This is a genomic window from Bacillus sp. J14TS2 (assembly GCF_018333015.1).
Lineage (GTDB): Bacteria > Bacillota > Bacilli > Bacillales > Bacillaceae_C > Lederbergia.
Genome location: NZ_BORE01000015.1, coordinates 1 through 115,343, shown reverse-complemented (window position 1 = coordinate 115,343; position 115,343 = coordinate 1). Strand labels below are relative to the sequence as shown.

121 protein-coding genes, 7 tRNA genes, 1 pseudogene, 1 riboswitch and 2 other annotated features are annotated in these 115,343 nt (G+C 40.0%); of the genes and pseudogenes, 102 read left to right on the top strand and 27 right to left on the bottom strand.

The annotated features are described in order from the left end of the window. Positions 1 to 104: 104 nt before the first annotated feature. The gene (locus KI375_RS20685; protein ID WP_212975312.1) at positions 105 to 299 is read right to left on the bottom strand and encodes a hypothetical protein; all 195 of its coding nucleotides are present in this window, start codon (positions 297 to 299) and stop codon (positions 105 to 107) included. Between the two features lie 312 nt (positions 300 to 611). On the opposite strand from KI375_RS20685, the gene KI375_RS20680 reads away from it, so the two are divergent. Further along, complete coding sequence (locus KI375_RS20680; RefSeq protein WP_212975311.1) at positions 612 to 1,793, top strand: exonuclease SbcCD subunit D; 1,182 nt, start codon at positions 612 to 614, stop codon at positions 1,791 to 1,793. Between the two features lie 21 nt (positions 1,794 to 1,814). After that, positions 1,815 to 4,907: an AAA family ATPase gene (locus KI375_RS20675; RefSeq protein WP_212975310.1), complete on the top strand. Its 3,093-nt coding sequence runs from the start codon at positions 1,815 to 1,817 to the stop codon at positions 4,905 to 4,907. A 319-nt stretch (positions 4,908 to 5,226) separates the two neighbouring features. Here KI375_RS20675 and sspO read toward each other — a convergent pair whose 3' ends face one another. Both sspO and KI375_RS20665 read right to left on the bottom strand, forming a co-directional pair. Next, positions 5,227 to 5,373, bottom strand: a complete 147-nt coding sequence (sspO, locus tag KI375_RS20670; RefSeq protein WP_212975309.1) for a small acid-soluble spore protein O — start codon at positions 5,371 to 5,373, stop codon at positions 5,227 to 5,229. 61 nt (positions 5,374 to 5,434) lie between these two features. Beyond that, positions 5,435 to 6,268: a hypothetical protein gene (locus KI375_RS20665; RefSeq protein ID WP_212975308.1), complete on the bottom strand. Its 834-nt coding sequence runs from the start codon at positions 6,266 to 6,268 to the stop codon at positions 5,435 to 5,437. Positions 6,269 to 6,519: 251 nt separating this feature from the next. Between KI375_RS20665 and KI375_RS20660 the strand changes: the two genes are divergently transcribed. From KI375_RS20660 to accD, 4 genes are all read left to right on the top strand, one after another. Then, on the top strand, positions 6,520 to 7,548 hold the full coding sequence (locus KI375_RS20660; protein ID WP_212975307.1) for a phage baseplate protein: 1,029 nt from the start codon (positions 6,520 to 6,522) through the stop codon (positions 7,546 to 7,548). Between the two features lie 170 nt (positions 7,549 to 7,718). Further along, a complete protein-coding gene (locus KI375_RS20655; protein WP_212975350.1) occupies positions 7,719 to 8,999 on the top strand; it encodes an ATP-binding protein in 1,281 nt (426 codons plus the stop codon). 123 nt (positions 9,000 to 9,122) lie between these two features. Further along, a complete protein-coding gene (locus KI375_RS20650) occupies positions 9,123 to 10,742 on the top strand; it encodes an alpha-L-fucosidase (protein ID WP_212975306.1) in 1,620 nt (539 codons plus the stop codon). Positions 10,743 to 11,596: 854 nt separating this feature from the next. Further along, on the top strand, positions 11,597 to 12,463 hold the full coding sequence (gene accD / locus KI375_RS20645) for an acetyl-CoA carboxylase, carboxyltransferase subunit beta (protein WP_212975305.1): 867 nt from the start codon (positions 11,597 to 11,599) through the stop codon (positions 12,461 to 12,463). A 79-nt stretch (positions 12,464 to 12,542) separates the two neighbouring features. Here accD and KI375_RS20640 read toward each other — a convergent pair whose 3' ends face one another. Both KI375_RS20640 and KI375_RS20635 read right to left on the bottom strand, forming a co-directional pair. After that, positions 12,543 to 13,712, bottom strand: coding sequence for an acyl-CoA dehydrogenase family protein (locus tag KI375_RS20640; protein WP_212975304.1), 1,170 nt, complete (start codon positions 13,710 to 13,712; stop codon positions 12,543 to 12,545). Positions 13,713 to 13,933: 221 nt separating this feature from the next. Continuing rightward, entirely contained in the window at positions 13,934 to 14,119 is a 186-nt protein-coding gene (locus KI375_RS20635; RefSeq protein ID WP_212975303.1) for an H-type small acid-soluble spore protein, read from the bottom strand. Between the two features lie 155 nt (positions 14,120 to 14,274). On the opposite strand from KI375_RS20635, the gene KI375_RS20630 reads away from it, so the two are divergent. Then, a complete protein-coding gene (locus KI375_RS20630; protein ID WP_212975302.1) occupies positions 14,275 to 14,832 on the top strand; it encodes a GNAT family N-acetyltransferase in 558 nt (185 codons plus the stop codon). Between the two features lie 182 nt (positions 14,833 to 15,014). Then, positions 15,015 to 16,175 (top strand): M20 family metallopeptidase, encoded by a 1,161-nt coding sequence (locus KI375_RS20625; protein ID WP_212975301.1) that lies wholly within the window; start codon positions 15,015 to 15,017, stop codon positions 16,173 to 16,175. An 8-nt stretch (positions 16,176 to 16,183) separates the two neighbouring features. Here KI375_RS20625 and KI375_RS20620 read toward each other — a convergent pair whose 3' ends face one another. Both KI375_RS20620 and KI375_RS20615 read right to left on the bottom strand, forming a co-directional pair. Continuing rightward, complete coding sequence (locus KI375_RS20620) at positions 16,184 to 17,755, bottom strand: multicopper oxidase family protein (protein WP_280528668.1); 1,572 nt, start codon at positions 17,753 to 17,755, stop codon at positions 16,184 to 16,186. Positions 17,756 to 17,865: 110 nt separating this feature from the next. After that, a complete protein-coding gene (locus tag KI375_RS20615; protein ID WP_212975300.1) occupies positions 17,866 to 18,852 on the bottom strand; it encodes a hypothetical protein in 987 nt (328 codons plus the stop codon). Positions 18,853 to 18,997: 145 nt separating this feature from the next. Here KI375_RS20615 and KI375_RS20610 point away from each other — a divergent pair, with 145 nt between their 5' ends. Next, positions 18,998 to 19,738 (top strand): hypothetical protein, encoded by a 741-nt coding sequence (locus KI375_RS20610; protein ID WP_212975299.1) that lies wholly within the window; start codon positions 18,998 to 19,000, stop codon positions 19,736 to 19,738. 58 nt (positions 19,739 to 19,796) lie between these two features. Here KI375_RS20610 and KI375_RS20605 read toward each other — a convergent pair whose 3' ends face one another. Both KI375_RS20605 and KI375_RS20600 read right to left on the bottom strand, forming a co-directional pair. Beyond that, positions 19,797 to 20,084: a hypothetical protein gene (locus tag KI375_RS20605; protein ID WP_212975298.1), complete on the bottom strand. Its 288-nt coding sequence runs from the start codon at positions 20,082 to 20,084 to the stop codon at positions 19,797 to 19,799. Next, on the bottom strand, positions 20,081 to 20,314 hold the full coding sequence (locus tag KI375_RS20600; protein ID WP_212975297.1) for a helix-turn-helix transcriptional regulator: 234 nt from the start codon (positions 20,312 to 20,314) through the stop codon (positions 20,081 to 20,083). The genes KI375_RS20605 and KI375_RS20600 overlap by 4 nt, the downstream gene beginning before the upstream one ends. 242 nt (positions 20,315 to 20,556) lie before the next feature. Between KI375_RS20600 and KI375_RS20595 the strand changes: the two genes are divergently transcribed. Genes KI375_RS20595 through KI375_RS20575 form a run of 5 tightly spaced genes read left to right on the top strand, consistent with a single transcriptional unit; the run spans position 20,557 to position 24,538 of the window. Then, on the top strand, positions 20,557 to 21,465 hold the full coding sequence (locus KI375_RS20595) for an ABC transporter ATP-binding protein (protein WP_212975296.1): 909 nt from the start codon (positions 20,557 to 20,559) through the stop codon (positions 21,463 to 21,465). Further along, entirely contained in the window at positions 21,462 to 22,199 is a 738-nt protein-coding gene (locus KI375_RS20590; RefSeq protein WP_212975295.1) for an ABC transporter permease, read from the top strand. The genes KI375_RS20595 and KI375_RS20590 overlap by 4 nt, the downstream gene beginning before the upstream one ends. Before the next feature lie 3 nt (positions 22,200 to 22,202). After that, positions 22,203 to 23,321 carry a sensor histidine kinase gene (locus KI375_RS20585; RefSeq protein ID WP_244852893.1) on the top strand — a complete coding sequence of 373 codons (1,119 nt, stop codon included), beginning with the start codon at positions 22,203 to 22,205 and terminating at the stop codon, positions 23,319 to 23,321. Further along, positions 23,318 to 23,920 (top strand): response regulator transcription factor, encoded by a 603-nt coding sequence (locus KI375_RS20580; protein ID WP_212975294.1) that lies wholly within the window; start codon positions 23,318 to 23,320, stop codon positions 23,918 to 23,920. The genes KI375_RS20585 and KI375_RS20580 overlap by 4 nt, the downstream gene beginning before the upstream one ends. 57 nt (positions 23,921 to 23,977) lie before the next feature. Continuing rightward, complete coding sequence (locus tag KI375_RS20575) at positions 23,978 to 24,538, top strand: Uma2 family endonuclease (RefSeq protein ID WP_212975293.1); 561 nt, start codon at positions 23,978 to 23,980, stop codon at positions 24,536 to 24,538. A gap of 299 nt (positions 24,539 to 24,837) precedes the next feature. On the opposite strand, the gene KI375_RS20570 is transcribed toward KI375_RS20575, so the two are convergent. The 3 genes from KI375_RS20570 to lepB all read right to left on the bottom strand — a co-directional run bounded on the left by KI375_RS20570 (position 24,838) and on the right by lepB (position 29,508). Then, positions 24,838 to 27,903, bottom strand: coding sequence for an ATP-binding protein (locus KI375_RS20570; protein WP_212975292.1), 3,066 nt, complete (start codon positions 27,901 to 27,903; stop codon positions 24,838 to 24,840). A 644-nt stretch (positions 27,904 to 28,547) separates the two neighbouring features. Then, on the bottom strand, positions 28,548 to 28,769 hold the full coding sequence (locus KI375_RS20565; protein WP_212975291.1) for a hypothetical protein: 222 nt from the start codon (positions 28,767 to 28,769) through the stop codon (positions 28,548 to 28,550). A gap of 166 nt (positions 28,770 to 28,935) precedes the next feature. Further along, on the bottom strand, positions 28,936 to 29,508 hold the full coding sequence (gene lepB / locus KI375_RS20560) for a signal peptidase I (protein WP_212975290.1): 573 nt from the start codon (positions 29,506 to 29,508) through the stop codon (positions 28,936 to 28,938). A 190-nt stretch (positions 29,509 to 29,698) separates the two neighbouring features. Between lepB and mscL the strand changes: the two genes are divergently transcribed. Next, entirely contained in the window at positions 29,699 to 30,115 is a 417-nt protein-coding gene (gene mscL, locus KI375_RS20555; protein ID WP_212975289.1) for a large conductance mechanosensitive channel protein MscL, read from the top strand. A 97-nt stretch (positions 30,116 to 30,212) separates the two neighbouring features. Here the strand turns inward: mscL and KI375_RS20550 are convergent, their stop codons facing one another. Then, on the bottom strand, positions 30,213 to 31,343 hold the full coding sequence (locus KI375_RS20550; protein ID WP_212975288.1) for a response regulator: 1,131 nt from the start codon (positions 31,341 to 31,343) through the stop codon (positions 30,213 to 30,215). Positions 31,344 to 31,642: 299 nt separating this feature from the next. On the opposite strand from KI375_RS20550, the gene KI375_RS20545 reads away from it, so the two are divergent. The 7 genes from KI375_RS20545 to KI375_RS20515 all read left to right on the top strand — a co-directional run bounded on the left by KI375_RS20545 (position 31,643) and on the right by KI375_RS20515 (position 37,523). After that, the gene (locus tag KI375_RS20545; protein WP_212975347.1) at positions 31,643 to 32,941 is read left to right on the top strand and encodes a pyrimidine-nucleoside phosphorylase; all 1,299 of its coding nucleotides are present in this window, start codon (positions 31,643 to 31,645) and stop codon (positions 32,939 to 32,941) included. Between the two features lie 144 nt (positions 32,942 to 33,085). After that, positions 33,086 to 33,640, top strand: coding sequence for a nitroreductase family protein (locus tag KI375_RS20540; protein ID WP_212975287.1), 555 nt, complete (start codon positions 33,086 to 33,088; stop codon positions 33,638 to 33,640). A 363-nt stretch (positions 33,641 to 34,003) separates the two neighbouring features. Continuing rightward, the gene (locus KI375_RS20535; RefSeq protein WP_212975286.1) at positions 34,004 to 35,011 is read left to right on the top strand and encodes a nuclease-related domain-containing protein; all 1,008 of its coding nucleotides are present in this window, start codon (positions 34,004 to 34,006) and stop codon (positions 35,009 to 35,011) included. Between the two features lie 365 nt (positions 35,012 to 35,376). Then, entirely contained in the window at positions 35,377 to 35,703 is a 327-nt protein-coding gene (locus KI375_RS20530) for a PadR family transcriptional regulator (protein WP_212975285.1), read from the top strand. Further along, positions 35,655 to 36,329: an HAAS signaling domain-containing protein gene (locus tag KI375_RS20525; RefSeq protein WP_212975284.1), complete on the top strand. Its 675-nt coding sequence runs from the start codon at positions 35,655 to 35,657 to the stop codon at positions 36,327 to 36,329. Before KI375_RS20530 ends, KI375_RS20525 begins: the two co-directional genes overlap by 49 nt. 64 nt (positions 36,330 to 36,393) lie before the next feature. Further along, on the top strand, positions 36,394 to 36,648 hold the full coding sequence (locus tag KI375_RS20520; protein WP_212975283.1) for a hypothetical protein: 255 nt from the start codon (positions 36,394 to 36,396) through the stop codon (positions 36,646 to 36,648). Positions 36,649 to 36,755: 107 nt separating this feature from the next. Continuing rightward, positions 36,756 to 37,523: a transglycosylase domain-containing protein gene (locus KI375_RS20515; RefSeq protein ID WP_212975282.1), complete on the top strand. Its 768-nt coding sequence runs from the start codon at positions 36,756 to 36,758 to the stop codon at positions 37,521 to 37,523. Positions 37,524 to 37,608: 85 nt separating this feature from the next. On the opposite strand, the gene KI375_RS20510 is transcribed toward KI375_RS20515, so the two are convergent. From KI375_RS20510 to KI375_RS20505, 3 genes are all read right to left on the bottom strand, one after another. Then, entirely contained in the window at positions 37,609 to 39,213 is a 1,605-nt protein-coding gene (locus tag KI375_RS20510) for a SulP family inorganic anion transporter (protein ID WP_244852891.1), read from the bottom strand. Between the two features lie 553 nt (positions 39,214 to 39,766). Further along, positions 39,767 to 39,895 (bottom strand): hypothetical protein, encoded by a 129-nt coding sequence (locus KI375_RS27705; protein ID WP_280528667.1) that lies wholly within the window; start codon positions 39,893 to 39,895, stop codon positions 39,767 to 39,769. A 121-nt stretch (positions 39,896 to 40,016) separates the two neighbouring features. Further along, entirely contained in the window at positions 40,017 to 40,547 is a 531-nt protein-coding gene (locus KI375_RS20505) for a hypothetical protein (protein WP_212975281.1), read from the bottom strand. Positions 40,548 to 40,660: 113 nt separating this feature from the next. On the opposite strand from KI375_RS20505, the gene KI375_RS20500 reads away from it, so the two are divergent. The 10 genes from KI375_RS20500 to KI375_RS20460 all read left to right on the top strand — a co-directional run bounded on the left by KI375_RS20500 (position 40,661) and on the right by KI375_RS20460 (position 49,289). Beyond that, entirely contained in the window at positions 40,661 to 41,746 is a 1,086-nt protein-coding gene (locus KI375_RS20500) for a sensor histidine kinase (RefSeq protein WP_212975280.1), read from the top strand. Further along, a complete protein-coding gene (locus tag KI375_RS20495; RefSeq protein ID WP_212975279.1) occupies positions 41,743 to 42,378 on the top strand; it encodes a response regulator in 636 nt (211 codons plus the stop codon). Before KI375_RS20500 ends, KI375_RS20495 begins: the two co-directional genes overlap by 4 nt. A 447-nt stretch (positions 42,379 to 42,825) precedes the next feature. After that, on the top strand, positions 42,826 to 43,758 hold the full coding sequence (locus tag KI375_RS20490) for an ABC transporter ATP-binding protein (protein WP_212975278.1): 933 nt from the start codon (positions 42,826 to 42,828) through the stop codon (positions 43,756 to 43,758). After that, positions 43,755 to 45,017 (top strand): ABC transporter permease, encoded by a 1,263-nt coding sequence (locus KI375_RS20485; RefSeq protein ID WP_212975277.1) that lies wholly within the window; start codon positions 43,755 to 43,757, stop codon positions 45,015 to 45,017. The genes KI375_RS20490 and KI375_RS20485 overlap by 4 nt, the downstream gene beginning before the upstream one ends. Next, positions 45,014 to 46,120 (top strand): ABC transporter permease, encoded by a 1,107-nt coding sequence (locus KI375_RS20480; protein WP_212975276.1) that lies wholly within the window; start codon positions 45,014 to 45,016, stop codon positions 46,118 to 46,120. The genes KI375_RS20485 and KI375_RS20480 overlap by 4 nt, the downstream gene beginning before the upstream one ends. A 273-nt stretch (positions 46,121 to 46,393) precedes the next feature. Then, entirely contained in the window at positions 46,394 to 47,275 is an 882-nt protein-coding gene (locus KI375_RS27530; RefSeq protein WP_244852889.1) for a DUF1538 domain-containing protein, read from the top strand. Next, positions 47,275 to 47,892 (top strand): DUF1538 domain-containing protein, encoded by a 618-nt coding sequence (locus tag KI375_RS27525; RefSeq protein ID WP_244852887.1) that lies wholly within the window; start codon positions 47,275 to 47,277, stop codon positions 47,890 to 47,892. The genes KI375_RS27530 and KI375_RS27525 overlap by 1 nt, the downstream gene beginning before the upstream one ends. Continuing rightward, a complete protein-coding gene (locus KI375_RS20470; RefSeq protein ID WP_212975275.1) occupies positions 47,876 to 48,535 on the top strand; it encodes a P-II family nitrogen regulator in 660 nt (219 codons plus the stop codon). The genes KI375_RS27525 and KI375_RS20470 overlap by 17 nt, the downstream gene beginning before the upstream one ends. 168 nt (positions 48,536 to 48,703) lie before the next feature. Further along, complete coding sequence (locus KI375_RS20465; protein WP_212975353.1) at positions 48,704 to 48,946, top strand: hypothetical protein; 243 nt, start codon at positions 48,704 to 48,706, stop codon at positions 48,944 to 48,946. A 64-nt stretch (positions 48,947 to 49,010) separates the two neighbouring features. Continuing rightward, positions 49,011 to 49,289: a hypothetical protein gene (locus KI375_RS20460; protein WP_212975274.1), complete on the top strand. Its 279-nt coding sequence runs from the start codon at positions 49,011 to 49,013 to the stop codon at positions 49,287 to 49,289. Positions 49,290 to 49,303: 14 nt separating this feature from the next. Here the strand turns inward: KI375_RS20460 and KI375_RS20455 are convergent, their stop codons facing one another. Further along, a complete protein-coding gene (locus KI375_RS20455; protein ID WP_212975273.1) occupies positions 49,304 to 49,468 on the bottom strand; it encodes a hypothetical protein in 165 nt (54 codons plus the stop codon). Positions 49,469 to 49,612: 144 nt separating this feature from the next. Between KI375_RS20455 and KI375_RS20450 the strand changes: the two genes are divergently transcribed. Beyond that, the gene (locus KI375_RS20450; protein WP_212975272.1) at positions 49,613 to 49,984 is read left to right on the top strand and encodes a VOC family protein; all 372 of its coding nucleotides are present in this window, start codon (positions 49,613 to 49,615) and stop codon (positions 49,982 to 49,984) included. 108 nt (positions 49,985 to 50,092) lie between these two features. On the opposite strand, the gene KI375_RS20445 is transcribed toward KI375_RS20450, so the two are convergent. Next, positions 50,093 to 50,875, bottom strand: a complete 783-nt coding sequence (locus KI375_RS20445; protein ID WP_244852884.1) for an alpha/beta hydrolase — start codon at positions 50,873 to 50,875, stop codon at positions 50,093 to 50,095. 181 nt (positions 50,876 to 51,056) lie between these two features. Between KI375_RS20445 and KI375_RS20440 the strand changes: the two genes are divergently transcribed. Next, positions 51,057 to 51,194, top strand: a complete 138-nt coding sequence (locus KI375_RS20440) for a PspC domain-containing protein (protein ID WP_374706885.1) — start codon at positions 51,057 to 51,059, stop codon at positions 51,192 to 51,194. Between the two features lie 118 nt (positions 51,195 to 51,312). Here KI375_RS20440 and KI375_RS20435 read toward each other — a convergent pair whose 3' ends face one another. The 3 genes from KI375_RS20435 to KI375_RS20425 all read right to left on the bottom strand — a co-directional run bounded on the left by KI375_RS20435 (position 51,313) and on the right by KI375_RS20425 (position 54,157). Further along, positions 51,313 to 51,837 carry a hypothetical protein gene (locus KI375_RS20435; protein WP_212975271.1) on the bottom strand — a complete coding sequence of 175 codons (525 nt, stop codon included), beginning with the start codon at positions 51,835 to 51,837 and terminating at the stop codon, positions 51,313 to 51,315. An 81-nt stretch (positions 51,838 to 51,918) separates the two neighbouring features. Beyond that, a complete protein-coding gene (locus KI375_RS20430) occupies positions 51,919 to 52,809 on the bottom strand; it encodes an MFS transporter (protein ID WP_280528670.1) in 891 nt (296 codons plus the stop codon). 100 nt (positions 52,810 to 52,909) lie between these two features. Beyond that, complete coding sequence (locus KI375_RS20425; RefSeq protein ID WP_212975270.1) at positions 52,910 to 54,157, bottom strand: anaerobic sulfatase maturase; 1,248 nt, start codon at positions 54,155 to 54,157, stop codon at positions 52,910 to 52,912. Positions 54,158 to 54,392: 235 nt separating this feature from the next. On the opposite strand from KI375_RS20425, the gene KI375_RS20420 reads away from it, so the two are divergent. The 8 genes and pseudogenes from KI375_RS20420 (at position 54,393) to KI375_RS20390 (ending at position 59,761) form a co-directional block, all read left to right on the top strand. After that, a complete protein-coding gene (locus KI375_RS20420; RefSeq protein WP_212975269.1) occupies positions 54,393 to 55,529 on the top strand; it encodes a glycerate kinase in 1,137 nt (378 codons plus the stop codon). 14 nt (positions 55,530 to 55,543) lie between these two features. Continuing rightward, positions 55,544 to 56,404 (top strand): nickel pincer cofactor biosynthesis protein LarC, encoded by an 861-nt coding sequence (gene larC / locus KI375_RS20415; RefSeq protein WP_212975268.1) that lies wholly within the window; start codon positions 55,544 to 55,546, stop codon positions 56,402 to 56,404. Further along, entirely contained in the window at positions 56,401 to 56,844 is a 444-nt protein-coding gene (gene larC2, locus KI375_RS20410) for a nickel pincer cofactor biosynthesis protein LarC2 (protein ID WP_212975267.1), read from the top strand. Before larC ends, larC2 begins: the two co-directional genes overlap by 4 nt. A gap of 52 nt (positions 56,845 to 56,896) precedes the next feature. Continuing rightward, complete coding sequence (locus KI375_RS20405; protein ID WP_212975266.1) at positions 56,897 to 57,811, top strand: TIGR01777 family oxidoreductase; 915 nt, start codon at positions 56,897 to 56,899, stop codon at positions 57,809 to 57,811. A gap of 68 nt (positions 57,812 to 57,879) precedes the next feature. Further along, a pseudogene (locus KI375_RS27520) lies at positions 57,880 to 58,341 on the top strand (NUDIX hydrolase); the annotation flags it as partial. After that, positions 58,330 to 58,899 (top strand): nucleoside-triphosphatase, encoded by a 570-nt coding sequence (locus tag KI375_RS27515; RefSeq protein WP_280528669.1) that lies wholly within the window; start codon positions 58,330 to 58,332, stop codon positions 58,897 to 58,899. The pseudogene KI375_RS27520 and the gene KI375_RS27515, both read left to right, overlap by 12 nt. A 336-nt stretch (positions 58,900 to 59,235) precedes the next feature. Beyond that, positions 59,236 to 59,433, top strand: coding sequence for a DUF2281 domain-containing protein (locus tag KI375_RS20395; protein ID WP_212975264.1), 198 nt, complete (start codon positions 59,236 to 59,238; stop codon positions 59,431 to 59,433). Between the two features lie 64 nt (positions 59,434 to 59,497). Further along, positions 59,498 to 59,761 (top strand): type II toxin-antitoxin system PemK/MazF family toxin, encoded by a 264-nt coding sequence (locus tag KI375_RS20390; protein ID WP_212975263.1) that lies wholly within the window; start codon positions 59,498 to 59,500, stop codon positions 59,759 to 59,761. A gap of 65 nt (positions 59,762 to 59,826) precedes the next feature. On the opposite strand, the gene KI375_RS20385 is transcribed toward KI375_RS20390, so the two are convergent. Further along, the gene (locus tag KI375_RS20385) at positions 59,827 to 60,960 is read right to left on the bottom strand and encodes a zinc-dependent alcohol dehydrogenase (protein ID WP_212975262.1); all 1,134 of its coding nucleotides are present in this window, start codon (positions 60,958 to 60,960) and stop codon (positions 59,827 to 59,829) included. A 274-nt stretch (positions 60,961 to 61,234) separates the two neighbouring features. On the opposite strand from KI375_RS20385, the gene KI375_RS20380 reads away from it, so the two are divergent. From KI375_RS20380 to KI375_RS20255, 27 genes are all read left to right on the top strand, one after another. Beyond that, positions 61,235 to 61,483 carry a hypothetical protein gene (locus KI375_RS20380; protein ID WP_212975261.1) on the top strand — a complete coding sequence of 83 codons (249 nt, stop codon included), beginning with the start codon at positions 61,235 to 61,237 and terminating at the stop codon, positions 61,481 to 61,483. Continuing rightward, entirely contained in the window at positions 61,480 to 61,620 is a 141-nt protein-coding gene (locus tag KI375_RS27510) for a hypothetical protein (RefSeq protein WP_244852880.1), read from the top strand. Before KI375_RS20380 ends, KI375_RS27510 begins: the two co-directional genes overlap by 4 nt. Before the next feature lie 26 nt (positions 61,621 to 61,646). Continuing rightward, a complete protein-coding gene (locus KI375_RS27505) occupies positions 61,647 to 61,859 on the top strand; it encodes a hypothetical protein (protein ID WP_244852878.1) in 213 nt (70 codons plus the stop codon). A gap of 618 nt (positions 61,860 to 62,477) precedes the next feature. Continuing rightward, positions 62,478 to 62,921 carry a hypothetical protein gene (locus KI375_RS20370; protein ID WP_244852876.1) on the top strand — a complete coding sequence of 148 codons (444 nt, stop codon included), beginning with the start codon at positions 62,478 to 62,480 and terminating at the stop codon, positions 62,919 to 62,921. Positions 62,922 to 62,968: 47 nt separating this feature from the next. Continuing rightward, positions 62,969 to 63,586, top strand: coding sequence for a class I SAM-dependent methyltransferase (locus KI375_RS20365; RefSeq protein WP_212975260.1), 618 nt, complete (start codon positions 62,969 to 62,971; stop codon positions 63,584 to 63,586). Positions 63,587 to 63,711: 125 nt separating this feature from the next. Then, positions 63,712 to 63,942: a hypothetical protein gene (locus KI375_RS20360; protein WP_212975259.1), complete on the top strand. Its 231-nt coding sequence runs from the start codon at positions 63,712 to 63,714 to the stop codon at positions 63,940 to 63,942. Between the two features lie 61 nt (positions 63,943 to 64,003). Beyond that, positions 64,004 to 64,113: riboswitch (TPP riboswitch) on the top strand. A 374-nt stretch (positions 64,114 to 64,487) separates the two neighbouring features. Beyond that, positions 64,488 to 65,471 (top strand): ABC transporter substrate-binding protein, encoded by a 984-nt coding sequence (locus KI375_RS20355; protein WP_212975258.1) that lies wholly within the window; start codon positions 64,488 to 64,490, stop codon positions 65,469 to 65,471. A 14-nt stretch (positions 65,472 to 65,485) separates the two neighbouring features. Continuing rightward, positions 65,486 to 65,776, top strand: a complete 291-nt coding sequence (locus KI375_RS20350) for a thiamine-binding protein (protein ID WP_207453047.1) — start codon at positions 65,486 to 65,488, stop codon at positions 65,774 to 65,776. Then, positions 65,776 to 66,537, top strand: a complete 762-nt coding sequence (locus KI375_RS20345) for an ABC transporter permease (protein ID WP_212975257.1) — start codon at positions 65,776 to 65,778, stop codon at positions 66,535 to 66,537. The genes KI375_RS20350 and KI375_RS20345 overlap by 1 nt, the downstream gene beginning before the upstream one ends. After that, positions 66,537 to 67,268: an ABC transporter ATP-binding protein gene (locus KI375_RS20340; RefSeq protein WP_212975256.1), complete on the top strand. Its 732-nt coding sequence runs from the start codon at positions 66,537 to 66,539 to the stop codon at positions 67,266 to 67,268. The genes KI375_RS20345 and KI375_RS20340 overlap by 1 nt, the downstream gene beginning before the upstream one ends. 478 nt (positions 67,269 to 67,746) lie before the next feature. Continuing rightward, a complete protein-coding gene (locus tag KI375_RS20335; protein WP_212975255.1) occupies positions 67,747 to 68,526 on the top strand; it encodes a TatD family hydrolase in 780 nt (259 codons plus the stop codon). A 59-nt stretch (positions 68,527 to 68,585) separates the two neighbouring features. After that, positions 68,586 to 68,798 carry a hypothetical protein gene (locus KI375_RS20330; RefSeq protein ID WP_207453043.1) on the top strand — a complete coding sequence of 71 codons (213 nt, stop codon included), beginning with the start codon at positions 68,586 to 68,588 and terminating at the stop codon, positions 68,796 to 68,798. Between the two features lie 326 nt (positions 68,799 to 69,124). Further along, positions 69,125 to 69,991 carry a YitT family protein gene (locus tag KI375_RS20325; protein WP_212975254.1) on the top strand — a complete coding sequence of 289 codons (867 nt, stop codon included), beginning with the start codon at positions 69,125 to 69,127 and terminating at the stop codon, positions 69,989 to 69,991. Positions 69,992 to 70,545: 554 nt separating this feature from the next. After that, positions 70,546 to 71,017 (top strand) — a binding site (T-box leader). A gap of 51 nt (positions 71,018 to 71,068) precedes the next feature. Beyond that, positions 71,069 to 71,302, top strand: a binding site (T-box leader). A gap of 133 nt (positions 71,303 to 71,435) precedes the next feature. Further along, positions 71,436 to 72,461, top strand: a complete 1,026-nt coding sequence (trpD, locus tag KI375_RS20320; RefSeq protein ID WP_212975253.1) for an anthranilate phosphoribosyltransferase — start codon at positions 71,436 to 71,438, stop codon at positions 72,459 to 72,461. Continuing rightward, positions 72,462 to 73,250 (top strand): indole-3-glycerol phosphate synthase TrpC, encoded by a 789-nt coding sequence (trpC, locus tag KI375_RS20315; RefSeq protein ID WP_212975252.1) that lies wholly within the window; start codon positions 72,462 to 72,464, stop codon positions 73,248 to 73,250. Continuing rightward, a complete protein-coding gene (locus KI375_RS20310; protein ID WP_212975251.1) occupies positions 73,251 to 73,910 on the top strand; it encodes a phosphoribosylanthranilate isomerase in 660 nt (219 codons plus the stop codon). Further along, the gene (gene trpB / locus KI375_RS20305) at positions 73,885 to 75,090 is read left to right on the top strand and encodes a tryptophan synthase subunit beta (protein WP_212975250.1); all 1,206 of its coding nucleotides are present in this window, start codon (positions 73,885 to 73,887) and stop codon (positions 75,088 to 75,090) included. Before KI375_RS20310 ends, trpB begins: the two co-directional genes overlap by 26 nt. Continuing rightward, positions 75,083 to 75,877, top strand: coding sequence for a tryptophan synthase subunit alpha (gene trpA / locus KI375_RS20300; protein WP_212975249.1), 795 nt, complete (start codon positions 75,083 to 75,085; stop codon positions 75,875 to 75,877). The genes trpB and trpA overlap by 8 nt, the downstream gene beginning before the upstream one ends. A 223-nt stretch (positions 75,878 to 76,100) precedes the next feature. Next, positions 76,101 to 76,376 carry a hypothetical protein gene (locus tag KI375_RS20295; RefSeq protein WP_212975248.1) on the top strand — a complete coding sequence of 92 codons (276 nt, stop codon included), beginning with the start codon at positions 76,101 to 76,103 and terminating at the stop codon, positions 76,374 to 76,376. Between the two features lie 401 nt (positions 76,377 to 76,777). Next, positions 76,778 to 77,653, top strand: coding sequence for an ABC transporter ATP-binding protein (locus tag KI375_RS20290; RefSeq protein ID WP_212975247.1), 876 nt, complete (start codon positions 76,778 to 76,780; stop codon positions 77,651 to 77,653). Between the two features lie 2 nt (positions 77,654 to 77,655). Continuing rightward, positions 77,656 to 79,779 (top strand): ABC transporter permease, encoded by a 2,124-nt coding sequence (locus KI375_RS20285; protein ID WP_212975246.1) that lies wholly within the window; start codon positions 77,656 to 77,658, stop codon positions 79,777 to 79,779. Beyond that, the gene (locus tag KI375_RS20280) at positions 79,776 to 80,459 is read left to right on the top strand and encodes a hypothetical protein (protein WP_212975245.1); all 684 of its coding nucleotides are present in this window, start codon (positions 79,776 to 79,778) and stop codon (positions 80,457 to 80,459) included. The genes KI375_RS20285 and KI375_RS20280 overlap by 4 nt, the downstream gene beginning before the upstream one ends. A 44-nt stretch (positions 80,460 to 80,503) precedes the next feature. Next, on the top strand, positions 80,504 to 81,052 hold the full coding sequence (locus KI375_RS20275) for an RNA polymerase sigma factor (protein WP_212975244.1): 549 nt from the start codon (positions 80,504 to 80,506) through the stop codon (positions 81,050 to 81,052). Beyond that, positions 81,049 to 81,852 (top strand): hypothetical protein, encoded by an 804-nt coding sequence (locus KI375_RS20270; RefSeq protein WP_212975243.1) that lies wholly within the window; start codon positions 81,049 to 81,051, stop codon positions 81,850 to 81,852. Before KI375_RS20275 ends, KI375_RS20270 begins: the two co-directional genes overlap by 4 nt. After that, positions 81,849 to 82,577 (top strand): ATP-binding cassette domain-containing protein, encoded by a 729-nt coding sequence (locus KI375_RS20265; protein ID WP_212975242.1) that lies wholly within the window; start codon positions 81,849 to 81,851, stop codon positions 82,575 to 82,577. The genes KI375_RS20270 and KI375_RS20265 overlap by 4 nt, the downstream gene beginning before the upstream one ends. A 100-nt stretch (positions 82,578 to 82,677) precedes the next feature. Further along, on the top strand, positions 82,678 to 83,514 hold the full coding sequence (locus tag KI375_RS20260; protein WP_212975241.1) for a metallophosphoesterase: 837 nt from the start codon (positions 82,678 to 82,680) through the stop codon (positions 83,512 to 83,514). Between the two features lie 305 nt (positions 83,515 to 83,819). Continuing rightward, a complete protein-coding gene (locus tag KI375_RS20255; protein WP_212975240.1) occupies positions 83,820 to 84,179 on the top strand; it encodes a hypothetical protein in 360 nt (119 codons plus the stop codon). 660 nt (positions 84,180 to 84,839) lie between these two features. Here the strand turns inward: KI375_RS20255 and KI375_RS20250 are convergent. Next, entirely contained in the window at positions 84,840 to 85,481 is a 642-nt protein-coding gene (locus KI375_RS20250) for an SDR family oxidoreductase (protein WP_212975239.1), read from the bottom strand. A gap of 269 nt (positions 85,482 to 85,750) precedes the next feature. On the opposite strand from KI375_RS20250, the gene KI375_RS20245 reads away from it, so the two are divergent. The 3 genes from KI375_RS20245 (at position 85,751) to KI375_RS20235 (ending at position 87,278) form a co-directional block, all read left to right on the top strand. Continuing rightward, positions 85,751 to 86,242 (top strand): helix-turn-helix domain-containing protein, encoded by a 492-nt coding sequence (locus tag KI375_RS20245; RefSeq protein ID WP_212975238.1) that lies wholly within the window; start codon positions 85,751 to 85,753, stop codon positions 86,240 to 86,242. A gap of 163 nt (positions 86,243 to 86,405) precedes the next feature. Beyond that, the gene (locus KI375_RS20240; protein ID WP_212975237.1) at positions 86,406 to 86,765 is read left to right on the top strand and encodes an SCP2 sterol-binding domain-containing protein; all 360 of its coding nucleotides are present in this window, start codon (positions 86,406 to 86,408) and stop codon (positions 86,763 to 86,765) included. Between the two features lie 363 nt (positions 86,766 to 87,128). Continuing rightward, complete coding sequence (locus KI375_RS20235) at positions 87,129 to 87,278, top strand: Lmo0850 family protein (protein ID WP_191967372.1); 150 nt, start codon at positions 87,129 to 87,131, stop codon at positions 87,276 to 87,278. A 104-nt stretch (positions 87,279 to 87,382) separates the two neighbouring features. Here KI375_RS20235 and KI375_RS20230 read toward each other — a convergent pair whose 3' ends face one another. Further along, positions 87,383 to 88,684, bottom strand: coding sequence for a hemolysin family protein (locus KI375_RS20230; protein ID WP_212975236.1), 1,302 nt, complete (start codon positions 88,682 to 88,684; stop codon positions 87,383 to 87,385). Between the two features lie 287 nt (positions 88,685 to 88,971). On the opposite strand from KI375_RS20230, the gene KI375_RS20225 reads away from it, so the two are divergent. The 6 genes from KI375_RS20225 (at position 88,972) to KI375_RS20200 (ending at position 96,947) form a co-directional block, all read left to right on the top strand. After that, on the top strand, positions 88,972 to 89,757 hold the full coding sequence (locus KI375_RS20225) for a hypothetical protein (RefSeq protein WP_244852873.1): 786 nt from the start codon (positions 88,972 to 88,974) through the stop codon (positions 89,755 to 89,757). A gap of 222 nt (positions 89,758 to 89,979) precedes the next feature. After that, a complete protein-coding gene (locus tag KI375_RS20220; RefSeq protein WP_212975235.1) occupies positions 89,980 to 91,059 on the top strand; it encodes a D-alanine--D-alanine ligase in 1,080 nt (359 codons plus the stop codon). A 325-nt stretch (positions 91,060 to 91,384) separates the two neighbouring features. Then, on the top strand, positions 91,385 to 92,752 hold the full coding sequence (locus KI375_RS20215) for a UDP-N-acetylmuramoyl-tripeptide--D-alanyl-D-alanine ligase (RefSeq protein WP_212975234.1): 1,368 nt from the start codon (positions 91,385 to 91,387) through the stop codon (positions 92,750 to 92,752). Positions 92,753 to 92,949: 197 nt separating this feature from the next. Beyond that, on the top strand, positions 92,950 to 94,398 hold the full coding sequence (gene cshA, locus KI375_RS20210; protein WP_212975233.1) for a degradosome RNA helicase CshA: 1,449 nt from the start codon (positions 92,950 to 92,952) through the stop codon (positions 94,396 to 94,398). A 571-nt stretch (positions 94,399 to 94,969) separates the two neighbouring features. Then, positions 94,970 to 95,452: a PH domain-containing protein gene (locus tag KI375_RS20205; protein ID WP_374706884.1), complete on the top strand. Its 483-nt coding sequence runs from the start codon at positions 94,970 to 94,972 to the stop codon at positions 95,450 to 95,452. Continuing rightward, positions 95,445 to 96,947, top strand: a complete 1,503-nt coding sequence (locus tag KI375_RS20200; RefSeq protein WP_212975232.1) for a PH domain-containing protein — start codon at positions 95,445 to 95,447, stop codon at positions 96,945 to 96,947. Before KI375_RS20205 ends, KI375_RS20200 begins: the two co-directional genes overlap by 8 nt. A gap of 62 nt (positions 96,948 to 97,009) precedes the next feature. Here the strand turns inward: KI375_RS20200 and KI375_RS20195 are convergent, their stop codons facing one another. Then, positions 97,010 to 97,609 carry a rhomboid family intramembrane serine protease gene (locus KI375_RS20195; RefSeq protein WP_212975231.1) on the bottom strand — a complete coding sequence of 200 codons (600 nt, stop codon included), beginning with the start codon at positions 97,607 to 97,609 and terminating at the stop codon, positions 97,010 to 97,012. A 259-nt stretch (positions 97,610 to 97,868) separates the two neighbouring features. Here KI375_RS20195 and acpS point away from each other — a divergent pair, with 259 nt between their 5' ends. From acpS to KI375_RS20115, 16 genes are all read left to right on the top strand, one after another. Beyond that, positions 97,869 to 98,222, top strand: a complete 354-nt coding sequence (gene acpS, locus KI375_RS20190; RefSeq protein WP_212975230.1) for a holo-ACP synthase — start codon at positions 97,869 to 97,871, stop codon at positions 98,220 to 98,222. A 199-nt stretch (positions 98,223 to 98,421) separates the two neighbouring features. Next, the gene (locus tag KI375_RS20185; RefSeq protein WP_212975229.1) at positions 98,422 to 99,450 is read left to right on the top strand and encodes a LolA family protein; all 1,029 of its coding nucleotides are present in this window, start codon (positions 98,422 to 98,424) and stop codon (positions 99,448 to 99,450) included. 405 nt (positions 99,451 to 99,855) lie between these two features. Next, positions 99,856 to 100,974, top strand: coding sequence for an alanine racemase (alr, locus tag KI375_RS20180; RefSeq protein ID WP_212975342.1), 1,119 nt, complete (start codon positions 99,856 to 99,858; stop codon positions 100,972 to 100,974). Positions 100,975 to 101,598: 624 nt separating this feature from the next. Beyond that, positions 101,599 to 101,880, top strand: a complete 282-nt coding sequence (locus KI375_RS20175) for a CopG family ribbon-helix-helix protein (RefSeq protein WP_057981999.1) — start codon at positions 101,599 to 101,601, stop codon at positions 101,878 to 101,880. A 4-nt stretch (positions 101,881 to 101,884) separates the two neighbouring features. Next, entirely contained in the window at positions 101,885 to 102,235 is a 351-nt protein-coding gene (locus KI375_RS20170) for a type II toxin-antitoxin system PemK/MazF family toxin (RefSeq protein WP_212975228.1), read from the top strand. Between the two features lie 644 nt (positions 102,236 to 102,879). Further along, the gene (locus KI375_RS20165) at positions 102,880 to 103,713 is read left to right on the top strand and encodes an STAS domain-containing protein (protein WP_212975227.1); all 834 of its coding nucleotides are present in this window, start codon (positions 102,880 to 102,882) and stop codon (positions 103,711 to 103,713) included. Then, positions 103,710 to 104,066 carry an STAS domain-containing protein gene (locus KI375_RS20160; protein WP_207454116.1) on the top strand — a complete coding sequence of 119 codons (357 nt, stop codon included), beginning with the start codon at positions 103,710 to 103,712 and terminating at the stop codon, positions 104,064 to 104,066. The genes KI375_RS20165 and KI375_RS20160 overlap by 4 nt, the downstream gene beginning before the upstream one ends. Positions 104,067 to 104,069: 3 nt before the next feature. Next, entirely contained in the window at positions 104,070 to 104,471 is a 402-nt protein-coding gene (locus tag KI375_RS20155; protein ID WP_207454115.1) for an anti-sigma regulatory factor, read from the top strand. A 14-nt stretch (positions 104,472 to 104,485) separates the two neighbouring features. Continuing rightward, on the top strand, positions 104,486 to 105,493 hold the full coding sequence (locus KI375_RS20150; RefSeq protein WP_212975226.1) for a PP2C family protein-serine/threonine phosphatase: 1,008 nt from the start codon (positions 104,486 to 104,488) through the stop codon (positions 105,491 to 105,493). Between the two features lie 65 nt (positions 105,494 to 105,558). Continuing rightward, a complete protein-coding gene (locus KI375_RS20145; RefSeq protein WP_212975225.1) occupies positions 105,559 to 105,888 on the top strand; it encodes an anti-sigma factor antagonist in 330 nt (109 codons plus the stop codon). 1 nt (position 105,889) lies between these two features. Continuing rightward, positions 105,890 to 106,363 carry an anti-sigma B factor RsbW gene (gene rsbW / locus KI375_RS20140; protein WP_212975224.1) on the top strand — a complete coding sequence of 158 codons (474 nt, stop codon included), beginning with the start codon at positions 105,890 to 105,892 and terminating at the stop codon, positions 106,361 to 106,363. After that, entirely contained in the window at positions 106,341 to 107,135 is a 795-nt protein-coding gene (sigB, locus tag KI375_RS20135) for an RNA polymerase sigma factor SigB (RefSeq protein ID WP_212975223.1), read from the top strand. The genes rsbW and sigB overlap by 23 nt, the downstream gene beginning before the upstream one ends. After that, complete coding sequence (locus KI375_RS20130; RefSeq protein ID WP_212975222.1) at positions 107,132 to 107,728, top strand: PP2C family serine/threonine-protein phosphatase; 597 nt, start codon at positions 107,132 to 107,134, stop codon at positions 107,726 to 107,728. Before sigB ends, KI375_RS20130 begins: the two co-directional genes overlap by 4 nt. A 341-nt stretch (positions 107,729 to 108,069) precedes the next feature. Then, positions 108,070 to 108,444, top strand: a complete 375-nt coding sequence (locus KI375_RS20125; RefSeq protein ID WP_212975221.1) for a hypothetical protein — start codon at positions 108,070 to 108,072, stop codon at positions 108,442 to 108,444. After that, the gene (locus KI375_RS20120; protein WP_212975220.1) at positions 108,444 to 108,920 is read left to right on the top strand and encodes a hypothetical protein; all 477 of its coding nucleotides are present in this window, start codon (positions 108,444 to 108,446) and stop codon (positions 108,918 to 108,920) included. The genes KI375_RS20125 and KI375_RS20120 overlap by 1 nt, the downstream gene beginning before the upstream one ends. A 148-nt stretch (positions 108,921 to 109,068) precedes the next feature. After that, positions 109,069 to 111,243: a Tex family protein gene (locus KI375_RS20115; protein ID WP_244852871.1), complete on the top strand. Its 2,175-nt coding sequence runs from the start codon at positions 109,069 to 109,071 to the stop codon at positions 111,241 to 111,243. 21 nt (positions 111,244 to 111,264) lie between these two features. On the opposite strand, the gene cmpA is transcribed toward KI375_RS20115, so the two are convergent. Continuing rightward, entirely contained in the window at positions 111,265 to 111,378 is a 114-nt protein-coding gene (gene cmpA / locus KI375_RS20110; RefSeq protein WP_212975219.1) for a cortex morphogenetic protein CmpA, read from the bottom strand. 221 nt (positions 111,379 to 111,599) lie between these two features. Between cmpA and KI375_RS20105 the strand changes: the two genes are divergently transcribed. After that, complete coding sequence (locus KI375_RS20105; RefSeq protein ID WP_212975218.1) at positions 111,600 to 112,055, top strand: SprT family protein; 456 nt, start codon at positions 111,600 to 111,602, stop codon at positions 112,053 to 112,055. Positions 112,056 to 112,628: 573 nt separating this feature from the next. On the opposite strand, the gene KI375_RS20100 is transcribed toward KI375_RS20105, so the two are convergent. Beyond that, positions 112,629 to 113,939: a purine-cytosine permease family protein gene (locus tag KI375_RS20100; protein WP_374706882.1), complete on the bottom strand. Its 1,311-nt coding sequence runs from the start codon at positions 113,937 to 113,939 to the stop codon at positions 112,629 to 112,631. 379 nt (positions 113,940 to 114,318) lie between these two features. Between KI375_RS20100 and KI375_RS20095 the strand changes: the two genes are divergently transcribed. The 7 genes from KI375_RS20095 (at position 114,319) to KI375_RS20065 (ending at position 115,155) form a co-directional block, all read left to right on the top strand. After that, positions 114,319 to 114,390: transfer RNA gene (locus KI375_RS20095), tRNA-Asn, on the top strand. Between the two features lie 31 nt (positions 114,391 to 114,421). After that, positions 114,422 to 114,512 (top strand) — tRNA-Ser (locus KI375_RS20090). 14 nt (positions 114,513 to 114,526) lie between these two features. Continuing rightward, positions 114,527 to 114,598: transfer RNA gene (locus tag KI375_RS20085), tRNA-Glu, on the top strand. Positions 114,599 to 114,717: 119 nt separating this feature from the next. After that, positions 114,718 to 114,792, top strand: a tRNA-Gln gene (locus KI375_RS20080). A 101-nt stretch (positions 114,793 to 114,893) separates the two neighbouring features. Beyond that, positions 114,894 to 114,977, top strand: a tRNA-Leu gene (locus KI375_RS20075). Positions 114,978 to 114,997: 20 nt separating this feature from the next. Then, positions 114,998 to 115,074: transfer RNA gene (locus KI375_RS20070), tRNA-Arg, on the top strand. A gap of 7 nt (positions 115,075 to 115,081) precedes the next feature. Further along, positions 115,082 to 115,155, top strand: a tRNA-Gly gene (locus KI375_RS20065). The last annotated feature ends 188 nt before the right edge of the window (positions 115,156 to 115,343 follow it).

The following is a 115,343-nucleotide window of genomic DNA, read 5'->3' as shown; positions in this document are numbered from 1 at the left end:
TTCCTGAAAATCAAACTGTATGGATAAAGATTTAATAGTGGTTGTGGATGTCGAATGCTGTAGACCTGGTGGAGGAAAAAGGTGGGTAGAATTCTTTTGCAGAATTAAAAGTAAATCAACATTTTTCGTTGTTTCGGTAAAATGGATGTACTGGAATCAATTTTCCTTTCAAGCCGCTCAAGTCTCGCTTCAAACTCACTGAATTGTCCCTCAAGTTGCTCCAGTTTTTGCTCCATGCGTGTTGAATGAAGTTCAAGCGCGTGTAAGATTTCCTTCAAAGCAGATTCTTCCATTTTCAAATTCACCTCCTTCTATTACTATTATTATAACTTGTCTTATTTTTGTTGCAATAGGGGAATGGTTGTCGAATATTCCGTTAAGTTGTTAGGAAATACGTTATAATAATAGAAATAGATTTTAGAATAATAAAGGATGTTCAAAAAGTCCGGTAAAAATGACACTGCGAATTTCTTCGTTGGCTTGTTTCTCCGCTGCTCATGTATCTAAATGCATACATTCTGCTGCTCGAAACTGCGCCGCCTCGAACTTCTTGGTCCTTTTTATCCTCCTTTTTGAACACACACCTAATAGTTTACGAGGAGTGGTCAGAAGTGAAAATCTTCCATACAGCGGATTGGCATTTAGGGAAATTAGTTCAAGGTGTCTATATGACAGAAGACCAACGATTCGTTTTACAGCAGTTTATAGAAGATATTAAGCAAGAGCAACCAGATGTCGTGATTGTGGCGGGGGATTTGTATGATCGTGCAGTACCGCCAACAGAAGCTGTTCAGCTTTTAGATGAAGTGCTGGAGGCGATCGTTTTACAATTGGAAACCCCTGTATTGGCGATTGCCGGAAATCATGATAGTCCAAGTCGCCTGCATTTTGGCAGTAAAATTATGGAACAAAACGGCTTACATATGTCAGGACGCCTAACGAAAGAATTGCATCCTGTTATGCTTCAAGACGCTTTTGGGCCTGTGCATTTTCATCTTGTCCCATACTGTGATCCAAGCATGGTCCGTAATGTATTTGAAGATGAAGAGATACGGACTCATCAAGATGCAGCACGTAAAATCATTACGGAAATAAAAGCAGGCCTCGATCCTAGAGCTCGTCATGTGCTCATTGGACATGCCTTTGTTACCCCATTTGGGGAGGAGCAAGAAAATACGAGTGATTCCGAACGGCCGCTTTCCATTGGCGGTGCAGAGCATGTTGATGCGCAGCTTTTTTCCGATTTTCACTATACAGCACTCGGACATTTACACCAAGCGCATTATGTTATGGAGGAAAAGATCCGGTATGCAGGCTCGATTTTAAAATACTCGGTTTCCGAGGAACATCACCGAAAAGGGTATTCCATCGTAGAGCTTGATCAGGATGGAGACGTCACGATTACGAAAAAAGCATTTACACCGAAAAGAGATTTGCGAACAGTTGAAGCCACGCTGTCTGAACTATTAGCCCATCCTATTTGTGATGACTATGTATTTGTTCGCTTATTAGATGAAACGCCGATTCTATCACCAATGGAAAAAATTCGCTCCGTTTATCCTAATGCCATGCATGTTGAAAGAAAGCTGTTAGTTACCCAAGCCGTTTCAGCTACGAAACAGTCACGTAGTAAGATGAGTGATGTTGAGCTTTTTCAATCTTTTTACGAACAAGTGAAAGGGGAGAAAGCAACGGAAGAAACGGAAAGAATTTTTAAAGAGATTATGGATGAATTATTACAAGATGAAAACGAAACGTCTGCCCAAACGGAAAGGGAATTTGTGTCAAATTAAGGAAAAAGGAGGGAAGGAAGGATGCGCCCATTAACGTTAAGAATGACCGCTTTTGGCCCATATAAGGATACGGAAATTATTGATTTTACAAAGCTAAAGGAGCAGTCCATTTTTGTGATTTCTGGCAATACGGGTGCTGGGAAAACGACAATTTTTGATGGGATTTGTTTTGCTTTATACGGAAGTGCAAGTGGGCAGGATCGGGAAAATCAAACCATGCTCCGAAGCCATTTTGCAGAGGATGATATCCATACCGCGGTTGAATTAATATTTGAGCTTCACCACCGTACATACCGAATTTTACGGCAATTAGGCCATATCAAGCAGGGAAATAAAACCAAAACCGGTGAGCGTTACGAGTTTTTTGAAATGGAAGACGACAGGGAAGTTCCCTGTGTGGATCGGCAAATCGTTTCTGAGATTGATAAAAAGGTCGAGTCTCTTTTAGGGCTTACACAAGCGCAATTTAAGCAGATTGTCATGCTCCCCCAAGGTGAATTCCGGAAATTATTAACCTCGCAAACGGAAAACAAAGAAGATATTTTACGCCGCCTCTTTAAGACCGATCGTTACCAACAAATTGGGGAAAAACTGCGAAATCGGAAAAAACGGGTGGAGGAGATGTTTCAGCAAGAGGAAAGAGTCAAAGAATCATTGATTCAAAATGTACAAGCGACACTTCCTGTTAGAGAGGGGTCCTTGTTTTTTCAAGTGATCTCCCAAGCGCATTACAATACCCAGCAAATTTTACAAGGGCTGGAAGATGAGGTTGCCTATTATCAAGAGAAAAAATCCCAAGACCATCAACAATATGAACAAGTATACAAACGACATACAGAAAAACAGGCTGAATTTTATCAAGCTCAAGCATTGAACGAAAAATTTGTGGAACTTACCGACAAGAGACAGCAGCTACTAAAATCAACCGAGCAGCTCCCTGTTTTTGCGCAAAAAGAAACACAATGGGAATTAGCTGAGCGCGCTAGCACCCTCGAGCCCTATGAGCAGCAGGTAAAGGAGTGGCGAGAAGAGGAAGAGAAGAAGCGGCAAGCCTATGAACAGGCTGTACACGCAAAGAAGCAAATAGAGGCTGATTATCAGCAGACACTGAAAAAGTATCAACAGGAGGAAGGCAAAGAAGAGAAACGAGAACAGCTGCGCCGAGAGCTTACACGATTACAGGATTATCTGCCGATAGTCAAGGAAATTGATCAAGTCAAAAAACAGATCCAAGCGCTTGAGCAACAGGTCAGTCAAGCACATACTCAGCTTGAAACAGTCAAGCAAAAGCGAAAGGAAAAAACGGATAGCGTAGAGAAGTGGCAGCAGCAGATTGCGGAGTTGGAGAGCGGTGTTAGCAAGTATCCAGAGAAAAATGACTTATTAGCAGAAAAACGTGAGCAATGGAAGGTTTTACATGAGTATCATAAATATGCGCTTAAACAAACCAGTTTGGATCAAGAATTACAGCAGAAAAGGCAGGTTTTTGAACAGAAAAAAGCGGAGTACTTGGAGCAAGAAAAAAATTGGTTCAATCAACAAGCCTTTGTATTAGCAAGCCATTTACATGATGGTGAGGCTTGCCCTGTTTGTGGAAGTGTTGATCATCCCAAGAAGGCGGCAGACAGAGGAGGAATGATTTCAAAAGAGCAATTAGAAACGTTCAAAAAAACGGTGGATCATTGTGAACATGAATACCATGCGCTCAAAGTTGATTGGACTGCAAATACGAAACAGCTACAAGATAGACAAGATGATGTCGTAGCGCTTGACCTCGCTATAGAGGAAGTGCCAATGACATTGGAGCAATTAAAGAAGGAAGGAAAGGTTTTAAGTGAAGAGGTTGAGAAGTTAAAAGGTGACCAGCGGCTGCTTGCCAAATGGAAAAGTGAATTGGACGGACTGCAACAAGAGCTCAAGCAGTTTGATAAGAAAAAAGACGAGCTTGAGGAGCTTTATCAGGAAAAAAGGTTGAAGGCAGAAAATACAAAGACACTCTATATGGAACGGATTCGAACGATCCCAGAAGAATTGCGTGTTCTAAAGCAATTAGAAGCGCAGATGCAAAATACGGAAAAAGAAAAATTAGCCTTAGAAAAAGCTTGGGAGCAAGTGCAGCAACAGCTCCAGAATATCCAAGACAAGAAAACAAAAGCAACAAGTAATGTGGAAAGTACCGAACGGGAGCAAATGGACACAATAGCGAAAAGAAAGAAAATGGAAGCTACATTCCAATCCTTGTTACAAAAATCTGAATTTGCGACAGAAGAGCTTTATCGCTCTGCTAAGATGTCTGAAAAGGTTCGCGCGGAATTAAAGAATGAGATTCAGCAATTTAAGCAAACTCGTTCCTTCCTTGAAAGGCAGGTAAAGGAATTAGAGATCAGTTTGCAAGATAAAGAAGAAGTGAATTTACAACAATTGCAACAACAATTGGAAGAGTTTAAGCAGGCATATGAAACAGCTCTTAATCAGTGGGAGCATTCGAAGAAAATTCATGTGGAAGCCATTCAATTGCGGGACAAGATTATAGAAGCAGAGAAACGTGTCCGTGAAAGTGAACGGCAACTAGCCGTTTTAACCGATTTATTTGATGTCATTCGTGGTCAAAATCAGCAAAAGGTTTCCTTTGAGCGGTACCTGCAAATTGACTATTTAGAGCAAATTATTGAGGCAGCCAATGTACGATTGAAAAAATTATCCAATGGTCAGTATGATTTAATCCGTAGCGACCGCCAGGAATCTCATGGAAGACAGAGTGGTTTAGCTCTTGATATTTACGATGCTTATACGGGACAAACGCGTGATGTGAAAACATTATCTGGTGGTGAAAAATTCAATGCCTCTTTGTGTTTGGCCCTGGGGATGTCGGATGTTATCCAGAGCTTCCAAGGGAATATCTCAATCGAAACAATGTTCATTGATGAAGGCTTTGGTACTTTAGATGAAGAAGCTCTCAATAAAGCGATTGATGCATTAGTTGACCTACAACAATCAGGGAGAATGATTGGGGTCATTTCCCATGTTCAAGAACTTAAATCGATCTTTCCAGCCATTCTCGAAGTAAAGAAAACGAAAGAAGGGCATAGCCAGGCACAATTTATCCCGCATTAACGGGCAGTAATACCCCCACCTCATCAAGGCATTAGAGAATACGGAGAAGCATAGGTGGGGGATACACTGCCCGTAAAAGCCCGATTGGTTCAACTAACAATCAGTGGGGATGAAAGAAAACCCCCACTGATTGAAGATTCACTTTATATTGAAATGAACGAATTCAGGATGAGCCAGCAACCTAGATTGCTGGCTTTTTTCTTGGTATCACTAACAGTCTCTTCTAAGGTGGATAGAACAAGCAAAAGCGATGCTCTGCCCAGTGAGATCCTATTGCTTTGGCAGGGGGAACGTTTGGAAAATGGCACAATCTGCACTGTTATTGATTCTTTTTTCGCTTTTTATTGTTTAATTTCTGCTTAGTGCTCAGCGGTTCTTGCGTCATTTCTTCCTGATAGCCCACATTGCGGCTTGGCCTTTTTTCCGGATTTAATCCTTCCAAATGACTCTCCGTCCTTTTTGCCATTTCTATCACCTCCATCTGTAGTCTGTGTAAAAACGGTAAAAATATGTAAAAAACATAAGATTTAACAGAGTGCTGTGTTTCCCTGTTTGCGATATGTTTCTTGAATCTCCTGTAGCCGCCGTTTCCTTGCCAATGTCTCTTGATCCCACTCTCCTTTAGTGCTATCGCCGGTCTGTTCTTCATGCTGAAACCAATCAGGTACTTTTTCTGTCCGAATGATTTTTCGCTTCGTTGTGGTTAGGGCGGGTGGTTGCTGTGTTAATAAAACTTTATAAGCATACTTCCAGGCAAAAATCGCACGCTCCGCAGTGGTTTCTAAGGCTTGTAAAATTTCTTTAAGCGAAAAGGTTTTACAAGCATAGGCCAACTCTTCTTTTTGTGATGAACGAAGTGGGAAAAAATGCAGTTTCTTTAGATGTTTTTGGACAAGGGCCATTTTCTCTTGGGTCTCCACCTTCATCTGTGGTGTATTTATCTCAGAGCTTGTCTGAGGGGTGTTTTTGGGTTTACTTGTTGTTAGACATGATTTGTTCGTCGTTGCGTCTCTCTTATCTGTCATCACACCCTGCTTATTCGCCGTGAGCTTTTGAGTAGGGAAAATATCAGTTCCATACTTACTAAGAGCATACCAATTAGTGCGATCATAGCAGTGTTTGCCGTGTTGCTCTATTAGGATCAAGCCTTGTTTTTTCAAAGAAGCAAAGATTCGTTTAATGGTGGTAATAGACCAGAAGGGAAAATCCTCTTGCCAGTCTTCATAGGTACGCTCGATCCACACTTGTCCGTTTAAAGGGGTTCCTGCTTTTTCAACGTGCTCGTAGAGCTTCTCGACTACGATACTTTCATTTAACCCAATTGTTTTCGCTAATTCTTTTCCAAATATGATTTTCTCCATTTTGCATCCCTCCTATCCTCCATATAGATACGATAGACGCAAAAGGACACCTTATTAATAATTATTTTTTAAAATATGTTTTAAATGCTTTTAAAATCAAGAACTTAAAGAGGAGCTTAAAGTGAACTGCTCGAACATTTATATGGGATACGACTGTAATCTTCATGATGATCTGCTCGAATGACGAACCACCCTGCGAATATTTTCCATTACTAGGATAAAGCTACATACATATTGCTTGAGCAGAAAGGGTGAACATCATTTTTCTTAAAAATCTGTTCTTGGTCATGTTGGGATTGCTAGCCTGTCTTTTCCAGCCTACTCAGGTGCACGCGGCGATCCCCCTTGCCCAGCCATTTGATGTAAAGGGACAGGCACTAGAAATTTTTCGGGAGAAGCCTTTACAAAATAGCACAGTTCTTCAAGGGATCGGTTTTGATGATCGGCATCAGCATATTTATACTGTGCAATTGATGGAAAAGGGATATCGATTTCCAGACGAAAAGACAGCTGTAAGAGGAGCGGAGCGAGCAAGCAATGGTGATTTGGTTTTAACGAAATTGGATATCAAGGGTCATAAACTTGGCTATATGTATTTGCGAGGATTTGGTCATGGTGTTTCCATTGGCGTCGAACCAAGCAATGAGGAGGTATATATTTGGACGGAAACCGACGCTGTTGCAGGCACAGGAAAAAATGGTTGGGGTACAAGAATTGCCAGATTTCCATTTAGGGATGGCAAAACCATTAATCCAAGCGCTCCTATATTGGAAAAATTTGATTTTTTGCCAAATATCGATCATACAACGGTGGATATTGATCATGCCCATCAGCTTCTAACGATGAGATATCGCCAAAATGGAAAATTCTATTTTGCTTTATACCAATTAGCAGATGTGAAGCAGCATCGTTTTCAGCCGATTGCCAAGATGGCTCAGCCGAAACTTGGGACATTTCAAGGGTTTGCATCATACGGAAATTACCTTTACTTATTAGAAGGGAATGACTACGGAACAAGAGACTCTCAAAAGCCCAACGGTAATACACATATTACTACAATGGATTGGAAAACCGGAGGAATTGTCGAAAAGCAATGGATTGGAATAGCCAATGATCTCCCATTTAGGGAGCCTGAAGGGATGGGGATTTATTTACCTAGAGATCAAGATCCTGATCAGGCTTTATTATGTATAGGCTTTGCTTCTACGATCACCAAAAATAATCCAGACAAATTAGCCAGTATATATGGATTTCCCCTAAAACAACGAAATAGACACTGACACAGCTTCTAAGCTTAAGCTAACAGCGATTCTGAATGGAAATTTGCTTTGAATGACGGATCATTGTTGATGAAAAGCTTTCTTTCTCATTCCAAAAAAATTTCGCTCTTTACGTAACCCATATTTTTTTATACTCTAAGGAGAGGTCAAATAATAGCTTGAAGGAGATTATGCATTTGAAAGAAAGTTCGTTTATTATTCGCATGCTCGAAAATACACGTGAGATTCTCCCGAATTATCATGATTATGGGTATGTGCTGAAGCAAATATTACAGGTGATGAGGGAGAAAACAGGTTACACGCTAAGGTTATTTTTAGACAGTGAGGGACAAGAAGAGATTTGGTCTGTGCTTCAGGAGGATATTGAAGTTGGCAAAGCTCAACTTGTGGCAAATATTTTTGATTATCTCGAAACAGGGATGATTACCTATGAACAAAATGGGGATCAACAAGGCTTTGTTATTAAACCTTCTCTAAATAACTCAGTCTATTATTATCCCGAGCATCAGGTCGGCTTAATAAAATTACCTATTTTTCAAAGTCATGCTGATTATGAGAGAGAGTTTATTTTAGCAGAAAATGATCATGCTCTGTTACTCTTTTTGACTTACGTCTATGAACGTCAAAAGGAGATTATGAAGGGAAGCGTGACGGTTTTTACGGATACAGAGGATGGAGTCGAGAGGACGAAGGAATGGATTACCCAGCAAGTCAGCAGAGAGGATGTCCTCTTAGAAGAAGACTTGAAAAATGAGGTGTATCGCTCGATTGACGAGTTTTTCAATGAGAGTGGGGGATTTTTCAAAACGTACAATATTCCGTATAAACGAGGGATATTGCTATACGGGCCTCCTGGCAATGGAAAAACCACTCTCGTAAAGTCGATCGCAGGAAGTATTGATGCACCTGTGGCCTACTGGCAGATTACAGAATACACGTCTAGTTACTCGATTCAAGAGGTATTTTCTATTGTCGCCAAGATGGCCCCGATGGTATTGGTGATAGAGGATATTGATTCCATGCCAGAATCCGCGCGTTCCGTTTTTCTAAATGCTTTAGATGGAGCGACATCAAAAGAAGGTCTTTTCCTAATTGGGACAACGAATTACCCGGAGAGAATTGACCCTGCTTTGATAAATCGCGCGGGACGATTTGACCGTGCCTATGAAATTAAGACGCCAAGTCTCGCTTTAAGGGAAAAATATTTGCTTGGCAAAAAGATCGATCGTTTTTTAGAAAAAGAGGATATTCTTGATCTGGGAAGGCAAACAGAGTCATTTTCTGTGGCGCAGTTAAATGAGCTCTACACATCTGCAGCCCTGCAATGGCACTATGAACAATCGGTTGATCTCAATACATTGATTCAAAATTTAAAAGTTGCAAATGAAAAAGCACGCACACAAGAATGGGAAACAGATGAGTATTCATCTGCAATGGGATTTGATATGTAGAAGGGTAGCTTCTAAGAAAAATAGATATGGAGAGGAGGAATGATTGAAATATCTTCCTCTCACCATATAATAAGGTAGAAGATAGAAAAGTAAAAGCGCTGTCACTATAGAGGAGGATGACGTATGAAGGGGATTACTGCAAACATTCACATAATGAATGATTCACGAGTAGAGGCTTGGCAACAGTTAGAATATGGGATGTTTATTCATTGGGGACTGTATTCAGAAATTGGCGGAGTTTGGAAGGGACAACCTGAAACAAAAGGATATAATGAGCAGATTCAAATGTGGGCCAATATTTCGGAAGAGGAATATCTTGAGGTGGCCAAGCAGTTTACAGCTGAGCATTTTAATCCAGAAGAAATTTGCCAGCTTGCCAAGGATGCGGGCATGCGCTATATTGTTCTGACAACAAAGCATCATGATGGATTTTCCATGTTTAAGACGAAAACAACCGATTATAATATTGTTGACCGAACGCCATTTGGAAAAGATGCCTTAAAATTATTAGCGGAAGAATGCCAAAAACAAGGATTAAAACTGGGACTCTACTATTCTCTTGTTGATTGGCATCAGGGTCATGAGTTTGATCATAATAACTGCAATGAAATCCCTGAGTCGATTGACAAAATCATTGAAGCCCAGTTACAAGAGCTTTTAACGAACTATGGACCGATCGTCGAGTTGTGGTTTGATATGGGGGCTCCTACCCTTGAACAAAGCAAGCGATTTAAGCAGATTGTGCGCGAATATCAACCAAAAGCTGCTGTGAATAGCCGGATTTGGAATAATCAAGGGGATTTTCGTACATTAGGGGATAATGAAGTGCCTTCTGTTCCGCTTGATGGAGCTTGGCAGACACCAGCGTCCATTTACCATTCGACTTGGGGCTATCGAAGCTGGCAAGAAAGAAAGGATCTTACTGGAAAGGTGCAAGAACTTGTGAAAAGCCTTGTGAAGGTAAGAGCAAATGGCGGGAACTACTTGTTGAATATTGGGCCGCGTGGGGATGGCTCGATTGTGGAATATGAAGCAGATGTATTAAAAGGAATCGGCGACTGGTTAAAACGCCATCAGCATGCCTGCTTAGATTCAACTGCGACCTTATTTGGAATGCAAGCTTGGGGAGAAGTAATGGCGAAAGATCAGGAGCTATTTTTATATGTGATGAATTGGCCAGAAGAAGGAAAACTCCGATTACCAGGCCTAAAAACAGATGTAAAGCAAGTGCTGGAAGAGGGAACAGGAAAGCCGCTTAACTGGAAATTTGACAATAATGATGTTGTGATTACTTTATCCAGTAAACCTCATGACGAGATTTTACCTGTAGTTAAAGTGGAATTAAGTGCAAAGCCCACACTTATTCCCAACCGTACAGTGGAGGAAAAAGCTGGCGAGTGGAATATTCATAAGCAAGATCTTAGCTCTCGCCATAATTACAAGGATGATGGCTCCTATTTTTCTACAAAACAAACAATTGTCCAGCTGGCGGCCTATCTGGCTAGTCAACAAGAGGGAGAGGTAACCTTAACTGTAACAGGAAAAGCTGATCCGAAGGCGCGATATCGTATCCAGATCGGAGAGCACGCGCATGTTGCGACAGGGGAAAACCTCACAAATATAGGACCATTCCATCTATCTGCGAATGAAGTGATTCCGCTCATTATTGAACGAGCAGATCCTGCCTACAAGGGCGAGGATATCGATTTGGAAGTGGATAAGCTCAATTTAAAACGGAAATAGAACCAGAACCAGATCCTTATTTTATCAGGGGATCTGGCTTTTTTATGGTTATGGAAACTACAAAATTGTTGCTTGTGGATAGCTAGCTTATGTGGTGGTCGACATCCAGCTCCAGCGCCCAGCGACTAGCAAACTTTCAGCTTCTGCTTGCGTAAGTCAACATCGGCTCATCCTTACTATGAAAGTTTGTACGTCGCTAAACAGGCGATTGCGCTTTTGTTCTGGAAAGGAGATGGGGAATTCTGACAATTCTCCTTTTGTGGGCATTCTTTTTACGGTATGATTGTGTAAGAAGGCTGTAATAGAAGCTGATCATATTTACTCCATGCATGAAAGCGGCCTGTCTTAGGAAAGGAAATAAAAGAATGATAGAATTACGAAAAATAAACGGGGACAACATAGATGAAGTAATAGCACTTGAGGTTGGCGATTAAAAAATTGGATGCTAAAAGTGAGGGAAGCTATGGGATCGAAAGTGAATATTAAAAAAATAACAAGTCAACAACCATTTTGTGCAGGGGTACCATCTCAAGAATCATTTGGAATCGTCAGTAAAATATTATTAAATTAGTCTTTAAAAGAGAGTTACTCTGTCAATTAAAGGGATTTTAACTGCTGAGAGTTTCATATATTGAATATTGACATTGAACCAGCGTTTATCCCGCATTAACTGGCTGTAAGACCCCCACTTCAAGAATTCGTGGAAAAACCTAGAATTGTAAGTGGGGGATCAACAGCCAGTAAAAGCCCGATTTGTTCAACTAACAATCAGTGGGGGATGAAGGAAAACCCCCACTGATTGAAGTTTCACTTTATATTTTATTAAAAAATTTATAATACGAGGGAGTAAACCTATGATCGGTAAATTTTTTAAGAAAAAGAATAAGCATGCAGTCATACCGCCTGAAAATGTTAAACGGACCATTCCAAAAGGGATTATGACAAAGTGTAAAAAATGTGGAGTTATTCAATATTCAAAAGAACTACAAAAAAATTTAAAAGTATGCATATCATGTGGATTTCATTTTAGACTAAATGCATATGAACGAATTAATTTTACAGTTGATGAAGAAACCTTTGCTGAATATGATCAAGACTTGATTGCTTCAGACCCTTTATCATTCCCAGGGTATTCAGATAAGTTAGAGAGAAATAAAAAAAGTTCGGGTTTAAAAGATGCTGTTATTACGGGGGAAGCCGCAATAGGGGGATTTCCGGTAGTCATTGCAGCCATGAGCTTCGATTTTTATGCTGGTAGTATGGGGGGAGTAGTGGGAGAAAAGCTAGTAAATGCGATAGAGAAAGCAAGAGAGAAAAAATGTCCACTTATCATTTTTTCGACATCAGGGGGAGCGCGAATGGAGGAAGGGATTTTAAGCTTAATGCAGCTGGCTAAGGTTAGTGTAGCTCTTTCTAGATTCGATAAAGATGGAGGTCTGTTTATTTCGGTTATTACAGATCCAACCTACGGTGGCGTTTCTGCAAGTTTCGTGATGCAGGGGGATATTACGATTGCTGAACCGAAGGCTTCTTTTGGCTTTGCCGGCCGTCGTGTGATTGAGCAAACGATTGGTGAAAAATTACCATCTGACTTTCAAACTTCTGAGTCTAACTTTGAAAATGGTCAGCTTGATAAGATTGTTGAACGTAAAGAAATGAGAAATACCCTTATAAAAGCTCTGGATCTCCATCAAATTTCTAGTAATCTTCGTCTCCAATAGAATACTAGCTAATGGGTACGTTTACAATCGCTCTATTTAAAAACAGAGGAAAAGGGAGAATAATCCCCCTTTTCCAATTTCATTGCTTCGATTTATCTTTTTCATCTTCTTGAAGAGCGGTCATCGCTAAGTTTTTAATCGTCATATCATCCATTGGCGGGTTATGCAAGCCAGCGCGGACATCACGGTAGTAACGTTGCAATGGATTGGTGAGTTGTAAACTCTTCGCACCGACAACACGCATCGCTTGGTCGACAATGTTGATCGCTGAATTGGTGACCGTATGCTTGGCAATGGCAATTTCATTTGTTAAGTATGGTCTTCGTGTTTCATCATCATAGGCTGCTGCAACACTATATAATACATGACGCGCCTGGGCTAATTCTAATTCTATCTCGCCTAAATGTTGCTGCACATTTGGTAGTTGGCTGATTGGTCCCTTCAAGCTGTTTGGTGCATGATGATTAGCGAAATGAACAGCATAATTACGGGCCGCTTGGGCAATTCCAAGATACGTAGCAGGAATATGCAAGGCCCAACCAGCGAATTTTGCCGGGCTTTTCTTATCCGGTAGTTCAATAAGCTTGCTATCTTCCACTTTTACATCCTCTAAAACTAAATCATGACTACCTGTTCCTCTCATCGACATTACATTCCATGTTTCATCCACGGACAATCCTGGTAAGTCTTTATGAAGAAGAAAGAAACCGATCGACTGTTTCTCTTCAATCCAAGCAGAGGTTAAAAAATACGTTAAAACAGGGGAGGCGGTTGTGAACGTCTTTCTACCATTCAGAACCCAGCCATTTTCTTGCCTTACCGCATTTGTGCCTGGGCGACCGCCTCGTGTCGGGCTCCCCGTTTGTGCTTCACTGACAGATCGATTGGTAATCGCTCCATTTACAATTTCCTTTGCTAAAAAATCCAAGTTTTCTGTTGTCCAAGATTTTTTCTCATAGATTTCCCCGACAGTCCCCAGATGCCAGCCGATAGAAAGAGAGGTGTTAGAATCATAGCTTGCTAAGGTTTCCTGAAAAAGCACCATATCATAGACTTTTAAACCTTCTCCCCCAAATTCCTTTGGTAACGTGATCTTTGTGTAGCCCAAATCAACTAGATCTTGAATGTTTTCTTTTGGAAAGATACCTTGTTCATCAATTTGTGCGGCTCGACTTTTAAACTTTTCTGCTTTCTCCTGCAATTTGTTTAACCATGCCTGTTGCTGTTCTGAACGAATAAATAAACCCATTTCTGTTTTTCCTCCTGTCCCGTAATGCAATCATGCTTATTTGTTTAGTCGGAATTAATTATATTATTTATTCCCCAAAATTTGTTAGTGTAATCGAGGGGGCCAAAATGTTCAATAACTTATAAGGCAGTGGGAGGTCGCCTCCCACTGATACGATTGCCCTAATCTTAGGGGATGAAAAAGACTTTGTCAAGATTGAACTTTAGCATTTTTCTCCATGATCACAGCAGTTTTTCAACAAGCTGGGTGAGAGGAACATCCATTTCTTTTTGAGGATCATCCAAAGGGTAAATGCGTGCTGTCTCGTTGTGTTCATCTACTTGTTGAATATAAACACGCTCACCTTCGTAGGTGACATGCTTTATATCTCCAGATTGTACAATTTCTTCAGCTCTTTGTCGATTCAATGAAATCCGCCTCCTTATCTATATTTTTTCTCGGATGTGATACAAATATACCGATAAAATATCTTGGGATAAAATATGAAGAAACTACAAAAATACAATCGATTTCCCTTAATAACTCGTTTATAATAAGGAAAATGTAAAAAGGAGTGGGTGAGATGAGCGATCAGGAGATATTCGAAATGCCGGTTTTAGAAACTGAACGATTGCGTCTAAGGAAATTAAAGGAAACAGATGTGGAAGACGTATTTTATTATGGATCGGATGCGGAGGTATCACGATATGTGACATGGGATCGCCATCAGACCATCATAGATACGAAGCGATTTTTGGAGTTTGCGAAGGGAAGATATGCTGAAAAGCAAGTGGCTCCATGGGGCATTGAGTGGAAAGAAACTGGGAAAATCATTGGCACGATTGATTTTATTTGGTGGAACCCCAAACATCGAAGCGCCGAGATTGGTTATGTATTATCACGAGATTTCTGGGGAAGAGGCATTATGACAGAGGCAGCGAAAGAGGTTATTCGCTTTGGGTTTGAAGAAATGGATCTCATGCGAATTCAAGCACGCTGCTTGGTTGAAAATATTGGGTCCAGCCGAGTAATGGAGAAAGCAGGAATGAGCTTTGAAGGGATTTTACGCAAAGCGATGTTCACAAAAGGGAAACATTGGGATATTAAAATCTACTCTATTTTATGGGAAGAGCTTTTGTGAAGCGACATTATGTCGCTTTTTTTCCATATAAAGGGCTTGAAAGATAATGACGAATAAGTCTCCACAATGTCTCATATCTATACGCATATACTGAATCGGGAGTGCTGTAACAAAATTAGGGCTATGCCGTTTTTTATGAGCATATATTAAGATAAGCTCAAACTAAAAAAGGGTGTTTATAAATGATGGAGATTGTGGACTATTTATATAAGCAGAAGGAAGTGATGGTGCAAATCTTAAAGGCATTAACTAAAAAAGAATCGCCTTCATATGAGAAGCAATTGGTCGATAAATGTGGGAGGAGATTGCTCGAGTTTTTTAAACAATATTTAAATGGCCATATAGAGGTGATAGAGGATGCCACTTTTGGTAATCAACTCCGAGTTGAGATTGGACAGGGAGAAGAACAAATACTAATATTAGGCCATTTGGATACGGTTTGGCCACAAGGCACGGTAAAGCAAATGTCCTTTGGAATTGTTGGAGATAGAGCGTTCGGTCCCGGTGTTTTTGATATGAAGGGAGGACTTGTTCAAGGATTATTTGCACTTCATGCTTTGCAGACATTCCAAATTCCTATCAAGAAAAAAGTGGTTTTCCTTATCACAACAGATGAAGAAATTGGCAGTGGCCAGTCGCGGGAATTGATTGAAAGAGAGGCAAAAAAAAGTCAGTATGTCCTTGTTTTGGAGCCAGCTGCCACACTTAAAGGGAAATTAAAAACAGCAAGAAAAGGAGTAGGCATCTTTCAAATAAAGATTACAGGACAAGCCGCTCATGCCGGTATTGAACCGGAAAAGGGGATTAGTGCTATTCAAGAATTAGCGAAGAAAATCTTGTACTTGCATGAGCTAACTGATTTTCGGAAAGGCACGACTGTGAATGTTGGAATGATCCAAGGGGGAATTGCGACCAATGTGATTGCTCCCCATGCGGAAGCAGAAGTGGACATTAGGATAAAACAACTGAAGGAATTGAAGCGAGTCATTCCCTTAGTCGAAGGTTTGACGCCAAGTCAACAAGGACTCACGATTGAAGTGTCAGGTGCTATTACTCGCCCCCCAATGGAAAAAACACCTGAAGTTGAAGCAATGTTCCATAAAGCGCAGAAAATCGCAAAAGAATATCTAGATGTAAATTTAGAAGATGAATTAAGTGGCGGGGGCAGTGATGGCAGTATTACGGCACAATTTGCACCTACATTAGATGGGTTAGGCGCAGTTGGGGACGGAGCGCATGCAGATCATGAGCATATTATCATCTCACAAATGCCTGTCCGTAGTGCTCTGCTCGCTTTGTTAATCAAAGAGTTAGGAGAATATGAACAGAGACCTTTCCCGTAGGTCCCTGTTCATTCCCTTTCGACCACTTTCATCGGTCGCATCATATCATAATCTTCATGTTCTAAAATATGGCAGTGCCATACATAATCGCCTGGATTTTCCGTGAATTTCATAATCACACTTGTCACCATGCCTATATCTGCTCGAACCGTATCCATCCAGCCTTTTTCATATGCTTCTGGTTCGATAGGCGGCCCCGTATATTGAATATAGCCATCTTCCTGGAATCGCTCCAAATCAAAGGGTCTTCTGTGTAAAACTTTAAATTGGATCAGATGAATATGCATGGGATGTGGAAAGTTCATTAAGTTAATAAATCGCCATACTTCGGTATCGCCAATAACAGGTTTTTCCGTTACAGGATCATGCCACATTCGATTATCCAACATCATCATCGGGCGATTGTATTCATCTGGCATCGCATCAAGGGTCAATAATCTAATTCTATCTGCACATTTTTCCTCTAATGTAGAATCATCTGGCAACAAGCTTGTGGGAATCTCGCTTGTATCTTTTTGATTGAGTGGCAATGTAACATCAAATCTCATAATGACCCCTGTATTCCCTTCGTCGTTCGTGTTTTGCATAACCAGCTTTCTACCCCTTAGCTTCGAAAAATCAACAATGATTTCTGAGCGTCCAGCAGGTTCAATCGGAAGAGTAGTCAACTCAACTGGCTCTGGCAAAAGTCCTCCATCTGTTGCAATTTGGTAAAAAGAACGCCCATCCCCAATCCTTAATGTATAAGCATTCGTATTTGATGCGTTTAAAATACGGAAGCGATATTTCCGCGGCTCGACTTTTAACCGCGGCCAGATTTTCCCATTGACGACCATCGTATCTCCATTAAAAAAAGGTTGAATAGATGGCTTGATAGGAGCAGGTGGGTCTGTATTTTCTGGATAGAATAAGGAGCCATCCTTTTTAAAGGATTTATCTTGAATAACAAGCGGCAAATCATAACGATTTTTTGGTAATTTTAGTTTTTTCTCGATGGCATCACGAATAATATAGAGCCCAGCAAGCCCCGCGTATACGTTTAATCTTGTAATGCCAATTGCGTGATCATGATACCAAAGGGTAGCACCGTTCTGACGATTGGTATATTCATAAATCTTTCGTTTAAAGGTTTCACCTGTTTGCGCGAAGTTTCTTGAAAACCATGCTTCTGGATGCCCATCACTTTCCCAGGCCACATTCGCACCATGTAAATGAGTGACTGTCCGTACTTCAGGCGGACCTGCTGATCCATGGAGGGTTCGATCAATCGGTAAAAAATGCTTTAAAGGTAATTGATTTTTCCATTTCACATAAATACTTTCATTTTGATTAACTTGGATCGTCGGACCGGGATACATTCCATCATAGCCCCAAACAGTTGTAGCCGGCATGAGTTTATGGAAGCGATGTTTACATTCCTTCATGGTGATTTCATAGTAAGACTTGCCCTTAATGTTCTTAAGTGGTCTAGCTACAGATGGAATCGGTAGCTCATCGACAAACTTAGGAATGGTATCAGGATTGGAAGGATCCACTTTGCTTCCTTTCGGATTAATGGTTTGTATTTTTTTCACCCCCACTTTTTCGTCTCCATTTCAGTCTATGTAGCATAGTCATTTATGAATGAGACATAAGCGGAGGGGTGGGAATTTTTAGGGAGGACAAAAACGACCTCTTTTTTTAGAGGTCGTTAGGAAGAATCCTTATTGCGATGAGAGAACTGTTTTTGCTTGTTGTTTTCAAGAAACTTTTCAAAGTCAGTGAAGGAATCATTTTCCTCTGACTGCTGGTCAGTGCTATGGATAGGTTCCTCTTCTTGGGTATTGGGGGTGAAAAGATCTTCATTGGTCTTTTCTATAGGTGCATCATCAATGGCTCCTTTATTGACTGGTTCACTAGGTAGGTCCGTTTTTCCAGGATCCAATGCAGCTTCTGCTTGACGATTTAGCTTTATGGTGGCAAGTACTTGTACAAACCGCTTGAGAGCATCCTTCATCATTACTTCCATATTATCTTGATGGTCGGTTGGATTAGACCCTTTGATCACTTCTTCCATTAAGGAAAAGCCTTGTTCCAGAATTTTTAATTGTTTTTGATAGGCGGTTGTTCCTCGTTTTAATTGAATATGTCCATTCTTCATTGTTGCCTCATAAAAAAATAATGTATGGGTCGTATGAGCAGCCGTTATCTGCAGCTGCAAGGAAGTAATGGTTTCAGGCTCCATGCTTCCTGTTCGTTTTTCCAAAGTGTTTTGTTCATTTATAATCATTTCAACAGCTTGAATATCAGCAAATTCATAGGAAAACACTTGAAAGGTCATTTCTTTTTGAGGAAGTTTCATAGTTGGGTCATTTGGCAGCCAGATACAGATTCTCTTTTCCTGTTCGTCCAATGCAATCCGTGTTAACAGAGAGTCAGGGGAAATAACCTGTGATTCCGTAAATGCCTCTATTTCTGGACGGAAGCTGGCTATATAATTTTTGTATCTTTCCCGATTGGCGTCTTCTATCTCTGAAGCGCGCGCCATAAAAGCAATGGAAATCACGAGCAGAACGATTAGCAGTACGATCCCGATCCCAAGTTGCCCGATAGTGATTAAAAATATTAAAAGGCCGATTCCTATAGGAATAAACGAGCAGCCTAAATAGCCAATAAAATTAGAATGGCGTGAGGACATGGTGAATATCTCCTCTCTGAAGATAGTTATTAATCTGTTTATACGAGGAGATGGAAAGAAAGTTTCATTTTTTACAATTTCCTATCTCCTTGCATACGATATTATAATTCATTGGCAAGGGGATGTATGTGAGATGGGACTATATATGAATAAGAATCAATATCCAGCGCTTTATAAAACGGCAATGGATGTGCAAGCGAAAAATCAAGGAAGTTATCAATATGATGGTTGGACGGAATTTTTAAAAGAACAAAAGCGAGCCAATCAAGAATTCAATCAGGCTTTTCTAATACTCAATCAGTTACACCAAAACCAAGATCACAAACAAGAACAGCAGTGGAGAGAGGTTGGCGGACAAATTGAGGAACTGAGGAAGATGAATGTTCAGCGGGAAGCGTCTGAAAAGTTTGCTTTAGAGCTTTTAGAAAAAATAGAAGGACAGCAGGTAAATAGCGTGGATATGGAGGAAAAGCGGAATCGAGAAATCGCTGATCATATCGATAGGGTCTATATATCAAACAAGGAAATGATGCAGCGGCTGGATCAACTTGATATGGCAGGGGAGCAAATAGGAATGCAAGTTAAGGAGACGGAACAGAAATTATCACATCAGTTGTTTGAACTTCACGAGGAAACCATGAACAAAATCGATAAGCAAGAAACAAAACAACAGACAATAAATCAGCAAATGGAAAAGCAAGACGCCCACCATCAAGAGGTGATCGAGAGACTAGATCGACAGGAAGCCGTTTCGGAAAAAATCATCCGAGAAATTCAGCATATTCGGTCCATCCTCTTCGAAAGAGCCAGCTTTTTGGCCGAAAAAATCGAAAATGGCTACAAACTAACCTCTACCTACCTGCACAAAATTGTTCAAAATTCATAGAAGGGGCCTGACCCCCACCGTGGTAACGCTTTAATAAGGTGGGGGTCAGTCCCCTTTTTTATATCATTTTCCTTCGCTGAATATGAATGGTGACGCCATTGCTCAAGAAGACTAAACTCATCCAAATGATCATTGTTGTTTTTAGCTGTTCCACGGTTGGGTTGAAAAATTCTATAAACAATAGATGCAACGAAAAACCAAGGAATAAGAAACCAAAACCTATCTGAGCTCCCCTGGCAAGGATTTCTTTGCCTCTTTCATCTTTCCCTTCTGATGCTGAGAAACTAATATATACACCGATCCCATACGCCGCAACTATTATAGAAATAAGATATACAACAGTCATTCTTCAGTCTCTCCTTTCTTTTCATATGTGAAAATCTCATCAATCCTTTTTCCATACAATTGAGAAATCTCAAATGCCAACATAAGAGACGGATTATATTTGTTGGCTTCAAGGGAGTGTATGGTTTGCCTTGTAACCCCTAATTGTTCAGCTACGTACTTTTGTGTCCATTGTTTCTCAGCCCTTAGGAGGAATAAATTGCTACTTAAAACACGCGTACCTTTTTTCAAAAACACCCCTCCTTGGTAAAAAATACTTTACACATGTAATATATATTTTACAGAGGTAAATGTCAACTGTTATGTAAAAAAGTTATTGAAAAAAAGGGACTGACCCCCACCGTGTTAAAGCGTTACCACAGTGGGGGTCAGTCCCCGCAATGACAATTGTCACATGAGATTCATTACATAATCAACTGAAATTCCTAGCTTTGGGACGATAGAATTAAAGGATAGAAGTTGGGGGTGGAGTAATGGAGGCTGTAGTGCATATTGAGCAGTTAACAAAAACGTTTAAAGGAAAAAAAGCGGTGGATGATGTTTCTTTCTCAATTTATCCGGGAGAGGTTGTGGCGATTCTTGGACCAAATGGGGCGGGAAAGACGACGACCATCTTGATGATGCTGGGATTGCTAAATCCTACGGAAGGGTCAGCACAATTATTTGGTCAGGATGCGAAAGCGAAGGCAGTTCATGAAAGAATTGGTGTGATGTTGCAAGAGGTGAGTTTAATGGACGGCTTAAAGGTGAGAGAAATTCTCCGTCTTTTTCGCAGTTATTATCCGAATCCTCTTCCGTTAGAAACATTAATGGACATGACAGGGTTGGCAGAAGCTGATTTAAGAAAGCGGGTTGAGAAATTATCAGGTGGGCAGAAGCGTAGAGTCGCCTTTTCATTGGCCTTGACTGGTAATCCAGATTTACTGTTTTTTGATGAACCAACGGTGGGAATGGATATCGCGGCTAGAAAAGCTTTCTGGGAGAATATTTTGGCCTTAAAGAAACAAGGCAAAACAATTCTTTTTTCTACGCACTATTTACAAGAGGCCGATGATATTGCCGATCGGATCATTTTATTTCAAAATGGCAGGATTATGGCAGATGGAAAGCCAGATGATATGAAGAAGCAATTAACTAAGCAATCCGTTTCCTTCATTACCAAGGATCGTTTTCCAAAGAAGCTTTTTCTCCAAGAACCTTTTGTTTCTGACTGTTTCGTTCAGGAGGGAAGATTGGTCGTTTTGACGGACGACACAGATGCTGTGTTAGCAAAAATTTACTCTGAGCAGCTTGAGGTGAGGGATGTTCGTGTTGAAAAAGGACGATTGGAAGAGGCCTTTGAACAGTTAGTGAATCAGGGAAGGGAAGGGGAGATAGGATGAAGATGTTCAGGTATCAATGTCATGCTGAAATGCTGCGGATGTTGAGGAATCCGTATTATCTATTCTGGTCACTTCTCATGCCGATTGTGTTCTATTTTATTTTTACAAAAGTAGTGAATACCGGTGTTCCTGATCAAGATGAGTGGAATGCTCACTACTTAATGTCAATGACCACTTTCAGTGTAATGGGAAGTTCGATTATGACAATGGGCATCCGCTTAGTGGAGGAGCGTTCAAAGGGATGGACGACTTTTATTCGTGTCACCCCATTATCAGATCTCGTCTATTATTCGGCAAAAATGGTCGGCCAGACAATGGTTCATATCTGCTCTGTGCTTGTCATTTTTATTACAGGGGTCCTTCTAAACGGTGTTAGTTTATCTGCGTTGGAATGGATTTTTAGTGCTGGCTGGATTTTACTTGCCTCTTTGCCATTCTTAGCACTGGGGGTCTTGATCGGAACGATGAAACGTGTAGATACGGCAATAGGTGTGAGCAACGTTATGTATATGGCGCTTGCGATTACCGGCGGTATGTGGATGCCAATGGAGATATTACCAAATATCATTCAAAAAATTGGAGCATGGCTTCCAGCTTATCATTTTGGGAATGGCGCTTGGGAAATTATTCGCGGGCATGCACCGGAATTTAGAAATTTTACTATTTTGGCCGCCTATCTGCTTGTATTCATGGTATTATCAACGTATATCAGAAGGAAACAGGAAGCGGTGTAGCCAGTGAAAAATATTCACATATTCCCAAAAAAGTTTGGCTTTTTCCCTTATATCTTTCTCGTTTATTTACTCATGCCCGTACTGTATATTTCAAATGAAAAAGGGTGGAAGCTATTCATCGGCTACACCCTTCTTTTGGTTTTTTTGGTCTCGTATCGGCAGCTTTTTTGTTTTCCTCCTATAAAAATCTACGTTTGTTGGTTGGCGATTCAATTAGCCATCATTGTCATTCTAAGCCTTTGGTATGGTCCTTATAATTTATTCTTAGGTTTTTTTCCATCAAACTTCATTGGTTGGTTTGAACATAAAATCTTGTTTAAGCGAGCTTTAATTGCGTTTAGTTCTGTGATTATTGGCACTCTAATACTGTTGTTTATTCAGGGAACCCATATCGAAACGCTCTCCTTTTTACCGTTTATTGCAGTCATGCTGATCTCCCCGTTTGGGATTCGTTCCATGAACAAACGGATGGAACTGGAGAAGGAATTAGATCAAGCCAATGAGAAAATTAAAGAGCTTGTAAAAAGGGAGGAGCGCGTCCGGATTGCTCGAGATCTTCATGACACATTGGGACACACGCTTTCTTTAATTACATTACAGAGTCAACTCATCCAGAGATTGGTGAAGAAACAACCAGAGCGGGCGATTGCGGAGGCGCGCGAAATGGAAGGCACTTCCAGGTCAGCCCTTCGGCAGGTTAGAGAACTGGTTTCAGAAATGCGAGCGCTGACGATTGCAGAAGAATTAATTCATATGGAACAGATTCTGCATGCAGCTGGGATTGGATTTTTACAAAAAGGGGGGACCCAATTCACACATCTTCCCCCACTTGTGCAAAACATCATTGCAATGTGTCTGCGTGAAGCAGGTACAAATATTGTCAAACATAGTAAAGCTCAGAGTTGTGTTGTTCATTTTCAAGAGAAAAATGGCTTTTTTTCAGTCAGGATTCAGGATGATGGCATTACGGCCACTGAAAATATAAAGGTAGGCAATGGTTTACGGGGGATGAAGGAACGATTGTCTTTATTAGACGGTCAAGTAGAATTTAAAGTGGAAAAAGGAATGACATTGGACATCACGGTGCCACTTATTTTGAAGCAAGAGGAGATGACGCTATGATCCGGATTGTCATTGCAGAAGATCAACGAATGTTAAGGGGAGCACTTGGTACACTTTTAGATTTTGAAGATGATTTAGACGTGGTGGGGCAAGCAAAGGATGGGAAAGAAGCCATACTTTTGATAGAACGATTGCAGCCAGATATTTGTTTGATGGATATTGAAATGCCGCTCAAAAGCGGGTTAGATGTTGCAGAGGAGTTAAAACAGTCGTCTTCCATGTGTAAGGTGATGATCTTAACAACTTTTGCACGCCCAGGGTATTTTGAACGAGCGATCAAGGCAGGGGTCCACGGATATTTATTAAAAGATGGTTCGATTGATGAGTTAGCGGACTCAATTCGTAAGGTGATGCAAGGGAAGCGGGAATACGATCAGGAGTTAATTCTCAATGTGTACCAAGCAGATAATCCGTTAACAGAAAGAGAACAAGAAATACTACGATTATCGGCTGAAGGAAGAACAGCGAAGGAAATTAGCAAGCAATTATATCTCTCAGCTGGTACTGTGCGAAATTATATGTCTGAAGTCTTACAGAAATTAGAGGCAAAGAATAAAATAGAAGCGATTGCGCGGGCGCAGGAAAAAGGGTGGATCTAGGAGAAGAGTAGGCGGAAATGATATACTACAAGTAAATGAAGGTTGGAGGGACTTTACATGCATGTATACCAGAATGGCACCCACTCATTGGAAGAGTATTGGCAAATTCGTGAAAACAATGAAGCATTACTAGAGTATATCGATGGAGTGATTTACATGTCTCCATCACCCTCGACAAAACATCAACGAGTTTCACGCAAGCTAGGGAAAGCATTTGAGGAATTTCTCGATGGAAAATCATGTGAATTGTTTTATGCCCCTTATGATATTGAATTGAAAAGTGAAAAGGTGGATGGTACAAGAATTGTGATTCCAGATATCACGATTATTTGCGATCCAAGCGGCTTCACGGATGCTAGATATGTCGGTGTACCTGATTTGCTTGTGGAAATTCTTAGTCCATCCAACCAATCGCATGATCTAATCACGAAGCTCAATCTTTATATGAACTATAGTGTGAAAGAATATTGGATCGTCAATCCGATGCTTGACACAATTACCGTCTATACGTTGAATGGAAATGGGATGTACGAGCAACATGACGTGAAAGTGAGTATGGGACTCATCACCTCCAAGCTTTTCGCTGATTTCCAACTGGACTTGACGGAGGTCTATTAAATAAAACAGCGACAGCTTATGCTAATTATTTACTTTATTCTCTGGTGCTTCCAATGAATGTTTGATCCAAAAGTTTATTCAGACAAGAATTTATAAAATTTCCTTAGGATTTCGTTGGAACTGGGGTAGGTGCAGTGGCTCCCAGGATGCGAGTCGTCGGGGAAGACATGCGCATGTGGCGACTTTAGCCGATGTTCTACTAAATCACCTGAGCCAATAAAATTCAAAACTGGATTTTACTTAGCTCAGGTGATTTGTTATCGAGACTGATCAAGGCATTTCCGCTTTTCTTATATTCTTTATTTAGGGATCCGAAAGCTAATCGTTGTCCCACGGTCTAGTTCACTTTGGACGCTTAGGCCATTTCCATAAATCCTCATCAACCGAGAGTGAACATTTCGAAGTCCCACGCTTGTTCGCTCACTTGCTTTTTCTCGAGTTAAAAGCCTATTAATTTTTTCAGCTGTCATTCCTACTCCATTATCCATGATGGAAACCTCAATATCAGATGAGTGCTCGATAATATGAATAGAAATTGTCCCTCCTTCGGCAAGTTTGAGGATACCGTGTTTAACAGCATTTTCAACGAGAGGTTGTATCGATAACGGGGGAAGTAGAATAGTAGCATTCGTATCCAACCTCCATTTGATCGTCAATCGATTGCCAAACCTTGTCTTTTCAATATATAAGTAAGAGCGCACCAAGGAAAGTTCCTGCTCTAGAGGAATAACAGGATCCGCATTACGAAAATCAAAACTCAAGCGTAAATAATTATTAAATTCATCAAGAAGTTGTTGCATTTTAGAAATATCTATTTCCCCGAGGGCCGCAATGGAATTTAAGGTATTGAAAATAAAGTGTGGCTGGATTTGTGATTGTAGCCAAGCTCCTTCCATACGGATATGTTCTTCGATGGAAACTTTCAATTTTATTAAGGCTTGAACTCTTGCTTTTAATTCCAGTGAATCAACAGGCTTTGTCACATAATCATTTGCCCCTGCCTGAAAACCTGCTAATATATCTTCCGTACGTGTACGTGCAGTTAATAAGAGTACGGGGAGTTCCGAAATAGAATAACTTTTTCGAATTAGTTGTGTTAACTCATATCCGGATATTTGCGGCATCATCACATCGGCAATGACAAGATCATAAGACTCTGTTTGAAACTTTTCAATCGCTTGTTTTGCACTAGTTACCCCTGTAATTAGGCAATTTTCATCCCCATTAAGGATAGATTGGAGAATACTTACATTTATTGGATCATCGTCCACGATTAAAATTTTTTGTTTTCCATGCACGTTTTTAGTGCTATTCGACTGCAAGCTGTCTGTTATTGTTGTAGCGAGCTCAGTGTTTGCTTTGATAATTTGAGATGTCGATATTTTGGCATTATGGACCCCTTTAAATAAAGGGAGCGTAAAAGTGAAAACAGAGCCCTTTCCTGGAGTAGACTGAACAGTTAAATCCCCATTTTGCAACTGCACTAATTGCTTACAAATACTTAATCCTAAACCAAATCCACCACTAACCCTCTCTTTATTGACTGTTGCCTGTTCATAAGGCTTGAATATATGCTCCAATTCCTTTTCCTGAATTCCAATTCCAGTATCCTCTATTTCTATATGGGCCATTTCTTGATGGATAGTTGCTCGGACCGTAATGGTTCCTTCATCCGTAAATTTCACTGCGTTATGAATTAAATTAAAAAGGATTTGAATCAGGCGAGTTTCATCCGCTGCTAAAGGAGGGAATGAGTCTGGTATATCTATTCGCAGCTGAACTGCCTTTCCTTCCACCATTAACTTTGTCATATCGATTACACCAGCAACCACCGTTTGGATAAAAATTTTTTCAATATGCAATGGAATTGTCTTTTCCTTTAATCTTGTTACATCCAGTAAATCATTTAACATAAAGGACATCCTTTTAGCCACATTATCTAAAATGGACAATCGTCTCCGATGTTCTTTGTGAAGAGGGGCTGTTTTGTCATCTAAAAGAGATTGAATAACATTTGAAATACCGTGTAATGGGTTCCTTAGCTCATGGGAGGTATTGACTAAGAAATCATCCTTACGTTGATTCTCCAACTGTAATTTTTCCGCTAAATGTTTTGCATCAGAAGCGATCCGTGAAAAGCGTTTAAACCAAAAGGCCGCAAAACAAAGTAGGGCAATGATAAGGTCAAATGGATAATGCATTGTGGTTGTTGTGAAATTATGGATCAAGGTCCAAATAATATTTACGCCTATACTGAGACAACCAAGTATTAAAAAGATGCTCTCTTCTTTAGGTATCTTTACTTTTCGGAGGATTAAGATGGATATTATAATAGAACAAGCGAAAACGACATAGAACAGTACCCTGGTTGAGAGTATGATGGTCCTTGGTGGTGCTACTAGCATAAATAATGCGTATATTATACAAAAAACAGTGAAATACCTTAATAACTGCTTAGTGGAATTTATAGGAAATAATTTGTTAATAATGTGTGGGATAAATGCTCCAACACCGATATAGGATAAGAAGGTAATTCTGGTTCTCCAATCATAATCTACTGGAATCCATCTAAATAATAATTTATCATCCGAGCTAAGTACACTAATAATGGTGCATAGAAGCAGTAGGGAGAAAAAAAGTAAACCCTGCCTAGGTTTAAAGCGAATGAAATATAAGATGGCAGCGTAAACACTATGTAATAATAAGACACCACAAAGCAAAAGCTGTAGCCCTTCTGATAATAATTTGCGATACTGAATGGCATCCATTGCTCCAAAATGAATGGGGTTTATAATGCCACCACTACTTTTGTTGCTGGAAGCATGGATCATTAGCTCTATTTCATTGTTATCTAAATTAAATGGAGCGGTAAAGGGAACATTACTCCCTCTGTAATTTTTTACTGAAGTAGCTACCTGGCCGGCATGACCGATAAGTTGGCCATTCACGTAGATAGCGGAAGCATTATTGTACTTTTGATTGATGAGTAGTCCCCAAAACTTTGCATCATTGTCATCTAGTAATATCCGGAGCCTATACGTTCCATAATGAAAAGAATCGTCCTTTTCAAACGATGTATTCCAATTATTTGGTACAGTGATAAATCTAGTTGCAGGCTTACTTAACTGTTCAGATGATGTTATGAAGGTAGAAGGATAAAACTCCCATTCTCCGTTTAGTTGAAGCGTCTCTCTATCATTAAAATCCCATCCGCGTAAATCAAGTACACCATGATTTGCATGTGGAGAATCTTTGTAGTCAAGTGTAGTTAAAAAACCCATCCAGGAAAAACGAATAGCTGTTATGATAATAAGAAAAATAATAATAAAGAAAGTCCATTTAGATGGTTTAATAGATTTTATCATGAATATTCATTCCCCATATGTAATCCTACACCCGCAATCACATCAATTAAAGTACCTCAACATACATCCCTTATTCCATAAGAGTGTTCGGTTCATTACATTGTATAAGATGTATGCAGGCAAAACAATGCGTATTAATGCATTCTCTCCATAAAAAGAATGTTTTCTATCAATCCGATATCCTCCATAATTGATTGCTCTATTATTTTAAAGGACTTTAGCATTTAAGGTAAATCTCATGTATAGACGCTATATCCAAAAACATGGTATGAGTTCTTATTTCAAGTCCAAGTCTTTATGCCTTATTCATATTTCTTATCCAAGCTTGTTTAAAAATTGTTGGGTAAGTTAAAGTACTTACATAAGTATGCCACCGAATATAAGGAAAGGGGAAGTGAGAAAAAGAGTAAGTCTGCTGTTACTTTTGATGAGGATGCAGGGAAACCCCTGAAGCTAAAGAAAGTTTTATTATCAAAGCTAAAGTGATGGCTGGAGAAACTTCAGAAGACGAGAATGAGCAATCAGTTACACAAGAAGAGACGGACCTGACAGAAGAAAATAATCATTGTGATGAAGAGGAATCCCAGGTCAGGTCAAAAAAACCTGTCTTTGTCTCATAACATATGCTTGTTGAAAATAGAGGCTTACGCTTTTCTTGATCCGCAACGCGGACAAGAGCTCAATGCAGCATCGAATTCATATTGACAATTGGGGCATTTTTTCCCCTCTGCTCCAAACTGTTTCCTCAGGGAATGATCTTGCTGTTGTAAATAATAGAGAATCGTCTCTTGCTTTTCCAGTACATTCGCTAAAGCAAATTGGATGATGGCAAAAATAGCGCCCCCTACAACCGCAAGCAAAAACATCCAAAAACTCCCCGAAAGAAAGCCGACCACCAAACTTATCACCACTCCTATGATGCCAAAAACATACAAAGCCGTTACGATTCCAATCACTTCCTTTCTCTGAAAGAATGTTGGGGACTGTCCCTCAACGCGTTAACGTGCTACCAGGTTGGGGGACAGTCCCCAATTAATGTGTCATGCGAATATTTTGAATTGGGAAAATCACGAATTTACTTTTTCCGATAATCTCGTTCTCCGGGATAAAGCCTAAAGAAAAGGGCGCTGCGCCACGACTATCCATACTATTTGGTCGATTATCGCCCATGACAAAATATTGATCTTTTGGAACAGTAACAGGTTCAAAGTCCTCTGTTAGCTTGGTGCCATGCTGATTTGTAATTTTTTTTGCTTCAGTTAAATAGGATTCATCTATTTCTTTGCCATTAACTTGCAAATGATCATTCTCCATTGCGATTGTTTCACCGGGAAGCCCAATCACCCTTTTGACATAGTTTATTTTTTCTTCAGGGTCTTTAATGATGACGATATCCCCTCGATGGATGTCTCCAATCCAATTGATTGTTTTACTGACAATGATTTTTTCGCGATCATGCAGAGTCGGTTCCATCGAAGCACCATCGACTGAGACAGGGGTAAATAGGAATGTACGAATGGCGATCGTAACCACGACAACAATGACCATGGTTTTCACCCATTCATACTTATTTAGTTTATCTTCCATACATAAATCCTCCTTCATCCAACGCCTCCTTTTATTATAAGGAGAATTGAACTTGAAATGGTAGAATTTTGCGGAAAAATAAAGAATAGGACATTGGTCCTTTGTTGACAGTATACCTTGAGCTTTTAAAGAAAAACTGATACGCTTTTTGAGGAAATTTCGCTCAATATACATAGACAATATATTGATAAAAAGGGAGGCAATCATTTTGTGGGAAGAGTTTAAAAAATTTGCGATCCAAGGAAATGTGATGGATTTAGCGGTAGCGGTTGTGATAGGGGGCGCGTTTGGGAACATCGTTTCCTCCTTGGTTAAAGATATCATTATGCCCCTAGTTGGCGCCCTGCTTGGCGGCTATAGTTTTGACAAACTAGTTTTCTTAATCGGAGACGCAACAATAGCTTACGGTGTCTTTATACAAAGTGTAGTCGATTTCATTATTATCGCTGCTTCCATCTTCCTATTTATCAAATTAATCGGAAGTCTGAAAAGGAAAAAGGAAGAAGCGGTCATGGAGGAAGAAATAGAAATTGCACCTGATGTGGCGTTACTATCAGAAATACGTGACTTGTTGAAAGAACAAAATCACAAAGAGCAAGTCGGAGAACGAGACTCGACATCGTAAACATGCACAATAATAAAGAGACGAAGCGTGAAAATGGATATGTATCGCGCTTCGTCTATTTTTGTATGGACATTGGCTCCCCTTATCTAGATATCGTTTAGGCTCTAGCTTCTGCTTTCCTTTGATCGTACCATTCCTGAATAATAGGGGATATGGAGAGATCTAAATTCTCCAAAGTCCTTTTCAATTGGTTATATTGATGGTCTATTAATAGCCCGTAGTTAAAACGAGCATATAATTTCATTAATGCAAAATGGGAATGTTCGTCTTCTGGCGCTATAGCGCAAATTTTAAGGTACCAAGCTTCGGCTTCTTCTAGATCTTGATTGTTTTCATACCACTCCGCTATTCGAGTAGCAGTCTTCACCCATAACTGATCCAAGCGGTATCGCTCGGCCACAGCCCAAATATAATCATAGTCTTGTAAGTAAGAGCCCGTATATAAATTCATCGTTTCCTCATATTTCGTAATCGACTTGGAATCAAGGGATAGAGCACTTTGTATCGTCTTTTCCCATTCGTTAATATCAATGAAGCTATTTTGAATGACCAGCATATAGCCCCCTGGTTCATTTTTAATGGACAAATGCTCTCTCAATGGATGCAGTGTTTTTCTTGTGTGATAGATCGCAGTATACAACTGGGGATAAGCCTTATCCTCATCCATTTCTGGCCACAAGATTTCCAGTAGTTCCGTTTTATGAATAGATTTCCCAAAGTTATGAAGTAAATAGAGAAATAATTCTTGAGATTTAGATGTTCGCCATTTTAAATTAGGTAGTTTCTTTTCAGCTAAAGAAAGGGAAAAGTCACCACATACTTTTATTTGTAAGGAGGTACGGATGGAAAAGGGATTATTCGTTTGAGCACGAATATTTACTTCGATCCGTTCCAATGCTTTTTGCAGGCGCTCCAATTGGAGCGGTTTCATAACGTAGTCTAGCGCATTTAATTCGAAAGCTTGTAAAGCATATTCTTGATGAGCTGTGACGAAAATGACCATTAGAGATGAATTGATTTCTAAAAGCTGAGACGCCAACTCTAACCCATTTGTATTTGGCATTTCTATATCCAAAAACACAACTTGAATCTCTTGAAGTAATGAGGAATGCTCTTGCAGATTAAAATAGTTAAATTTCCCCGCAATTTGTAAATTGCTTATTTTTTTAATTTGGAATTCAAGATATTCCAAAGCTAATGGTTCATCATCAATAAGTATAGCCCTCACGAATATTCTCCCCTTAATCACTATGTGAATTACAGTTATTGACATTGTATAAGAAGTTCATCTATAAAACAATGAAGTTCATTCGGCTTGTAGGTATATATACTCATTCGTATAAATCGTATTCTAATAATTCATCTCGTCCCAGCAATTTTGGGAATCAAGCCCCCAGCCGATTCGATTAGCTGACATTATGCCTTTATATCAAAAAACGTAATAAATCTTTTCAGGCTAATTGAATAGGAGGATTTTGACATATCCTTCAGAAATAATAATATTAAAGGAAGGAAAGGGTGATGGAATTGAGAATGGTTGATATTTTAGCAAAGAAAAGGGATGGAAAAGCGTTATCTAGTGACGAGATTCGCTTTGTTATTGATGGATATACGACTGGGAGCATTCCTGATTATCAAATGTCTGCGTTTTTAATGGCCGTTTATTTCCAAGGCATGACAGCGGAAGAAACCGCGACACTTACCATGGCGATGGTGGATTCAGGCGATACCATTGACTTATCAGATATTCGTGGAGTGAAAGTCGATAAACATTCAACAGGAGGAGTTGGAGATACAACGACATTAATCTTAGCTCCACTTGTAGCAGCTCTAGGGGTTCCAGTTGCGAAAATGTCTGGTAGAGGCTTGGGCCATACAGGTGGAACAATCGATAAATTAGAGTCCATTCCCGGTTTCCATGTAGAAATTTCGGAACAAAGGTTTATGGAGCTAGTGAATCGTAATAAAATCGCGGTCGTCGGTCAGTCGGGAAATTTAACTCCAGCTGATAAGAAAATCTACAGCCTCCGTGATGTGACAGCAACGGTCAATTCTATTCCATTAATCGCCAGCTCCATTATGAGTAAAAAAATTGCAGCTGGTGCGGATGCGATTGTGTTGGACGTCAAAGTCGGTTCAGGTGCTTTTATGAAAAGCTTGGCAGATGCAGAAGCCTTAGCGGAGACCATGGTGGAAATTGGCAACCAAGTGGGGAGAAAAACAAGTGCTGTGATTTCAGATATGAATCAACCCCTTGGTTTTGCTATTGGAAACACACTGGAGATGAAGGAAGCGATTGAAACATTGCAAGGGAATGGTCCAGCGGATTTACAAGAATTATGCCTTATTTTAGCTAGTAAAATGATCCTGTTAGCAGGTGAGGCAGAGACAGAGGCAGAAGCTCGCGAAAGTTTACTGGAAGTAATCGAAAATGGCAAGGCCTTATCAGTTTTTAAACAATTTTTAAAAGATCAAGGTGGAGATCCCACTGTTGTGGATGACTTTCAAAAACTACCAGAAGCCAAGTATCAAATTCCAGTAAAAATTAAGGAATCTGGCTTTGTTTCCGAAATTATTGCAGAGGAAATCGGGGTTGCAGCTATGATGTTAGGGGCAGGTCGGGAAACGAAGGAATCGAAGATCGATTTAAGCGTTGGCGTCGTTTTACATAAAAAAATTGGTGATGCAGTTACAAAGGACGAGGTTATTGCCACCATTCACAGTAATAAGGAAATGGTTGAAGATGTGGCAATGAGAATCCAGAATGCATATCGATTTTCCGAGGAAAAGCCAGAATCTGTTCCACTGATCCATGGATATTTCTAGAGGGAGTGAGTCTCAAAACGAGACTCTTTTTTAATATGGTGCAACCGGCCGTAGCAGTCGATAACTTGATTTAAAAAAGAATCATGGTATGATAAGTGAAGTTAGGTGAATGAAAATGATTATCATTATCTTTGGAGGTTAAAAATGTTAGCGACTACATCAATTGCCCAAATCATTCGGGAAAGAACTTCCGTGAAGAACGGATATCTTGACAAGGAAGTCAGCCAAGATCTTGTCCTATCATTATTGAAAGATGCTGTCTGGGCACCAAACCACAAACTTCGTGAACCATGGCGGTTTATCTTTGTATCTGGCGAGAGAAGAGACGCGTTTATCGAAGCGATTCTACCTTGTCATGAGCGAAGTATGCATGATTCAGTTCGTAATAAATTTAACATTGTTCCGGCATTTCTAGTTGTTGTTATTGACGACGATCCCCGCCAGAAACAAGCAGAAGAAAACTTTGCTGCAGCAAGCTGCATGATTCAAAATTTACAACTGTTAGCATGGGAGCAAGACTTAGGCATGGCCTGGAAAACACCGCAACATATCCGTGACCCTCAATTTCGTGAAGCACTCAATATCCAACCAGGAGAAAAAATTATTGGAGTCCTAAACATTGGTTACTTCGATAAAGACATCATTGCCCAAAAAGTGCGGAAGCGGATTGACCCTGCAGAAAAAATGACCAGTTTTTAAAATGAAATATCGACTTGTGGCCCACCATCATATGATTAGCTGGCGGGCTGCTTTGTGTTGGAAAAAGGCTCGTAAAAAGAGTGGGTGGCTATCGATAGACAGTTATAACTCCACGACACAATGTGCCGCACTTGACTCGTAAAGTGTGTGCAATGACTCGTAAAAAGGGAGCGATGGCACGTAAATCGAGTGTGATTGGCTCGTAAAAAGAACGCGACGGCTCATAAACCATATGCAATGGCTCGTACTTGTGAGCTCTTCGGACATGCCTGTGCAACATTTAGATAAAAACTTCTGTAGAAAGAAGGTTTTTAGAGCTTCAAGTCGAATACTATTTGTGACAATAAAAAAGAGGTGAGGCCTTTGCCTAATAAACAGAGAACGATTCCCATTGTTATTTTACAGTTAGAAGCTTTAGCGCGCAGATTGCCTTCTACTCATCCACAAATGAAAAATATCCAAGATCAGTTAGGGAGGAGAAAAGCAGGATATCGAGGTGAGATCATTCTTGATAAATATACGGCGCATCTTCCATTATCACAAAAACATTTCATTTTACAAGATCTCCGACTTCCCCTCTCACATGCATCCTTTTTTCAGATAGATTCACTTTTAGTAACACCAAGATTTTTTTTACCTTTTGAGGCAAAACACATTTCAGGTTCATTGTTATTCGATCGCTTTCAGCTCATTCGTACATTGGATGAAAAAGAAGATTCTTTCCCCGATCCCATTCTTCAAGTGAAAAATCACCAATATTTTTTAAAATCATTAATGAAAAAATATGCTGTTCCAATACTTCCGAGCGAATCATTTGTCGTGGTTACACAATCGCAAGCAAAAATTTTATCGAATCCTCAATACCCAGAAGTTGCGCAAATGGTCATTCGTCCTCCAGCCATACTACACAAATGGAGAAGGGTAGATAAAAAATTTTCCAAGCCTATTTTGACAACGAAAGAATTAGAAGATTTTTCGACACTTTTGATCGACCTCCATCGACCCGAAGAATCCGATATATTAGCCCTATTTAATCTGAGTAAAAAGGAGATCATCCAGGGGATTTATTGTTCCGAATGTCAGCAATTTTCGGTAAAAAGAATCAGGCGCTATTGGAGGTGTAGCTTGTGCGAGCAAAGAAAGACGGCAGAATTTATTCAAGCACTCATTGATTACCGGCTATTAATGGAAACCTCCATAACAAACCGAGAATTTAGATCCTTCTTTCAGATTCAATCCAGGCATATGGCCGCCGCTATGCTGAAATCTCTTCACCTTCCAACTAAAGGACAATATAAGGACCAACAATATTTACTAGATTTAAACCACTTGCTCAATCTCAAAGAAAATAATTACGGTAAATCCACTTAACAGGTCTCGCGTTCGACCTTTAATAACTCGTAAAGAGCGGCCGATGGCTCGTAAATGAATCACGATAGCTCGTATTAGCTCCGCCATGACTCGAAAATGGACCGTGCTGGCTCGTATCCACTTAAAAGTGCCTCCAGAAACACGAAGCCAAACATTAGTACAGCCAAAAGAATAGAGTCTTAGTTGTTTCCCATGGCTTCTTTTTGCTGGAATTATCGAAGGCCCTTGAAAAATCTGGTTACACAGGCAAAAGAAAGCGATATTTTAAAAATGGAGAATTGCTTCTATTTGAAAAATAGGTGCTTGACATCAAGGAAAAGAACCCATAAACTAAACATACCTATTAATACAAGGTAGGTGGAACAATGTTTAATCGAGAACTTTTAAAGGGCAGCACCGCACTAATATTATTACAATTATTAGATGAACGCTCCATGTATGGGTATGAGCTCGTTAAAGAGATGGAAAAACGCAGTGATTACACGTTACAAGTGAAGGAAGGAACGCTCTATCCAGCCCTCCATAAATTGGAGAAGCAGGGTTTTGTTGAAGCATTTTGGGAAAAGCAGGAAAAAGGACCAGCTAGAAAATATTATAAACTGACAGAAACTGGTGAAAAACTTTTAAAAGAGAAAACAAGTGAATGGACGCTTTTTTCCTCGATGATCAATCGCGTGTTGGGGAAATCATGATTACTTTTCGCGAATATATCGAGCAGCTAGAAAAGGAATTGCATCATCATTCAAACCGAGTGGAAATCGTGGCAGAAATCACTGCCCATATTCAAGAGGAAATCTCTGCCGAAAACCTGACCGAGAAGGAGGCAATGGCCGTGATTGTGAATAAGCTAGGGAGTCCGCAAGAATTGGCGGCCAGTTTTCGCAACGCTTCATTGCCGACCCCGCCGCAAGTGAAAGTCCTGTTTAGCTTATTTAACATAGGGTTATTTATAGTAGGCATAGGCATTACATTGGCCTATCATGTAGGCAATCTTCCCTTCTTTCATTGGATTTGGGTGACGCTCGCGCAAAATAGCTGGTGGATCTTGATCATTTATACAGCTTACTGGATGTTGATCGGTTTCCAGCTAGGAAAAGAATTTGGCAGCAAAGGAAAAAGGTTATTAACTGAAACAGTTCGGCTCACACTCTTACCTAATTTGCTGTTTATGGCCATATTATTTTACGGGATTATTCCAATGGAGTGGTTTCACTCGTTTTTAACAGATCCTTTTCTTGGCGCATGTTTTGTTGCAACGATTTTGTTTTATCCAATTAGTCAAGCAGGATTTTATTTAGGTAGGCACCAGACCATTTAAGGTCTGTTCTTTTTACATGTATACATAGTATTACTAGGTTATATAAATTGGAGGAATAAGCAGAATGATTTTAAAAAATGTAGGCATCAGTTTGGTGTGTGCTGTTGGGATTGCAGCAATTTGGTATTGGCTATTTGCGCCCACCTTTTCATCAGGATTTTTTCTAGGGATAGGCTTATTTATGGTTGGTCTGTTTATCTATGTAATTGCTCCAAAAGGTTCTAGTTTAAAACGAGTTGGCTTGATATCGAGCTTATCAGGCCTAATATTAGGGGTTGTAACGATTGCAGCTATTATGGCGTTATTGACAAATATGTAAGCAATTTGGGATTTGGAAACATGACAGATATGTAAGGAAACTGAAAGGAACTTCAATAGGTTGTACAGAGATTTCATCCTATACTAAGAGAAAAGGAGGAATCTCCCATGACGACTCGTTCTATACATTTAAAAGAAAATATCGGAAGTCGCGCTGAGCGATACTCTAGAAAAAGTTCATATAAATGGAAATGGGTAATGATCCCTGGCTTACTTTTATTAGCGGCCTTTTTATTAATCACAATTGCAGGTGAAAGATTGGTTGGCGATGAACTGCTTGCACAACTGGACGCTCTAAAAAAAGAAGAAAATTATGTGCCGCTTACGCAGTTACCGGAATATGTGCCACAAGCGTTTGTCAGCATTGAGGACCATCGTTTTGATTATCACTTTGGGGTTGATCCGATTTCTTTGACTCGTGCCCTGCTTATTGATCTGAAAACTCAATCCTTTGCCCAAGGTGGAAGTACGATTACAATGCAACTAGTCAAAAACCAATTTTTGACACAGGATAAATCGCTAGGAAGAAAGGCAAAAGAAATGCTGATGGCTCTGCAAATCGAGCGTCATTATACGAAAGATGAAGTTTTGGAAATGTATCTCAATACCATCTATTTTGGGCATGGGACATACGGTTTAGCGGAAGCAGCACAGCTTTATTTCGATAAAAATTTGACTGCAGAAGATTCACTCACTTTAAAGGAAACGGCAATTCTAGCTTCCTTGCCAAAGGCTCCTGAAGTTTATTCACCATTGAAAAACCCGCAACTGAACAGTGAAAGACAAGCGATTGTATTAAATAAAATGGAAGAATTCGGCCATATCACCGAAGAAGAAAGGAATACAGCAGTATGGACAGATGAACAGACCGAGTAGTGGATACTCGGTCTAAGCAGGTCGGGGTGAAAAACCTCGAGGAGGAATTTCACTGTGCAATCAATGTCCCTCAAGTTGTTCAAGTCTATAGTGACAATATGGCGTTCTTGGCACTTTCCACATCAGGGAAACAAGTCGTTACTTCCTTCAGACCACTTTGCTGAAAAACTTCTTTTCCCCATTCTGGTAATCCAGTAATGAATACCGTGTATCCATTTTGTTGAACCTCTGTCACAAAGGAAGTCAACTTTTCTTCGCCAGTTGCATCGATCAAACTGACATCAGCCATGTTAAAAATGAGTGTTTTCGGAATGTTTTCTAATTTTTCTGTTATAGAATATTCGAATGCCTGAGCAGTTCCAAAAAATAACGGACCTTTCAGTGTGAAAATTTTATAATGGATGAAGTGACCATCCTCAGTTGAGTTTTGTCGATAGGTTTCTTCTTGTTGAATGTGCAGCAATTTGCTTTTCTTTTTCACAAATGAAAACACAGCTAATATTAAACCAATCGGGATAGCGATTGTTAAATTCACAAATATCGTTAATAGAAAAGTGACTACTAATACAAGTGAATCGCCGCTCTTCCTTTTTAATAATTCTTTAAATGTTTTCACTTGGCTCATATTCCAGGCAACATACATTAAAATGGGGGCCATCGCTGCAAGCGGAATATAGGAGGCATAGGGAGCTAACAACAATAAAGTCAGCAGCACAAAAATGCTGTGAATGACACCAGATAATCTTGTGGCTGCTCCAGCTTTAATATTTGTTGCAGTTCTAGCAATTGCTCCTGTGGCTGGAATTCCTCCAAATAGTGGTGTGATCATATTAGCAATTCCCTGACCAAATAACTCCCGATTGGAATGATGCCTTTCGTTGGTCATCCCATCTGCGACCACAGCAGATAATAAGGATTCAATCGCGCCTAATCCAGCAATGGCAAAGGCTGGTCCCCATAGATGATTAATTTTTGCCCATGTGATATCGGGAAAATGAAACCCAGGTAAACTTTGGGATATCCCGCCAAAAACGGTTCCGATTGTATCTAGCTGATGAGAGAAAAAGAATACAGATACAAAAGTGGGAACAAGTAGCCCCACTAACAAAACAGGGATACGCGGTGCAATTTTTGGAATCAATACAATCGTCGCGATACCAATGCCAGCAATCAAAAGGCCATAAGGATTTAATGTAGGAAGATGCTGGAAAATTTCGAGCATGTTTTCATGAAAATATTCTTTTTTCTCTAATGCATGCAAGCCAAAAAAATTGCCCAATTGCCCAGTGAAAATAATCACCGCAATGCCTGTTGTAAATCCGATCGTCACTGATCTTGGAATATAATGTATCAAATTTCCGATTCGCAAAAAGCTCATTAGGACAAGGAAAAAACCAGCCATAAACCCTGCAATCAACAGGTTTTCATAGCCATATTGAAGAACAATTGCAAGTAAGATGGGAATAAAAGCGCCAGTAGGGCCGGCAATTTGAAAACGAGAACCACCTAGCAAAGAAACAATCAATCCTGCAATTATCGTTGTATAAATGCCATATTCTGGCTTCACGCCAGAAGCCATGGCAAAAGCCATCCCAAGTGGAATGGCCACAATACCAACGGTAATCCCGGAAATGAAGTCTTTGCGGATGTTTTCAACTTGAAAACCGTTCAAACGATTTCTAGAAAACAAGGAGACTTCACCTCTATACGCATATTTGAAAAACTATGTATCATACTTAATCATATCATTAAATGAAGGAAAATTCAAAATTTTTCAGACGGCATTTGCTGAAGGAAATCCTATACATCGACATGGGCTTTTGAATGAAACTTGGTCATAACTAAAATGCTAAGTTTCAAACACGAACAACTCATTGCCTTAGAGAAGGAAACATACATAGACTTGCCACTCGCCCAAGTATATTTCCTTCGTTTTTATCCCGCATTCGCGGACAGTAATCCGCCACTTCAAGGAAGAACGGTAGGGGGATACACTGCCCTAATCTAGCCTCAGCGCCTAGCAAATTTACGATTTTTGTTTGCGTAAGTCAACATCGATTCGCCCTTTGGGCTCATCGTGTTTCCTTTATCTCGTCAGAACCCTTTAAATTTGTACGTCGCTGGACAGGCACTTCCGCCTTTTTGAGTAAAGGCCCGCTTGGTTCAGGCCGTCAGGATGTTGCAATTTTAGCCTTTGCTCCTCTAAAAACAGTGGAAAATAAATGAAAACTTCTACTTTCGCTTTATCTATCCTGCACTAAAAGGATCGGGAATTCTTCTTCATCACTTGCTTGCCAGTAAACAGACTCAATATGAACTTGCTCATTTAACTGAGACAATTCCTCTATTATATCTTCCGCAATATCCATCATGTCCTTTGTTCCAGGATAGGAAAGTATAAATATTGGCTAATGCTTGAGCCAGCTCCAGCGCCTAGCCCCTCGAGGTCAAATAACCTGAGACAATAAAAGTCAAAACCGGACTTTTCTTGTCTCAGAACATTTGCTTGTCGGGGCTGTTCAAGGCGCTTGCGCTTTTCTTGATCTTATCATCAAATTCAGGAGATCCGTTTTTAAAAATATCATCAATCTCTTGCCCAAACTCCTCTGTATCAGGATGGATGCCGATGATATATTCGGTTTTTCCGGTATCTTCATTTTCCCAGGTATCAGTTGTATAATAGGTGTGATCGATCGGATAATGTTCAGTTAAGTAATGTTCCACGTCAAAATCTTTTACAGGATGCTCCTCTCCATTTGTTGTTGAATGATCATCTTGTTTTTTAGAAACTGACTCAGACTCATTTGACGTTGAGGTTTGATTCTTTTCAACCTTTTCTGTAGAAGATGGATTGTGAGAGTAAGACTGGTCTTTATCTTCAGTGTTGGCTGAACTAGAAGCAACTGCGTTGTCTTCTTCCCTTGAAGTATTCGACGGTTCCCCACTTTGATCTGTGGGCTTAGAACATGCTCCAACCATTATTAACAATAGCGCTAATAAAGAAAATAGAAAAAATCTTTTCATGATTTAACCAACTTTCATATGCAATATATATAATAAACTCTTCTAGCATTCTAGCAAATTACCAAAGGGGATGCCAAATCGTCATTTTGTCAGGGGGTAAGAATATTAATAGTATGAAACCATGGCTTATTCGAATTCTCGTCTTTGCCTTATTATGGGGATGTTTATGGATTCGTAATGATGTGAAGGAAGCAATCTTTTCATTACAAATGATTGTTTGTGCCGTTGCCTTTACCATTTATTTTTTCCTGCCCATTATGAAAAGGCCGATTTGGTTCTATCTTATTTTGCAGGGCTTCTTCTGCACATTCATTTGGTTAGATGTTCCATTTATGTGGATATGGATCTTTCTATTATTTTTGACAATTGAGGCAGTTTTTCTTTTGAGCGTGATAGAACTGCGCGTGCTTTTAGTGTATAGCTTTGGATTACTTCTTTTATGCAGTACGATTTTGAACGAGTGGCCCATTCCTTTATTTCTTGCTGCCTTGTTTTTTTTCATTATTGAGGTGTGGCTTAATCGCTCTTTCACCGAGCGTCAAGAACAAGGAGAGGTCTATCAGCAGTTGTTAGGGGAATATCGCCAAGTGAAAAGAATGAATTTGGAGAATGAACAGGTTGCAAGATTGGAAGAGCGGACGCGGATTGCCCGTGATATTCATGATTCTGTTGGACATAAATTGACGGCACTCCTCATGCAATTAGAAATGTTCTCCATTCAAAAAAAGAGTGAAGAATATCGAGAGTTAAAGGCATTAGCAATAGAGAGCTTGGAGGAAACGAGATTGGCTGTGAAAACATTGAAAAATGAGGAGGTATCTGGCATTACCTCCGTCATCCAGCTAATCCGAAAGCTTGAGGCTGAAAATCAATTGTTGATCCGTTTTACAACGAAGCAAGGAGTATTACTCACCGCTTTATCAAATGAACAAAGCATTGTGCTGTATCGTTCTGTCCAAGAAGCTTTAACGAATGCCATGAAGCATGGTTCAACTAAAGAAGTCTCTTTAACATTTGGCCGATCGGCGGTTGGGGAAATAGAATGGGTGGTGTCCAATCACATTCATGGACCCGTTTCTTTTGAGGCAGGCTTCGGCTTGACGGCGATGCGAGAAAGAGTGGAAGAACAAGGGGGGCAATTACGGATTTATCAAACAGAAACAGAATTTATTATAGAAGGGTCGATGCCTGTATCATGAAGAAGATTTTAATTGTGGAAGATCAAGTGATTGTAAGAAAAGGATTGCGGATGATCTTGGAACAGGAAGCAGACTTCACGATTATCGGTGAAGCGGGTACAGGGGTGGAAGCACTCCAAGTGATGGAGCAGGCTGAAGCTGATTTGATATTACTTGATATTCGCATGCCTGATATGAGCGGGATTGAAGCAACCAAATTGCTCAAGCAGCGCTGGCCAAAAGTGAAAATTCTCATTTTGACTACTTTTAATGATGAAGAGGCAGCGGTGGAAACTTTAAAGGATGGTGCAAATGGTTTTTTATTAAAAACGTCTGAGCCAGACAAGCTGATTCAAGCCGTAAAAAGCTGTCTAACTGGGGGACTTGTTCTGCATGAAGAAGTGGCGGCGAAAATGATGCCCCATTTGCTGAAGAGGAAAAGCCCCGCTCCATCACCTGTAATTCCGCTCACAGCAAGGGAATTCGATATCGCTAGACTTGTAGGAGAAGGCAAGACAAATAAGGCGATCGCCGATCAACTGTATCTATCTGTTGGAACCGTTAAAAATCACATCTCGCAAATCTTACAGCAGTTAGAGCTGCGAGACCGGACGCAATTAGCCATCTATGCTGTGAAAAATGATCTAGTTTAAAATCGTCTCCAAAGGGAGGCGATTTTTTTGCACTCCACAAAAGGAGGAATGTATTTACTCCTGGATGACGGTGATTTACTCTCGAATAGCTAGTAAATACTCTCGTATAGCGAAAAATACTCTCGTATAGCCTGCAAATACTCCTGTATAACGAAAAATACTCCCGCATGGAAAAAATACTCCGTTTTATGACGCAGGTCACTAACATTTTATGACTACAGCCAGTCGCGAAATGACAAATGATTCCCGTAAAATAAAGTGAAGCTTCAATTAGCGGGGATTTTCTTTTATCCCCACTAATTTCAGAGGATCAAAGGCTACAATCGGCCAGAACCAACCGGGCTTTTACGGGCAGTGTATCTCCACATACGCGCTTTTTTGTAATACTTGAGGTGGATTACTGCCCGTTCATGCGGGATAAAAGACAAGAGGGAAGGAGGATTTATCATGCTTGAAGTTGTAAACTTATCAAAGCATTTTAAACAATATAAAGCCGTTCAGGATCTAAATTTGCATTTGAAACGTGGAGAAATTGTTGGTTTACTTGGTCCGAATGGGGCAGGAAAGTCAACAGCGATTGGGATGATCTCGACACTTATTCCGCCGACAAAGGGTGAAGTGTATGTACAGCAAAAAAATGTGCTAAAGCATCCAGGGGAGCTTCGTACAAAATTAGGGGTAGTGCCGCAGGAAATTGCCTTGTACGATGATTTAACCGCAAGGGAGAATCTGAATTTCTTTGGGCGCATCCAGAAGATGAAACGAGCACCGTTACAAGCAAAAGTCGATGAGGTTCTTCAACAAATTGGACTGCAAGATCAAGGAAAAAAGCTTGTGAAGCATTTTTCTGGAGGGATGAAACGGCGGTTGAATATTGGAGCGGCCCTTTTACATGAACCCGAAATCCTGATTATGGATGAACCGACAGTCGGCATTGATCCACAATCGCGACATTACATTTTAGAAACGGTCAAACAGTTGAATCGAGAAAAGCAAATGACGATTCTATATACGAGTCACTATATGGAAGAGGTGGAATTTCTCTGTGACCGAATCTATATTATGGACCGAGGAATGGTGATTGCTTCAGGTACGAAGGAAGAGATCAAAAATATCCTCTCTGCTGAACAGACGATTCAAATTAAATTAGACCAGAAAAATGACACCTTTTTGCAGTTATTACAGTCCCAGCCAGTGATTTCAAGTATTGATGTGCAAAACCAACAAATCACTTTTGTGGTAGCAAAAGGAGTTACTTTAATTTCCGAACTTTTTAAATGGGCTGAAGATACAAATGCCACTATTATAGGTGTGGAAATCCAAACACCGACATTGGAAGACGTATTTCTCCATCTGACGGGAAGGGCGTTGAGAAATTGAGTATTCTCCTGTCTTTTATAAAAAAAGAATTGTTACTATTTTTACGGAATCCCCCGAATTTATTAGTGCTATTGTTGATGCCGCTAATTTTAATTACGATCCTTGGCTTTTCTCTTGGCTCTATTCTTGATGGGGATACGGAAGCCTTAAACGGAAGCGTAGGACTGGTTTCCCACACGATGGAAAAGGAAGAGTTCGCCCAATTTAAAGAAGAATTAGCGCATTCTTCTATCCCAGAAGAAGCGCAAAAACAAATCGAGGCCGAAGCAGAAGGTGTTTTACCAATCTCGAGGTTAAAAGAGGTATTTGGAGAATTAGATTCGTTCCTCACATTAACGGAACTATCCCCTGCTGAGCTGGATAAGGAGAAAAAGAAGGAGAAGTATTCAGCGATTATTGAAGTACCGGCAGGTTTTAGTGAAGATATGCTAGCATCGCTTTTTATCGGAGATCAAGAGCCACCTGCTCTCACCATTTATTTAAATGAGGGGAAAGAGGAATTGGCTGCTATAGTGGAGGATATACTTGGAAGTTTTCAAGAGCATTATTCAGTACAGGCTTCGTTGGGAAAAGAAGGATATCCTGTGGAAGAAAGCGATTTGGCCATCGCGCCATTTGGAAAAATTGCAGCGCTTGATGAGACAGAGCCGATTGATGCCTTTGGGTATTATACAATCGGGATGGGTGTGATGTTCGTCCTATTTATTGCCTCTAGTATAAGCTCGCGGAGTTTTTTGGAAAAGAAATGGAATGTATGGGATCGGATGCTCATTGCAAATGTTTCAAATGGAGTCTATCTTTTGAGTGTCTTTCTATCTACAGTAATCGTGGCTGGCATGCAAATGGCTATTTTATATGGGGGAGCGGCCCTATTTTATGGTGTTTATTGGGCTAATATCGAAGCATTTTTACTGATTACGCTTGCTTATGCTTGCACCATCGGGGGGATCTCTGTTTTATTAATGGCGGTTAATTATCGGCTAAATTCAGAAACAGCATCGAAATTGTTTATGACAGCCTTTGTCGCTGTTTTATCCTTTCTCGGTGGTAGTTTTACACCTGTAAGCAATATGTCTAAAACAATGGCACAAGTCGGTCAACTCACTCCTAATGGAGCGGCGATGGAAGCATATAAGGGAGCGATGCAAGGTGTAGGAATGGATGAGATCTTTCCATCCCTTATCGTTCTAATTGTTATTACCTTCCTTCTTATCTTTAGTGCGTGGCTGTTGTTTCCGCGAAAGGGGAGAGCTTTATGATCGGAATTATTCAAACTAGACTTCGTCTTTTTATAAGAAAACCATGGGTGTTTATCCTGATGACCATGGTATGTGTCCTTTTCTCTTTCTTCATTGGTAAGTCTAGCTATCATAAAGTTACGGTTCCTGTATATTCTGAACTCCCTGAACAAGAGCTATCTGTGTTAATCGATTCATTAAATCAATCAGAATTATTTGTATTCGAACCAACAAATGAAAAGAGTGTAAAAGCGGCGATCCGCAATGGAGAAACAGAGGCAGGCTTACATTTGCAAGAGCAGGATTTCACCTTGATGACGGGGGCTTTTGCAGAGAATGGAATGCTATTGCAACGTTATATCCAAGAAGTGTATACAAATAAACTGCAAAAGGAATCAGTTTTGGCTACGTACTCATCAACGGATAAACGGGATAAAGTTGACTCGATATGGGAAAAGGCATTGGAACAACCTATTTTTCATATTGAAAAAGAAAACTTTCGCAATGCTGAAAGTAAAATAATGGATAATCAATTACAAAGTCTATTTGGTTTTTCTTTATTCTTTGTGATCTATACAATCGCTTTTAATGTAATTCATATATTAGAAGAAAAACAGGCAAGAATTTGGGAGAGAATGACGCTATCATCTGTGAAAAAGTGGGAAATGTATGGCGGTAATCTGCTTTATAGCTTTGTGATGGGGTATCTTCAAGTTGTGTTGATCTTTAGCGCTTTTCGGTATGGCGCTGGAGTCGACTTTCATGGCGGTTTTGGCAAAACATTGTTGATCTTGATTCCATATGTTCTAACGATCGTGGCGATGTGTATGTTGGTCGCAGCATTGTCGAAAAGATTGGATCAATTTCATGGACTTATGTCGCTTCTTGCTGTCAGCTTGGCGATGCTTGGTGGAGCATATTGGCCCATTGAAATTGTGTCTACCCCAGTAATCTTGATACTTGGAAAGATATCTCCACTGCTTTATGGTATGGAAGCCTTAAAAGGTGTAACCCTATATGGCTACGGATTTATGGAAGTATTACGGCCAATCAGTATCCTATTGCTAATGGCTGTAATCATGATGGGAATTGGGATTAACGTGATGGAGAAAAGGCGGGTTTAATAGTTTGGATGCGTGGGCATCCAAACTATTTTTTTTAGTTGTCTAGTCTAAATGGAATAGACTCACTTTATAAAAGTATGAGTTTTCTACTTTTCAAGCTATACAATTTTATGTGATAATAGAAAAGAGTCTATTTTTCTAAGTGGAGTCTGGCACTTAAGGATACCGCTGTCCTTCTGGAACAGACTTTTTATATTGTTTACCTCATGCTGGAAGGGTTTTCAACTCAGACGGGGTTTCACTTATCATAAATTTGAAAGGGATGATGTATATTTGGATGCACTTGTTTCTAAGATAAAGGAAGTATTGTATGCTGTACTCCCTATTACGGTAATTGTTTTGATTTTACATTTTACTTTAACCCCTCTTGATTTTTCATTTATTATTCGCTTTATTATTGGAGCTATCTTAATTATCATAGGGTTATCGATTTTCTTAATTGGTGTTGATACAGGAATTACGCCAATTGGTCAAACAATGGGAGCGGCGATTGCAAAGTCAAATAAAATTTGGATTGTATTAATAACGGGTATTTTACTTGGTTTTTTTATCTCCATTGCGGAGCCCGATTTGCACATCCTTGCAGGGCAAGTTGATTCAGTAACATCAGGGTTGATATCGAAATTAAGTCTGGTTGTGGTGGTTTCCCTCGGAATTGGCTTACTGATTGCTACAGGACTTCTTAGAATTGTTTTTAATATTCCTCTTTATAAACTATTGACTGTTTTGTATGGAATCATCTTCGTTCTTGCTTTGTTTACATCACCAGAGTTTTTAGCCATTTCTTTTGATGCTTCGGGGGCAACGACGGGTGCGTTGACTGTTCCGTTTATGCTTGCACTTGCTTTAGGTGTTTCGATGTTGAAAAAGGACAGTAAAGCCTCTGAGAAAGACAGCTTTGGCTTAGTGGCAGTTGCTTCTACAGGTGCGATTATCTTCGTTATGATCATGAATATCATTTCGAAAACAGATAAAATGACAGGAAGTCTTGCAGAGGCAGAAAACGCCTCAAAAACCATTATTGGTCCTTTTATACAAAATCTCCCGATCATATCACAAGAAATCGTTGTCGCCTTGCTGCCAATTATAGTCCTATTTCTATTTTTCAGATCGTCTCCTTTAAAATGTCTAAGAGAGCTGTTAGGAAAATTATGATGGGATTATTATTTACCTTTATAGGACTTGTATTATTCTTAGTCGGTGTGAATGCAGGATTTATGGATGTGGGCAGTGCTATAGGTTATAATATAGCTTCCTTAGATAATAAAGCATATGTTATGATTGTAGCCTTTGTTTTAGGAGTGGTAACGATCTTAGCTGAACCTGCTGTTCATGTTCTCACCCATCAAATAGAAGATGTGACAAGTGGATACGTAAAGAAAAGTGTGGTATTGGTTACACTATCGCTAGGTGTGGGCATGGCTGTGTTTTTATCGATCTTAAGGGTACTTATACAGGATCTTCAATTATGGCACTATCTGTTGCCCGGTTATATCATCGCCATCGTGATGACTTATTTTGTTCCAAAACTGTTTGTCGGGATTGCCTTTGATTCTGGTGGGGTAGCGTCAGGTCCGATGACGGCTACGTTTATCTTAGCTTTTGTCCAGGGAGCTGCCGAAGCTGTAGAGGGAGCTAACGTGTTAATAGATGGCTTTGGCATGATTGCGATGGTGGCAATGACACCTTTAATCGCTTTACAAATTTTAGGTCTTGTTTTTAAATTAAAATCTAAAAAAGGAGGATTAGAGGGGAATGTCGATATCGGGTAATGTGGAACGAGTTTGCGTGATTGTCAATCTTGGATTGGGAAGTAAAGTCGTGCAGGCGGCAAAGAAATGCGGTATTTCTGGGGGAACTGTGTTGTTAGGCAAAGGCACAATAAAAAGCCGTCTTTTGGAATTTTTGGCTTTATCTGATGTCAGAAAAGAGATTGTCTTTATGATTGGCTACAAAGAAACCGTTAGGCAAGCTCTAGAACAACTTGATCAAAAATTCAAGTTTCAAAAGCCGAATCACGGCATAGCCTTTACCACTTCTGTTTGCCAAGTAATTGGCGCTAGTAGCTGCAAAAGTGATTATATTAAAGAAGAAAGAGGTGCGGATCCTGTCATGTACCATGCGATTACGGTAATTGTAGAAAAAGGCAATGCGGAGTTTGTGATTGATGCCGCAACCGCAGCTGGATCTAAGGGCGGCACGATTATTAATGCTAGAGGCTCTGGCATCCATGAAACCAGTAAGTTATTTTCCATGGACATTGAACCAGAGAAAGAGCTTGTGATGATTTTGTCAGAAACGGAAAATACTGAACCAATTGTCTCCTCGATAAGGAAAAAACTTAAAATAGATGAACCAGGCAATGGTATTATTTTTATACAAGATGTCAATAAGACGTACGGGATATATAAGTGATAGTTACCGGAGATTGGGACAATAGTATATTCATCAAAGAAAAAGCGAACTATTAGGATGCATATCCCCTCGCTCCGAAAATATATTGTGTTTTCCGCAGACGAGTGGCAAGCCTCCTCAAACGGAGGCTTGCCGAACTCTCACTTTTCGCAGGAGCCATGATTTCGTTTGGAATATACTGAACATTCGATAATTAGAGTGAAGGCAGCTGTATCATACGGAAAGAAGGAATTGACAGTGAAGCAGTTTGAATACAAAGTGGAAGTGATTCAAATTCAATTAAAAGTACTTACTGACTTTGAAGCGGTTATGACCGAAAAGCTAAATGCTTTAGGAAAAGAAGGCTGGGAATTATCGGGAGTGAATGGAACAGCTTTCTATTTTAAACGGGAAATTTTAAAGCTGTCGTGAATAGGCTTTAATTAAGCAAAGGAAATGACAATATCCCCCCACATTAAAATAAAGGAAGATGTGAATGATGAAGTACAAAAATTTTTTTATTCTTAGTATTATCACTTCAATTGGCATTGTTCTATTTTTTCCTACCTATGGAAAATCCTATGGTTTCCCGTTTAGTTGGATCACCTATCACGGATCTGATGAAATCACAAATCATCTACTGCTCTTTTCTCTCCTGTTTTTACCAACAACAGAGTTCCATCTATCTGCTTGGCTTCTAGATGTATTTATTATCTATTTTTTCCTGATAGGCGCTTATAAATTATTGCGAAAGTTGGAGGGGGAAACTTTATAATGGACTTTTCTCAACTATTCATCCGTTTCCCTAACTTCTTCCTCCCCGCTTAATTTGTCTAAGATTTCTATCAAAACTTCATTTTGATCAATGATTGTTTTGTTTTGATTATATTGTAATTTCAGAATATTTATAATTGTCAATAGCCCGATGATGATAATGACCGTTAATAAGAGCATCGTGGATCTCCCCTTATATTTAGAGTGTATACATTCAGTGTAGCACGATGATTTCCTTTAAGGAAGCGTATTCCTCGCTACGGGTCTATAATTTATAACAAAAAGTCTGTATACTTAGAATAAAAGAATAGGGGAGGAAACGTTATGTCATTTACCTTTAAGAAAATTGACCATGTTCAGTTGGCCGCACCAAAGGGATCGGAAGAGTTAGCCAGACAATTCTATTCTGATATTCTAGGCTTTAAGGAAATTGAGAAGCCTGAGACACTTCGAAAACGAGGAGGAGCTTGGTTTTCTATTGGTGAAATCCAACTCCATATCGGTACAGAGGACCCGTTTGTTCCAGCAAAAAAAGCGCATCCTGCGATCGAAGTGGGAAATTTGGAAGCGCTAAAAGAATATTTATTGAGCTGTGAGGTCGAATATATTGTTGATGATAATCTTCCTGGAGCGAATAGAATTTACCTATATGATCCATTTGGAAACCGAATTGAATTACTTGAATGGGAATCATAAACTATCATAGTTTGGAAGTTTTAAAGAACCGGGCGGTCATCATCATATAAAATTCCAAAAGACCCGATCTTTTGGATTCTGTAGGAAAAACATCAACCAGTTCCTGCATTAGCGAGTATATGCAAACCGGAAGGCGCGGCTGATTGTGGTTGGAACGACAGAGGCATGATTTTCTTCAGGCGCGATGTAGAGGCTGCAATTAAAATCTCTCTCTAATTGACTAAATAGTTGCTTGGCATCGTTGACCATAAATGCTTCATGTTCTCCAACAGCAATGAAAAGTTTAACATCACTCTGTTTATCTGTTTTCTGCAAAAACTCGTTTGCATAATGGTAAAGCTCATGATCATTCCACCAGATAGAGGGACTAATAACAAGATAGGTTTGAAAGGCTTTGGGTTGTGTGAATAGGGCCCATAATGTAAACAAACCGCTAAGGGAATGGCCGAACAAAGCCTGTTTCTGCTGATCAACAGAAAAATGTTTTTCAATTTCAGGTTTTAACTCAAACTGAATAAATTTCATCAATCTTTCTGCTCCACCATGCTCCTTTTTGCCAAAACGCTTTAAACGTTCAGGATAAATATATGCTTCTGCTGGAGCTGTAAACTCATAGAAGCGCCGTTTTGAGACTGCTTCATCATCACCGGGATGGCCGATTCCGACGACAATAGCTGAGTCAATAAAGGTTTTGGCAGCTCTTTTCGATTGTAAACGGATCACATCTCGCGCAAATGAGAAATAAGCATTTCCGTCTAGCACATAGATAATCGGATAGCCTGCTTGTGGAGGTGGAGTGGAAGGAATGGCAACTTTTATATCATAAGGAAGATTCATAAATTCAGAATGGATTTCCCATTCGTATGTATTTTCCAATGTAATCTTTTTCATTGTGGGTTGTGAACCTCCTTGGCTCTTTAATGACAGACCGTGACGATTGATCCTGTCAACTGTGAAACTGTCTTTCTTAATTGAAAACGATTCTCATTAACAATCTAATCCATCTTAAGGTAATTGTCAATCAACTTATTTTGCTTTGTCATATAACGGGAAAATAAATGGAGGGATAATAATGAATAACAGAAAACTAAGGAAATCTTCAACAGATAAAGCCTTATATGGCGTGTGTGGAGGAATAGCAGAGTTTTTGGGATACCATCTTTGGTCGTTAGGCTGCTATTCTTTTTTGTCATCCCTGCTTCTTTATTAATCTATCTCATCCTTGCCAACACTCTTTCGGATAGTCCGCAGTCTTTATAAAAATTGCTGGTGCTAGGCACAACGACCGAATTCGACAAAATTCGGGGCGTGCCAGGCACCAGCAATTTTTATTTTAATGGAATTTGATAATTCCCAAAGATAAGGATACCTCCATCTTTGATCTCATAATCTTTTTCATAGATATAGTTTTTAATGTCACCATATTGGCTGCCTTTATAATCATATTCTCCCTGTGGCTTATAGATGAAGGGTGCTACTTTATTGTAGGTATACACAGTATACCCGTCATAATGGAGGGTATAGCTTATTGCATAATCGTTCTCCGAATTTTCACCTTCTATTATATAATATGTATTAGCAATATAAATTCGAGGGAGCACAGAAATAAGCAGGATGATTAGTAGGATTAAATTGATAGCAAATACGGCTCCCGAATTATTAAAATATAATAACGAGAAGATGCAAAAGATAAAGAGAAAGAAGAAATCGGGTACCAAAGTACCAACGATGAATTCCTTTCCATCAGATGGAGAAATCAAATTATATCCTAAAAAGGAAATAATTAGCATGCCTATTCTTAAAATGGCATAAATCACGCATAAGGAAATACATAGCAAATATATCCCGCTCATAACCGCTTTCACCTTTGACTGCAACGAATCCACCTCAGTATAATTTGTGTCATCCTCGGTTTTTTATAATATAGTTCATCTTTAAGCTATATTCCTTATAATACGATTTAATTTTTTCTGCTTTGATTGAAAAAAAGCAAAGGTGATGCATATACCTATCGGAATAATAAGTGAAATGAAAATAAAATTAGCGCCAAAATTAGCTGCGATATAGCCTAGGACAGGAGAGCTAATGACAACTGCTCCCTGATTGCCAATCATTCGATAACTAGCCATTCTCCCATGATATTTTTTCTCCGTAGCCATCTGTTGTATAGATTGTAACAGTACTCTAATCCATGTTGTGCCCAATCCTATTAGGAAAACTCCTAAGAATGAAGTGATCAAGAGAGAGGAGATCCCCATAAGTACAAGCCCAAGGACCACAACGAGAAGTGCGTTTAAAGCAACTAGATTTCGACTTTTTTTCCACCACCATGTTCCTAATATCCCTGCTATTGCGCCTCCACATGAAATAGTAGCATCTAGGAGTCCATATGTAGTTGCAGTTTGCTTTAGAAATTCATCCGTGTAAACAGAGAGAAAACCTAAGGTGTTATGGAATACTAGTTGCCCGTTAAACATAATGAAAAAAAGTCCTAATAGAAAAGGGTTCTTTTTCAGATAGCCGAATCCATCAATGATTTGAGAAAGGAAGGAGGCCTTTTCATTTAGTTGGCTACTATCATTCTGTGTACCTTCTAATAGAAATAGCGCAAGTAATGCGATTGTAAAACTTGCTGTTACGACTGACATCGCTCCGGTTGCAGATAGGAAGCCAATAATTAAACCACCGATGGAAGAGCCGAGAAGACCACCAATAGTTGCAGCGGAGGAGGTATTAGAAAATACCTTTGGTAAATCACTAGAGACAAAGTATTCGGCTATTAATGTTTGCATGGCTGACCTGAATAGCGAGCATGCTCCTTTTATTGTAAGTAACTTTGAGATATCCGAAAAGGCTCTAGCTATATCATATACTGTTAATAAATTGGAATCTAGCTAAAAAGAGGTATCTTTAATTTTTAATCCCTTAATCTGATAGACAACAATGCTTATATTTTTTCCCGCTGCCACAGGCACAGAGGTCATTTCTTCCTGGTAGTTTTCCGTGATAATAATGCGTCATTCCTTGTTGAAATAAGTTTTTTCGGACTTTATTAGCCAGTGTCACCATTCGTTCATGAGCATAGGCGTATAGTTGGCGATAGCTTTCGCAGAAATAATCAGGATCTGAGTCCTGTAAATTCTCGCTCCATCTACGATTTCGCGGACAGCCGCCATGACATAAATTCAGCCACTCACAAGCTTGGCATTTTTCAGGTAGTGTAGGTTTCATCTTTAAAAATTTTTGCCATAAAGGATGTTGTAAAATATCAATGAGCGGTTCTGTTCCGACATTGCCAAGCTTCCAGTCTGAATGAAGGTAAAAGTCACATGGAAAGGCGTCACCATTTTGTTCTAAGATGAGTGTGCGCCCACAAGTTTTCCGCAGTGAACAAAGTTCAGCTTCTCGATGGCAATAAACATTTAAAAGATTATCGAATATCCGCACAGAAATCCTAGGATCACCATTATTGTACCAATAATCATATGCTTCACATAAAAAGTCACCATACTCCTTAGGCGAAATCTCATAAGCGCCAGGTTGATCGATCCTTTGGGAGTGGAAGCTCATGCAGGGGATGAATTGGATAAAATCGAACCCTTCTTCTTGGTAAAAATTAAATAAATCCCCTACGCGTTTTACATTGTCTTTATGGATAACGGTTAATATATTGAAATCCACCTCGTGCTGACGGAGATAGGTGATTCCTTTCATAACCTTTTCAAAGGTGCCCTTTCCATGAGAATAGATCCGGCGCTTATCATGGATTTCTTTAGGACCATCGATACTGACCCCGATCAAGAAATTATATTGCTTAAAGAAGGCGGCCCAGCGATCATTGATCAATGTCCCGTTTGTTTGTAAACCGTTGCCAATACGGGCATGGGCCGGTGCATATTTTGTTTGTAGGCGAATAACTTCTTCAAAAAAATCAAGCCCTGCAAGTAAAGGCTCACCTCCCTGCCAGGCAAACGAGGCCATGCCTTTACTAAAATCCATATATTGCTGGATAAAATGTTCAAGTAATTGAGAATCAATTTTCCTAATTTGTTTTTCTGGCTTTCCCTGAACAGTACTATAATAGCAATAATCACATGCAAGATTACAATCCTCTGAAACGGTTTTCCACATTACACCAACAGGTCCAACAAAGTTTGCACAAGCCTGCTCCATATCTTCCACCTCTTTTTTTAATGCTTCCTATTTCTTTTCTAAAATGAGAATTTGTCATAGAGTTAAAGGTTATATAAGCACCTTATAATAATGAGCTTAATCATGCTGTGATAAGGGTCACACCTCACTCGCAAAAAAGAGCTCACAGTATCAAACTTAAAATATGCCTTCTTTTGCATGAAATACTAGATTATAATAGAAGAAAGTAGAAGATTAGGGGCAGGGGGAGAGTTTTATGAAAATTGTCGTAGCGCCAGATTCTTTTAAAGGAAGTGTAAGTGCGAAGGAAGCAGCCATCGCTATCGAGAGAGGAGTTAAGAAGGCCTTTCCTGATGCTGAGACGGTATTGGTTCCAGTTGCGGATGGTGGAGAAGGCACGATGGAGAATCTTGTGGCGGCAACCGATGGCCAAGAAGTCAATGTGACGGTTACAGGGCCACTGGGCGAGCCAGTAGAGGCAAAGTTCGGGGTACTTGGAGACCAGCAAACATGTGTGATTGAAATGGCTAGTGCCTCTGGTTTACATACGATAGAAACTTCTAAGCGTAACCCTTTGAAAGCGACTACATACGGGACAGGGGAGTTAATTAAAAAGGCATTGGATATGGGCTATCGCCGTTTTGTCTTAGCTCTTGGAGGGTCTGCAACCAATGACGGCGGTGCAGGAATGCTGCAAGCACTTGGATTACAGTTATTAGATGAAAATGGAAATGAGATTGGTTTCGGTGGAAGAGAACTTTGTAAAATTACTAGAGTTAAAACCGCTGAGTTAGATAAAAGAATCAAAGAAAGTCAGTTTATCATTGCCTCTGATGTTGATAATCCATTTATTGGTGAGAATGGGGCTAGTCATGTATTTGGACCACAAAAGGGGGCCACACCAGAAATGGTGGAAATCCTTGATCGCAGCCTTTCACATTGGGCGGACCTAATTGAGCAAACGATAAGTATTCGTGTTCATGATCGCCCAGGTGCTGGGGCAGCTGGTGGGATTGGCGGTGCTTTCCAGGCATTTTTTCCAGCAGAAATGAAAAGAGGGATTGATATTGTCCTAGATTTTACCAATCTAGCGGAAAAACTTGTTGATGCTGATCTTGTGATTACTGGGGAAGGTCAAGTGGATTTTCAAACAGCCTTTGGAAAGACCCCAATGGGAGTAGCAGAAATGGCGCAAGAACAGCACATTCCTACGATCATTGTCGCAGGTTCAGTGGGGGAGAAAATTGAAAACCTTTATCCATACGGTGTAATTGGTCTTTATAGCATGGTCAATGGTCCTATGAAGCTTGAAGAAGCAATGGAAAATGCGGAAGGTTTATTAGAAAAGCTTGTGGAACAAATATGTCGTACATATTTTTATCATAGACAGTGAAGGAGAGAAAATAGATGAAAACTCTTTATATCGATTGTTTTTCAGGAATTAGTGGAGATATGATGGTAGGCGCTCTTATTGATGCAGGTGCCTCCTTTGAAAATATTCAACAAGAATTAGAGAAATTAAATGTCCAAGGCTATCAATTAAGTAAAAGAAAAGTGATGAAAGAAGGCATTAGCTCAACAAAATTTGATGTACTTTTAGAAGAGGATGAACACGTGCATGAACATGCTGGTCATTCCCATGAGCATAGCCATCAGCACGTTCATGATCATGGGCATCACCACCACCATCACCATGAGACTCATAGTCATGACCATGGGCACGATCACGATCATCAGCATCGCAGCTATGCAGATATTCTCCAGCTAATTGAGGAATCTGAATTGGCACCGGGTGTTAAGGAACGCAGTAAGCAGATTTTTGCCCCGATTGCCAAGTCAGAAGCGAAAATCCATCATATGCCGGTTGAAAACGTGCATTTTCACGAAGTAGGCGCTGTCGATTCGATTGTCGATATTGTTGCCACTGCGATCGCTTTGGAAGAATTAGAGATTGCAGAGGTGATCTCTGCACCTGTTCCACTTGGTTCTGGAAGTATTCGTTGTGCCCATGGCATTTATCCTGTTCCAGCTCCGGCAACGATGGAGATGATGAAAAACATTCCGATTGCACCAACGGAATTATCCTATGAATTAACCACACCCACTGGGGCAGCAATCGTAGTGAGCCAAGCTAATACCTTTGGACCATTGCCTGCCATGAAGGTAGGAGCGATTGGCTACGGGGCGGGGACACGAGACATCCCAAGCCGCCCTAATGTTCTAAGGGTGATGATTGGGGAAGAGGTAAAAAAAAAGCCTCTAGCGTGAATCGACATGAGGTGATCTCTATTCTAGAATGCCAAATGGATGATATGACGGGAGAAGCGCTTGGATTTACAATGGAAAGGCTGTTAGAAGCTGGGGCTCTAGATGTCTATCATACTCCTATCTTTATGAAAAAAAACCGCCCAGGAGTATTGCTTACGACGCTGGCACCCGAAGCACTTGAACTCGCCTTAACCAATATTCTGCTAGAGGAAACGACCACTCTTGGTGTGCGGACACATACATCTACACGCACTATTTTAGAAAGAAAGATTGCCTCAGTGGATACAGAATATGGTACGATCCGCATCAAACAAGCGATAAAAGACGGAGATATTATTCGTGCCATGCCAGAATATGAAGATGTGAAGCGGGCAGCCCTTGAGCACAAGCTTCCTTTTCAGAAGGTGTATAAAGCAGCTTTAACCATCAAAAATGATTGAAATAACATGAATATGGAACAGAAATATATTCACTCAGGAAAGGAGAAAGGGCATGCATATTGTCATCGCAGGGGGGAGCGGTTTTATTGGACAGGTATTGCAAAAACAATTGCTAGACAAAGGACATCGCTTGACAATTTTAACGAGGGATCCTTCGAAATTTCAGTCAACCAAACAAATCCAATATGTCGAATGGCTAATCTCTAACAGTCAACCGGAAACACAATTGGAAAAGGTCGATGCCTTTGTGAACTTGGCCGGGGAATCGATTAACGGAATCAGATGGACGAAAGCAAAGAAGCAACGAATTTTGCAAAGCCGCATCACGGCGACCAAGGAAGTTTTACGGATCATTGAAAACCTAGAGCTAAAGCCAAGCGTACTTGTGAACGCCTCTGCCATTGGCTATTATGGCATGTCCGAAACCGCAACCTTTACAGAGGAAGTAAACTCGAAAGCGAGTGACTTTCTGGCAACCGTTGTCCAAACCTGGGAGGAGTTCGCTTCTACAGCAGAAAAATGGGATGTGCGCACTGTATATACCCGCTTTGGCATCGTCCTTGGAAAAACAGGTGGTGCTTTTCCACTTATGGCTTTACCATACAAGCTGGGAGTCGGAGGAAGGATAGGGTCAGGAACACAATGGGTATCATGGATTCACGTAGCAGATGTGGCGGGAATGATTGTACTAGCGATTGAACAGTCCCATATCCACGGTCCTCTGAATGTGACAGCACCTGAACCGAAAAGAATGGATGATTTCGGTAAAATGATTGCTCATGTCCTTCATCGCCCCCATTGGTTTCCCATACCCAGCGTTGCAATGAAAGCAATATTAGGTGAAATGAGTGAAATGTTACTTAGTGGACAAAGAGCGATCCCGGAGAAAGCTTTAAATGCCTCTTACAATTTTCAATATCCAGAACTGGAGGCGGCATTAAATGAGATTCTCACTTTTAAGAAGTAGTGTTGATTTGAAAATAAGGTTGATATAATCGAGCCTTTGAATGACAAATAGATTAGTGGTGTTATTAGATGGAAGAACAGTCAAAACATTTAGTTGCTGTTTCAGCACTTGTAAAGAACGAGAATGGACAATATTTAATGGTCCGTACACACTGGAGATCTGACACTTGGGAAATGCCTGGAGGATTTGTTGATGCTGGCGAACCTTTAGATATAGCGATTTGCCGAGAATTTTTGGAAGAAACGGGAATTGTTATTCGCCCTTTAGGAATAACTGGCGTTTACTACAATGAACGTATTCATGTTCTGTCTGTGGTTTTTAATGCGGAATATGTTAGCGGTGAAATAAGAATTCAACCTGAGGAAATTCTAGAGGCTAAATATCTAGATTTGGATCATGCTAATATTGACGAATATATTAAACGACCTAATGTAAAATCGCGCACACTTGATGCACTAAATGTAGTAAACTCTGTTCCATACGAGACGTGGGATTTGAATCCTCCTAATTATAAGCTGTTGTCAAGGTTAGACGAAGGAAATAAGAATACTAGAAATATTTTTTTACTTACCGGAAAGCCGAGGATGGGCAAGACAACGATGATAAAAAAACTAATTAATGAAATTGGGACAGATATTTGCGGTGGATTCTATACAGAAGAGATTACCAATTCATATGATCGAATAGGTTTCCAATGTGTCTCCATTAATGGAGAAAGTGTAGAAATAGCGAATGTGGAAAGTCCAAGCAAGACTCGAATAGGAAGATACGGAATGGATATAGAGGCATTCGAAAGTTTTGCTATTAAAGTACTGCAAGACGCCTTGTCTTCAAAGAAAATAATTGTAATCGATGAAATTGGATTTATGCAAATGCTATCTACCTCTTTTCAAAAAATGATATTAGACATTGTTTCCAGTAATCATATTGTTCTTGGAACAGTCCCTTTAGATAGTCATGCTGAAATTGACAAAATCAAATATCTAAAGGAAGTAAAGATAATAAATTTAAACGAATCCAATCGTGATACAATCTCAGAATTTCTGGTAAAAGATATCTTAAAAGCTATAGATTCAAGTAATTTGTAAGAAATTTGGCATCCTATAACACCTAAAAGCCCTTGTTAAGGGCTTTTAGATTAATGGAATAACAGTTAGATTGCTATAAATTAAAAAAAGGAATACGAATTTTCCTGGTGTTTTTGGTCAGGCTTTATTTTAAAGCTTTAAATACTAGCATCTCATACAATATCCAATGTTCGTAATGGATAGCCTGAGCAAATCGGGACAGAAAAGGTTCATCATATTAAGACTATACTAAATTAACGGGAGCGACTCTGTAATAGTTTGATTTCGGATTATAGTTCATCGTAACCTTAAGTGATATAATAAAATAAAATATTCATGGAAGAAGGGATCATTCACATGAATACAGCCAAGGAACGTTTACTTAAAATTATTGATGAAATACCTGATCAAGAAGTGGATAAAATTTTGGATTTCGCGGAGTATTTAAAGGCCAAAAGAGATCAGCTTTTATCTGAGGATTTAACTAAGGCTAGTGAAAGCAGTCTGGATTTCTGGGACAATGACATTGATGATGAGGTTTGGAACAATGTATAAACAAGGTGATATTGTTTTAATACCCGTTCCATTCAGTGATTTGAAAAAACAAAAGTAACGTCCTGTGTTGGTTATTTCAAGTGACTATTACAATCAAGCGACTGAAGATATCGTTGTTTTAGCCATAACGTCAAAATTAAAGAGCCTTGATTATTCAGTAATAATTGGATCAAAAGATTTAACAGAGGGTGAACTTAAAGTTACATCAGAAATTAGAGCAGACAAGATATACACACTTTCCACTAGTATTGTTAGAAAAAAGTTTGGACAGGTAAATATTGAAATCATGGAAGGTGTTCGCGGAAAAATAAACGAACTTATAAAGTAATTGATGAAAAGGGCTGTGATGCAGCCCATTTTCATAGGACCAGAATAATGAGTAAGAAATAAGGCTTACGGTTTTAATACGACTTTTATACAGTCATCTTCACGATTATTAAAAAGTTGATAACCATGACTTGCATCTTCAAGGGCCAGTTTATGTGTAATAATTTCTTTTGGGTCAAATTCATTATTCATTATTTTTTCAAATAATTGGGGCATAAAATGTCTGGCTGGCGCCTGTCCCATTTTTAGATTAATATTTCTCACCCAAAATGCACCTAATGGAAACAGATTATAGTTGCCCCCATAAACACCTGTTAGTTGGACTGTTCCATATTTCCGAACAGCTTTTGTAGCAATTTGAATTGGGCCAAGGGTTCCACCTTGCAACTTTAATTTTTGTTCAAGAAATTCCAAGGGTGATTTTTTTCCGTCCATCCCTACACAATCAATGACTACATCTGCTCCGCCATGAGTGATTTCTTTCAAATGCTCACCCATATCTGGATGATCTGTAAATTCAAAAACTTCAACATTGTTCATCCTCTTTGCATGCATCATCCGATAATCTAGATAATCAACAGCTATCACTCGCTCGGCACCTTTCAGCCATGCAAATTTTTGCGTCATTAACCCAATCGGCCCACAACCAAGTACGATCACAGTGTCCCCTGGTTTTACTCCTGCATTGACTACACTCCAGTACGCAGTTGGGAGAACGTCGGATAAAAAAAGCAATGATTCATCTTCTAATTCACATGATTCGGAAACCACAAAGGGAGTAAAGTTTCCAAAAGGGACTTTTAAATATTCTGCCTGACCACCTGGGTGGTTTCCGAACTTTTCAGAATAACCAAAGTATCCTCCTGAATCGTAATGGGGATTTGCGTTATCACATTGGCTTTCCATCTCATGCTCGCAATAAATGCATTGACCGCACGCAACGGTAAAAGGAATAACTACACGATCCCCCTTTTTTACCTTCGTGACTTCAGGTCCTGTTTCTTCAACAATCCCCATCGGTTCATGGCCAATAATGTATCCAGGAGGTAACGGAAAATTTCCTTGATATAAATGTAAATCAGACCCACATATAGCAGTAGAAGTAATCTTGACAATCACATCATCTTTTTTCTCTAATTTTGCGTCCTCTACTTCGTTCACCTGTATATGCTTTGGTCCTTGATAAGTCACGGCTTTCATAATGACAGATCCTCCTATTTTAGCGTTCTCTGTTTCTTATGTTCAGCTAAGAAAGGAAATAATATACTTCGTTACTCCGAATACCTTGCTTGAGTTATGATTTGCTGAGATGGCAAAAAACTAAGCCTCGAAGTTTTTTGATAAAAATACCTTCCTGTCACTAATAAATTAGTAAGCCATTTATGGAATTGGGTGTAAGGTAAACTTGAATGATTTGAGCTATCATAAGAATATGCTATGCTATTAATAGATGTAAAACAAGGAGTGATAAACAATGAAATGGGAAGAAGTTCGTAAATTATACCCAGATCAATATGTGAAACTTACTATCCTTGATTATTACTTAGAAGAGAATAAGAAAATTGTCACGGATGTTGCATTGTTGAATGTGATTGAAGATTCTAAATTGGCTACAAAAGAGTTACTTAAATCTAAAGACAACACCATTGTTTATCATACTGGTTCTGAAAGAATTGTGATTGAAATGAGAACCCCAATAGGCTTAAGAGGTATGAGATTATGAAGTTAAAGAAAGTTAATCGTTTACTTGAAGCTGAAATGGAGATTTCGTATAAAGGAAAAATGAAAATAATAGATAAGCTTGTTATCGATACGGGGGCAGCACATACTCTTATTTCATCCGACAGTGTAGGGACATAGGAATCTTCTTTGAAAATGGCGATCCATTGGTTAGTGCGTACGGAATTGGCGGCGAGGAATATTCTTTCCGAAAACCAGTTGATTATATTAAGCTCGGCACACATGAAATAGCCGCAATGAAACTGGATTTTGGGAGTTTAGATGATTGGGGTATAAACGGGCTCATAGGGCTTGATATCTTAATGAATGGAAAATTCATTATTGATTTAGAAAAATTAGAGTTAGTTCAAAATTGTTGATCAAAATATAGCATAGTAATGTTGGTATAGCGAATCTCGTGAATAGGGATACGCTTTTTTTGTGCTTTAGGAGATTTTTGGATACTATACTGTGAAAATAATACAGGAATAAAAGCGTTAGAAGCACCATCAAAAATGTTCTCACTTATAAAATTAGATGAAACCTTACTGAATGGGTTCTCGTATTCATTATAAAGGAACGAATATGTAAACCTTTGTTGGTGCGAAGAAAAGAATGGGAATTGGCAGGATACCGAGAAGGGTTTGCTAAGTCAAGAGGTCCATATGGGCAGTTAGAGGATGCTCCTTTAGAAATGTAAAAAGCTTCTAAATTATATGGGACAGAAATGAAACGTAGGGTGGATAGATATCTAATGGTCGATTTCTTATATCATTATTATGACGAATCAACTGGCCCTTTCCGCAATTTATCCCGCATTAACGGGCAGTAATCCCCCCACCTCAAGGCATTAGAGAATACGGAGTAGCATAGGTGGGGGATAACTGCCCGTAAAAGCCCGATTGGTTCAACTAACAATCAGTGGGGGGTGAAAGAAAACCCCCACTGATTGAAGGTTCACTTTATCAGATCTCGAATTGGCAGAGGCTGAACAAGTTTTGAATGATATTAGAGAGAGTAAACGGGGATTTGCTAGCAAACGTTCTTTTGATTATCTTAAAATTCGCCATAGGCTAGAATTAAAAGCAAGAGACTTATTTATTTCTAAGGGTGGGAAGCCGCTTCGAACTCATCCACATTATATGACCTTGGGGGAGTGTCCGTGGTTGTTAGACTGGTATCCAACAGGCCAGGAGCTATTAATTCCAATAGCAGAGTTTGATTCGTCAGTGATTAGCTTTACCTACGGCGATTTATTTCCGACTATGAGGTACCAGGATGGAAAAGCCTATCGTGGGCAAGTTTATACGCTTGAAGAAATTTATGAAGTCATCCATCAATATGGATTGCCGCAAGAATGGAATCCTGAAGGGAATAAAGGACCAGAGCGGTATATTGAAGTGCAAATTTGGGATGACCAACCGATAAGAAAATATAAATGATTGTGATAATTACAGTGCATTATGGCTAATGATTGGAGGTCTTTTTAATGAAAATGGATGAAAAATTATTTCACTATTATCTTGAACTTAAAAGTCCCGAAGCTGGTGAATGGAACAGCTCTCCTCAATGTCTCCATACAGAAGTGATCACAAGGGATTTTATTAGAAAGTTATTCAAAGTTACAGAAAGAATGCGAGTTTGTAATGTCGGAATTGGTACCGGTGATTGGGACGATTTTCTCGGATATTGGCTAAAAGGTAAAGGCCAGTTGACGAGCATTGATCTAGACGAAGAAATATGTGAAATATTTCAATATAGGCAGGAAAGAGAAAGGCACCCCAATCCATCTCAGGTTATATGCAAAAGCATTTTTGATCCAAATTTACCTAAGGAAAGATATGATATTGTCACAATGATTGGTTCGGCTATAAATGAAATAGGGGATTTCCAAAAAAGCCTTGATGCTTGTTTTGATTTACTAAAAAGCGGAGGTTATCTTATGTTTATGGCGCATTTAAGATATTCGCCGAGTGAAATGATTGAGGGATATCTTAGAAACAAGGGGTATCTTTTAGAGAAACAGAAAATATATAAAGAATTTCCTGAGTACCCTTTTTATATTTGCAAAATTAAGAAATTTATATTTGAGAATTCAAAGAAATAATAATAACCCACAAGTGATATTTTTAAAAATTCTCTGGTAATCTTTGGATTTAATAGTAAAATGAACAATGGTCTCATAAACATTAATAACTAACATTGTGAAGCAACGAAAGAGGTGAGAAGCTTATGCAAAAAAATATGACATTAAAAGATTGGGTTATTACATTGATCTTGCTTGCACTTCCAATCGTGAATATTGTCATGTTAATTATATGGGCAGTAGATAGAGATGAGCCCCGCAATTTATTTGCTAAAGCTTATTTAATTGTAATGGCGGGAACCGTTGCAGTTGTGTTTATATTTTATATCATCATCCTTATTATTATTTTTGCTTTTTCGGCCGCCTTCGCTTATTAATAAGTCGTCGATCTGGCTTTCGTTCAGCAATCTGCTATAATAAAATATGAAAATAATAATATATGGAATGTGGGGGGACCGGTTATGCCGGTTGAGAGTGCATCCTTGAGATGCTGACCCTTAGAACCTGCCCTGGTTAAGACCAGCGAAGGGAACATGAATTCATTCAATTGATGAATGTTCTTTCAAGATGCCCAGGTTCAAACGAACTTGGGCATCTTTTTCATTGCTTATAAAATCTTAGCTTGTGGAAAAGGGCATACTTGTTTATGCTTCAGCGCTTAGCCCCGAGTGGCCTCGCAGGATGCGAGTCCATCGGTGTTGCGACGTACAGGATGTACTAGTGCAGACGAAGCGATAGGACGGCGCGTTTGAGTCTGCCGCCAGGACGGCACGCCGATGTTCCATTAAATAACTCTGGACCTCTGAAGGGAAAAGCCCCCTTTTAGGTTCATGAACATTTGCTTGTCGGGACTGATCAAGGCGTTTGCGCTTTTCTTATGTTTATGGGTTCATTTTCCGGAAAAACATGGAGGGAGAAAGAGATGAAAAAGTGGTTCGGTATTAGTTTAGTAGGTCTTCTTCTGCTTGCAGGATGTAGTGGGACAACAGAAGAGAAAAGTGAGGCAGGCTTGAAGAAAGTATCGATTGTTCTTGATTGGACACCGAATACCAATCATACAGGTTTATATATTGCGCGTGATCAAGGCTATTTTGAGGATGAGGGATTGGATGTCGAGATTATGCTTCCAGGTGAGGCGGGAGCTGATCAGTTAGTTGCATCTGGTAAATCTGAATTTGGAATCGGCGCGCAAGAAAGCTTAACAGAAGCAAGAGCTCAAGATATTCCAATTGTATCAATAGGGGCAGTCATTCAACATAATACGTCAGGCCTCGCTTCACCAGTCGAGAAGAAAATTGAAAAGCCGCGTGATTTTGAGGGAAAAACATACGGCGGATGGGGCGCCCCAGTCGAACAAGCTGTTTTGACTTCCTTGATGGAAGCAGATGAAGGGGATTTTGCTAAAGTTGATGTGATTAATATGGGCGATACCGACTTTTTTACAGCGGTACAAAGAGATATAGATTTTGCGTGGATCTATTATGCCTGGACTGGTGTAGAAGCTGAGCTGCGCGGGGATGATATAAATATGATTTATCTCACCGATTATTCGGACAAGCTTGATTATTATACGCCGGTCATTTCAACAAGTGAAAAAATGATTGAGGAAGATCCTGATACAGTAAAAGCCTTTATGAAGGCAGTATCCAAGGGCTATCAATTGGCAATCGATGATCCAGAAGCAGCGGCAGAGGTTCTAATCGAGGCGGAACCAGACTTGGATGAAGAACTTGTGCGAAAAAGTCAAGAATGGTTGGCCGACCGTTATCAAGATGATGCCGCGCGCTGGGGAGAGCAAAAACAAGAAGTATGGCAAAACTATATGGATTGGATGCTAGAGAATGAAGTTTTAGAAAAAGAAATTGATGTAGAAAAAGCATTTACAAATGAATTTTTACCTGAATAGGAGGAGGAAGAAAGATGGCAAACGCATTAGTAAGTATTCAAATTATCCCGAAATTAGAGAATGGGGGAGACACCTATCCACTCGTGGATGAAGCAATCAAGGTGATTGCAGAATCGGGGGTCTCATACGAAGTGCATCCATTAGAAACTACGATGGAAGGTGATCTATCACAGATCATGCAGACCATTGAAAAAATGAATCAAAGAATGGTGGAGTTAGGGAGCATTAGTATCATCTCACAAGTAAAAATCGTCTATAAACCAACAGGGATTACGATGGAGACACTTACGGAGAAGTATAGATAATGGGAGTAATTTGGCGGAAGGGGTGGAGACCGATGGTGCTTCTCCTCTTCCTATTGATTATCTGGGAGGGCACGGTTCGACTTTTTAAAACTCCTAGTTGGTTATTACCTGCCCCCAGTGCCATTTTACAGGAGGCCTTAACAGGTTATGAAGGTTTTCTTCTCCATTTGCAATCGACTGTTGGTTTAGCAGTGACAGGATTTTTACTTGGATGTTCGATTGGCATTCTTGTCGCGGTGGCTCTTCATTTGCTGCCAGGAACCCAAGAGGCGGTTTACCCGCTATTAATCCTTTCACAAAACATCCCTATTATTGTGTTAGCTCCATTGTTGGTCATTTGGTTTGGATTTGGCTGGCTTCCCAAGTTAATAGTTATCACGCTTGTCTGCTTTTTCCCTGTTACCATCGCTGCTATGGGTGGTTTTCGTAACACCTCTAAGGAAATCAAACAATATATGCTAATGGCAGGGGCGACGCGCTTACAAATTTTTACGAAGTTAGAATGGCCTTATTCTCTCCCAGCATTATTCTCGGGCCTAAAAATATCGGCTACATATAGTGTGATGGGCGCGGTGATTTCTGAATGGCTTGGTGCCAAAAAGGGAATTGGTGTTTATATGACATTGGCTTCTTCCTCGTTCAGAACAGATCGAGTGTTTGTGGCCATATTCCTGATCATGATTTTGAGTATGCTATTCTTTCTGGTGATCCAGCTTGCTGAAAAATGGCTGGTTCGTTGGACACGGGAGGAGATGAAATAATGGGCACGCTCATGGTTAAGGGCATATCCAAAAGCTTTCAAGGACGGAAAGTATTGGAGAACATTCAGTTTCAAGTAGAAGAGGGAGAGTTTGTCACAATCCTTGGCCCCTCTGGTAGTGGCAAAAGTACTTTGTTTCAGCTGATTGGCGGACTTTTGTTACCAGAAGAAGGCTCGATCATTTTAGATGGGCATGATATGACTGGGAAGCGGGGGGCGATTAGTTATGTGCCCCAACATTCCGCATTACTTCCATGGAGAACCGTTTTACAAAATGTTTTACTTGGCCAAGAGTTACAAGGAAAGAAAGACGAGAAAAGAGCAAGAGAGATGATTAAGAAGGCTGGTTTGGCTGATTATGAAGAGTCGCTTCCCGGTGCTTTGTCAGGAGGGATGAAGCAAAGAGTAGCTTTCATACGCTCTCTATTAAGTCCGCAATCATTGATCTGTCTAGATGAACCCTTTTCCGCTTTAGATGACTTTACTCGTGAAGAAATGCATGAGTGGTTATTATCGATCTGGTCTTCTTATCGAAGGACCATTCTTTTTGTTACACATAACATTGATGAGGCGCTGTTTTTGTCAGATCGCATTCTTGTACTGTCCACGAACCCAGCACATGTGATCCATGAATTTTCAGTTCCTTTCCCAAGACCGCGTCAGCATGAACTATTATTAAGAGGGGAATTTTTAGAAAAGAAGCGTGAACTGACGAGTATTCTAAGAAACTAAAGGCTTAATAGAACTGAAGGTACTGCACAAAGGCAAAAAGCAATCATTCAGAGGGCAAAATTGCCTTCTACGCACCGTTTTTTGGGAAAACTTGCTGTTTATGTGCACGTAGAGGGTTCTACGCACCATTTTTTGAGGGAATTTGCCGTTTATATGCACGTAGAGGGTTCTACGCACCATTTTTTGAGAAGAAACGCCGTTTATATGCACGTAGAAGGTTCTACGCACCATTTTTTGAGGAAAATTGCTGCTTATATGCACGTAGAAGGTTCTACGCACCGTTTTTTGAGGTGAATTGCTGTTTATATGCACGTAGAAGGTTCTATGCACCGTTTCTCGAGGGAAACCGCTGTTTATATGCACGTAGAAGGAATATATGCATCGTTTCAAGAGGAATCTCGCTGTTTTTGTGTAACATAGAAGAAGTATACGCACATTTATCAATGAACAAAAGATGTGAGGTGCAGAGGAGGATAAAATGGAGAGACCAGTGATTGATGCTCATATTCATTTGGATCATTATGAAGAGAATGAAGTCGAGAAGATCATCCAAGATTTGCCGGTTGAAAGTTATCCAGCGCTGATTGCTGTTTCATATCATTTACAATCCTGTAAGCAGAATCTTGCTTTAGCTAAAAGAGATCCTCAGGTGAGGCCTGCTTTTGGTTTCCATCCTGAACAGCCATTGCCAGCCACTCAAGAACTGCAGGCATTAATTCAATGGATGGAAGAGCATGTAGCAGACATGGTCGCGGTTGGAGAAATTGGTCTTCCTTATTACACACGTAAGGAAACACCTGAGTTAAAAATTGAGGGATATCTTGAATTAGTAGAGCAATTTCTAGCGTTTGCGAAGAAATGGGAGAAACCTGTTGTTCTTCATGCTGTTTATGAAGATGCAGACCTTGTCTGCGATCTTTTAGAAAAACATCATATAGACAACGCGCATTTTCACTGGTTCAAGGGGGCCGATGCAACTATTGAACGGATGAGGAGGCAGGGTTACTTTATTTCCGTCACGCCTGATGTCGTGTATGAGCCTGAAATTCAAGCGCTAGTGAACAAATATCCATTAGAGAAGATGATGGTCGAAACAGATGGACCTTGGCCTTTCGAAGGTCCGTTCAAGGGCAAGCTAACTCATCCACGCATGATTCATGAGTCTATTAAGGTGATTGCGGACATAAAAAATGAAGAGCTCGAGCATGTTTATCAACAGCTCTATCAAAACACAATAAAATTTTACAGATTAGTTTAAAATGTTTCAACGAACCTCCCATAAGGAAAAGGTAAACTAAACCAAGGGAGGGAAAGAAGATGAAACATCGACCAACTCAAGATAAAATTAATCGGGAAAAGGCGTTGGAAGAACGGAATGAGCGAGATAAGGCATTCTACCAGGACCCAGAAAAACAAGCACAACGTGATCAATTGGTGATGCCAATTGATGATATCTCCGATGACTTGGTTGAAAAACGAGAAAAAAACGAACGAGATAAAAAAGGAACATATGGACAAGATGATGAGTAATTTTTTTGCATAGCCCTCAAAAGAAGCTATCCAATCTGATGATTGGTGGCTTTTTTCTATGCGAATCCTTTTACATAGATGGGGGATACTCTTTTTAACTATGGAAATCTCATAGCTTTAATGCTTTAAAACAGACGCTTGCGAATCCTTTATAAAATGTTTATGGTTATAAAGGTTTATCCCGTATTAAGGGCAGGATACTACGGGTGCTAAGATTTCGGTAAATCTTGCTAACCGTCAGTGGAGCATGAAATCAGGCTCGCTTTATTTCCCATGAATTAAAACCGACATCGGAGTTTATACAAAGAAGGATAGGTGCATGAAAAATGAGTAATTCAACATCAACATTTTCACGAGTTTGGGAATATTTGATGGTTATTTTTGGAGCAACTTTAGTGGGGCTGGCTTATAATATTTTTCTACTTCCCGCGCGGATTGCTGCCGGCGGTGTTTCGGGTATCAGTACCTTATTATACGAAACCTTCCAATGGAATCCAGCATTGGTCCAAGCAGCTATAAATATGCCGTTATTCTTTTTAGGCCTGTGGTTATTAGGAAGAGATTTTGGTGTGAAAACTTTAATCGGGACTCTCTTTGTTCCGTTTGTGATTTGGCTCACTCAAGGAATCAATATCAATCTCCATGAACCTATGCTTGGTGCCATTTATGGCGGGATTCTAATTGGTGTTGGATTAGGTATTGTCTATCGTGGTGGTGGATCAACAGGTGGAACTGCTGCGGTTTCTCAAGTGTTAAAAAAGTATACAGGCCTATCAAGTGGCTTTTCTCAACTGATTGTGGACGGAGTGGTTGTGGCTGCCGCTGCCTTTGTTTTAAATTTGGAACTTGCCTTATTTGCTTTAATTTCAATTTATGTGACCAGTAAGGTAATCGATTTTGTACAATTGCAAACATCTCCGACCAAACTTGTGATGATTATTACGGAAAAGGAAGAAGAGGTCCAACAAATTATTCGCGATGAGATTGATCGAGGCCTTACAAAGGTGAAGTCATTAGGTGGGTATACGAATTTAGAGCGAACGATGATATTATGTGTTGTTGAACAGTCAGAAGCTATCTATTTGAAAAAAGTTCTCCAAGAACAAGAGCCATCGTCCTTTGTGATCTTCTTGAATGCTTCGGAAATTTTAGGCAGAGGCTTTTCAATGGATAAAATCCACGGAACGAAATAACCATAAATAAAAAAGTGGAGTATTACTTAGGTAGATAATAACAGAAAGTCAGTATATTTTACATAGTGAATATGCTACTGAAAAAGAATTAGAGGAAATAAAAGATTAGTTGTAACATTTATGGAGGAATTGGATGACTTCCTGAGATTGGATTCATACGTGGAATACATGTTGTTAATGAAAAGCATTCCGGTTTGGTATTTCCTTTTATAAATGGACAAGTGTAGGTACACCGCTGAAGCCCTGATAATCCAAAATATGAAAAACCTTTAAATGTAGCAAGACAGGAAAGGATATAAAGTTTGGTGATAAAGTAGTGATTGAGATGGTTGTACCCGAATCGTTATCCTCTATAGGAAGGGCCGACAAAATTATGGAGGAGTTAATTAAAAATAATGGTCAAATTTATTTGCAGGAACAAAATGAGGAAAACAAATAGTTTGATTATCGGCTTTATTAGAACTTTTTAGTTTCAGGGGAATTTTAAACATAAAAAGCCTTGACAATGTCTTTCTAAAAAGTTAATATGTTAAATAATTCAAACTAAATCGATGATTTTGGCAGTGATGAAGAGTAGTAGCTATCTCGTAACACTTAAGAGAGCTGGTGGGTGGTGCAAACCAGTGTGTAAGAATAGTGAATGGACTTCTGAGCCCCAAACCGAACCCTTTAAGTGTGTGTTCAAATAGGAGGATAAAAAGGACCAAGAATTTCGAGGCGGCGCCGTTTCGAGCAGCGGAATGTATGCAGTTAGATACATGAGCAGCGCAGAAACAAGCCAACGAGCTTTCACAGGATGTGGTGACTTCGACGTTCGACACAGGACGTGTCGGTACTTAGTCGAAGGTCCTTTATCTCGCAGTGTCATTTTTACCGGACTTTTTGAACATCTTCTTGAATAGGTGGTAGGCTTTGGCGTAAAGGTCTTGGCGTTACAGAGACTAGGCATAAGCTATAGCTTGTTGCTGTCAAAGTGAGCTGAATTTCAGCTAATAAAGGTGGTACCACGGGTTCCTCGTCCTTTGGATGAGGGGCTCTTTTTGTGTTATACCATCGTTTAAAAATAACTATATCTATAATAAATTGTTGAGTAAGAGGAGTACATTTGGTAAGGCGGTAAAGAGAGTCGGTGTTGGTGAGAATCCGGCGCGTACTGCCAAATGGAATGGACTTACGAGAGATTTCCTGAACAGTGAGTAGGGAAATACGGTTTCCACCGTTAATTGGACCTGAGTATCGGCTTTTTCGATACTCAATGAGATGAGGATTTATTCCTCAATAGAGGTGGCACCGCGACTTTTCGCCCTCTGTCCTAAGTATATTTTTGCTAGGACAGGGGGCTTTTTATATTCTGACAACCTTAGCCGATGTTTGTTTGTCGAGGTTGACCAAGGCGCTTGCGCTTTTTACAAACTTTTACCCTTATTAAAAAAGGAGAATGAAAATGAAAATTTACTTGCAAAAATTAATGGCAGGAGAATCTTTAACAATAGAGGAAATGTATCAGGCAGGGAGATATTTATTCGAAGGAGAGGCAACGGAAAGTGAGGCAGGGGCTTTACTTGGCTTGCTTGCCTTAAAAGGAGAATCAGCAGACGAAATTGCAGGTTTGGTGCAAGCGATTCGCGAGAAATCTCCTGCAAGCTTACATGTAAATCATAGTGTCATTGATAATTGCGGGACTGGTGGAGATGGTTCTAGCAGCTTTAACATCAGTACGACCTCAGCATTTGTGATTGCGGGAACAGGAATCAAAGTGGCGAAGCATGGCAACCGAAGTGTTTCGAGTCAAACGGGGAGCGCTGATGTATTGGAATACCTTGGGGTTTCTCTTGATCCCCTGCCTGAAGAAACGGAGGAATTGCTAGAGGAAAACGGGATTTCCTTCTTATTTGCTCCCCATGTACATCCAGCGATGAAGGCTGTGATGAAAGTACGAAAAGATTTACGAGTGCCAACTATTTTCAATCTAATTGGTCCATTGACGAACCCGGTTGAATTGGATACGCAATTACTTGGCATTTATCGACGAGATAAATTAATGCTGATGGGGGAAGTTTTGAAAAAGTTAGGTCGTAAGAGAGCTGTGATTATCAATGGTGCCGGTTTTCTTGATGAAGGTTCATTGGCAGGAGAAAATCATCTTGTCATTTTAGAGGACGGGAAGTTAACCTCCACTATTCTAACACCAGAAGATGTCGGGCTTCCGTTTTATACAAATGAGGAAATTCTTGGTGGTGACGCAGAAAGAAATGCTCAAATCATGCATAGTGTGTTAAGGGGAGATGAAGGTCCTTTCCGCGATACCGTTCTATTGAATGCAGGAATAGGTATTTATGCCAATGGGAAGGTGCAGACAATCCAGGAAGGGATCGAATCTGCCAAACAAAGCATTGACTCAGGAGCGGCGCTGGAGAAATTGGAGTTTTTAATTAGAAAAAGTGAAAAATCCCGACAAGGAGTGGTTTAAATGACAATTCTGGATACGATTCTGAAGCAAAAGGAATTGGAGGTTCAAGAGCTAAAGGCGATTTATAGTGGACATAAAACGGAGCCATTGAAAAAACGTCCTTCCCTATATTCCCAATTTATGGATTCAGTAAATATGAATGTGATTGCCGAAGTGAAGCGAGCTTCCCCTTCAAAAGGGATGATTAACCAAGATGTAGATCCTGTTGCTCAAGCAAAAGCCTATGCCACGGCTGGGGCAGGAGCAATATCGGTTTTAACAGATCGAAAGTTTTTTAAAGGATCAATGGCAGATTTATCTGCGGTCGCTCAAGCTGTTGATGCCCCTTTGCTATGTAAGGATTTTATGATTGATGAGGTGCAAATTGATGCAGCCAAAGAGCATGGGGCCAGTATTATTTTGCTGATCGCAGCCGCTTTACCCGAAACAAGATTAAAAGAGTTATATGAATATGCCCACTCCCAGCAGCTTGACGTTTTATTCGAGGTGCATAATGAGGAAGAAGCCGAAACAGCCCTTCGTGTAGGAGCCAATATAGTTGGCATTAATAATCGCAATTTAAAAACCTTCGATGTCGACTTGGCAGTAACGGAACGAGTTGCTTCTATTCTTCAGCAAACAGACCGACTGCTTATTAGCGAGAGTGGAATGAAAGAGAAAGCGGATGTTGAAAGGGTGCAGGAAGCGGGAGCTAAGGGGATCCTTGTTGGAGAAACACTGATGCGCTCAGGCGATATTCAACAAACAATGAATCAATTTAGAATCCCTTTCACGAAGGTGGCGAAGTAGATGCAAGTGAAAATCTGTGGAATCACAACAAAAGAAGCGGCACAGACTGCAGTAAGGGCTGGGGCTGATTTTCTTGGATTTGTATTTGCCAAAAGTAAAAGAAGGGTTCCACCTGAACAGGCAGCTGAAATAATTCGGCAACTGCCTTCACATGTAAAATCGGTAGGAGTATTTGTGAATGAAAGCAAGGAAGAAATTCAACGGATCGCCGCATTAGCTAACCTTGATTATGTACAATTGCACGGGGCAGAGTCACCTGAATTTTGTTCAAATCTTGGCCTTCCAGTGATTAAGGCTTTTTCTATTAAACAGGAAAAAGATCTTGATGCGCTAAAACAATATGATTTTGAGTATGCTCTTGTTGATAGCCCAGGGGTTCAGTTTGCGGGAGGAAGTGGCATTCCCTTTGATTGGAATTTACTAGAATCCCAGCAATTGCCAAGAGAGCAACTAATTTTAGCTGGCGGGTTAACAACTGAAAATGTGCTTATGGCTATTTCCAAAGTTCATCCGAAAATAGTGGATGTTTCCAGTGGAGTTGAAACAGACGGGGAAAAAGATCTAGTAAAAATAAAGACATTTATTAAAACCGTAAAAACGTATCAAGCAAATCAAACATCCAGGAGTGAAGAAAATGGCTGTGTACACATCACCAGATGAAAAAGGAAAATATGGACCATACGGTGGTCGTTTTGTGCCTGAAACCTTGATGACCGCTGTATTAGAATTAGAGGAAGAATACAATAAGGCGATTCAGGATCCCGCGTTCACGCAGGAAATGGATTATTATTTAAAGCAATATATTGGACGGGAAACTCCACTTTATTTTGCAGAAAATCTATCGCAGCAATTGGGTGGGCCAAAAATATATTTAAAGCGGGAAGATTTAAATCATACTGGGGCTCATAAAATTAACAATACGATCGGGCAAGGACTCTTGACCCAAAGAATGGGCAAGAAAAAGGTTGTAGCTGAAACAGGAGCAGGGCAGCATGGTGTTGCAACAGCAACTGTTTGTGCTTTATTGGGACTGGAATGCATTGTGTTTATGGGAGAAGAAGATATTAGACGTCAAGCATTGAATGTCTTCCGAATGGAACTGCTCGGGGCAGAGGTAAGGGGAGTGTCCCAAGGTAGTGGAACGCTGAAGGACGCAGTGAACGAGGCATTGCGTTATTGGGTGGCCAATGTTGAAGATACGCATTATATTTTAGGTTCAGTTGTTGGACCTCATCCATTTCCGCAGATTGTTCGAGACTTTCAAAGTGTGATCGGCCAGGAAACAAAACAACAAATTCTCGAACAGGAAGGGAAGCTTCCTGATGCGGTTGTGGCTTGTATCGGGGGTGGCAGCAATGCAATGGGGATGTTTTACCCATTCATTCAGGATGAAGCTGTAAAGATCTATGGTGTGGAAGCAGCTGGATCGGGTATCGAAACGGGAGAACATGCAGCTGTTCTAACAGATGGAAAAGCGGGCGTTTTACATGGAACGATGACCTATCTTTTGCAGGATGCACATGGACAAATTCAAGAGGCTCATTCGATCTCGGCAGGACTTGACTATCCAGGGGTAGGACCAGAACATTCCTATTTAAAAGATCAAGGTCGTGTGAATTATACATCTGTGACAGATGCAGAAGCGTTGGAAGCTTTTCAAATGCTTTCGAAAACAGAAGGTATTATCCCTGCGCTAGAAAGCTCTCATGCTATAGCGTATGCCGTGAAACTTGCGAAGGAAATGAAGACCTCTGAAACAATGGTGATTTGTTTATCTGGCAGAGGGGACAAAGATGTCGATGCAGTTCGGTCTGCGATTGGAGGACAAAACAATGGGTAAAGCAAAAATAGACGCGGCATTTTCTGCTGTGCTTAACCGGGGAGATAAAGCCTTTGTTCCCTATATTATGGCAGGAGATGGCGGCCTGGAAAATTTACAAGAGCAGATCCTGTTTTTAGCGGAAAATGGAGCAACGGTTGTAGAATTAGGAATTCCCTTTTCCGATCCTGTTGCAGATGGGCCAGTAATCCAAGAGGCTGGTATTCGTTCTCTCGAGAATGGCACAACGTTGGAGGCGATCTTAACAAGTCTTGAGGGCTGGAAGGATACAAGAGACATACCAATCGTACTCATGACGTATATTAATTTGATTTATTCATTAGGGATTGAAAAATTCGCGAAACGTTGTGAAGAAGTTGGCGTGGATGGACTAATTATTCCCGATCTTCCATTAGAGGAAGAAGAACTGGTGACGCCCACATTAGAGAAATTTGGAATTGCTTTGATCAGACTTGTAGCGCCAACAAGTCCTCCTCAACGTATTAAACAAATCGCCAAGCGTTCGGAAGGATTTTTATATGCGGTAACCGTAAAAGGCACAACGGGTGTAAGAAGCGAATATGAGGAAGGAGTAGAAGCATACTTAGCAGGACTGAAGGAATATGCGGAAGTCCCAGTATTAGCTGGCTTTGGTGTTTCATCACCAGCCCAAGTGAGCACGATGAGTGAGCACTGTGATGGTGTGATTGTGGGAAGTAAAATTGTGGACGCCCTTCATCAGAATGATAGGGAAACCATAGCGGCATTAATAGCTGCATCTAAAAAATCAACCGCGAACCTAACATAAAGTGAAATGCAATCGAAACTTTACTGGCAGTTTATCCCCACCCATGCTTCTCTGTATTCTCTAAAGCCTTGAGGTGGGAGGATTCCTGCCCGTTAAGCGGGATGAAAATAGTGTAAATTTCACAATTGTCTTTAAATCGTAAAGGACTTGTTATTCTTTTCATGCTTGATTACTTGAAAAATAGGGTAAAGAATAAACAAATAATGAAAAGGAGGCAAGTCCTATGGCTAGAAAGAGCTTAAGCCCGTATGTACTGTTAGGGATTGGAATTGCCGGTGCCACATACTTGCTACAGGAAGAGAATCGACATAAAACATTAGGTACTGTTCAACAGATGAAAAAAACTGTACAAAAATGGTGTAATAGACAGAACTCTGAAATTCAGGAAAAGATGATCGATAAAGCAGGCCATCCGAACCCCTTTGATGAAGGCGATGCGGAAATGGTCTCAGAAGGCGCAATGTATGCGGTTGAATATTATAACAAGGAAGAGCAATAAGCTTAAATCCTACCTAAAATCCAAGCGTGCTGATAGAACAGCACGCTTGGATTTTTTAGGTTAAGAAAATTATAAAATTGTCGCTTGCGGATTACCTCGCTTATCTTGGAGTTGGTGTCTAGCTCTAGACGCTATCGGCGTTGCGACGTACAGGATGTACTAGTGCAGACGAAGCGACAGGACGTCGCGTTTGAGTCTGCCGCCAGGACGGCGCGAACTTAGCCGATGTTCTGCATGATAACCTGAGCCAATGAAAGGCAAAGAACGCCTTTCTTTGTATCCGAACATTTGCTTGTCGCCGATAGGCGGGCGCCTTCCGCTTTTCTTGATTTCTTTGAAACATTCCCCAGTCCTGCTTCGTGTAAGGGATAAGAAAGCTTTATAGGGGGAGAAAAAGCAAGATGTCTACGATAAAAATAGAAGGTTTAAGTAAGTCTTATGGGAAGGTTCAAGTGTTAAAGGATATCAACTTGCAAATTGATACAGGACTATTTGGATTACTTGGGCCAAATGGCGCGGGGAAGACTACGTTAATGAAGGTGTTAAGTACGATTCTTCCATGGAAGGATGGGGAAGTAACGATATATCAACATAATCTCCAGAAAGATGGCGACAAGGTTCGGGAGTTGCTCGGCTATTTACCGCAGCACTTCCATGCACCAGGACAATTTACAGGGAGAGAGTTTTTGCATTACGTTGGGTCAATGAAAGGTCTAACTGATAAAAAAGAACGAATGGAGCAGGTGGAAGGGCTTTTAGAAAATGTAAATCTTCAGCCACAAGCTGATAAAAAAGTCAAAAGCTATTCGGGTGGGATGAAGAGACGACTTGGGATCGCGCAAGCACTGCTTGGCAAGCCGAAATTCATTATTTTAGATGAGCCAACAGCCGGACTTGACCCTTCTGAACGAATTCGATTTCGCAACATCATTGAAAAGTTGAGTAAGCATTACACGATTATCTTATCGACACATATTATTAGCGATATAGAATCAAGCTGTGAAAAACTGGCGGTATTAAATAATGGGGAAGTCCTGTTTCATGGGACAACGGAATCACTAGCTGAACACGCAAGCGATTTTGTATGGGAGTTAGCTGTACCAGCTGCCGAATATGACCAAATTGAAAAAGAGCATGTGATTATTTCCAGTCGAAAAGAAGAAGATCATGTGGTTTTTCGTTTTATTTCTGATTATGCACCAGATTCTCGTGCAATCCGTGTTAAACCAACGCTTGAAGATGGATATATGGCCGTTATAAACGGGGTGACGAAATAACCATGTTAAAAGTAATTTTTAAAAAAGAGTCTGTCCTATTACTTCGCAGTAAGTTTTTAGCAATTCCGCTTATGATGAACGTTCTTTTTTGGGGATATATCGTCGTTTCCTATGAAATCAAAAATATACATATGCAAGAACGAGCAGCCGCTTTTTATAGTGTGTTTCTTTGGGTGTTGCTATTTAACATATTGGTGCTCGGCTTATTTGCTGTTTATATGACAAGTAAGGATAGAGAAAGTGAATTTGAAGCATTAGTTGTAACCTATCGTGTGAAAAATTCAGAATGGCTGATAGGGAAATGGCTTGCAACCCAATTGTATGGGCTGACGATTACATTCATTACATTACTCATTCAGACAGGCTGGTTTCTAACTGGAAAAATGGCTGTTGGAGATGTTGTTAAAAATATCTTTTATGTATTTATGCAAATGGAAGGTGCATTGTTTTTCGTCATTTCACTTGCTTTTTTATGTGGAGTTGCACTGAAAAATATCTTTGCTTATATCCTAGTGCCAGCTATTTTAACTTTGTCTTTAGGATTACCTATTGATTATACGGATACGGGGACTGCCCTCTGGTTCGACAATCCAAGATTGCATCTATTAACACCCATAGATCTGGTGTATGTGGGCTCTCCCTTTGAAGGGATATGGGGAATACATCGTGTATTGGGAAGTACATTTATGCACCAATCTGCAATATTTTTACTAGGAGTGCTTGTAATTCTTATTGCGGTCATATTGTTTTATCCGAATCGAAGAATCCAAAAAGAGCTAAAGCTTGTGCCAATTCTAATCACCATCGTTATTGTCCCGATGTTTTTATTAGGAGGGGTTCGTTATTTGCAGTATGATCAGGCACTTAAACAATTTGTTACGACTGCCGAGCCATATGTAGAAGGATATGAAGGTAGTGAGCGGTTAGAGGAATACTACGAGTGGTGGAACGCTTATTATGAATCTAACCGTGATCATACGAAATACGATTTTTCAATAGAGCGTGCGGATCTTGATGTCGAACTTCAGTCAGATAATCAAATTGCTGTGGCGAGTAAGCTAACGATTAAACATAACGGGAATAAACCGACAAAGGAAGTTAAGCTGACATTGTATCATGGGCTGCAGATAATGGAATGTACAAGCGAATCTGAGATTACGTGTACGCATGATCATGATTTGATTACACTTCAGCTTGATAAGATGATGGATCCCGGAGATCAGTTTGACTTGGACCTAAATTATCAGGGGAATATTCTACAATATAGTTATGAAGGGTATATGGAGAATTCATTTATTCGAAATAATCGTGTGTATCTTCCAAAAGAAGCTGCTTGGTATCCACTCATTGGTGAGCGCCCATTAATTGTTGCGCGGGAGAGGGATGAATATTATTTACAGTTTGAGGAAAGAAATGGCAGTCTTGTAGAGGATTTTCCTACAGCTTTTACGGTTAAGCTTGCGAATGAAAATAGTAACGTCCCAGTTGCTTTGACAATTCCTGAAATAGGAGCGGGGATGTATGAGGGAACGACACAATATGGTTTGTCTTTGGTCGGTGGCAATATAAAAGAAACGAACGTCGAGCAAATTCGAGTGGTTGGTCATCCAGAGATAGTAAATGCGACGACAGAAACAATCAAAAAGTATCAAAAAGTATGGACATTTGTCGAAGAGTGGTTGGATGTGCCAATGACACCTGAAGTGATTTATATTTTGAACGATCGGCATGCCTATCTTGCGGAAGATACGCCAAGCCAAGAAGTTTTGATATGGAGCACGGATGAACTGATATATTCGGAACATGATGAAGAAGTGGCTTATTCCGCAGTTAGTTATTTGCTAGATACAGGTTTTTCTATGAAAAGAAGCGATGATTTATCTATACTATTTGAGCTAGTGACATGGTCGGTTTTAGGAGAACTTGAAGATGTGGGGAATTTTAAAAAGTGGTATGAGTGGCCGGAGAAACCGCAGATTTTGGATACTTTAGATGAATATGAAACACAGGGCAGGTTGGATGATGTCGTAAAATCCATATATCTGTATTATGCTGACTTAGAAGATAAGAGTGAATTTAATATAAAAACAGCTTTGCAATTATATGAGGGAGAAAAGGGGCTATGAACGGTTTAGGAATTCGAATTCGCCTCTTTTTAAAGCTCTGGTTTACATCATTATATGCGGTCTTGATCATGCTGCTTATTCCAATTACAGCGCTTGTCATATATAGTCAAGGTACCTATACAGTTGAAGACCTAGCAAGTATGGTTTATGAAGAAGTCGTACCGATTTGGTTTATCCTGATTTTGCAATGGTGTTTGTCGATTGATATTGACTCAAAATTTCATCTGCAAATGATGACTTATCCTATTTCGAGATGGCAGTTTCTTTTGGAAAGATTATTCATTTCAACGGTTATTTTTATTGGGTTATTAAGTGTTGTGTCATTTGCTTTGAGTCCTTTCATGGGGGCCTTTGCTTGGCAAAGTATAGCATTTGCAGTCCCCATGTATATTACATTTGCTGGATTTATAATGGCTGGTACGGTGTTTACGAATCATTCAGTAGGTGGCTTATTACTAGGTATTCTTTTTTGGATGTCCTATGAATTCGGGGAGATATTGCTAGGGAACTTGAATGTCATTTTACTCAAATATGGAAGCGTGTATACATTTGTGAATGGGGAAACTCAGTTTTTTGCTGAAACAAATCATTGGATTCTCTATAATCGTTTGTTTTATATGGGGATAGGTGTATTATTCATTGGACTAGCAATATGGAAAACCAATAGGAAAACGGTTTGAAAATTGGAAATTTCAGTTCTTTTGCCATACGGAGGGGGATAGGCATGCAGGATGAAGAATATATGCGTGAATTGTCTTTTGGCAATGACTCCGCATTAGATACGCTTGTTTTCCGGTATCATAAACCTCTGTACGGATATGTCTATCGATTGCTAAAGGATGAAAAAAGAGCAGAAGACATTGTCCAAGAGACATTTATGAAAATATATCAACAAGGACAAAAAGGATATGTCCCTGAATCTTTTAAACCATGGATGTATAAGATCGCAACAAATGCTTGTCGTGATTATTGGCGAAAGGCGTCTACAAAAAGAGAATACTCAACAGATACAATGACAGAAGGTCAAGAAAAAATCTATCATATTATTGACCATCAGCTTGAGCGCCAATGGATGATGGATGCGTTAGATCGATTATCAGCTGATTATCGGGCCGCTCTCTATTTACGGTTTTATCAAGATTTACAATATGCGGAAATTGCTTTGACGCTGGAAGTGCCTGTGAATACAGTGAAAACGTGGATTTCAAGAGGTTTAAAACAGCTTGAAGGAATCTTAATTGAAGATGAGCGGAAGGGGCGGGAACGGATATGAAGGAAAACGATGAGTTATCAAAGTTAGAAAATGAGTGGCAAAGTCACTTTGACCGATTTACTGTCCCGGAACCAACGCGAGAACAGAGTATGCTTTTGCTTGAAAAAATAAAAGGGAGCGAAGTAGAGAAGCCGATTGATTTGCGAGCAGAGCTAGAAAGAGCGCAAGAAAGGCAATCTATTTCAGCGCAAATGACGAACTTATTTTTATCACAATGGAATTTTCACGGTGTGCGCAGTTGGTTATTCACAGGAATTGTGATGCTCATCTTGACGATCACGATTAGCCAAAACTGGGGAAGTGGGGAAACTGGGTTTACGATCTGGATTAAGTGGGCTTCGCTCATTATGATTGCGGTTATAAGCTATGCGTTTCGGGCAAAAAATGAGGGAAACGACATTATTGAAAAATTAAGTTATACTCCGCTTATGCTACAAATGTTTACCCGATTTCTTATTGTGCTCGTTTTCCAATTAGTGATTGCATGGCCACTCAGCTTGCTCGTACTCGATGAAACAAGTTCGGTTTTCTATATGCTCAGTTCCTTTACGCCACTCATTTTTTTCGGTGTTGTTGGATTTGTTGGGACACTTTGGCTTGGTCAAAAGCTCGGAGTAACCCTTGCACTTATTGTTTGGTTTGGGCAAGTATTATTGGAAGATCGCTTGAACTTCGCTTCACTATTTCAAGTACCAGGAGATGACAATTTCTTACTCATGAACCTTGTTATATTGGGGATTTCCTGCCTGTTATTAAGTAGTGTGATGTTAAAAAGTCGTCAGTTGAAGAATAGGTTATGAGGATTTCACTAAACAATATCACGTGTAAGAAGGAAGGCATCCCAGTCTTAAAGGATATCACTTGTTCCTTTGGAAAAGGACTTACTTATATTGTTGGAAAAAATGGTGCAGGTAAAAGTACGTTGTTAAAGCTAATGGCCACTGCAATTACGCCTGATGAAGGAAATATTGCGTATACGAAGTTGCTTAGGGATCCAGGAATGGGGATGCATCGCCAGCAGATAAGTGTGGAAGAAATTAGGCGAGTCATCGGTTTTATGCCTCAACATTTCACAGGCTATCCTGAAATGACGATTGAAAGATATTTGAAACATATGGCCTTTCATAAAGGCATTCCGCATCAACTTGTGAAATCCTTGATAAAGGAATGGTTGAAAGATGCAGGTTTAATAGAAATAAAAAGAAAAAAGCTACGGAATCTCTCAGGTGGTCAGCGGCAAAAGGTGGGCCTCATCCAGGCGTTAATCAATCAACCAAGACTTTGTATTTTGGATGAACCATTTGAAGGGTTAGATACAAAGGAGAGGCTATTTTTCAAACGAGTTCTTCACAGGCTGTCTTATCATAGTATGATTATTGTCAGTACCCATTTGCTAGAAGAAATTGAACAAACAGCAGATGCCAGTATGTTGTACATTTCAGAAGGTGCAATATCCTTTTACGGTGGGGCAGACGAGTTAGATAGGATTGTAGAGAATCTAACAATTGACACAAAAAAAGGATAACAGGCGCCTTGCGCTTTTGTTTTTCATTGAAAAGATAATCATACCATGTCATGATGATCAATATATTAATAGTACAGTCTAACTGAAGGGATCTTATTGCATGGTTCGAAAAATATTCATATTGCTAATTTGTCTACTCGTTCTTTGGATATTCTTAGAATTAAATAATTCATGGATACAAACAACGAGATATACGATTAAATCCGAAGAAATACCGAAAGCATTTGATGGTTTGAATATTGTGCAGATCTCTGATTTGCAGGAGGCGACTTTTGGAGAGAAGCAGGTAAAACTGATGAATGCAATCCGAAAAGCGAACCCCGACTTGGTTGTGATTACAGGGGATTTGGTTGATAGCAATCATTATGATTTAGCCAATAGCCTAGATTTAATTGAACAATTAGTTGCCACCACAGATGTCTTTTTTGTTATAGGGAATCATGAGGTAGCGATTAATCAAGTGGACGAGATTACGGAGACGTTATCATCCCTTGGTGTTCATGTGTTGCGGAACGAGGCAATCCACTTGGAGAAGGACCGTGAAGTGATCTCCATTATTGGAGTGGATGATCCGCTGATGATGGGACAGCAAAGCCCTGTTCAGGCGATGGAGCAAATGGTACAAGCAGCACTTTCGACTGTTCCTCAAGAAAGGTACACTGTACTTCTTTCACATCGACCAGAATTAATCGATGTGTATGCAGAAAATGAAGTCAACCTTGTGTTTAGTGGCCATGCACATGGTGGACAAATACGATTACCGGGAGTGGGGGGCTTGATTGCTCCTGGGCAAGGATGGTTTCCTCGCTATACATCAGGGGAACATCATGTGGAAAAAACGACGATGATTATTAATAGAGGGTTAGGAAATAGTCTTTTTCCTTATCGGATCTTTAATCGCCCTGAAATTATTGCCGTCACATTGAAAAATAGCTAAAGTGGTAAAAGCGCTGACGTCAATCGCAAGCGTCCACACTAGCACATCCTGTACTGCGAAAGTTCGAGATGGACTTTCGCTTGTTGTGCTGATATCTACGTTGCTCATAGGACGAGTCGGTACTTAGTCGAAGATTATTTATCTCTAGTGTCGTTTTCCGAGGCCTGCAGGACGCAGGTCATAAAGGCGTGGCGCTTGTCGGCGCGAATTTAGCTTTTGGTCCTTATTTTGAACATCCTTTATAAAACGTATAAATTCATTTTAAATAGGCATCCTTTTCATATAGGTAAAAGGAGGCACTGTTTATGCTAAATGTTTTGCTAAAGATCATTGTGATTCCAATCATTCTGATCCTTGCATCAAAAGTATTACCGGGGGTTTATTTTCCCTATCTTTATCAGCCGATTGTAACGGGTGTAACAATGGCAGTGGTGGGGTCCTTACTTGAATTTGCGCTTTTAAAAAGAGGTACGTTTTGGCTAAGTCTGGCTGCTGATTTTGTGGTGTCAGCTATCATGCTCTATACCTTTGCTTATTTTTTCCAGGGGGCATTTACTACCCTTTTCGGTGTTATTCTAACTTCGGCCCTTATTACAGCTGTCGAATTTTTTGTGCATTTATGGTTAATTGGGTCAGGTAGAGCGAGGAAAGAGCCGTCTTTATAAAGAAGGAAGGAACAAAAGTGTTTTCACCAAGGAAAAAACGAACTAGTATGGTGTATATACTCGCTCCGGAAATACCTTCGCTTTCCGCGGGCGAGTGGCAAGCCTCCCAGCTGCGCCTTCCGGGGTCTTGCCGAACTCTCACTTCCCGCAGGAGTCTACGTATATTTCCTTCGCTAAGATAATACCTTGTTCATCTTTGGGGCTTACATTTTAGTTATGTCCCAGCCTTTTTAATGTCTTGAAAATTATAATATCTTGGCTAATCTAGTGTTAGGATTAGTGTCGTCGGTGCAATTAACTTGAATTGCGCAACTTCGAGATGCGATCGCGCTACTTTGTCATCTGCTTGCGTTTTATTCATCCGAATTCATATCCCAGTCCTTTTTATCCCGAATTAACGGGCAGTAATCCCCCCCACCTCAAGGCTTTAGAGAATACGGAGTAGCATAGGTGGGGGATAACTGCCCATAAAAAGCCGATTGGTTCGGACCGACAGGAAGTTGGTCACAAAGGAGTTGCGACGTACAGGACGTACTAGTGCGGGCGAAACGACAGGATGTCGTGCTTTGAACCTGCCGACAGGACGTCGCGAATTTAGCCTTTGGTCTTCTTCAATCAGTGGGGATGAAAGGAACCCCCACTGATTGAAGGTTCGCTTTATTAGATAATTTCTAAGGCTTTTTCAATGTCTTTGTCACCAGATATGACTTCAAATATTTTATTTTGTGCGTTTTTTATATGCAAGGAAGCAACCAGAATATGCGCTACGTCTCCGCGAGGAATTTGGCGTTCATCAACAATGTCTAATTTCTCAGCGATTGCCACTTTACCAGTTGAGGAATCATGAGTTAAGCCACCTGGACGGACAATGGTATAGGTAAGACCGCTATTGATGAGATAATCATCGGCTTCCTTTTTTGCTGTTAAGTAATGTTCGATCGGTCCCTGAGGCTCATCCGCACCAATTGCACTTAGCATCACAAAATGGGAGATCTGATTCTCTTTTGCTGAGTCAATGAGCTTTTTGGCTCCTTCTTGATCGACTTCAATTGTTTTATCTGGCCCTGTATGGGAACCGGAACCGGCTGCAAATATAATTGCATCCATTCCTTTGGTGATTTCATGATCAATTTCTTGCTCGAGATCTGTCACAATGACTTCGGCGGCACCTAATTTCATCAGTTCCTTTTCCTGATTTTCATCCCGAATCATTGCATACAGATGATCCTCTGTATGAGTAGCCATATAATCAATGATCAATCTTCCTGTATGACCGTTCGCTCCGACAATTAAAACTTTCATTTATATTCACTTCCTTTTTATTCATATAATTTCCGTAAATTCCTTTGACTAAACTCTTTTTAAAACTCCATTTTTTTGATGACTCTTATCCATCGTAGAAAACAAACAATCTGTCAGAAATTGCTGAAAGTGGAAAATACTGAAAAAAGGGCGCGAAAACTATTTAGTGAGAATGACAAAACCACTCTTTAAGTGACAGATTTAGAGAAAGGAAATCAAGCGAATCCCATTGAACTTTTAGAGTAACAAGAAAATCGGGAGGAGATTCAGTGGAACAGTCCATTTTTACAACAGAGGCGGCGAGGAATTTAGGGGTCGGGGTAAGTACTTTAAGAAAATATGCAGCTTTATTAGAAGCAAAGGGATATGAATTTGAGCGTGATCATCATAACAATGGACGGATTTTTAAAGAAGAAGACCTGGTCCTATTATCTTCTATGTTACAGAAAATGGAGGAAGGGATGTCTGTCGAATCAGCGGCAGAATTAATGGCGGGACAAGGGAAAAAGTCTTCCTCTTCATCGCAATCAAAGGATTTACAGGAATTCATTGCCCAAATAAAAGATCTAGAAGTTCAACAAGCGTCTCTCACAGAAATGAATCATCATCTGGTAAAGCAAGTAGAAATATTGACAGAAAAAATAGAGGAAAGAGAAAGAGAGCAACAATTATTTCGCTTAATCGAGGAATCTCGCAAAAAAAAGAAACGGAAGGGAATTACCTTTTTAGGACCGTTAAATCCTTTGGCTGGTAAGCGTTAGAACGATCCATACAGGCTGTTTTTATTTCTCCACAATTATTTTGCAAATACTTTGAAAAGATGACAATTTTGACTATACATTTAAGAAAAAATTCATTTCAACGTATTTGTATGTGCTTACATGCTATAATAAAAGCATTAAGAGTTGAGGAGGATTTAAATACATGGCCATTGAATTTGTTGATCAGTCCATCGATGAGATATGGGAGCAAATTGTCCGCATGATGAATGAATGTCCCGAACCACATCAGGACTCAGAATGCGTTTATCAATTTGATCTTTCTGGGGAAATGGATGGTACGTATCAGCTGATCTTAAATAAAGGAAAAGTCTCGGTTGAAAAGGGAAGCCCTTACAACTACGAATGCAGACTTATAATGGATTTTAATGAATTCAAACAGCTTTTATTTGGCCAACTTAATAGCACGATGGCTTATATGATGAGGAAAATTAAAGTTGATGGCAGCCTTGGACTGGCATTGAAGCTAGAAACTTTATTGAAAAAATATAAGGAGCTCAAATGATAAAGTATTGGCGGTTAGATCACTAAGGTCTGGATTCTATAGAACTGGATCGTTCAGTGACTATGCGTACATACACACAGGGTATGTACGTTTTTGTCTTGTGCTAACCTCCACCTCAAGAATTACAGTCATTAAAAGACCGATTTGTTCAACTTGCAATCAGTGGGGATCGATTGAAGTTTCATTTTATAGCAGCACTTTTTTACATAAAATGTGATTATTTTCAAGTAAGCTGGGTAAAGTAATAAAAGTTAGAACAAAATAGTTGACAAATTGATTAACCTTTAAAAAAAACGATATACAGTCACTAGAATTTGAGGTAAAATATAACTAAGATGTCAAATCTTAAAGAGGTGGATCTTCTTGCAAAGAGATCATGACCAACTTCAGAAAATGATATGTAGTCTATCGGAGATTGGTGTAAAAATATCGAAAACGAAGTCTAGACTGGAATTAAGTAAGGTTGTTGAGAATGTGGATAGACTTCGGAAATACCCTGAACTGCATTCATAAGGAAAAATAAACTGGGCATACATTGGACATGTCTAGTTTATTTTTTTGTTTTTTTACAGAGTGCAATCTTAAGCCGTGGCTGGACATCTCCACCCACAGCTAAATCAAGATTTCTGCACTTTTCTTACCTCAACAGTCGTAATGTGGGAACCTTCCATAGTCTGGACTTGGAATTGGTAGCCTTCCGCTTCGACCGTATCCCCTTTTCGTAAGTCATATTTTTGTGTCAATAACCAGCCGCCGATTGTATCGACTTCATCCGCAAGCAGGTGAATATTTAGTAGTCTATTTACTTCTTCAATAAGTAATTTTGCTTCAAATACATAATGATCTTCGGTAACTTTTCTAATTTCCGGTACCTCATCAGAATCAAATTCATCGCGAATTTCACCAACAATCTCTTCAAGTATATCTTCAACAGTAATAATTCCTGCTGTTCCACCATACTCATCGAGCAAAACGGCCATATGGGTTCTTTCTTTTTGCATTTTGACTAATAGGTTTTGAATGGGGACTGTTTCGATTACGCGAATAATCGGTTTGACATAAGGCATGATAGGCTCACTACCATGACAATCTCCATGGATGCAGTCAGTCAAAAACTCTTTGACATTGACCAGCCCAATAATTGTATCTTTATCCCCCTCGATAATCGGATACCGAGTAAATCGTTCATGCTTAATGGTTTCCATGATTTCCTCAATTGTTGCAGACTTTTCGATTGTATAAACTTCTACCCTTGGTACCATAATTTCCTTTGCAATGCGATTGTCAAATTCAAAAATCCTATTCACATATCGATATTCAGATTGGTTAATTTCCCCGCTTTTCAAGCTTTCCGAGAGGATAATTCTCAGTTCTTCTTCAGAATGAGCAAGCTCGTTTTCTGAGGAAAGTTGAAAACCAAATATTTTTACGATAAAGCGGGCTGAATGGTTAAGAATCCATATAAAGGGATACATCATTTTATAAAAAAAGATGAGTGGGGCAGCAACGATCATGGCGACTTGTTCCGCCTTTTGAATCGCGATCGTTTTAGGTGCCAATTCCCCGACTACGACATTGAAAAAAGTAACAATGGTAAAGGCTAGGATGAATGAAATGATTTTCACAAGCGAATCTGAAAGAGGTAACCGTTCAAATAGAGGATGGAATAGTGTCTGTACTGTAGGTTCACCAAGCCATCCCAAGCCAAGAGCGGCAACAGTAATCCCAAGTTGGGTAGCGGACAAATAACCATCCAAGTTGGCTAACAATTTTTTTGTTGTAATCGCTCTAGAATTACCTTCGGCGATTAATTGATCAATTCTAGAACTCCGTACTTTCACAATTGCAAATTCAGATGCAACAAAGAAAGCGGTTAAGGCGATTAATAAAATGACAAGAAAAATATTTAAAAAAATCAATGGAGTTATCTTGCTTTCAAGCGAAACGATGCTAAAGCAAGATTTCACCTCCCGAATTAAAGTGTAATTTCTCTTTTTGAATATCCTCTTTTACTTTACCCAAAAAGGGATACTTCAATCAGAGAAGGTGCTGAATTATACAAAGTGTTCAAAGGTACAGGAGGTTACAACATTTCATGCAACTTGATACATATTTGTAATGTAGGTAAGTCTTCCTATTATGATATAATAAAGAGCATCTAATGCAGGTATGGGCATAGTTCAACGATGAGGATGGGGGTTGTTTTTTGAATAATCCTATAAAGAATCAAAATAATATTTATATTCATATGAACGACTCTGATCGTTTTGTACTATCTTCAGGTATTTCCTTCTCTCAATTTATTGCTGGAATTCCTCTGGATTTGTCGAATCTCTTATTACTTCGCCATAAATTTGAAGAATCTCATTTCAACATGCATACTTTGCTTGATTATGTAGATGAGGATACGTTGAAAAAGCTTTCGGCAGATAATGTGCAAGGTTACGGAGATTTCTGTTGGTTAGATTTTACAGGAGAAGAAAGCCTTAACCAGCTAAGCGGGCAGGAAGTAGCTGAAATTTTATACTTGGGTCATTTTAAGGACCATTTAAAACAACCCTTTTATCGAAAGCTTCAGAACCAAATTGTCTATCTTACTGGAGACGATGGTTGGTTGAATAAAACATATTATCAGTCTTGGGAGCCTTTTTATACGATGTTGGGAGCTGTGATTTCTCAAAAAACACCCCAGCAGCGAGAAGTTTCAATTTTAAATTTTCGAAAGAAAAAGCTTATCCCTTCGATTCCTGGAAATATTCTTCGCTCTTTTACAAATGAGATGAAAGAGGGATTGGTCATTTCGATTGAAAAGGCGAATCGCAACCGCGCCCTGATAGAGATACCCGTCTGGGTGGTAGGAGATTTTTTTGATATGGATTCAATGACAACAGAATTTGAGGACGTATCGAAGAACAAACATCCTGATGGCAAGATTGTTTTAGATCGAAAAACGGGGGAGTGGCAATCACTGACTCAAATGCAAGTGATATAATATTAACGTGGAACTACTTACCAAGTGGCTCCACCTTTTTTACGTCTTTTTACGGTACGATTCAAAACTCTGCCCATATACTATAAATGTGTGTTCAAAAAGCTCGATAAAATGATTACCTATGTCAAACGACGAAGTCTCCGCACGCTATTAGAAAATATTTAGATTCCAAAGGCATCCATGGTAAAATAAAAGATATTGTAAAATGATGGAGGATTTTTGATGAAAATTAATCTTTGTTTATTATACGGTGGCAAATCAGCAGAACATGATGTTTCTCTACAAACCGCAAAAGCAGTAATTCAAGCTTTGGATACAGAAAAATTTGCGATTCACCCGATCTTTATTACGAAAGAAGGAGAATGGAGAAAAGGGCCTGAGCTTTTGGAACCTGTTGAAACGATTAAGGCACTTCAATTTGAACAAACTGTTCAAGTGAAAGGTTCGAACGCTTTATCCACGATTCTTTCCTCTAATGAGGAACAAACGCTGGATGTTGTGTTCCCCTTATTGCACGGACCCAATGGAGAGGATGGTACTGTGCAAGGAATGCTTGAATTGTTAAACCTGCCTTATGTGGGAAATGGGGTCCTTGCTTCCTCAGCAGGCATGGATAAAGTCATTATGAAAAACTTATTTGCGCAAGAAGGTTTAGATCAAGTAAACTATATATGGTTTACGAAAAGCTCATGGGAAGCTTCATCAACCCGAAGTTATGAACAAGTGGAACAAGAAATTGGCTATCCATGTTTTATAAAACCAGCGAATCTAGGTTCAAGTGTCGGAATCAGCAAATGTGAAAATCGGGAAGAATTGAAAAAGGCCTTTTCCGCTGCGTTCCAATATGATCGAAGAATTATTGTAGAAGAAGGCGTAACGGCCAGAGAAATTGAAGTTGGATTACTCGGTAATGATTTTCCTGAATGCTCTGTTGCGGGTGAAATTGCTCCTAAGAGTGAGTTTTATGATTATGAAGCAAAATATGCCGATGCTCATACAGATTTAATTATTCCAGCCGACATTTCCGCTGAACAGTATACGGAAATTAGAAACATGGCAACGAGAGCTTTCCAAGCGTTGGATTGTGCTGGACTTGTGCGCGCTGACTTCTTTATTACCGATGAAGGAAGGACCTTGATTAACGAAGTGAACACGATGCCGGGCTTCACCCCTGTCAGCATGTTCCCGCTTTTATGGAAGCACACTGGTTTAGAGTATCCAGTACTCATTGAGCGCCTCGTACAGCTTGCGCTAGAACGACATAAAGAACAACAAAGCATCACACATACATTTAACCAGTAACATCCCAAGCAAATTAGTGATATTAACCAGCAAGATGCAACTGTCCTAGCGTTTATGATCGTTAGGACAGCTTTGCTTTAAGAAGATGTTCAAAAGGATCAAAGGCTAAGTTCGTGACAACAATCGCCATTCCTTTGTGACCTGCTCCCTGCAGACCACGGTAAAAATGATACTGCGAGATTAATGATCTTTTGACCTAAATGTCCTGTGCAAGTCCGCTACTCGATGAGCTGTCTCGAACTTGGATGTACGAAAGTTTGTGGTTGAAGTCAGTACTCTTAGCACTTGTTTCTTTTTGAACACGTACTTTAATGGAGGGATCCATATGATACAACGAACGGTAGGACAATTGGCTACCATGATGAAGGTAGAAAATGATGTAACGAAATATAAAGGGCAATCGATTCAAGGGATTGCCTTTGATACGCGAATGCTTAAAGAGGGGAATCTCTTTGTTCCGCTAAAAAGTGAAAAAGCAGATGGACATCAACATGTTGAAACTGCCATTGCTAAAGGAGCAGGCGCTGTTTTATGGCAAAAAGATATGCCTTATCCACCTGAAGGCACACCTGTTTTAATGGTAGAGGATACATATACCGCTTTACAGGAATTGGCCCATGCTTATCGAAAACAAATGCCGGTCAAAGTAGTTGGAATTACGGGCAGCAATGGAAAAACAACAACAAAGGATATTGCGGCAGCTGTCTTTTCTCAAAAATACCGGGTTCATAAAACAGAGGGTAATTTTAATAACCATATTGGCTTACCTTATACCTTGCTCCATATGGCGGAAGATACTGAAGTAGCCATTCTAGAAATGGGGATGAGTAATAAGGGGGAAATTTCTCTACTTTCGAAAATAGCTGAACCGGACGTCGCGATTATAACTAATATTGGAGAAGCTCATCTACAAGATTTAGGCTCACGAGAAGCCATTTCTGAGGCTAAGCTTGAAATCGTGGATGGTCTTACAGCAAATGGATTATTGATTATTCCTGGTGAAGAGCCACTTTTACAGAATAAAATAGGTCAGCTGTCAAACGTGCGTGTGCAAACATTTGGGGAAACACCAAACAATACCATACATCCTGAAAACATAAAAGCGGACGAAATGGGATGCGAATTTACGGTTGAAGATGACCAGTTTTTCCTGCCAATTGCTGGAATTCACAATGTAATGAATGCTTTAGCTGTTATAAGTGCTGCCAAGGAATTGGCCATTTCTTCTGATTTGATAAACACTGGATTAAAATTAGTGGCATTATCGAATATGAGGATGGAGTGGCATGATGGAATAAAGGGAACGAAAATTTTAAATGATGCTTATAATGCCAGTCCGACATCCATGCGTGCAGTGCTTTCAATGTTTGCAACAATGGGAGACAGCCATAACCGAGTGGTTGTTTTAGGGGATATGCTTGAGCTTGGTGAACAGGAACAGGACTATCATATCCAGATCGGGAATGAATTAAATCCACAATCAATAAAATATGTTTTCACTTATGGGAAACTTGGGAAATATATCGCTGAAGGGGCCCGCAAACATTTTCCTCAAGATCGAGTATTTGATTTTACCGAGAAAAATGAATTAATTAAAAAATTAACGGAAAAAATAAACGGGAAAGAATATATTCTCTTTAAAGCATCGCGTGGAGCAAAATTAGAAGAAGTGATCGAATCCATAGTAAAATAACCGTTTTTTGTTAAAATAGAAGTTTTTATTTGTGTAAAATTGTATTCATTCACATTTAATGATAAAATTATCAGCATCGTTTACAATTTTTTGCATTGAACCAAGTTCTTAAGGATGTTTTTGGCAAAGGGACTGGGAAATAAAGTAGTGAGACAAAAGTGTCTCAATTTGAAAGAATCAAAGGAGATTGAGAAGCATTGACGAAGTTTGCAGATTTGAATATAAGCCCAGCGCTTTTAAAAGCAGTTAATCGAATGGGCTTTGAGGAAGCAACACCAATACAGGTAAAGACCATTCCATTAAGCATGCAAGGAAAAGACTTAATAGGGCAGGCGCAAACTGGTACAGGAAAGACAGCGGCATTCGGAATTCCATTGATCGAAAAGATTGATGTAAGAAGTTCGCATGTGCAAGGAATTATTATTGCCCCAACAAGGGAGCTTGCTATACAAGTATCAGAAGAATTATTTAAAATTGGAAAAGATGCACGAGCTCGCGTATTAGCGGTTTATGGCGGATCAGATATCCAACGCCAAATTCGTGCATTAAAGAAAGGTCCGCATATTATTGTGGGAACCCCAGGTCGTCTTTTGGACCACATTAAGAGAAAAACGTTGAAGCTAGATCAAGTTCACACGCTTGTTTTGGATGAAGCGGATGAAATGTTGAATATGGGATTCATTGAGGATATTGAATCGATTTTAGAAAGTGTTCCAGATGAAAGACAGACATTGCTTTTCTCTGCAACCATGCCAAATCCGATTCGCAAAATCGCCGAACGTTTTATGAAATCCCCAGAAACGATCCGAGTAGAAGCGAAGGAAATGACGGTTCCATCCATCGAACAATATTTCGTTAAAGTGCACGAAAGAGAAAAATTCGATGTTTTGGCTCGCTTGATTGATGTTCAATCCCCTGAGCTTGCGATTGTCTTTGGACGTACAAAGCGTCGTGTGGATGAGCTATCGAATGCTCTTACACTTAGAGGGTATGCAGCGGAAGGGATTCATGGTGACCTCAGCCAAGCAAAACGCTTATCTGTTCTTAGAAAGTTTAAAGAAGGAAAAATTGATGTACTAGTAGCGACTGACGTAGCTGCTCGTGGATTAGATATTTCTGGTGTTACACATGTGTATAACTATGATATTCCTCAAGATCCTGAAAGTTATGTTCACCGAATCGGCCGAACTGGACGTGCTGGAAAAGAAGGTATGGCGATTACCTTTGTAAGTCCGCGTGAAATGGGGTATCTCCGCATTGTGGAACAGACCACTAAAAAACGGATGCAACCAATGCGCCCGCCGACTTGGGACGAAGCATTAGTAGGTCAGCAACGGATGACCATGGAAAAAATAGAAGAGGTCATTAAAGAAGGCGATCTTGATGAATATAAAGTAGTAGCCAATGAACTTCTTACTGAATATCAAGATGCTGTGACGATTGTAGCTGCAGCATTAAAAACTATAACCAAGGAACCTGATAAAACACCGGTTCATATTACCGAAGAAAGACCACTACCATCAAAACGAGATTCCTATCGTGGCGGCAACAGTAGTGGCAGCGGAAATCGTAATCGTCGCGGAAAATCAAGTTCACAATCCTATAAAGGAAACCGTAAGCCCCAACGAAGAAGTGGCCGTCGGTAATAGGAAAAGCGGAAACGCCTGTCCAACGACGTACAAATTTAAAGACTTCTGAGAAGATAAGGGAAACACGGCGAAGCATGAGCCGATGTTGACTTATCGCAGGAAGAAGTTGTAAATTTGCTAGTCGCTAGGCGTTGTAGCTGGACAAACGAAAAGCGGAAGCATCAGAATAAGGATGAACGACGCGACGACAACCGCCACGCCGTTCTGACCTACATCCTGTAGGCCTCGCTAAAAATGGTAAGCGATCATAAATAAATCACAGTCCTCTGTGCCTAGTATATAAGAAAAGCGCAAGCGCCCGTTTAGCGACGTACGAACCTTTTAGGGGCCTGACGAGATAAAGGAAATACAGTGAGCCTGATAAGGCGAACTGATGTTGACTTATCGTAGGAAGGCACCGAAAGTTTGCTAGTCGCTGGGCGCTGAAGCTGGATAAAAAAGCAATCGGGCCAAAACCGATTGCTTTTTTTATGCCTATTCAAGGATTTCTTTCACCCCAATAAATTGAAACTATATTTCGTGGGAAAACGTATATCTAAGTAGGAGTCAATAAAAGGGAGGTTAAACGATGAATATGGAACAACCGGCAAAGCAAATTTCTGCACGTGGTTTAAAGGTATGGCGAATCACTGGCGCTATTTACTCGATTATTATACTGCTTGTCGTAATAGGAGGAGCCATTGCCTTTTACTTTTTAAAATGGCCACTATGGATCGTCTATGTTGCGGCAGGACTCTTTGTTGTGTTAACGATCCTCAATGTTTTCACGATCCCAACGATTAGATGGCGACGTTGGCGCTATGAGGTGCGAGAGCAGGAAATTGAATTACAACACGGCATTTTTATCATCACTCGTACTTTAGTTCCAATGGTACGTGTTCAGCACGTAGATACGACACAGGGACCGTTACTTCGTAAATACCGTTTAGCCACAATCCAAATTTCAACCGCAGCGACACAACATGAAATTCCAGCTGTTGATTTACAGGAGGCAGAAGAGATGCGCCATGCGATCTCGCGCTTAGCAAGGGTGGCGGAAGATGATGTCTGAACCAAAACGACTTCACCCTATTATGATCTTATTGACGATTATAAAAAGCATTAAAGACGTAATTGTTCCTATCGCTATTTATTTTTTTATCTTCTTCTTTAAAGATCCATCCGATAACGTCTGGATACGTTGGAGTCCCTATTTCTTTATCACGCTTTTGCTTTTATCCATCTTTGTATCAAGCTTTATTAAATGGATTCGTTATACATATCGACTAGAGGATAATGAATTAAGAATTGAACATGGCCTGTTTGTGAAAAAGAAACGCTATATTCCTTTTGAAAGAATTCAAAGTCTCGATTTTTCTGAGACGATTTTGCATCGTCCGCTCGGCTTAGTGAAGGTGACCGTCGAAACGGCTGCAGGAAGTGCGGATGAGGCAGAAGCTGATATGACAGCTATTAAGAAAGACGAAGCAACAACGATTAGAAAAATGATTGCAGAAGCAAAATCAACCGGAAAGCTCCCTGGGGAAAATGAAGATACGAGCGGAGAGGAAACGGAAGAAAAGGGCCTTGTTCTGTATAAAATTACTCGTAAACAACTATTGTTCTTTGCTTCCACTTCTGGAAGAGCGGGAGTGATTATTGCAGCGGTTGCGGCATTTGCTGGACAATTCGCAGATGTTATACCTTTTGATGAAGTCTTTAATGAAATGACTGATATCATAAAAACAGGCTTTCTTCTGATCATCGTGCTTATCCTTGCTGTACTATTCATTGTTTGGATTCTGTCTGTTGTTTGGGCATATTTAAAATACAATGATTTTACCTTGCGTTTAGTCGATGATGAACTGGTGATTACGCGTGGGCTATTAGAAAAACGAACAACCACGATTCCAGTCCGTCGTATTCAGGCTTTGAAAATTTCAGAGAGTATTTTTAGACAGCCGTTTGGATACGCGAGTGTTTCAGTTGAATACGCCGGCGGATCGATCCTAGATGAAAATAAAACAGATGGTGTCTTGATCCCAATTGTAAAGAAAAGAGAGATTCCGCGATTATTACAGAAGGGACTTCCTGAATATATATTTGAAGAGCAATATCATTCAGCACCTAAACGGGCACAAAGACGGTATTTCTTTATCAAATCGGTGGTCATGACATTGGTGACAATTGGTTTATCCATCTGGCTATGGCCCTATGGCCTCTTGGCTATATTATTAATAGGACTTATGTGGGGATGGGGCGTGTTGCAGTATCGTTCAGCTGCTTGGAAAGTAACAGGTCGCCAGCTTATTTTACGATATAGGGACATTCAGCAACATACTGTCTACCTGCAAAAAAACCGCATCCAATCACTTGATTACTCTGTAAATTGGTTCCAAAAACGAGCACATTTAGCGACAATCGGAACTTTTGTGATGAGCAGAGGTGGGGGAGTGGCTGTAGTGAAACATTTAGAAGCGGAAGATGCACAAGAAATTTACAAATGGTATTTGCCGAACACTTCACCTAAACAAGATGATGTAAAATCGCAAAATCTGGAATCATAGTAAGAAAAAGGCTGTCCGCAATCATATGCTGACAGCCTTTCCCATAATGGACAATCCCATGGTTAAAAACGTATTGGACGAAAGTGAAGTAGAATGCGGCCGATTAACAGTCCACTTAGTAAGCCGAAAATATGCCCAGTAATATTGACATTTGGAGTGAAAAAAGTCATGATCACACTAATCAAAGCGATGGGTAGAATCACCTGTTTACCTTGCTTAGGCATATATTCTTTTTTAAATAAAATAACGGCTAAATAAACACCGAATAAGCCAAAGATTGCCCCGCTAGCGCCAATATGGACGTAATTAGGTGGGTGGATCAAAAGAGTAGCAAGATTGGCCCCAAGTCCACTTAGAAAATAGACAAGGATGAAAGGAAGCTTTCCTAATGCTTTTTCAAGAGCGGGTCCGAACAACACAAGCGAAAAAGAATTAAAGAGCAGATGGGTAAAATTAACATGTACAAGAATAGGGGAAATTAAACGCCACCATTCACCTTCCCGAATAAACAAATTCACACCAGCTAACGATTCGAATAATAAACTTGTTGGAAAAATAGGAAGGTTCAGCATTAAAAACAAAATAATTTGGATGGCGATAATCGTTGAAATAATCGGATATAATTTTAGAAATTGCTTAAAGCTTTCTGTTCTAACGAACATACTTTTTACACTCCTTTCGAATGACGGGAAACACATATGGAAGTAATATGAGATTGGGCAACAAAAAATATATATGAAATACATTGATGTATTTTTCAAATCCCTGGTTATGACGGGGATGTCAGAGCTAGATACCCCATTTTTAAATTCAACTTTCAAAAATAGGCACTTACCTTTAGCATAAAGCATGGAAGAAAATAGAACAACTTTTGTACTATACATACGCTGCGGCGAATTATTTTAGAAGGGAGAGAAGGCAATGATCATTGGGATTGGACTAGATATTGTGGAAATCAAAAGGCTAGAAAAGGTGTCTGAGAGACAGGAGAGACTTCCTTTCAGGATTTTAACAGATGCTGAAAGAGAGCTTTATTTTACATTAGGAGATAAAAGAAAACTAGAATTTCTTGCTGGCCGTTTTGCGGCAAAGGAAGCCTATGCAAAGGCAAAGGGAACAGGGATCGGAGCGCATCTTTCTTTTTTAGATATTGAAATCCTTCCAGATCCATTAGGGAAGCCCTGTATTAAGAAGCCGGTGTTTGCAAAAGCGCATCTCTCTATTACCCATACTGAGCAATATGCAGCGGCTCAAGTTATTATCGAAGAAGGATGATTAGTTTTTAAGAAAATCAGGTCTAATCCTTATACTTGTCTCATATATTTTTAATGCGTTGGGAGAGATGAGATTTGTCTGTGGAATGATGACTGCATCTGAGCGGGACGGTCGCTAGGATAAACAGGGTAAGATCATGGTTTCACGGCAATCTTTCTCTTCTTTTCATGGTCAAATAGGACAAGAAGGGGTTGAAAGAATGAGAAAGGGGTTTTGGATATTTGGGTTATTGCTCATGTCAATTGTGGTCCTGTCTGCTTGTGGTGCAAAATCACAGGAAGATGTCACAGCATCTTTAGATAAAAAGATAGGAGAATTAAAGGGTTATAAAGCTGAGGCGAAAATGACTTTAACAGTTGGCGATGAGCCCCAAACCTATAATATCGATGTTTGGCACGAAAAGCCGGGGAATTATCGAGTTCATTTAAAAAATGAAGAAAAAGATCAAAGCCAAATGATTTTGCGCAATAAAAACGGTGTGTTTGTGTTAACTCCGGCATTAAACAAGAGCTATCGTTTTCAAAGTGAATGGCCTGAAAACAGTAGCCAAGCTTATTTATTTGAGTCACTTGTGAAAGATATCCTTGAAGACAAGGAAGCAACCTTTAAGGCCGGTAAGGATCAATTTGTCTTTAATACAAAAACGCGTTACCAGAATAGCAAGATGCTTCCATCTCAAGAAATCACCTTAAAAAAGGGAACATTAGAACCTACTAGTGTTAAAGTTTTGGATAGCAACGAAACTCCCGTTGTCACAGTCGAGTTTTCAAAATTTGAGTTTGATGCCAAATTTGATTCCAATGCTTTTGATACGAAGAAAAATATGACAAGCGCTCAATTGGATATTCCTGTGCTCCAAAGTGTAAGTAACAGTGATAGCGATGATTTCTCTGTAAAATATTCAATGGCAGAGATTCCTGGAGTAGAGCTTCAAGATGAGACAGAAGTCTCAACAGAAAATGGGAAAAGAGTAATTTTAACATACGCTGGGGAAGATAAGTCATTTACGATTTTCCAAGAGCCATCTGAAATTAGCCTGACCACTTCCATGGAAGTCGTCCCTGTAAGCGGTGAAATGGTTGACTTTGGCTTTTCGATGGGAGCGATGACAGAAGGATCGATTAGTTGGACAGACCAAGGTGTGGATTATTTGCTTGTATCATCTGACCTAACACCTGAGGAAATGGTAATGGTCGCCAAATCTGTGCAAGGTGGAACAGTAAAATAATAAGAAGCCATATTACCATCAAAGAATTTATAAACACCTCTAGGAAAAAGGGAATTTCGTATCGAAATATGATACGAAATTCCCTTTTTTGATTTTTAAAGAGGACTGAACTTGGAAAGTGGAAATTCTTATCATGATCGTAACGGTAATTTGGATAGATTCAAGAAAGTGTTACAGCGTTAGCCTTGGCCGTTCCCGAAAGTCGAAGAAATTCGTAAAAGGGTAACAGCGCCAGCCCCGGCCGTTCCCGAAACGCAAAGAACTCAGGAAAAGCCCCCTTTTTTTATGAATGTTTCCTGAATTTTATAAGTCCCCCGTTTTCCAGTCGAGAGGGTGGACATTGACATCTACTAACCAGAGTTTGATAATAGTAACAGTTTATATTGTGTTTGAGGAAGTGAACTACTGGTGGATGAACGACAATTATATCGAGATACATGGGCGGGAATTGACTTAGACGCCATTATTTATAATATGAAAGAAATTTGTAAGTTGCTTCCTAATGAAACCAAGGCTTTTGCAGCAGTGAAGGCAAATGGCTATGGGCATGGAGCGGTACAAACAGCTATTGCGGCCTTAAAGGGGGGCGCTCATGGCTTATTGGTCGCTTTTTTGGATGAAGCTTTAGAGTTAAGAAAGGCCGGTTTGACAGCCCCAATTCTCGTTTTAGGTTATACGCGTCCTGAGGATGCTGATGTCGCGGCAAAAGAAGGCATCTCTTTAACGGTTTATCAATTTGATTGGCTGCAAAAAGCCGAGAACTTTATTTCAAAGGAAGCCAGCTTATCGGTCCATATAAAATGTGATACAGGTATGAATCGAATTGGGATAAAGGACATAAATGAATTATCCCTCATGGAGGATTTTATCAAGAAATCTAGTTCATACTATTTCCAAGGGATTTATACCCATTTTGCCACAGCTGACCAAAAAGAGGAACAATACTATCAAAGACAATTAGCTCGCTTTCGCGAATTTTTGAGGGTGTTAAAGACGCAGCCCCCTTATGTGCATGCTGCTAATAGTGCTGCAACTCTTTATCATCACGACTCACTATTTAATGCGATTAGGGTTGGCATTAGCTTGTATGGATTATCCCCTTCACCTGAAATTAAACCCGATCTTCCATTTGCAGGTAGGGAGGCTTTTTCTCTGCACACAAAAATTATTCATATTAAAAAGTTGTCAGCCGGTGAAACGATTGGTTATGGGGCAACTTATACTGCTGAGGAGGATGAATGGATTGCGACGATACCGATTGGCTATGCTGATGGGTGGTTAAGGCATCTACAAGGTTTTCAAGTTATTGCAGATAATGAATGGGCTCCAATTGTCGGTCGGATTTGCATGGACCAAACCATGATTAAGTTACCGCGATCCATGGCGATTGGGACAGAAGTCATTTTAATCGGGCAGCAAGGCGAAAAGAAAATTTCTGTCGACCATATTGCGGAAAAATTAAATACAATCAATTACGAAGTAACATGTATGATTAGTCACCGCGTTCCCCGTATTTACGTTTAGGCTCACAGGATGTAGATCAGAACGACGTTGCGACGTACAGGATGTGTTAGTGCAGACGAAGCGACAGGACGTCGCGTTTGAGTCTGCTGCCAGGATGGCACGTCCTTAGCCATTCATCCTTATTATGAAAATTTATACGTCGCTGAACAGGCTTCCGCTTTTCCGTGTCCAGCTGTAGCGCCTAGCAAATTTACGTCTTCTTCTCACGATAAGTCAACATCGGCTCATGCTTCGCCGTGTTGTCTAGCTACAGACGGCAGGAGCTCGAGGTCAAATAACCCTGAACCGCCGAAGGGAAAATTCACCCTTCTTCGGTTCCGGAACATTTGCTTGTCGCTCCTAATCAGCCGTCTTTCGCATTTCACGTTTCCTTTATCTCGTCAGAAGCCTTTAAATTTATACGTCGCTGAACAGTCGCCTTCCGCTTTTCCGTATATTTTGGCGAAAAAGATAAAAATTTTGGTAAATATAGCAGGATAATTACGATAAACGTAGAAATATTAGTATTATAACTGGATTTATGGGTTGATAATAGAAAGAGAATCTGGAAACGGTCTTTGCACGAGTGCTGATTGATGGTATCATAATACAGGAATGGTTAGAGTGATTGTGGAGGTGTCGTGGGTGTCTGAATCCAGCGGAACAACGGAAATCATGATTCGCTTGCCGCAACAATTAATTGCGGAATTGGACGGATATGCTGAATTGGAAAATGTAAATCGTAATGAATTTATTTATCGCGCTACAAAAATGTATCTTCGTGAGCGAAGGAGACGCCAAATTGTAGAAACAATGCGGCGGGGTTACATGGAAATGGCAAAAATCAATTTGGCAATTGCTTCCGAAGCCATTCAGGCAGAGTATGAAGCAGAAAATACAGTCGAACGTCTTGTAAGCGGGGGCTAGTATTTTGAGTGTAAAGCGCGGTGATGTGTATTTCGCCGACTTGTCACCAGTAGTCGGTTCAGAACAAGGCGGAGTGCGTCCTGTATTAGTGTTGCAAAATGATATTGGAAATCGATTTAGTCCTACTGTCATCATTGCTGCTATAACGGCGCAAATTCAAAAAGCCAAATTGCCCACACATGTGGAAATTGATGCCGAAAAGTACGGTTTTGAAAGGGATTCAGTCCTACTGCTTGAACAAATTAGAACGGTGGATAAACAACGTCTAACAGATAAAATTACACATTTAGACGAAGAAATGATGGAAAAAGTAGATGAAGCCTTACAAGTAAGTTTGGGACTCATCGATTTTTAGGGCGCTTTATTGTTGAAAAACAAAAGCGCCTTTTTGAGCAGATAAAATAATTTACGATGTTGTATAGTCAAAAAGACTACGCTTAATCTGGTCATAGCGAATATAACTTTTTTCCTGTTCTCACTTGTAAAATGTGTTAGTATTTGAGTTTTTCAACAAGCCATTGTTAAAATAGAGTTTGGAGAAATGGCAGCTGTCTGCTTTTGAAATTAATTATTCACATCTGTGAATATTATTTTTTATGGTCTAAGAAATTAAATTTTCGACCTGCGAATCACTTACAGGAAGGCACGGCTGATGTCTAACTCTAGGCACCATCGGCGAGACGCTGGCAGGATGCGGTCCATCGGAGAAGACATGCGGACTTGGCGACCTTAGTCGCTGTTCTACTAAAATAACCGGTGACAATAAAAGTCAAAATCGGACTTTTTTTGTCCCGGAACATTTATTTGTCGGAGGGCAACAGGATGTTGGTCAGAAAGGTGTTGCGACGTCCAAGACGTACTAAGTGCAGACGAAGCGATAGGAAGTCGCGCTTTGAATCTGCTGCCAGGACGGCGCGATCTTAGCTTTTCTTCTTACATCATGACCCCCCTTGCGCTTTTGTTTCTAGATTTGGCCAATAAGAGGAGGAAGACAGTTCGATGAAGAGAGAAATTGTTCGTTATGTACAAAATTATGGGGGAGACATTGTAGAAGAATGGATGGATGAAATGCGAGAACGTGGGGATTCTCGTTCATTCAATACAATTTCAGATAATGTATTCTATAATACTAGTAAAGAATTTTTAGATGTGATTGTCTCTAATATTGTTGATTCTAATGAGACGTACAATGAAAAGGTGAAGGATTTTGGAGAAAGCATTATTAGATTAGGTTGGCCTCTTACGTATTTAACAACGGGGGTACGAATCTACCAAAGCATTATTTTTGAAAAAATGGTGACAGAGAGTGATCTTACAAAAGACCAAATGAAAAAATTAGTATTAGATCTTGAATCATGGCTTGCTCCTTTACAAGATCAGATGATTAATACGTATTCAGACACCTGGGAAAAAACGATTACGTTGCAAAAGGTAGCACTACAAGAGCTTTCAGCACCGTTAATTCCAGTGTTTGAAAAAATATCTATTATGCCGCTTGTGGGAACAATTGATACGGAACGTGCTCGGTTAATAATGGAAAATCTATTAAGTGGTGTCGTGAAGCATCGCTCGGATGTTGTTTTGATTGATATTACCGGTGTACCTGTTGTGGACACAATGGTAGCCCATCATATTATCCAGGCAGCGGATGCTGTTCGATTAGTGGGCTCGAAATGTATGCTTGTTGGAATTCGTCCGGAGATTGCTCAAACGATTGTGAATTTAGGTATTGATCTAAACCATATTACAACCACGAGTACCTTGCGGAAGGGGATTGCACAAGCTCTTGCATATACTAATAGGGAAATTGTCGTAATGGAGGGTGTAGATTGAGAATACCAATATTAAAATTAGGCAAATATCTACTTGTTTCGATCCAATGGGAACTTGATGATCAGACTGCTTTACAATTTCAAGAAGACTTACTACAAATGATTCATCAGACAAACGCCAGTGGCGTCGTGATTGACATTACATCGATTGATTTTATCGATTCTTTTATTGCAAAGGTACTAGGCGATGTGATTGAAATGTCTAAACTAATGGGAGCAAGGGTGGTTATTACAGGTATTCAACCATCCGTCGCTATCACGTTACTCGAGCTTGGTATCCGTTTGGATGATGTGATGACAGCAATAGATTTGGAAAACGGTTTAGATAAATTACAACAGGAACTGGGGGAGTAGCCTATGGAGCTGCAGTCCTGCGTTAAAATATTAAATGAATGGGACATAGTAGCAGTTCGCCAATTAGGCAGAAATGTGGCAAAGGAGCTTGGGTTTGGGACGGTCGACCAGGCAAGAATCACGACTGCGATCAGCGAATTGGCAAGAAATATTTTCTTGTATGCAGGTGAAGGCGAAGTCTGCATCGATAAATTTTACGAAAAAGGAAAAAGCGGTGTGAAAATTACTGCAAAAGACCAAGGGCCGGGAATAGCTGATATTCGTAGGGTAATGGAAGATGGCTATACGACATCAGGAGGGCTAGGAGCAGGTCTTCCTGGTGTGAAACGGCTAATGGATGAATTCGACATTCACTCCAAGGTTGGAGAAGGAACTGAAATCACTTCGGTGAAATGGCTCCGATAGGAGGATTTATCGGCATGGGGTTTAGGGAAACATTGGAAGATAAATATAGAGATATTATGAGTAAATATTTAGAGGACAAAAATGAACAGACTTTGTACCAAGGGCAGAAATTAAGTAGAAAATTAATTGAACATCATATTTCTCCAGAAGAAATAATCAGCTTACATAAATCAGTGATTATGGAGAATGGTTACCAAGAGGAAAACGTCTTATATTCCTTTGATATTTTGCTGGAAGTGATGATGGGATATGGTCTTGCGTACAGAGAGCATCAAAGTTTACGGACAGAACAGCTAGCTTTAAAAAGTGAAATTGAGGTAGCTGCTAAGATGCAACAAACTTTGTTACAGACGGTAAAGCCTCAGATCGATGGATTGGAAATTGGTGTGATTAGTGTACCTGCAAGACAGATGAATGGAGATTATTATCATTTTATTAAAGATGAACATCAATGTCTTGGGGTGGCGATCGCAGATGTCATTGGCAAAGGAATCCCAGCCGCATTATCCATGTCCATGATTAAATACGGAATGGATAGCTTTCCGGAAGGGGAAAAAGCCCCAAAGGACATATTAGAAAGCCTTAACCGCGTTGTAGAACAAAACGTGGATCCCAGTATGTTTATTACAATGTGTTATGGCGTCTATGATCCAAAATCTCATTATTTTACCTATGCTTCAGCAGGGCATGAACCAGGCTTTTTCTATATGTCTGAATCGCAGACGTTTCAAGATTTAGAAGCAAAAGGATTATTACTCGGAATTGATAAAAGAACGAAATATAAAGAATTCGACTATCAGCTTGAGGTTGGAGATATGGTCATCCTTCTCTCAGATGGTGTTTCAGAATGTCGGACACAAGATGGATTTATTGAGCGAGAGGATCTAATGGCTATGATCTATGATTATATACATATGTCAGCCCAAGAAATCGTCACGAACATTTATAAGGATTTAGAAAGACTTCAAGATTTTGAACTAAGAGACGATTTTACACTTATTATTTTAAGAAGAGTTCACTAACAGGTTTTATCTTAATTCAAACGGGGTAAAAGAAATACCAGAACCTTTTAAGGGGTGAATGGATAGTGAATATTTCAATAGATGTAGAAGAAACGGAAACAGGAATCATAGCGAAACTAGCTGGTGAAATAGATGCTTATACAGCTCCGACAGTACGTGATGAACTGCTGCCACGTGCAGAACAGTCTGAGATGAAAATAGTTGTCGATCTATCAGAGGTAAATTATATGGATAGTACAGGCTTGGGCATATTTGTAGGTCTATTTAAGACATTAAAAGAGCATAATGGGGAACTTGTTTTGAAGGGAATGTCTGATCGTTTAAAACGACTTTTTGATATTACTGGATTAGCAGATGTAATGGATGTCAATACCGAGGTAGAAGGTGGAGTTTAACATGGAAGAAGCATTTGACTACATTGAGATGAAAATTCCTGCAAAACCAGAATATGTAGGCGTGATCCGGCTCACTTTATCAGGATTAGCAAGCAGAATGGGCTTTACATATGATGCGATTGATGATTTGAAAGTAGCTGTAAGTGAGGCCATTACGAATGCTGTTCAACATGCTTATAAGCAAAAAGAGGGCGGAGAAATTGTGGTTGGGTTTGCGCTCCATGAAGACAAACTTGAAACAATGGTTGCCGATTCAGGAAAAAGTTTTAATCTTGAAGAGATCCGGAGGGAAATTGGTCCATATAAAAGTGGAGGAGATGCCGAATTTCTTCGTGAAGGAGGCTTAGGACTCTATTTGATCGAGAGCTTGATGGACGAGGTAAAAATACACCAGCATGAGGGTGTAACAGTCTTTATGACAAAATTCCTTGAGGGAGAGCAGGTGGAGAGTGATGTTGAAACAATCTCAACCTGATCATGATAGAAATCAAATTAATGAATGGATCAAAGCTTACCAAGAGCATCAAGATGAAGAAGCTCAAAATGAATTAGTGCTTCATTATCAGAAATTGGTTGAATCCATTGCTCGTAAGTATTCCAAAGGAAAATCCTTCCACGAAGATATTGTACAAGTTGGTGTCATTGGATTACTTGGGGCCATTCGTCGCTATGATGAAAGCTATGGAAAAACGTTTGAAGCCTTTGCGATTCCTACGATTATCGGGGAGATCAAACGATTTTTAAGAGACAAAACATGGAGCGTTCATGTACCACGGCGCATAAAAGAACTTGGTCCTAAAATTAAATCGACTGTGGAAGATTTAACAAGGGAACTGCAACGTTCACCGAGAATTCCAGAAATTGCTCAATACCTAGAAGTAACAGAAGAAGAAGTATTGGAAGCAATGGAAATGGGAAAAAGCTACCAAGCTTTATCTGTGGATCACTCCATTGAAGCAGATGCAGATGGTAGTACTGTTACATTATTGGATATTGTAGGGAGTATTGATGATGGTTATGAAAAAGTGAACCAAAAAATTGTGTTGGAAGAAGCCCTGCACGTTTTATCGGATAGGGAAAGAAAAATTATCCAATATACCTACTTAGAAAATAAAAGTCAGAAAGAAGCTGGAGAGATGTTAGAGATTTCCCAAATGCATGTATCCCGTTTACAAAGAAAAGCGATTAAAAAACTGAGAGAAGCCATTTTTGAAAACAACAAACATACGGAGAAATTCTCTCCATGATCCATTTGGACAGACAACAAATAGAGGTCCATGCATTTCAAACGGCAAAAGGTAGTAATCCATATTGTGGCGATGCATTCTATTTAGATGTGCAAGATGATTATTTTCTTTGTGTTTTAGCCGATGGACTGGGAAGTGGCCAATATGCTTATGAATCTGCAAAGGCCGTTACTTCTATAGTAGAAGCTAATCCAGAAGAAAGCGTCGATACATTAATGGATTACAGCAACAAAGTCTTGTTGCGGAAGCGCGGAGCAGCTGTAGGGATCCTAAAAGTTGATTTTCGTAAACGCGAGTTTGAATATAGTTGTGTAGGCAATCTCCGCTTTTACGTGTATACACCAGCAGGTAAATTAATTTACCCTATACCCGTGACAGGCTATCTCTCCGGTAGACCCCAGAAGTTTCATACTCATAAATACCCCTATGAAGAACAGTCGAAATTCCTTCTTCATTCTGATGGTTTCATTAATGTCAAAACCCGTGAATTACTCGGGGGAAACCATTCCGTTTGGACAATGACAGATCAGCTAAAAGCAAAACAAGTCAATACAACAGACGATATGTCCTTTATCGTCGGCACCCTACTCTAAGAGTAGGGGCCTTTTTCGGTGCCTAGGAAACCAAAAAATGGTCGCTTGTAGATAAGTAGATTATGTTGTGGTCGACATCCAGCTCCAGCGCCTAGCCCCGAGAGGCTCGCAGGATGCGAGTCCATCGGCGTTGCGCCAGGACGGCGCGAATTTAGCCTTTCTTCCTTGATCAAGGCGCTTGCGCTTTTGTTCATGCCTGGCACGCCCCGGAATTTGTCGAAAATCCTTCTTTGATTTCTCACAAATTGATTACAATTTGAATAAATTCTTGCTTTTAAGTGGATTTTAGTTCAAATTATAGAGGGGGTATTCGTTAGATTTAGTAAAGGAAGTGATCGAAAATGATGGAATGGATGTTAGCCATTTTACTAGGATTGGCCGTGTTACTCCTAATTCTATCGTTTGTCAAAACGCGACGGAATTCATCAAAGGTAGAGAGGGAAGTAGATCAGCTTTCTCTTACAATGACAGATGAATTGTATAAATTACAACAAAAAGTTCGATTTCTTGAAATTGATAGGGAGATAGATGCACAGGAATTAAAGATCCCATCCAGTTCTTCTAAAAGTCGAATTTTGCTGCGAGATGCGATTGATCTTCATAGACGTGGCTATTCCTTAGAAAATATTGCAGCGCAAAAAGGACTCTCTAAACAAGAAATGGAACAATTACTTACTCCTTATATGGTGGTTAAGGAAGGGGAGAAAAGTAAATAATGTCAGCAAAATCAATGCGTAGCTTTGCTTTTGGCCTTATTATTGCTGCATGTTTGTGTGGGGTTGCCTACTATTCTACTAATGATGAAACAAGTGCGAAAGAGGTTGAAAAACCGTCGGTAGAAGACATGAAAAAAACGTTAGTTTCAGAGGGATATGTCATCCACACTGAAGAAGAATGGCATGAACAACTTGCTGCGACTGAAAAGACTAAAGATGATGAAAAAGCAGCGGAAGAAGAGCCAAAAGAAGCTGAGAAAGAAAAAATTGTTTATCGTTCGACAATTATTGTTTCAGACGGAATGACAAGTATTGATGTAGGAAGAGCTCTAGAAAAGGCGAAAATTGTTAAAGACCCAATGGATTTCGTCAATGAGGTAGAAAAACAAAAACTGGAGAAGAAATTAAAACCAGGTTCCTATGAGGTCGATAGTAATATGAAGCTTAAGGATGCTATTTCTGTTATTTTCAAATAAAGTATCGATAGAAAAAAGCTGGAGTGTGATACTCGAGCTTTTTTCTATCGAATCGTATTCAATCAGTGGGAATGAGAGAAACCTCGACTGATTGAAGTTTCACTTTTATGATAAAATAGTATTAGTAAAAGAGAAATGAGGGACCAGTGTGATACAAGTTCAACAAAATATTGATTTACATGGAAAAATTGCCAAAGAACTCAATTTATCGAAAAAACAAGTATCCAGTGTCATTGAACTTTTAGAAGAAGGAAATACTGTTCCATTTATCGCACGTTACCGAAAAGAAATGACGGGTGCATTAGATGAAGTACAAATTAAAGGGATTTTGGATGGATGGACGTATCTGCAAAATTTAGAGCAACGTAAAACAGATGTCATTCGCTTAATTGAGGAACAGGGAAAATTAACAGAGGAATTACAGGTCGCGATTTTAAAAGCGGACCAGCTACAAATTGTTGAAGATTTATACCGTCCTTATAAACAGAAGCGGCGTACTCGTGCCGCTGTTGCAAAAGAGAAAGGGTTAGAACCATTTGCGGAATGGCTTATGAATTTTCCAGTAAATGGCAGCGTGGAAGAAGAAGCAGAAAAATATATTTCAGAGGAAAAGGAAGTAGCAGACGTTGCTACCGTCATTCAAGGGGCAAAGGACATACTTGCTGAACAATTTTCGGATGATGCGGCCATTCGCCAATGGATCAGAAAGGAATTTTTCCACGCCAGTATGATCACTTCTGTGGGAAAAAACACAGATCAGGACGAGAAAAAGGTCTTTGAAAACTACTATGAATATGAGGAGCCTGTGAAAAAAATTGTTCCTCATCGCACATTAGCATTAAATAGAGGAGAAAAGGAAGAAATCTTAAAGGTCTCCATTAAAATGGACCCAGAAAAAATCCTTTCATATATAGAGAGAAGGGTAATCAAAAAGAAAGAATCCATTGCTTCGCGTGTTATCATAGAAGCCATTGAAGATGGATATAAACGTTTAATTGAGCCAGCGATTGAACGTGAAGTTCGAAATGAATTGACTGAAAAGGCAGAAGCACAAGCCATCCATATCTTCTCAGAGAACTTACGAAATTTACTCCTGCAACCCCCTCTAAAAGGAAAAATGGCATTGGGTGTTGACCCAGCCTACCGGACAGGTTGTAAATTGGCCGTTGTGGATGAGACCGGAAAATTACTACATATCGATGTTATTTACCCGCATCCGCCCAAAGCCAAGCGTGCTGAGGCAAAAGAAAAGATGATGCAGGTATTAAAACAGTACCAAATTGAAGTGATTGCGATCGGGAATGGAACGGCATCCCGAGAGACTGAACAATTTACGGCAGATATTTTAAAAGAAATGAAGGAAAATCTAGCTTATGTGATCGTCAATGAAGCAGGGGCAAGTGTGTATTCAGCTTCTGCATTAGCGAGAGAGGAGTTTCCTGATCTTCAAGTTGAGGAAAGAAGTGCCGCTTCGATTGCTAGAAGACTGCAGGATCCCTTGGCGGAACTGGTGAAGATCGATCCAAAATCAGTTGGAGTCGGTCAATATCAACATGATGTCTCGCAGAAGCGATTAAACGAATCATTAACCTTCGTTGTCGAAACAGCAGTGAACCAAGTTGGCGTGAATGTAAACACAGCCTCACCTTCTCTTTTACAATATGTGTCAGGGCTTAGCAAAACTGTGGCGAATAATATTGTCAAGTACCGGGAAGAAAATGGGAAGTTTACAGGACGGAAACAATTGAAAGGAATCCCACGTTTAGGGGCGAAAACGTATGAACAAGCGATTGGCTTTTTACGTATCCTTGATGGAAAAGAGCCGTTGGACGTAACACCTATTCATCCCGAAAGCTATGATGAAGTGATGAGTTTGCTCAAGCAACTTGGATTCTCAACAAAAGATATAGGCAGTAAAGAATTGGTCGATGCACTAAAAAAGCTTGATCAAGAAAAGATGGCGGCTGAATTAGGCCTTGGTGTTTTAACATTACGGGATATCATAGAGGCATTGATGAAGCCGGGACGCGATTTACGAGATGAGCTGCCGAAGCCATTATTGAAAAAAGATTTATTGAAGCTAGAGGATCTAAAGCCTGGCATGGAGATGCAAGGTACAGTGCGAAATGTAGTGGACTTTGGTGCGTTTGTTGACGTCGGTGTAAAAGAAGATGGACTTGTGCATATCTCTAAACTAAGTAAACAATTCGTGAAACATCCTTTAGATGTTGTCTCGCTTGGAGATATTGTAACGGTTTGGGTAGAAAAAGTGGATGTACAGAAGGGAAGACTTTCACTTACAATGCTTTCACCCGGAGAATAAACAAAAGGAAGCACTGCATTTTCATTCGCAGTGTTTCCTTCTATAATAGTGCCAGCATTGATTTAATAATTTGATTTGATAGAGATTTTTTTCGAAAAAGGCCTTTTGCATTTGATGTACAAACCAGCTAGGCATTCAAAAACCTCCTATAAGAGCGTGTTCAAATCATTGAGTAGCGGAAGGAAAGGCAAGCCAACGAGCTTCTGTAGGAAGTGGTGACTTCTCGACGTTCGACACTGATGTCGTGCATGTAGCCTTTGATCCGTACTTTTTGAACATCCTCTATAAATAGTTTGCTTCATTATATGTGGGAAAAACGAGAGGGGTTCCAACGTACTTCGTAAGAGGGTGTTAAAGTGACCAATGAAGAATTGCAATTTTTAGTTGAGAAATTATCAGCAGAGTATTTCCATAAGTCGTTTCGGCATAAGGCTGTTTTCAATGCTCGCTTGCGTACAACGGGAGGACGCTATTTGCTAACCTCTCATAATATAGAAATCAATCGCAAGTATTTGGAAGAGCATGGCATATCGGAACTAGAAGGAATTATTAAGCATGAACTTTGCCATTATCATTTGCATGTTGAGGGAAAAGGGTATCAGCATCGAGATCAAGATTTTAAAAAGTTAATGAAGAAAGTCGGGGCTCCGCGTCATTGCACCCCACTGAAAATAGAGAAGAGAACGAAAGGGATCATCCATAAATATCAATGTCAAGATTGCGCTCAAATGTATGAAAGAAAACGTAGGGTGAATACAACTCGTTTTGTCTGTGGAAAATGCAAAGGGAAGCTAAGAAAATTAGAAGTATGAATGATTTGCTCATCCATGCTTCTGGTTTAAGGTCCAAATTCATATCGACAAGGTGCTTGCGCTTTTGTTCTTGTTAAGGAAACTATAAAATTGTCGCTTGTGGGTAAGTTGTAATTTTGATTTTTGTCGTCTAGCTTCAGCGCCCAGCAAACTTTCAGCTTCTGCTTGCGTAAGTCAACATCGGCTTATTCTTCGCCGTGCTGTCTAGCTGCAGACGGCAGGAGCGAGAGACTCGCAGGATGCGAGTCCATCGGTGTTTCGACAGGACGTCGAGCCTTTAACCGATGTTCCGCAAAATAACCCTGAATCGCAGAAGGGGAAATTCACCCTTCTTTGTTTCAGGAACATTTGCTTGTCGCTCCTAATCGGCCGTCTTTCGCATTTCATGTATCCTTTATCTCAGGGCTACAGGATGTAGGTCAGAACAGCGCTGCGACGTACAGGAAGTACTAGTGCAGACGTTGCGATTGTCGTCGCGTTTGAGTCTGCCGCCAGGACGGCGCGTTTTTAGCTGTTCATCCTTACTATGAAAGTTTGTACGTCGCTAAACGGGCGCTTGCGCTTTTGTTCTCTTTAGGCGATGTAATCTTCTTTTGGAATGTTCCTCGCTTTCTTTCGAACGTAATACTTTCCTTTTGTCAGAATCGCAATCAGAATGGTCAGAAGGGCTGCTAATATAGCTGCGAAAAAGGCAGCGGTACTTTGTAAAAATGTCCCCATATAGCCAATAGCCGCTACAGTCCCTAGCCCGCTTGCCACAAGTAAAGAGACAACCCCAACTGGATTCCATTTATATAAATTATCTTGTCTAGCCTCATAATAGCCTGGCCCAATTTTAAGCAGTTTTTTTACAATCAAAGCATCTGTAACAAGAATAGACGCCCAAGTTAATAAAAAGACCCCTTGAAAGGTCATGGCTGTATCTAAATGATTTACAATTCCACCTAACATTAAGATCATAGCCGATACACCAGTGATCACAACCCAAAAGCGTCTTCCAGGCGTAAATTTAAAAACATTTTCGAAAAAGTTAGATAGTGATAGTGAACCACTATAAATATTGGTGATATTGATCCGAACTTGAGTTAGCATTGTAAATAGAGCTCCCCAGATACCTAATAGAAGTACAATATACACACCAGGGTTAGGCTCGCCTAATCGAACGCCAAACCAAATCCCTAAACCTCCCATCACACCGAAACAAAATATTTGAGGAATAAAACCAATCGCAAAGATTCCGCCTTTGGTATCCTTTGGCTTTAGAAAACGTGTGTAGTCTGAAGCAAGTAGTGGGGTAAGTCCCATAATCCCATGCTGCATGCCGATACATAACAGCAATGCTGTCCCGCCTACTTGAACGTTCTCAGGCATATAGCTCCAAAAGCTGCCTGCAAAAAGGGAAGGAGTCTTCGCAGATACTACAATCGCGGCAATTAAGAAAATGAAAAATAGAGGCAAAGACCACTTTTGAAGCTTATCTAGTTGTTTTATACCAAACCAATTAAGCGGGATTACTAATGTTCCGAAGAAAAGAATTAATGCCCATTCGGGGATAATCGGAAAAAAGGAGTGTACAGCTGAAACCAATATCATTCCTTCAAGTGCGCAATACATGATAAAGTTTGTTGCATAAATAAAAGAGGTAAGAGAGGCACCGATATAGCCAAATCCCCCACCTCTAGACATTAAATTGACATTCATCCCTGATTTAGCTGATAAATAAGCAATAAAGGTACCGAGTATCCCTGCTACGATGATGGCGTAAAGGGCTGATATAATGGCATTCATGGCACCAAATTGAAGGGCCATCACACTCCCCATTTGAAAATAGAAGATGGCCGTTGCAATGCCAAAGGTAATATTTGTAATGCTAATCCATCCCATATTCCGTTGCGAACGGGGAACGCTCTCAAGTGAAAAATCATCATTCATTTCTGGTTTTTGATCTGTTAAATTTTCAGATCCCATACAATCAACCCCATTCATAAGTTAAAGTTCGTCTTCAGTGAGTGTTGCGAATATTGCGGCACATGCCATCCAATATAACAATAATACCAAGATGAATTCAAATCGCTTCTAACATGCTATAAGACCGTAGGGTAAAATTAAACGTGCATTTTCTCAAAAACCCAGTGGTTATCTTAAAAATGGGAATTGAAGAAGGGATGGTATAATTTCACATCAATAAACTATTTTTTTGAAAAAAATTAAAGTGCTATTGACATTATTCTATTCGCTCTGTATACTCATAAGAGTCATTTATTCCGCAGTAGCTCAGTGGTAGAGCTATCGGCTGTTAACCGATCGGTCGTAGGTTCGAATCCTACCTGCGGAGTTTTGTCTGATACCTTTTTAATGATATATTCGGAGAAGTACTCAAGTGGCTGAAGAGGTGCCCCTGCTAAGGGTATAGGTCGCGTAAGCGGCGCGAGGGTTCAAATCCCTCCTTCTCCGCCATTACATATTTTTAAGGCCCCTTGGTCAAGCGGTTAAGACACCGCCCTTTCACGGCGGTAACACGGGTTCGAATCCCGTAGGGGTCACTTTTCTTTTTTAGATAGAATGCATTAATAGAGTAATGCTTCTATTGAAGGTGTTAATATAAAATCTATTAATTGCTTATTGATAGAAAGTATGTTAAGATAATATTCTTCATATTTGATGGGCTATAGCCAAGTGGTAAGGCAACGGACTTTGACTCCGTCATTCGTTGGTTCGAATCCAGCTAGCCCAGCCATTTTGATTTTTTACAACGAGAAAAAGTCTTTACGCCTAAGCGAAAAAAACCTTGACGCTGGAAAAAGTTTTTTGGTATAATACTTCTTGTCGCTTAATTAAGCGGTAGTGGCGGAATGGCAGACGCGCTAGGTTGAGGGCCTAGTGGGGGATAACCCCGTGGAGGTTCAAGTCCTCTCTACCGCATTATCGACTTCTTATAATATGCGCCCGTAGCTCAATTGGATAGAGCGTTTGACTACGGATCAAAAGGTTAGGGGTTCGACTCCTCTCGGGCGCGCCATTTTAATGCGGGTGTAGTTTAGTGGTAAAACTACAGCCTTCCAAGCTGTTGTCGTGGGTTCGATTCCCATCACCCGCTCCAAAAAAAGTTCTTGACAGTGAAAGTTACAAATGCTATACTAGTAAAGTTGCTGTTAAGGAAGTTTGATCTTTGAAAACTGAACGAAACGAACGTCAATAAATATTGGATAAATGGTTTTGAACCATTGCCAGCAATTGAGTAGGAAACAACACTTTTATGAGAGTTTGATCCTGGCTCAGGACGAACGC

Excerpts from the sequence above, each read along its gene's own strand:
- KI375_RS20200 (WP_212975232.1), top strand. The coding sequence starts at position 95,445 with ATGTCTGAACCAAAACGACTTCACCCTATTATGATCTTATTGACGATT.
- accD (WP_212975305.1), top strand. The coding sequence starts at position 11,597 with ATGATCGGTAAATTTTTTAAGAAAAAGAATAAGCATGCAGTCATACCG.
- KI375_RS20380 (WP_212975261.1), top strand. The coding sequence starts at position 61,235 with ATGAAATGGGAAGAAGTTCGTAAATTATACCCAGATCAATATGTGAAA.
- KI375_RS20195 (WP_212975231.1), bottom strand. The coding sequence starts at position 97,609 with ATGTTCGTTAGAACAGAAAGCTTTAAGCAATTTCTAAAATTATATCCG.
- KI375_RS20470 (WP_212975275.1), top strand. The coding sequence starts at position 47,876 with ATGTCGATATCGGGTAATGTGGAACGAGTTTGCGTGATTGTCAATCTT.
- sigB (WP_212975223.1), top strand. The coding sequence starts at position 106,341 with ATGTTGAAACAATCTCAACCTGATCATGATAGAAATCAAATTAATGAA.
- KI375_RS20450 (WP_212975272.1), top strand. The coding sequence starts at position 49,613 with ATGTCATTTACCTTTAAGAAAATTGACCATGTTCAGTTGGCCGCACCA.
- KI375_RS20295 (WP_212975248.1), top strand. The coding sequence starts at position 76,101 with ATGGCTAGAAAGAGCTTAAGCCCGTATGTACTGTTAGGGATTGGAATT.
- KI375_RS20640 (WP_212975304.1), bottom strand. The coding sequence starts at position 13,712 with ATGGGTTTATTTATTCGTTCAGAACAGCAACAGGCATGGTTAAACAAA.
- KI375_RS20310 (WP_212975251.1), top strand. The coding sequence starts at position 73,251 with ATGCAAGTGAAAATCTGTGGAATCACAACAAAAGAAGCGGCACAGACT.
- KI375_RS20275 (WP_212975244.1), top strand. The coding sequence starts at position 80,504 with ATGCAGGATGAAGAATATATGCGTGAATTGTCTTTTGGCAATGACTCC.
- KI375_RS20610 (WP_212975299.1), top strand. The coding sequence starts at position 18,998 with ATGAATAAGAATCAATATCCAGCGCTTTATAAAACGGCAATGGATGTG.
- KI375_RS20290 (WP_212975247.1), top strand. The coding sequence starts at position 76,778 with ATGTCTACGATAAAAATAGAAGGTTTAAGTAAGTCTTATGGGAAGGTT.
- KI375_RS20530 (WP_212975285.1), top strand. The coding sequence starts at position 35,377 with ATGTTTAATCGAGAACTTTTAAAGGGCAGCACCGCACTAATATTATTA.
- trpB (WP_212975250.1), top strand. The coding sequence starts at position 73,885 with ATGGCTGTGTACACATCACCAGATGAAAAAGGAAAATATGGACCATAC.
- KI375_RS20165 (WP_212975227.1), top strand. The coding sequence starts at position 102,880 with ATGAAGAGAGAAATTGTTCGTTATGTACAAAATTATGGGGGAGACATT.
- KI375_RS20125 (WP_212975221.1), top strand. The coding sequence starts at position 108,070 with ATGATGGAATGGATGTTAGCCATTTTACTAGGATTGGCCGTGTTACTC.
- KI375_RS20515 (WP_212975282.1), top strand. The coding sequence starts at position 36,756 with ATGACGACTCGTTCTATACATTTAAAAGAAAATATCGGAAGTCGCGCT.
- KI375_RS20630 (WP_212975302.1), top strand. The coding sequence starts at position 14,275 with ATGAGCGATCAGGAGATATTCGAAATGCCGGTTTTAGAAACTGAACGA.
- KI375_RS20215 (WP_212975234.1), top strand. The coding sequence starts at position 91,385 with ATGATACAACGAACGGTAGGACAATTGGCTACCATGATGAAGGTAGAA.
- KI375_RS20520 (WP_212975283.1), top strand. The coding sequence starts at position 36,394 with ATGATTTTAAAAAATGTAGGCATCAGTTTGGTGTGTGCTGTTGGGATT.
- KI375_RS20625 (WP_212975301.1), top strand. The coding sequence starts at position 15,015 with ATGATGGAGATTGTGGACTATTTATATAAGCAGAAGGAAGTGATGGTG.
- KI375_RS20445 (WP_244852884.1), bottom strand. The coding sequence starts at position 50,875 with ATGAAAAAGATTACATTGGAAAATACATACGAATGGGAAATCCATTCT.
- KI375_RS20250 (WP_212975239.1), bottom strand. The coding sequence starts at position 85,481 with ATGAAAGTTTTAATTGTCGGAGCGAACGGTCATACAGGAAGATTGATC.
- KI375_RS20240 (WP_212975237.1), top strand. The coding sequence starts at position 86,406 with ATGGCCATTGAATTTGTTGATCAGTCCATCGATGAGATATGGGAGCAA.
- KI375_RS20365 (WP_212975260.1), top strand. The coding sequence starts at position 62,969 with ATGAAAATGGATGAAAAATTATTTCACTATTATCTTGAACTTAAAAGT.
- trpC (WP_212975252.1), top strand. The coding sequence starts at position 72,462 with ATGACAATTCTGGATACGATTCTGAAGCAAAAGGAATTGGAGGTTCAA.
- KI375_RS27525 (WP_244852887.1), top strand. The coding sequence starts at position 47,275 with ATGGGATTATTATTTACCTTTATAGGACTTGTATTATTCTTAGTCGGT.
- KI375_RS20155 (WP_207454115.1), top strand. The coding sequence starts at position 104,070 with ATGGAGCTGCAGTCCTGCGTTAAAATATTAAATGAATGGGACATAGTA.
- KI375_RS27510 (WP_244852880.1), top strand. The coding sequence starts at position 61,480 with ATGAAGTTAAAGAAAGTTAATCGTTTACTTGAAGCTGAAATGGAGATT.
- KI375_RS20420 (WP_212975269.1), top strand. The coding sequence starts at position 54,393 with ATGAAAATTGTCGTAGCGCCAGATTCTTTTAAAGGAAGTGTAAGTGCG.
- KI375_RS20270 (WP_212975243.1), top strand. The coding sequence starts at position 81,049 with ATGAAGGAAAACGATGAGTTATCAAAGTTAGAAAATGAGTGGCAAAGT.
- KI375_RS20405 (WP_212975266.1), top strand. The coding sequence starts at position 56,897 with ATGCATATTGTCATCGCAGGGGGGAGCGGTTTTATTGGACAGGTATTG.
- KI375_RS20330 (WP_207453043.1), top strand. The coding sequence starts at position 68,586 with ATGAAACATCGACCAACTCAAGATAAAATTAATCGGGAAAAGGCGTTG.
- KI375_RS20325 (WP_212975254.1), top strand. The coding sequence starts at position 69,125 with ATGAGTAATTCAACATCAACATTTTCACGAGTTTGGGAATATTTGATG.
- KI375_RS20385 (WP_212975262.1), bottom strand. The coding sequence starts at position 60,960 with ATGAAAGCCGTGACTTATCAAGGACCAAAGCATATACAGGTGAACGAA.
- rsbW (WP_212975224.1), top strand. The coding sequence starts at position 105,890 with ATGGAAGAAGCATTTGACTACATTGAGATGAAAATTCCTGCAAAACCA.
- KI375_RS20280 (WP_212975245.1), top strand. The coding sequence starts at position 79,776 with ATGAACGGTTTAGGAATTCGAATTCGCCTCTTTTTAAAGCTCTGGTTT.
- acpS (WP_212975230.1), top strand. The coding sequence starts at position 97,869 with ATGATCATTGGGATTGGACTAGATATTGTGGAAATCAAAAGGCTAGAA.
- KI375_RS20540 (WP_212975287.1), top strand. The coding sequence starts at position 33,086 with ATGTTAGCGACTACATCAATTGCCCAAATCATTCGGGAAAGAACTTCC.
- KI375_RS20595 (WP_212975296.1), top strand. The coding sequence starts at position 20,557 with ATGGAGGCTGTAGTGCATATTGAGCAGTTAACAAAAACGTTTAAAGGA.
- KI375_RS20650 (WP_212975306.1), top strand. The coding sequence starts at position 9,123 with ATGAAGGGGATTACTGCAAACATTCACATAATGAATGATTCACGAGTA.
- KI375_RS20150 (WP_212975226.1), top strand. The coding sequence starts at position 104,486 with ATGGGGTTTAGGGAAACATTGGAAGATAAATATAGAGATATTATGAGT.
- KI375_RS20565 (WP_212975291.1), bottom strand. The coding sequence starts at position 28,769 with ATGTTTTTGCTTGCGGTTGTAGGGGGCGCTATTTTTGCCATCATCCAA.
- KI375_RS20355 (WP_212975258.1), top strand. The coding sequence starts at position 64,488 with ATGAAAAAGTGGTTCGGTATTAGTTTAGTAGGTCTTCTTCTGCTTGCA.
- KI375_RS20185 (WP_212975229.1), top strand. The coding sequence starts at position 98,422 with ATGAGAAAGGGGTTTTGGATATTTGGGTTATTGCTCATGTCAATTGTG.
- KI375_RS20505 (WP_212975281.1), bottom strand. The coding sequence starts at position 40,547 with ATGAAAAGATTTTTTCTATTTTCTTTATTAGCGCTATTGTTAATAATG.
- trpA (WP_212975249.1), top strand. The coding sequence starts at position 75,083 with ATGGGTAAAGCAAAAATAGACGCGGCATTTTCTGCTGTGCTTAACCGG.
- KI375_RS20425 (WP_212975270.1), bottom strand. The coding sequence starts at position 54,157 with ATGGAGCAGGCTTGTGCAAACTTTGTTGGACCTGTTGGTGTAATGTGG.
- sspO (WP_212975309.1), bottom strand. The coding sequence starts at position 5,373 with ATGGCAAAAAGGACGGAGAGTCATTTGGAAGGATTAAATCCGGAAAAA.
- KI375_RS27705 (WP_280528667.1), bottom strand. The coding sequence starts at position 39,895 with ATGATGGATATTGCGGAAGATATAATAGAGGAATTGTCTCAGTTAAAT.
- KI375_RS20345 (WP_212975257.1), top strand. The coding sequence starts at position 65,776 with ATGGGAGTAATTTGGCGGAAGGGGTGGAGACCGATGGTGCTTCTCCTC.
- KI375_RS20455 (WP_212975273.1), bottom strand. The coding sequence starts at position 49,468 with ATGCTCTTATTAACGGTCATTATCATCATCGGGCTATTGACAATTATA.
- KI375_RS20220 (WP_212975235.1), top strand. The coding sequence starts at position 89,980 with ATGAAAATTAATCTTTGTTTATTATACGGTGGCAAATCAGCAGAACAT.
- KI375_RS20490 (WP_212975278.1), top strand. The coding sequence starts at position 42,826 with ATGCTTGAAGTTGTAAACTTATCAAAGCATTTTAAACAATATAAAGCC.
- KI375_RS20665 (WP_212975308.1), bottom strand. The coding sequence starts at position 6,268 with ATGGAGAAAATCATATTTGGAAAAGAATTAGCGAAAACAATTGGGTTA.
- KI375_RS20265 (WP_212975242.1), top strand. The coding sequence starts at position 81,849 with ATGAGGATTTCACTAAACAATATCACGTGTAAGAAGGAAGGCATCCCA.
- KI375_RS20440 (WP_374706885.1), top strand. The coding sequence starts at position 51,057 with ATGAATAACAGAAAACTAAGGAAATCTTCAACAGATAAAGCCTTATAT.
- larC (WP_212975268.1), top strand. The coding sequence starts at position 55,544 with ATGAAAACTCTTTATATCGATTGTTTTTCAGGAATTAGTGGAGATATG.
- KI375_RS20395 (WP_212975264.1), top strand. The coding sequence starts at position 59,236 with ATGAATACAGCCAAGGAACGTTTACTTAAAATTATTGATGAAATACCT.
- KI375_RS20360 (WP_212975259.1), top strand. The coding sequence starts at position 63,712 with ATGCAAAAAAATATGACATTAAAAGATTGGGTTATTACATTGATCTTG.
- KI375_RS20255 (WP_212975240.1), top strand. The coding sequence starts at position 83,820 with ATGCTAAATGTTTTGCTAAAGATCATTGTGATTCCAATCATTCTGATC.
- KI375_RS20340 (WP_212975256.1), top strand. The coding sequence starts at position 66,537 with ATGGGCACGCTCATGGTTAAGGGCATATCCAAAAGCTTTCAAGGACGG.
- cmpA (WP_212975219.1), bottom strand. The coding sequence starts at position 111,378 with ATGCCTAGCTGGTTTGTACATCAAATGCAAAAGGCCTTTTTCGAAAAA.
- KI375_RS20500 (WP_212975280.1), top strand. The coding sequence starts at position 40,661 with ATGAAACCATGGCTTATTCGAATTCTCGTCTTTGCCTTATTATGGGGA.
- KI375_RS20615 (WP_212975300.1), bottom strand. The coding sequence starts at position 18,852 with ATGTCCTCACGCCATTCTAATTTTATTGGCTATTTAGGCTGCTCGTTT.
- KI375_RS20435 (WP_212975271.1), bottom strand. The coding sequence starts at position 51,837 with ATGAGCGGGATATATTTGCTATGTATTTCCTTATGCGTGATTTATGCC.
- KI375_RS20260 (WP_212975241.1), top strand. The coding sequence starts at position 82,678 with ATGGTTCGAAAAATATTCATATTGCTAATTTGTCTACTCGTTCTTTGG.
- KI375_RS20205 (WP_374706884.1), top strand. The coding sequence starts at position 94,970 with ATGAATATGGAACAACCGGCAAAGCAAATTTCTGCACGTGGTTTAAAG.
- KI375_RS20100 (WP_374706882.1), bottom strand. The coding sequence starts at position 113,939 with ATGGGATGGATTAGCATTACAAATATTACCTTTGGCATTGCAACGGCC.
- KI375_RS20655 (WP_212975350.1), top strand. The coding sequence starts at position 7,719 with ATGCATTTGAAAGAAAGTTCGTTTATTATTCGCATGCTCGAAAATACA.
- KI375_RS20575 (WP_212975293.1), top strand. The coding sequence starts at position 23,978 with ATGCATGTATACCAGAATGGCACCCACTCATTGGAAGAGTATTGGCAA.
- KI375_RS20675 (WP_212975310.1), top strand. The coding sequence starts at position 1,815 with ATGCGCCCATTAACGTTAAGAATGACCGCTTTTGGCCCATATAAGGAT.
- KI375_RS20460 (WP_212975274.1), top strand. The coding sequence starts at position 49,011 with ATGATGAAGTACAAAAATTTTTTTATTCTTAGTATTATCACTTCAATT.
- KI375_RS20120 (WP_212975220.1), top strand. The coding sequence starts at position 108,444 with ATGTCAGCAAAATCAATGCGTAGCTTTGCTTTTGGCCTTATTATTGCT.
- KI375_RS20605 (WP_212975298.1), bottom strand. The coding sequence starts at position 20,084 with ATGACTGTTGTATATCTTATTTCTATAATAGTTGCGGCGTATGGGATC.
- KI375_RS20580 (WP_212975294.1), top strand. The coding sequence starts at position 23,318 with ATGATCCGGATTGTCATTGCAGAAGATCAACGAATGTTAAGGGGAGCA.
- KI375_RS20350 (WP_207453047.1), top strand. The coding sequence starts at position 65,486 with ATGGCAAACGCATTAGTAAGTATTCAAATTATCCCGAAATTAGAGAAT.
- KI375_RS20285 (WP_212975246.1), top strand. The coding sequence starts at position 77,656 with ATGTTAAAAGTAATTTTTAAAAAAGAGTCTGTCCTATTACTTCGCAGT.
- KI375_RS20590 (WP_212975295.1), top strand. The coding sequence starts at position 21,462 with ATGAAGATGTTCAGGTATCAATGTCATGCTGAAATGCTGCGGATGTTG.
- KI375_RS20130 (WP_212975222.1), top strand. The coding sequence starts at position 107,132 with ATGATCCATTTGGACAGACAACAAATAGAGGTCCATGCATTTCAAACG.
- KI375_RS20480 (WP_212975276.1), top strand. The coding sequence starts at position 45,014 with ATGATCGGAATTATTCAAACTAGACTTCGTCTTTTTATAAGAAAACCA.
- KI375_RS20335 (WP_212975255.1), top strand. The coding sequence starts at position 67,747 with ATGGAGAGACCAGTGATTGATGCTCATATTCATTTGGATCATTATGAA.
- trpD (WP_212975253.1), top strand. The coding sequence starts at position 71,436 with ATGAAAATTTACTTGCAAAAATTAATGGCAGGAGAATCTTTAACAATA.
- lepB (WP_212975290.1), bottom strand. The coding sequence starts at position 29,508 with ATGAAGGAGGATTTATGTATGGAAGATAAACTAAATAAGTATGAATGG.
- KI375_RS20570 (WP_212975292.1), bottom strand. The coding sequence starts at position 27,903 with ATGATAAAATCTATTAAACCATCTAAATGGACTTTCTTTATTATTATT.
- KI375_RS20495 (WP_212975279.1), top strand. The coding sequence starts at position 41,743 with ATGAAGAAGATTTTAATTGTGGAAGATCAAGTGATTGTAAGAAAAGGA.
- KI375_RS20525 (WP_212975284.1), top strand. The coding sequence starts at position 35,655 with ATGGACGCTTTTTTCCTCGATGATCAATCGCGTGTTGGGGAAATCATG.